At 63.4% G+C, this 114034-nt stretch carries 99 protein-coding genes, 1 tRNA gene, 1 pseudogene and 2 riboswitches (2 of these 103 running past the window's edge); of the genes and pseudogenes, 58 read left to right on the forward strand and 43 right to left on the reverse strand.

Annotated elements, in window-relative coordinates:
• Positions 1-1263: the 3' portion of a PLP-dependent aminotransferase family protein gene (locus J3A71_RS18975; RefSeq protein ID WP_016486017.1), read on the forward strand. It extends 162 nt beyond the left edge of the window; only the last 1263 of its 1425 coding nucleotides appear in the window; the start codon falls outside the window, past its left edge; the stop codon is at positions 1261-1263.
• A 141-nt stretch (positions 1264-1404) separates the two neighbouring features.
• Here the strand turns inward: J3A71_RS18975 and J3A71_RS18980 are convergent, their stop codons facing one another.
• Together J3A71_RS18980 and J3A71_RS18985 are read right to left on the reverse strand one after the other, a co-directional pair.
• Positions 1405-2643, reverse strand: coding sequence for a Zn-dependent hydrolase (locus J3A71_RS18980; protein ID WP_060518768.1), 1239 nt, complete (start codon positions 2641-2643; stop codon positions 1405-1407).
• Positions 2644-2674: 31 nt separating this feature from the next.
• The gene (locus tag J3A71_RS18985; protein WP_016486015.1) at positions 2675-3979 is read right to left on the reverse strand and encodes an MFS transporter; all 1305 of its coding nucleotides are present in this window, start codon (positions 3977-3979) and stop codon (positions 2675-2677) included.
• Positions 3980-4269: 290 nt separating this feature from the next.
• Here J3A71_RS18985 and J3A71_RS18990 point away from each other — a divergent pair, with 290 nt between their 5' ends.
• The 6 genes from J3A71_RS18990 to J3A71_RS19015 all read left to right on the forward strand — a co-directional run bounded on the left by J3A71_RS18990 (position 4270) and on the right by J3A71_RS19015 (position 9295).
• The gene (locus J3A71_RS18990; RefSeq protein ID WP_070086463.1) at positions 4270-5178 is read left to right on the forward strand and encodes a LysR family transcriptional regulator; all 909 of its coding nucleotides are present in this window, start codon (positions 4270-4272) and stop codon (positions 5176-5178) included.
• Between the two features lie 103 nt (positions 5179-5281).
• Positions 5282-6079, forward strand: a complete 798-nt coding sequence (locus tag J3A71_RS18995; RefSeq protein ID WP_209953100.1) for an SDR family oxidoreductase — start codon at positions 5282-5284, stop codon at positions 6077-6079.
• A 117-nt stretch (positions 6080-6196) separates the two neighbouring features.
• Positions 6197-6739 carry a WYL domain-containing protein gene (locus J3A71_RS19000; RefSeq protein ID WP_023048832.1) on the forward strand — a complete coding sequence of 181 codons (543 nt, stop codon included), beginning with the start codon at positions 6197-6199 and terminating at the stop codon, positions 6737-6739.
• A gap of 118 nt (positions 6740-6857) precedes the next feature.
• Positions 6858-7781 carry a LysR family transcriptional regulator gene (locus J3A71_RS19005; protein ID WP_016486010.1) on the forward strand — a complete coding sequence of 308 codons (924 nt, stop codon included), beginning with the start codon at positions 6858-6860 and terminating at the stop codon, positions 7779-7781.
• A 48-nt stretch (positions 7782-7829) separates the two neighbouring features.
• The gene (locus J3A71_RS19010; RefSeq protein WP_096425892.1) at positions 7830-8660 is read left to right on the forward strand and encodes an AraC family transcriptional regulator; all 831 of its coding nucleotides are present in this window, start codon (positions 7830-7832) and stop codon (positions 8658-8660) included.
• Positions 8661-8710: 50 nt separating this feature from the next.
• Positions 8711-9295 (forward strand): LysE family translocator, encoded by a 585-nt coding sequence (locus J3A71_RS19015; protein WP_096425891.1) that lies wholly within the window; start codon positions 8711-8713, stop codon positions 9293-9295.
• Positions 9296-9468: 173 nt separating this feature from the next.
• Here the strand turns inward: J3A71_RS19015 and J3A71_RS19020 are convergent, their stop codons facing one another.
• On the reverse strand, positions 9469-10668 hold the full coding sequence (locus J3A71_RS19020; protein ID WP_023048834.1) for a sugar transporter: 1200 nt from the start codon (positions 10666-10668) through the stop codon (positions 9469-9471).
• Positions 10669-10873: 205 nt separating this feature from the next.
• On the opposite strand from J3A71_RS19020, the gene J3A71_RS19025 reads away from it, so the two are divergent.
• On the forward strand, positions 10874-12190 hold the full coding sequence (locus J3A71_RS19025) for a hypothetical protein (protein ID WP_023048835.1): 1317 nt from the start codon (positions 10874-10876) through the stop codon (positions 12188-12190).
• 141 nt (positions 12191-12331) lie between these two features.
• Here J3A71_RS19025 and calA read toward each other — a convergent pair whose 3' ends face one another.
• Positions 12332-13384, reverse strand: coding sequence for a vanillin reductase (gene calA / locus J3A71_RS19030; protein ID WP_060518776.1), 1053 nt, complete (start codon positions 13382-13384; stop codon positions 12332-12334).
• A gap of 181 nt (positions 13385-13565) precedes the next feature.
• Here calA and J3A71_RS19035 point away from each other — a divergent pair, with 181 nt between their 5' ends.
• On the forward strand, positions 13566-14471 hold the full coding sequence (locus J3A71_RS19035; protein WP_060518777.1) for an AraC family transcriptional regulator: 906 nt from the start codon (positions 13566-13568) through the stop codon (positions 14469-14471).
• 128 nt (positions 14472-14599) lie between these two features.
• Here J3A71_RS19035 and J3A71_RS19040 read toward each other — a convergent pair whose 3' ends face one another.
• Complete coding sequence (locus tag J3A71_RS19040; RefSeq protein ID WP_016486003.1) at positions 14600-15199, reverse strand: TetR/AcrR family transcriptional regulator; 600 nt, start codon at positions 15197-15199, stop codon at positions 14600-14602.
• Between the two features lie 91 nt (positions 15200-15290).
• On the opposite strand from J3A71_RS19040, the gene J3A71_RS19045 reads away from it, so the two are divergent.
• Positions 15291-15887 carry an NAD(P)H-dependent oxidoreductase gene (locus tag J3A71_RS19045; protein ID WP_016486002.1) on the forward strand — a complete coding sequence of 199 codons (597 nt, stop codon included), beginning with the start codon at positions 15291-15293 and terminating at the stop codon, positions 15885-15887.
• A 139-nt stretch (positions 15888-16026) separates the two neighbouring features.
• Here the strand turns inward: J3A71_RS19045 and thpR are convergent, their stop codons facing one another.
• Positions 16027-16572 (reverse strand): RNA 2',3'-cyclic phosphodiesterase, encoded by a 546-nt coding sequence (thpR, locus tag J3A71_RS19050; RefSeq protein WP_096425890.1) that lies wholly within the window; start codon positions 16570-16572, stop codon positions 16027-16029.
• A 158-nt stretch (positions 16573-16730) separates the two neighbouring features.
• Between thpR and lpxO the strand changes: the two genes are divergently transcribed.
• From lpxO to J3A71_RS19065, 3 genes are all read left to right on the forward strand, one after another.
• A complete protein-coding gene (gene lpxO / locus J3A71_RS19055; protein WP_060518784.1) occupies positions 16731-17630 on the forward strand; it encodes a lipid A hydroxylase LpxO in 900 nt (299 codons plus the stop codon).
• 113 nt (positions 17631-17743) lie between these two features.
• Positions 17744-18088, forward strand: coding sequence for a carboxymuconolactone decarboxylase family protein (locus J3A71_RS19060; RefSeq protein WP_013973174.1), 345 nt, complete (start codon positions 17744-17746; stop codon positions 18086-18088).
• A 78-nt stretch (positions 18089-18166) separates the two neighbouring features.
• On the forward strand, positions 18167-18736 hold the full coding sequence (locus tag J3A71_RS19065) for a GNAT family N-acetyltransferase (protein WP_096425889.1): 570 nt from the start codon (positions 18167-18169) through the stop codon (positions 18734-18736).
• Positions 18737-18867: 131 nt separating this feature from the next.
• Here the strand turns inward: J3A71_RS19065 and J3A71_RS19070 are convergent, their stop codons facing one another.
• Positions 18868-19614, reverse strand: a complete 747-nt coding sequence (locus J3A71_RS19070; RefSeq protein WP_016485995.1) for an outer membrane beta-barrel protein — start codon at positions 19612-19614, stop codon at positions 18868-18870.
• 160 nt (positions 19615-19774) lie between these two features.
• A riboswitch (cobalamin riboswitch) is annotated at positions 19775-19983 on the forward strand.
• Positions 19984-20091: 108 nt separating this feature from the next.
• On the opposite strand from J3A71_RS19070, the gene J3A71_RS19075 reads away from it, so the two are divergent.
• The 7 genes from J3A71_RS19075 (at position 20092) to J3A71_RS19105 (ending at position 28504) form a co-directional block, all read left to right on the forward strand.
• A complete protein-coding gene (locus J3A71_RS19075) occupies positions 20092-22218 on the forward strand; it encodes a TonB-dependent receptor (protein WP_096426950.1) in 2127 nt (708 codons plus the stop codon).
• Positions 22219-22403: 185 nt separating this feature from the next.
• Positions 22404-23570: a heparan-alpha-glucosaminide N-acetyltransferase domain-containing protein gene (locus J3A71_RS19080; RefSeq protein ID WP_096425888.1), complete on the forward strand. Its 1167-nt coding sequence runs from the start codon at positions 22404-22406 to the stop codon at positions 23568-23570.
• Between the two features lie 28 nt (positions 23571-23598).
• A riboswitch (cobalamin riboswitch) is annotated at positions 23599-23796 on the forward strand.
• Between the two features lie 110 nt (positions 23797-23906).
• Positions 23907-24917, forward strand: coding sequence for an ABC transporter substrate-binding protein (locus tag J3A71_RS19085; RefSeq protein WP_023048893.1), 1011 nt, complete (start codon positions 23907-23909; stop codon positions 24915-24917).
• Positions 24917-25933: an iron ABC transporter permease gene (locus J3A71_RS19090; protein ID WP_070086466.1), complete on the forward strand. Its 1017-nt coding sequence runs from the start codon at positions 24917-24919 to the stop codon at positions 25931-25933. The genes J3A71_RS19085 and J3A71_RS19090 overlap by 1 nt, the downstream gene beginning before the upstream one ends.
• Positions 25930-26718, forward strand: coding sequence for an ABC transporter ATP-binding protein (locus tag J3A71_RS19095; protein WP_016485990.1), 789 nt, complete (start codon positions 25930-25932; stop codon positions 26716-26718). The genes J3A71_RS19090 and J3A71_RS19095 overlap by 4 nt, the downstream gene beginning before the upstream one ends.
• A 17-nt stretch (positions 26719-26735) precedes the next feature.
• Positions 26736-27170, forward strand: coding sequence for a pseudoazurin (locus J3A71_RS19100; RefSeq protein ID WP_023048895.1), 435 nt, complete (start codon positions 26736-26738; stop codon positions 27168-27170).
• The gene (locus J3A71_RS19105) at positions 27167-28504 is read left to right on the forward strand and encodes an OprD family porin (protein WP_096425887.1); all 1338 of its coding nucleotides are present in this window, start codon (positions 27167-27169) and stop codon (positions 28502-28504) included. Before J3A71_RS19100 ends, J3A71_RS19105 begins: the two co-directional genes overlap by 4 nt.
• A 47-nt stretch (positions 28505-28551) precedes the next feature.
• Here the strand turns inward: J3A71_RS19105 and J3A71_RS19110 are convergent, their stop codons facing one another.
• Both J3A71_RS19110 and J3A71_RS19115 read right to left on the reverse strand, forming a co-directional pair.
• The gene (locus tag J3A71_RS19110) at positions 28552-28866 is read right to left on the reverse strand and encodes a hypothetical protein (protein ID WP_224372470.1); all 315 of its coding nucleotides are present in this window, start codon (positions 28864-28866) and stop codon (positions 28552-28554) included.
• 131 nt (positions 28867-28997) lie between these two features.
• Positions 28998-29495 carry a GNAT family N-acetyltransferase gene (locus tag J3A71_RS19115; RefSeq protein ID WP_024717700.1) on the reverse strand — a complete coding sequence of 166 codons (498 nt, stop codon included), beginning with the start codon at positions 29493-29495 and terminating at the stop codon, positions 28998-29000.
• 130 nt (positions 29496-29625) lie between these two features.
• Here J3A71_RS19115 and J3A71_RS19120 point away from each other — a divergent pair, with 130 nt between their 5' ends.
• The 6 genes from J3A71_RS19120 (at position 29626) to J3A71_RS19145 (ending at position 36999) form a co-directional block, all read left to right on the forward strand.
• Positions 29626-30105 carry a hypothetical protein gene (locus tag J3A71_RS19120; RefSeq protein WP_016485985.1) on the forward strand — a complete coding sequence of 160 codons (480 nt, stop codon included), beginning with the start codon at positions 29626-29628 and terminating at the stop codon, positions 30103-30105.
• A 64-nt stretch (positions 30106-30169) separates the two neighbouring features.
• Positions 30170-31741, forward strand: coding sequence for a sensor domain-containing diguanylate cyclase (locus J3A71_RS19125; protein WP_016485984.1), 1572 nt, complete (start codon positions 30170-30172; stop codon positions 31739-31741).
• Between the two features lie 146 nt (positions 31742-31887).
• Positions 31888-32664 carry a ParA family protein gene (locus J3A71_RS19130; RefSeq protein ID WP_095114830.1) on the forward strand — a complete coding sequence of 259 codons (777 nt, stop codon included), beginning with the start codon at positions 31888-31890 and terminating at the stop codon, positions 32662-32664.
• A gap of 169 nt (positions 32665-32833) precedes the next feature.
• On the forward strand, positions 32834-33244 hold the full coding sequence (locus J3A71_RS19135; protein WP_016485982.1) for a DUF2946 family protein: 411 nt from the start codon (positions 32834-32836) through the stop codon (positions 33242-33244).
• A 68-nt stretch (positions 33245-33312) separates the two neighbouring features.
• Entirely contained in the window at positions 33313-35463 is a 2151-nt protein-coding gene (locus J3A71_RS19140) for a TonB-dependent receptor (RefSeq protein ID WP_096425886.1), read from the forward strand.
• A 198-nt stretch (positions 35464-35661) separates the two neighbouring features.
• Complete coding sequence (locus J3A71_RS19145) at positions 35662-36999, forward strand: MFS transporter (protein WP_023048958.1); 1338 nt, start codon at positions 35662-35664, stop codon at positions 36997-36999.
• A 132-nt stretch (positions 37000-37131) separates the two neighbouring features.
• Here the strand turns inward: J3A71_RS19145 and J3A71_RS19150 are convergent, their stop codons facing one another.
• From J3A71_RS19150 to J3A71_RS19160, 3 genes and pseudogenes are all read right to left on the reverse strand, one after another.
• Positions 37132-40278, reverse strand: coding sequence for a CusA/CzcA family heavy metal efflux RND transporter (locus J3A71_RS19150; protein ID WP_096425885.1), 3147 nt, complete (start codon positions 40276-40278; stop codon positions 37132-37134).
• Between the two features lie 16 nt (positions 40279-40294).
• Positions 40295-41509 (reverse strand): annotated as a pseudogene (locus J3A71_RS19155) (efflux RND transporter periplasmic adaptor subunit).
• The gene (locus tag J3A71_RS19160) at positions 41502-42755 is read right to left on the reverse strand and encodes a TolC family protein (protein WP_070086467.1); all 1254 of its coding nucleotides are present in this window, start codon (positions 42753-42755) and stop codon (positions 41502-41504) included. Before J3A71_RS19160 ends, J3A71_RS19155 begins: the two are co-directional and overlap by 8 nt.
• A 247-nt stretch (positions 42756-43002) precedes the next feature.
• On the opposite strand from J3A71_RS19160, the gene aroQ reads away from it, so the two are divergent.
• Together aroQ and J3A71_RS19170 are read left to right on the forward strand one after the other, a co-directional pair.
• Positions 43003-43452 carry a type II 3-dehydroquinate dehydratase gene (aroQ, locus tag J3A71_RS19165; RefSeq protein ID WP_016485976.1) on the forward strand — a complete coding sequence of 150 codons (450 nt, stop codon included), beginning with the start codon at positions 43003-43005 and terminating at the stop codon, positions 43450-43452.
• Positions 43449-44297, forward strand: coding sequence for a shikimate dehydrogenase (locus J3A71_RS19170; RefSeq protein ID WP_016485975.1), 849 nt, complete (start codon positions 43449-43451; stop codon positions 44295-44297). Before aroQ ends, J3A71_RS19170 begins: the two co-directional genes overlap by 4 nt.
• Positions 44298-44411: 114 nt before the next feature.
• Here J3A71_RS19170 and J3A71_RS19175 read toward each other — a convergent pair whose 3' ends face one another.
• Positions 44412-44930, reverse strand: a complete 519-nt coding sequence (locus J3A71_RS19175; protein WP_031312552.1) for a thioredoxin family protein — start codon at positions 44928-44930, stop codon at positions 44412-44414.
• A gap of 10 nt (positions 44931-44940) precedes the next feature.
• Positions 44941-45216, reverse strand: a complete 276-nt coding sequence (locus J3A71_RS19180) for a DUF2790 domain-containing protein (protein WP_096425883.1) — start codon at positions 45214-45216, stop codon at positions 44941-44943.
• Positions 45217-46345: 1129 nt separating this feature from the next.
• Between J3A71_RS19180 and J3A71_RS19185 the strand changes: the two genes are divergently transcribed.
• The 3 genes from J3A71_RS19185 (at position 46346) to J3A71_RS19195 (ending at position 48927) form a co-directional block, all read left to right on the forward strand.
• On the forward strand, positions 46346-46657 hold the full coding sequence (locus tag J3A71_RS19185; RefSeq protein ID WP_157754401.1) for a hypothetical protein: 312 nt from the start codon (positions 46346-46348) through the stop codon (positions 46655-46657).
• A 246-nt stretch (positions 46658-46903) separates the two neighbouring features.
• Entirely contained in the window at positions 46904-47644 is a 741-nt protein-coding gene (locus tag J3A71_RS19190; RefSeq protein WP_016485970.1) for a response regulator, read from the forward strand.
• Positions 47641-48927, forward strand: coding sequence for a HAMP domain-containing sensor histidine kinase (locus tag J3A71_RS19195; RefSeq protein WP_095114823.1), 1287 nt, complete (start codon positions 47641-47643; stop codon positions 48925-48927). The genes J3A71_RS19190 and J3A71_RS19195 overlap by 4 nt, the downstream gene beginning before the upstream one ends.
• Positions 48928-49034: 107 nt before the next feature.
• On the opposite strand, the gene J3A71_RS19200 is transcribed toward J3A71_RS19195, so the two are convergent.
• The 4 genes from J3A71_RS19200 to J3A71_RS19215 all read right to left on the reverse strand — a co-directional run bounded on the left by J3A71_RS19200 (position 49035) and on the right by J3A71_RS19215 (position 57891).
• Entirely contained in the window at positions 49035-49592 is a 558-nt protein-coding gene (locus J3A71_RS19200; RefSeq protein ID WP_016485968.1) for a DUF4174 domain-containing protein, read from the reverse strand.
• A 213-nt stretch (positions 49593-49805) separates the two neighbouring features.
• Positions 49806-54227, reverse strand: coding sequence for an NEL-type E3 ubiquitin ligase domain-containing protein (locus J3A71_RS19205; RefSeq protein WP_096425882.1), 4422 nt, complete (start codon positions 54225-54227; stop codon positions 49806-49808).
• 78 nt (positions 54228-54305) lie between these two features.
• Positions 54306-56666, reverse strand: a complete 2361-nt coding sequence (locus tag J3A71_RS19210; RefSeq protein WP_096425881.1) for a DNA polymerase II — start codon at positions 56664-56666, stop codon at positions 54306-54308.
• 34 nt (positions 56667-56700) lie between these two features.
• Positions 56701-57891, reverse strand: a complete 1191-nt coding sequence (locus J3A71_RS19215; protein WP_016485965.1) for an MFS transporter — start codon at positions 57889-57891, stop codon at positions 56701-56703.
• A gap of 118 nt (positions 57892-58009) precedes the next feature.
• Here J3A71_RS19215 and J3A71_RS19220 point away from each other — a divergent pair, with 118 nt between their 5' ends.
• Positions 58010-58906 carry a LysR family transcriptional regulator gene (locus tag J3A71_RS19220; RefSeq protein WP_024717702.1) on the forward strand — a complete coding sequence of 299 codons (897 nt, stop codon included), beginning with the start codon at positions 58010-58012 and terminating at the stop codon, positions 58904-58906.
• Here J3A71_RS19220 and J3A71_RS19225 read toward each other — a convergent pair.
• Entirely contained in the window at positions 58887-59807 is a 921-nt protein-coding gene (locus J3A71_RS19225; RefSeq protein ID WP_016485963.1) for a LysR substrate-binding domain-containing protein, read from the reverse strand. The two genes, J3A71_RS19220 and J3A71_RS19225, sit on opposite strands and share 20 nt — an antisense overlap.
• A 146-nt stretch (positions 59808-59953) precedes the next feature.
• On the opposite strand from J3A71_RS19225, the gene J3A71_RS19230 reads away from it, so the two are divergent.
• From J3A71_RS19230 to J3A71_RS19260, 7 genes are all read left to right on the forward strand, one after another.
• Positions 59954-60742: a YqcI/YcgG family protein gene (locus tag J3A71_RS19230; RefSeq protein WP_016485962.1), complete on the forward strand. Its 789-nt coding sequence runs from the start codon at positions 59954-59956 to the stop codon at positions 60740-60742.
• A 2-nt stretch (positions 60743-60744) separates the two neighbouring features.
• Entirely contained in the window at positions 60745-61371 is a 627-nt protein-coding gene (locus J3A71_RS19235; RefSeq protein WP_096425880.1) for a LysE family translocator, read from the forward strand.
• 39 nt (positions 61372-61410) lie between these two features.
• Positions 61411-62493 (forward strand): hypothetical protein, encoded by a 1083-nt coding sequence (locus tag J3A71_RS19240; RefSeq protein ID WP_096425879.1) that lies wholly within the window; start codon positions 61411-61413, stop codon positions 62491-62493.
• A 138-nt stretch (positions 62494-62631) separates the two neighbouring features.
• Positions 62632-63327, forward strand: coding sequence for a sel1 repeat family protein (locus tag J3A71_RS19245; RefSeq protein ID WP_016485959.1), 696 nt, complete (start codon positions 62632-62634; stop codon positions 63325-63327).
• A gap of 264 nt (positions 63328-63591) precedes the next feature.
• A complete protein-coding gene (locus J3A71_RS19250) occupies positions 63592-64284 on the forward strand; it encodes an AzlC family ABC transporter permease (protein WP_024717703.1) in 693 nt (230 codons plus the stop codon).
• Entirely contained in the window at positions 64281-64595 is a 315-nt protein-coding gene (locus tag J3A71_RS19255; protein WP_010953340.1) for an AzlD domain-containing protein, read from the forward strand. Before J3A71_RS19250 ends, J3A71_RS19255 begins: the two co-directional genes overlap by 4 nt.
• Positions 64592-65437 (forward strand): AraC family transcriptional regulator, encoded by an 846-nt coding sequence (locus J3A71_RS19260; RefSeq protein WP_102667690.1) that lies wholly within the window; start codon positions 64592-64594, stop codon positions 65435-65437. The genes J3A71_RS19255 and J3A71_RS19260 overlap by 4 nt, the downstream gene beginning before the upstream one ends.
• Positions 65438-65484: 47 nt before the next feature.
• Here J3A71_RS19260 and J3A71_RS19265 read toward each other — a convergent pair whose 3' ends face one another.
• The gene (locus J3A71_RS19265) at positions 65485-66702 is read right to left on the reverse strand and encodes an MFS transporter (RefSeq protein ID WP_096426949.1); all 1218 of its coding nucleotides are present in this window, start codon (positions 66700-66702) and stop codon (positions 65485-65487) included.
• 402 nt (positions 66703-67104) lie between these two features.
• On the opposite strand from J3A71_RS19265, the gene J3A71_RS19270 reads away from it, so the two are divergent.
• Positions 67105-67332: a hypothetical protein gene (locus tag J3A71_RS19270; protein ID WP_024717704.1), complete on the forward strand. Its 228-nt coding sequence runs from the start codon at positions 67105-67107 to the stop codon at positions 67330-67332.
• 123 nt (positions 67333-67455) lie between these two features.
• On the opposite strand, the gene J3A71_RS19275 is transcribed toward J3A71_RS19270, so the two are convergent.
• The 5 genes from J3A71_RS19275 to J3A71_RS19295 all read right to left on the reverse strand — a co-directional run bounded on the left by J3A71_RS19275 (position 67456) and on the right by J3A71_RS19295 (position 72954).
• Complete coding sequence (locus J3A71_RS19275; RefSeq protein ID WP_060518818.1) at positions 67456-67938, reverse strand: copper chaperone PCu(A)C; 483 nt, start codon at positions 67936-67938, stop codon at positions 67456-67458.
• Positions 67939-68547, reverse strand: coding sequence for an SCO family protein (locus J3A71_RS19280; RefSeq protein WP_016485954.1), 609 nt, complete (start codon positions 68545-68547; stop codon positions 67939-67941). It abuts the gene before it with no gap.
• Positions 68548-68768: 221 nt separating this feature from the next.
• Positions 68769-69353 carry a Fe-S biogenesis protein NfuA gene (gene nfuA / locus J3A71_RS19285; RefSeq protein WP_012271640.1) on the reverse strand — a complete coding sequence of 195 codons (585 nt, stop codon included), beginning with the start codon at positions 69351-69353 and terminating at the stop codon, positions 68769-68771.
• A gap of 58 nt (positions 69354-69411) precedes the next feature.
• Positions 69412-70446, reverse strand: coding sequence for an acyltransferase (locus J3A71_RS19290; RefSeq protein WP_016485953.1), 1035 nt, complete (start codon positions 70444-70446; stop codon positions 69412-69414).
• A gap of 207 nt (positions 70447-70653) precedes the next feature.
• Positions 70654-72954, reverse strand: a complete 2301-nt coding sequence (locus J3A71_RS19295) for a fatty acid cis/trans isomerase (protein ID WP_016485952.1) — start codon at positions 72952-72954, stop codon at positions 70654-70656.
• A gap of 176 nt (positions 72955-73130) precedes the next feature.
• Here J3A71_RS19295 and metH point away from each other — a divergent pair, with 176 nt between their 5' ends.
• Positions 73131-76838 (forward strand): methionine synthase, encoded by a 3708-nt coding sequence (gene metH / locus J3A71_RS19300; RefSeq protein ID WP_016485951.1) that lies wholly within the window; start codon positions 73131-73133, stop codon positions 76836-76838.
• Positions 76839-77005: 167 nt separating this feature from the next.
• Positions 77006-77221 (forward strand): DUF2970 domain-containing protein, encoded by a 216-nt coding sequence (locus J3A71_RS19305; protein ID WP_016485950.1) that lies wholly within the window; start codon positions 77006-77008, stop codon positions 77219-77221.
• Positions 77222-77598: 377 nt separating this feature from the next.
• Here J3A71_RS19305 and J3A71_RS19310 read toward each other — a convergent pair whose 3' ends face one another.
• A complete protein-coding gene (locus J3A71_RS19310) occupies positions 77599-78675 on the reverse strand; it encodes an ABC transporter substrate-binding protein (protein ID WP_209953103.1) in 1077 nt (358 codons plus the stop codon).
• Positions 78676-78888: 213 nt separating this feature from the next.
• Here J3A71_RS19310 and J3A71_RS19315 point away from each other — a divergent pair, with 213 nt between their 5' ends.
• The 6 genes from J3A71_RS19315 (at position 78889) to J3A71_RS19340 (ending at position 84939) form a co-directional block, all read left to right on the forward strand.
• Positions 78889-80541 carry a nitrite/sulfite reductase gene (locus J3A71_RS19315; RefSeq protein WP_016485948.1) on the forward strand — a complete coding sequence of 551 codons (1653 nt, stop codon included), beginning with the start codon at positions 78889-78891 and terminating at the stop codon, positions 80539-80541.
• On the forward strand, positions 80525-81019 hold the full coding sequence (locus J3A71_RS19320) for a DUF934 domain-containing protein (protein WP_016485947.1): 495 nt from the start codon (positions 80525-80527) through the stop codon (positions 81017-81019). The genes J3A71_RS19315 and J3A71_RS19320 overlap by 17 nt, the downstream gene beginning before the upstream one ends.
• Positions 81020-81268: 249 nt before the next feature.
• Positions 81269-82072, forward strand: a complete 804-nt coding sequence (gene dkgB, locus J3A71_RS19325) for a 2,5-didehydrogluconate reductase DkgB (RefSeq protein ID WP_023047804.1) — start codon at positions 81269-81271, stop codon at positions 82070-82072.
• 215 nt (positions 82073-82287) lie between these two features.
• On the forward strand, positions 82288-82752 hold the full coding sequence (locus J3A71_RS19330; RefSeq protein WP_023047803.1) for a DUF1348 family protein: 465 nt from the start codon (positions 82288-82290) through the stop codon (positions 82750-82752).
• A gap of 147 nt (positions 82753-82899) precedes the next feature.
• The gene (locus J3A71_RS19335; protein ID WP_096425876.1) at positions 82900-84129 is read left to right on the forward strand and encodes an MFS transporter; all 1230 of its coding nucleotides are present in this window, start codon (positions 82900-82902) and stop codon (positions 84127-84129) included.
• Positions 84130-84165: 36 nt separating this feature from the next.
• Complete coding sequence (locus J3A71_RS19340; protein ID WP_016485943.1) at positions 84166-84939, forward strand: helix-turn-helix transcriptional regulator; 774 nt, start codon at positions 84166-84168, stop codon at positions 84937-84939.
• A gap of 45 nt (positions 84940-84984) precedes the next feature.
• Here J3A71_RS19340 and J3A71_RS19345 read toward each other — a convergent pair whose 3' ends face one another.
• Together J3A71_RS19345 and J3A71_RS19350 are read right to left on the reverse strand one after the other, a co-directional pair.
• The gene (locus J3A71_RS19345; protein ID WP_096425875.1) at positions 84985-85947 is read right to left on the reverse strand and encodes an aliphatic sulfonate ABC transporter substrate-binding protein; all 963 of its coding nucleotides are present in this window, start codon (positions 85945-85947) and stop codon (positions 84985-84987) included.
• A gap of 14 nt (positions 85948-85961) precedes the next feature.
• The gene (locus J3A71_RS19350; protein WP_016485941.1) at positions 85962-86924 is read right to left on the reverse strand and encodes an ABC transporter substrate-binding protein; all 963 of its coding nucleotides are present in this window, start codon (positions 86922-86924) and stop codon (positions 85962-85964) included.
• Positions 86925-87243: 319 nt separating this feature from the next.
• Between J3A71_RS19350 and J3A71_RS19355 the strand changes: the two genes are divergently transcribed.
• Positions 87244-89157, forward strand: a complete 1914-nt coding sequence (locus J3A71_RS19355) for a tyrosine-protein phosphatase (protein ID WP_096425874.1) — start codon at positions 87244-87246, stop codon at positions 89155-89157.
• Between the two features lie 58 nt (positions 89158-89215).
• Here the strand turns inward: J3A71_RS19355 and J3A71_RS19360 are convergent, their stop codons facing one another.
• Positions 89216-90157 carry an AraC family transcriptional regulator gene (locus J3A71_RS19360; RefSeq protein WP_231995323.1) on the reverse strand — a complete coding sequence of 314 codons (942 nt, stop codon included), beginning with the start codon at positions 90155-90157 and terminating at the stop codon, positions 89216-89218.
• A 213-nt stretch (positions 90158-90370) separates the two neighbouring features.
• Between J3A71_RS19360 and J3A71_RS19365 the strand changes: the two genes are divergently transcribed.
• The gene (locus J3A71_RS19365; protein WP_096425873.1) at positions 90371-91519 is read left to right on the forward strand and encodes a M14-type cytosolic carboxypeptidase; all 1149 of its coding nucleotides are present in this window, start codon (positions 90371-90373) and stop codon (positions 91517-91519) included.
• 117 nt (positions 91520-91636) lie between these two features.
• Here J3A71_RS19365 and J3A71_RS19370 read toward each other — a convergent pair whose 3' ends face one another.
• The 7 genes from J3A71_RS19370 to J3A71_RS19400 all read right to left on the reverse strand — a co-directional run bounded on the left by J3A71_RS19370 (position 91637) and on the right by J3A71_RS19400 (position 97978).
• Positions 91637-92605, reverse strand: coding sequence for a spore coat U domain-containing protein (locus tag J3A71_RS19370; protein ID WP_031312590.1), 969 nt, complete (start codon positions 92603-92605; stop codon positions 91637-91639).
• Positions 92602-94899 carry a fimbria/pilus outer membrane usher protein gene (locus J3A71_RS19375; protein ID WP_096426948.1) on the reverse strand — a complete coding sequence of 766 codons (2298 nt, stop codon included), beginning with the start codon at positions 94897-94899 and terminating at the stop codon, positions 92602-92604. The genes J3A71_RS19370 and J3A71_RS19375 overlap by 4 nt, the downstream gene beginning before the upstream one ends.
• Before the next feature lie 108 nt (positions 94900-95007).
• Positions 95008-95784: a molecular chaperone gene (locus J3A71_RS19380; protein ID WP_016485935.1), complete on the reverse strand. Its 777-nt coding sequence runs from the start codon at positions 95782-95784 to the stop codon at positions 95008-95010.
• A gap of 40 nt (positions 95785-95824) precedes the next feature.
• The gene (locus tag J3A71_RS19385) at positions 95825-96328 is read right to left on the reverse strand and encodes a spore coat U domain-containing protein (RefSeq protein WP_016485934.1); all 504 of its coding nucleotides are present in this window, start codon (positions 96326-96328) and stop codon (positions 95825-95827) included.
• Between the two features lie 3 nt (positions 96329-96331).
• Positions 96332-96865: a spore coat U domain-containing protein gene (locus J3A71_RS19390; RefSeq protein WP_016485933.1), complete on the reverse strand. Its 534-nt coding sequence runs from the start codon at positions 96863-96865 to the stop codon at positions 96332-96334.
• Positions 96866-96883: 18 nt separating this feature from the next.
• Positions 96884-97420: a spore coat U domain-containing protein gene (locus J3A71_RS19395; protein ID WP_096425872.1), complete on the reverse strand. Its 537-nt coding sequence runs from the start codon at positions 97418-97420 to the stop codon at positions 96884-96886.
• Positions 97421-97450: 30 nt separating this feature from the next.
• Entirely contained in the window at positions 97451-97978 is a 528-nt protein-coding gene (locus J3A71_RS19400) for a spore coat U domain-containing protein (RefSeq protein WP_016485931.1), read from the reverse strand.
• A gap of 269 nt (positions 97979-98247) precedes the next feature.
• Here J3A71_RS19400 and J3A71_RS19405 point away from each other — a divergent pair, with 269 nt between their 5' ends.
• The 3 genes from J3A71_RS19405 to J3A71_RS19415 are packed head-to-tail and all read left to right on the forward strand — an operon-like array spanning position 98248 to position 103372.
• On the forward strand, positions 98248-100494 hold the full coding sequence (locus J3A71_RS19405; protein WP_096425871.1) for an ATP-binding protein: 2247 nt from the start codon (positions 98248-98250) through the stop codon (positions 100492-100494).
• Positions 100495-100509: 15 nt separating this feature from the next.
• On the forward strand, positions 100510-100971 hold the full coding sequence (locus tag J3A71_RS19410; RefSeq protein WP_016485929.1) for a response regulator: 462 nt from the start codon (positions 100510-100512) through the stop codon (positions 100969-100971).
• Positions 100972-100984: 13 nt separating this feature from the next.
• Entirely contained in the window at positions 100985-103372 is a 2388-nt protein-coding gene (locus tag J3A71_RS19415) for a hybrid sensor histidine kinase/response regulator (RefSeq protein WP_023048722.1), read from the forward strand.
• A 217-nt stretch (positions 103373-103589) separates the two neighbouring features.
• Here J3A71_RS19415 and J3A71_RS19420 read toward each other — a convergent pair.
• Positions 103590-103664 (reverse strand) — tRNA-Gln (locus J3A71_RS19420).
• Positions 103665-103923: 259 nt separating this feature from the next.
• Between J3A71_RS19420 and J3A71_RS19425 the strand changes: the two genes are divergently transcribed.
• Entirely contained in the window at positions 103924-104166 is a 243-nt protein-coding gene (locus J3A71_RS19425; protein ID WP_016485928.1) for a hypothetical protein, read from the forward strand.
• Between the two features lie 127 nt (positions 104167-104293).
• Positions 104294-105364: a cell division protein ZapE gene (zapE, locus tag J3A71_RS19430; protein WP_096425870.1), complete on the forward strand. Its 1071-nt coding sequence runs from the start codon at positions 104294-104296 to the stop codon at positions 105362-105364.
• A gap of 125 nt (positions 105365-105489) precedes the next feature.
• Here the strand turns inward: zapE and J3A71_RS19435 are convergent, their stop codons facing one another.
• The gene (locus J3A71_RS19435) at positions 105490-107379 is read right to left on the reverse strand and encodes a propionyl-CoA synthetase (protein ID WP_070086769.1); all 1890 of its coding nucleotides are present in this window, start codon (positions 107377-107379) and stop codon (positions 105490-105492) included.
• Between the two features lie 178 nt (positions 107380-107557).
• Here J3A71_RS19435 and J3A71_RS19440 point away from each other — a divergent pair, with 178 nt between their 5' ends.
• Positions 107558-108424, forward strand: a complete 867-nt coding sequence (locus J3A71_RS19440; RefSeq protein WP_023049247.1) for a LysR family transcriptional regulator — start codon at positions 107558-107560, stop codon at positions 108422-108424.
• On the opposite strand, the gene J3A71_RS19445 is transcribed toward J3A71_RS19440, so the two are convergent.
• The 5 genes from J3A71_RS19445 to J3A71_RS19465 form a co-directional block, all read right to left on the reverse strand.
• On the reverse strand, positions 108398-109552 hold the full coding sequence (locus J3A71_RS19445; RefSeq protein ID WP_095114807.1) for an HPP family protein: 1155 nt from the start codon (positions 109550-109552) through the stop codon (positions 108398-108400). The genes J3A71_RS19440 and J3A71_RS19445 overlap by 27 nt on opposite strands.
• Positions 109553-109822: 270 nt before the next feature.
• Complete coding sequence (locus J3A71_RS19450) at positions 109823-111142, reverse strand: sensor histidine kinase (RefSeq protein ID WP_016485923.1); 1320 nt, start codon at positions 111140-111142, stop codon at positions 109823-109825.
• Entirely contained in the window at positions 111139-111807 is a 669-nt protein-coding gene (locus J3A71_RS19455; RefSeq protein ID WP_209953105.1) for a response regulator transcription factor, read from the reverse strand. The genes J3A71_RS19450 and J3A71_RS19455 overlap by 4 nt, the downstream gene beginning before the upstream one ends.
• Positions 111808-112122 (reverse strand): PepSY domain-containing protein, encoded by a 315-nt coding sequence (locus tag J3A71_RS19460; RefSeq protein ID WP_016485921.1) that lies wholly within the window; start codon positions 112120-112122, stop codon positions 111808-111810.
• Positions 112122-112430 carry a PepSY domain-containing protein gene (locus J3A71_RS19465; RefSeq protein WP_016485920.1) on the reverse strand — a complete coding sequence of 103 codons (309 nt, stop codon included), beginning with the start codon at positions 112428-112430 and terminating at the stop codon, positions 112122-112124. Before J3A71_RS19465 ends, J3A71_RS19460 begins: the two co-directional genes overlap by 1 nt.
• A gap of 193 nt (positions 112431-112623) precedes the next feature.
• On the opposite strand from J3A71_RS19465, the gene J3A71_RS19470 reads away from it, so the two are divergent.
• Entirely contained in the window at positions 112624-113703 is a 1080-nt protein-coding gene (locus J3A71_RS19470; protein WP_016485919.1) for a patatin-like phospholipase family protein, read from the forward strand.
• A 53-nt stretch (positions 113704-113756) separates the two neighbouring features.
• Positions 113757-114034: the 5' portion of a 6-carboxytetrahydropterin synthase QueD gene (gene queD, locus J3A71_RS19475; RefSeq protein ID WP_012271598.1), read on the forward strand. It continues 79 nt past the right edge of the window; the window shows 278 of its 357 coding nt (coding positions 1-278); its start codon is at positions 113757-113759; its stop codon lies beyond the right edge, outside the window.

Here is a 114034-nt window from a genome sequence, read left to right on the forward strand (position 1 = left end):
GCCTACGACCGCCTGGTCGCCCAGGGGCTGCTGGTGAGCCGTGGCAATGCGGGGTTCTTCGTCAACCGTGCGGCGGGCGAAATGCTGGACCGGCACACTACCGAGGCCGACGCCAGTCGACCAATGTTCAACTCCGAGTGGTACCTGCAGCAGATCTTCGAGATCCGTCAGTTGCCCTACAAACCGGGGTGCGGCTGGCTGCCCAACGACTGGATGTACGAAGACGGCCTGCGTCGCGGGCTGCGCCAGGTGGCCGGCAGCCCACTGGAACTGTCGGGTTACGGCGACCCCATGGGCCTGATGGAACTGCGTACGCTGACAGCGCAGAATTTGCAGCAAGAGCTTTCCATCGTCGCCAACCCGGCACAGCTGATGCTCACCCACGGTGCCAGCCAGGCCCTGGACCTGGCCGCCCGCACGCTGGTGCGCCCAGGCGATGTGGTGCTGGTCGACGACCCTGGCTACCCCAACCTGATGAGCATCCTGCGTACCCAGGGCGCAACCCTGGTAGGCGTGCCACGCACCCCGGCCGGTTACGACCTGAACCAGCTGGAGCAGTTGCTCACCCACCACCGCCCGACGGCGTTCTTCACCCAGCCGCACCTGCACAGCCCGACCTGCTCACGCACACCGCTGCCGCAGTTGCACCGCCTGCTGCAACTGGCCAGCCAGCACGGCTTCCGCCTGGTGGAAAACAACCTGTACGCCGACATGGTCACCGAACCGCAGCCATGCCTGGCCAGCCTCGACCACCTGCAGCAGGTGGTGTACGTGGGCAGCTACTCCAAGAGCATCTCGCCCAATGTGCGGGTCGGCTACATGCTGGCCAACCCCGAACTGATGCAGAAGCTGCTGCACCTGAAGATGCGCTCAGGCCTGACCACCTCGCAGGTGATGGAGCGTGTGGTGTACGCCGCGATCATCGACGGCCGCTGGCGCAAGCACCTCAAGCGCCTGCGCCAGCGGCTGGCCGAGGCGCATCAGGAAGTTGGCCGGCATCTGCATCGATTGGGCTTCGAACTGTTCACCGAATCGGATGAAGGCATGTACATCTGGACCCGCCACCCGGCGATTCCGGACAGTGCCGCATTGCTGGATGATGCGCTGGAGAAAGGCATCATGCTTGGGCCTGGGCAGTTGTTCATGGTCGATGCCAAAGCGACCGGGTGGATGCGCTTCAATGTGGCGTTCAGTACGGACCCGGCGATGTGGGAGTTGCTGGAGAAGGTGTTCGTCAAGCATGTGCGAAGGGGTGGGATGTAGTTCGCCACGACATCCTCAGCGTGGGTGAGGTTTGCAGGAACTTGTGGGAGCGGGCTTGTCCCGCGAAGGGGGCCTGGCGATGCATGGCACCGGCTTTGCCGGTGTTCGCGGGGCAAGCCCGCTCCCACAGGGTCCCCCTATTCAATGAGTTATGTCGACACGGCCTGCCCGTGCCAGCACAGCGTTCAGCAGTACATCCGCGCCCTGTCGGGCATTATCAGGCAGCACGTCCTCAGCCTCGTTGTGGCTCAGGCCACCGACGCAGGGGATGAACACCATCGCCGTCGGGCAGTACCGCGCCAACAGAATGGCATCGTGCCCCGCCCCGCTGACAATCGATTGCTGCGCATACCCAAGGCCGTCCACCGCTTGCTGCACGGCAGCCACGCAGTCGGCATCGAACGGGGTCGCCGGGCTCACCCAGTGGCGCTCGATACGCACTTGCAGGCCGCGCTGGCTGGCGATGGCTTGCAGCTTCAGGGTCAGCTCGCGCTCCATGGCTTCGATGGCCTCGTCGCGGTGATGGCGCAGGTCGACCGTGAACTGCAGCAGGCCGGGAATGGTGTTGCGCGAAGATTTGGCAATGGAGAGCTCACCTACGGTGGTCAGGCCTTGGGGGGCAAAGTCCGCTGCCAGTTGCTCGACCGCCTGGATCATCCGCGCAGTGCCGTACAGCGCATCCTTGCGCAGCAGCATCGGCGTGGTGCCGGCGTGTGCCGCCATGCCCTCGACCGTCACGTCCAGCCAGCGGATAGCCTGGCCACCACTGACCACGCCAATGGCCTTGGCGTTGTCTTCAAGGATCGGGCCTTGTTCGATATGCGCCTCGAAATAGGCATCCACCTCGCCGCCCAGCGGGCGTTGGCCGGCGTACCCGGTGCGGTGCAGTTCATCGGCGACGCTGACGCCATCGGCATCGCGAATGGCCAGCGCCTCGGCCAGCGCGAGGTTGCCGGTGAACACCGCCGAGCCAAACATGGCCGGGGTGAAGCGCGCGCCCTCCTCATTGGTCCATACGGCAATTTCCAGTGGCTTGCGGGTCTGGATGTTCAAGTCGTTCAGGCGGCGCACCACCTCCAGGCCGGCCAGCACGCCATAGACGCCATCGAAACGGCCTCCTTCGGGCTGGGTGTCGAGGTGGCTGCCCATCATGACCGGGGCGGCATGCGGGTCACTGCCGGCACGGCGGGCGAACAGGTTGCCGATGGCATCTACCGACAGGCTAAGGCCCGCTTCGCGGCACCAGTGGCTGAACAGTTCACGGCCGGCTTTGTCCTCCTCGCTGAGGGCCAGGCGGCAGTTGCCGCCGCGGGCGGTGGCGCCGACTTCGGCCATGGCCATCAGGCTCGCCCACAGGCGTTCGCCATTGCTTTTCAACATATGCGGGTACTCCAGAATAGTGGGGGTTCGATCAGGCCAGTTCCAGGCGCCGGCTACGGGCGTACTGGCGCGCCAAGGCGAGCACGCAAACCAGCGAAATGGTGGCGATCAGGGTGTAGAAGGCTGCCATCGGCCACCATTGGCCGCTGAAGGTATGGGCCAGCCAGGTGCCAATCAGCGGGGTCAGGCCGCCAGCGATCGCGCCGCAGATCTGATAGGCCAGAGAAATGGCGGTGTAGCGCACGCGGGTTGCGAACATGCCGCTGACATAGCCGGCAATCACCGCGTAGAAGGAAGCCATGCAGGCTGCGGCCAGGGCGATGCCAAGCACGATCAACGGGCCCTGGCCCGAGCTGACTAGCACGAACATCGGGTAGGGCGAGGCCATCGCCAGCAGCGCAACCAGCGCCAGGAAGCGCGTCGCACCGACCTTTTCCGACAGCCACGCCGCAAGCGGCTGCACACAGAACTGGATGATCGCCACAAAGAACAGGCATTCAAGGATCAACGAGCGCTCCAGGTGCAACTGCTGGGTGGTGTAGCTGATCATGAAAGTGTTGGTGAAGTAGACCCCGGCAATGCCCAGGGTGTTGGCGCCGATGCACAGCAACAGCGGGCGCCAGGCGGTGCGCAGCACTTCAAGGACTGGCGCCTGCTCCTTGCGCCGAGCCTTTTGCGCCTGCTCGCGGCTGGCGATGAACTCGGGTGACTCATTCACCCCCAGGCGAATCGCCAGGCCCACCAGCAGCAGCAACGCGCTGGCCAGGAACGGCACGCGCCAGCCCCAGCTCATCAGTTCCTCTTCAGGCAGGCGGGTAACCGCGCCAAAGGCCAGAAGCGACAGAATCAGGCCAGCCGGGCTGCCCAGCTGGGCGAACGAGGCGAAGAAGTTGCGCCGACCTTTGGGCGCATGCTCGCCGGCCATCAATACCGCCCCGCCCCACTCGCCGCCCACGGCAATGCCCTGGACGATGCGTAGCAGGATCAACAGCACCGGCGCGGTGGCGCCGATCTGCGCGTAAGTCGGCAGCAGGCCGATGCACACGGTAACGATGCCCATCATCAGCAGGGTGATGACCAGCGACTTCTTGCGGCCGATTCGGTCGCCCACGTGGCCGAAGACGATGCCGCCCAGCGGCCGGGCGAAGAAGCCCACGGCGAAGGTGCCGAACGCGGCCATGGTGCTGAACAGGCTGTCGTCAGAGGGGAAGAACAAGGCACCGAACACCAGGGCGGCGGCGGTGGCGTAGATGTAGAAGTCGTACCACTCGATCATGGTACCGATGAACGCGGCGGCGGCTGCACGGCGCGGCTGGGCGGAAGCGGTGGGGTTCATGGGGGCTCCTTTGCTTGTTGTTCTGGCAGGAGTTGCTGGGACACGGTGGCGCTCTGGTGGCGCTTGGCCTGCTGGTTCGGTGCTGGCTTGTTCGCGGGCTCGCCCGCTCCCACAGGGGTCGCACCCTGTCTGCAACAGTGCAGTACCTGTGGGACGGGGCAAGCCCGCGAAAAAGCCGCCGCCGACACACCGGGCTTCAATGCATGCGATTTATCGGCCCGGGGCTATGATTAGTCAATTTTCTATTTATTATTCGAACTATTAACCACGCTTATTATCGAGCCCCCGCCATGTCTGACCGCCTGCTCAACGACCGCCTCGACTGGAACCTGCTGCGCACCTTCCGGGTCATCGGCCAGGAGCTGTCCATCAGCCGCGCCGCCGCCCGCCTGCACCTCACCCAACCGGCGGTAAGCCAGGCGCTCAAGCGCCTTGAAGAGCAGCTCGGCCGCCAGCTCATTGCCCGCCGTGGGCCGCGCTTCGTGCTGACAGAAATGGGCGAGCAGCTGTTCCAGCTGGCCGGCGAGGTGTATGGGCAAATGTCGCAGATCGGCGGCTTGCTGGAGCAACCGGCGGACGAAGTGGTGGGCAAAGTGCGCCTGCTGATGATCAGCCGCATCGTCAGCGAACGCTTCGACAACTTCCTCGCCGACTTCCACCGCCAGCGCCCGCGAGTGGAACTGGAAATCGACGTGATGCGCAGCTCCGACATCGTCGCCGCCCTGCAGGAAAAAACCGCCACGGCGGGCCTTAGCCTCACCCGGCGTGCACAGCCACGGCTGGAACAGCGGCTGTTCCTGCGCCAACGCTATGCGTTTTTCTGTGGCAAGCACCATGCCCTGTTTGGCCAGGCCGAAGGCGACCTGCAACGGGAGAACTTCGTCAGTTTCACCAGCGATCAGATTGGCGGCATGTTGTCGCCGCTGACCATTTTCCGAGACCTGCAAGGGTTCGCCGGGCGGATCGTGGCCTCATCGCCAAGCCTTGAAGAAGTCCGCCGGCTGGTGATCGCCGGGTTTGGCATCGGCTGCCTGCCCGAGCATGTGGTGGCACCGGATGTCGAAGCGGGGTTGCTGTGGAAGCTGGCGCCGCAGGAAGGGATTGCCGATGTGGATATTCACCTGTTGTGGAACAGGGAACAGCGGTTCAGCCGGGCGGAAGAGGTGTTTATCGAGGCGTTGCAGCGTGTCATAACCTAGCGCTTCTGAGCGGCTCCATAGACCTCGCGCGCTCGCGCTTGCCAACCTGCGTGCTTCACTAGAATGGCTTGCATCACTGCAACTCACTTACAGGAGCCATCCCATGAACATCGACCTCGGCGGACGCACCGCCATCATCAGCGGCTCGACCGGCGGTATTGGTCTGGCCATCGCCCGTGGCCTGGCCCGCGCCAATGCCGACGTGGTCATTGCCGGCCGCAGCCAGAAGTCGCTGGACGCCGCCCTCGCCGAAGTGCGCAAGCAAGGTGGGCGTGGCCAGGTGCAAGGCGTGGTCGCCGACCTGGGTACCGCCGCCGGTGCCGAAACCCTGTTCGCTGCCCACCCACGGGCCGACATCCTGGTCAACAACCTGGGCATCTACGACGACGTCGACTTCTTCGATGTAGACGACAGCGAGTGGGCGCGCTTCTACGAAACCAACGTGCTCAGCGGTGTGCGCCTGGCCCGCCATTATGCCCCGGGCATGATCGAGAACGACTGGGGGCGGATCCTGTTCATTTCCTCGGAATCGGGTGTCGCCATTCCTGCCGACATGATCAACTACGGCGTGACCAAGGCCGCCAACCTGGCCGTTTCCCATGGCTTGGCCAAGCGTCTGGCCGGCACCGGGGTTACCGTGAACGCAGTGCTGCCGGGCCCGACCCTGACCGATGGCGTGACCGCGATGGTGGCCGATGCAGCCAAGGCTTCCGGGCGCAGCATTCGTGAAGAGGCGGACAACTTCGTCCGCACCGCGCGGCCAAGCTCGATCATCCAGCGCGTCGCCGATGTCGATGAGGTTGCCCACCTGGTGGTATACCTCGCCTCCCCTTATTCCTCCGCCACCACCGGCGCGGCCCTGCGGGTCGACGGCGGCGTGGTCGACAGCCTCGCTATCTGAATTCAACTGGCGGCATTCGGGGAAAACTTGGATCCCATTCTATGAGAGGGTATGCTGCGCAATAGCTATACGCCACTATCCAGGCAGGTTTGACGCCTGCCTTCAAGGACGAAGCCTTTGCCCAGCCACCCAACCCGCCATACCATCGCCCGACAGTGGCAGCTGCTCAAGTTGCTGCCCGGCCGCCACCCCGGGATGAGCTCTACCCAGTTGCAGGCCGCCCTGACAACCGTGGGCCATACCACCAGCAAACGCACCGTCGAACGCGACCTGGTCGAGCTTGCCGCGTTGTTCCCGTTGCAGTGCAACAGTAAAGGCATGCCTTACGGCTGGTACTGGCAACCGGGCCTGAGCCTGAGCGAAGCGCAGCAGCTGCAACCCGACGTGCTTACCCCCCCGGACCACGTTGAACTGCATGCCTGGGTCGATGACGCGCTGGCCCGCCGCCTGGAACAATCACCCCTGTCAGCAGATATGCAACTGACACCGCAAGCGAGCGGCGGCGCCGTGCTGGTCGCTACCGTGGCCGACAACCGGGCGCTGATGGGCTGGCTGCTGTCCCAAGCAGGTTCTATCCGCATCCAGGCCCCGCTGGCGCTGCGTGTGGCCATGCTCGAACAGCTGCGCCAGAGCCTGGCACTGCACGATGGCAGTTATTGACTGGCAAGCAACAACTCCGGGAATCAACGGTGTATGTGGCGTGTATCTTATCTTTCCAGTACAAAAGAAAAACCGGCACAATGCAGCAACACTTTCATCCACGGAGTGAAAATGCAACATGCTGCGTATTGCCGACCTCGAACTGTTTGCCCGCAGCAGCGTACTGGGCAGCTTCACAGCCGCCGCCCATGAAGCCGGCCTGCTGCCGGGCCAGGTGGCCGCAGCAATCAAGCGCCTGGAGCGCGACCTGGATGTACGCCTGTTCGCCCGCACCACGCGCAGCCTGCGCCTGACCGCCGAGGGCGAGCGCTACCTGCCCACCGCGCTGAATGTGCTGGAGAGCTTGCGCCAGGGCCATGAAGACCTGCATGGCAACCCCAATACCCTGCGCGGCACCCTGCAGGTGTCGGCACCTTCCGACATGGGCCGCAACATGTTGCTGCCCTGGCTCAGCGCCTTCCGCCGCGAGCACCCGGCATTGCAACTGCGTTTCTTCCTGTCCGACCAGATTGCCGACCTCAACCGCGACCCGGTGGATGTGGCCATCCGCTATGGCCTGAACCAGGATGCCAACTACATCGCTCTGCCATTGGCCGACTGGAACCGCAGAGTGCTGGTCGCATCGCCCGACTACCTGGCCCGCCACGGCCGCCCGCTCAGCCCCGACGCCCTGCAGCAACACGCCTGCCTGCTGTACATGCAGCACAACCGGGTATACGACAAGTGGCAGCTGGGCAACCGTACCGTGCAGGTGCGCGGGCCGCTGGTCAGTGACGATGCCGACGTCATCCGTCGCCTGGCCATTCAAGGCGAAGGCATCGTCTACAAGTCGTGGCTGGATGTCAGCGCCAACATTGCGGCCGGTGAACTGGAAATCGTCCTGCCCGAACTGCTCGGCGAACCTACCCCGGTCACCTTGGTCTGCCCGCATCGCAAGCAGCTCACACCGGCAGTTTCGCAATTGCACCTGTGGCTGCGCGAGCGCTTCGAGGCCCTGCGTGATCGGGCACTGACCAACGGCTGCACAATCGTTCCAGACTGAGCCGGGGGGTTGCGCTAAGGTAGCCATTTACCCCAACGGCACACGTTCATGAGCAACTGGATCGACCTCAAGCAAGACGCCGATACCGGCATCGAATCGGTCCGGGCGCATTTCGTCGGACATGCCTACGACCCGCACTGGCACGAAAGCTTTCTGGTCGGCGTGACCGAGCAGGGCGTGCAGCAGTTCAACTGCCGTCGGGTGCGCCATCGCAGCACGCCGGGGCAGGTATTCTTGCTCGAGCCTGGCGACATCCACGATGGGCTGGCGCCCACCGAAGAAGGCTTCACCTATTCGACGCTGTACCTGCAGCCCGCTTGGCTAGACCAACAGCTGCGGTCGCTGTTCGAGCACACACCGGGCGACAGCCTGCCCAGTTTTGCCGATACCCTGTGCCACGATGAGCGCCTGGCGCGGGCCACCGCCCTCGCCTTCTGCACCGTGCACGACCGGGACTTGCGCATCGTGCGGCAAACGGCCATGGACGACCTGCTGGCCTGTCTGACCCGCCACATGCACTGGCGCCGACGCATCAACCCCGACCCGCGCCTGCCGCTGAGCGCGCAGCGCGCGCGTGATTACCTGCACGCCCACCTGGAGCGCGACGTCGGCCTGGAAGACCTGGCCCAGGCCTGTGGCATCGACCGTTTTCGCCTGACCCGTGCATTCAAGGCCGCGTTCGGCATTGCACCGCATGCCTACCTGATCCAGCTGCGCCTGGCCCGGGCACGGCGCCTGCTCGCCCAGGGCCAGACGCCTGCCGATGTGGCCGTGGCCTTGGGCTTCGCCGACCAGAGCCACTTGGGGCGCTGGTTCCGTCGGGCCTACCGGCTGACCCCTGCCGACTACCGCAGGCGCTGCTCAAACCTTCCAGACTGAACCCCTGAAGGCAGCGAGCATGGTGCTTCGATTTTCCGGAGCCATGAACCATGTCGCAGTCGTTGTTGCCTTTCATTCTGTTCGCCCTGGTTGCCAGCATCAGCCCGGGGCCGACCAACCTGCTGATCCTGGCCCATGGCGCGCGCGTAGGTTTGCGCGCGAGCCTGGTGCCAATCGTGGCGGCCTGTGGCGCGGCAGCGGCAATCGTGTTGATGGTCGGTCTAGGGCTGGGTGAGCTGCTCCTGCGTCACCCCTTGGCCCAACAGCTGATGAGCTGGGCCGGCGTGTTGTGGCTAAGCTGGCTGGCGTGGAAGATGCTGCGCAGTGCCGCCACCCCCTTGCAAGCGGCCACCGCGCAAGGGCTCAGTGCTTTCAGCGCCGCATCGTTGCAGGTGGTGAACCCCAAGGTGTGGCTGATGGCTGTGGCGGTGGTCGGGGTATTTGCAGCGCCGTCATTGCCGGTGTGGCAACTGGCGCTGGTATTTTTGCTGATCGCCCTGCCGTGCATGGCAGCCTGGGCGGTGCTGGGGGTGGGGAGCGCCAGGTGGTTGCAGGCACCGCGGCGGTTGCAGCTGTTCAACCAGGTGTTGGCGGGGGTGCTGTTGATTTCTGCCTGGGCTGCCGTACTGGCTTGAAGATCAAGCGGTATCCCCTCGGGTCTACGGGGCACCTGAAGGAGCGGCCTTGTGTCGCGATCGGGGCGCGCAGCGGCCCCAAGATGTCAGCTTCGCCGCAGACATTGCCAGGGCCGCTTTGCGGCCCATCGCGGCACAAGGCCGCTCCTACAAAAAGCCCGCTGGCCATTGGGTCAGTGCGTCAGCGCCTCGCGGTAGCGCCGGGTGCTGGCAACAGCCATTACCAGCCCGACCACCGCCACGCTACCGCCCACCAGGCCGATATCCGCCACATCCATCTGGCTGCTGACAATACTGCCCAGCAGCGCACCGCCCCCAATCCCGATGTTGTAGATACCCGAGAACAGCGCCATGGCCACATCGGTGGCATCGGATGCCAGCTTCAACGTCTTGGACTGCAGCGACAGGCTGAAGCTGAGGATCGCCACACCCCAGAACATGCTCAGCGCCGCGAACGCGTAGAAATTGCCCGACAGCGGCAACATCAGCAACAGGCATGCGGCGAGCAAGCCGATCGAGCCTACCAGGAAGCCATGGGGGAAACGGTCACTGTAGCGGCTGAACAGCAATGAACCGAATACCCCGGCACCGCCGAACAGCAACAACAACAGCGTGGTGCGCTCACCGCCAATCTGCGCCACGTGCAGGGCAAACGGTTCGATATAGCTATAGGCGGTGAACTGAGCGGTAATCACCAGCGTCACCAGCAGGTAGGTAATCACCAGCGCCGGGCGCTTGAACAGGATTGGCAGGCTGCGCAACGAGCCCGAGTTCTGGCTGGGCAGCAGCGGCAGCGACTTCATCAGGCACAGCATGGTGGCCAGCGCGACCCCGGCAATGCTAAGGAAGGTCACACGCCAGCCCAGCGCCTCGCCCACCACGCGACCCAACGGAATGCCCAAAACCATGGCCAGGGTGGTACCGGTGGCCAGCAGGCCCAGCGCCTTGGCCTGCTGGCCAGGTGGCGCCACGCGTACTGCCAACGAGGCGGTAATGGCCCAGAACACCGCATGCGACAGGGCGATGCCGATACGGCTGACCAGCAGCATGGCAAAGCTCTGCGACAGCCACGACAGCAAGTGGCTGACGATGAACACCAGGAACACGAACAACAGCAGGCGCCGCCGTTCGATGTTGCGGGTCAGCAGCATCATCGGCAGCGAGGCCAGCGCCACCACCCAGGCATAGATGGTCAGCATCAGCCCGACCTGGGCGGTGCTCATGTCGAAGCTGCGGCCAATGTCACTGAGCAACGCCACCGGGACGAACTCGGTGGTGTTGAAGATGAAGGCCGCCAGGGCCAGGGCGATGACGCTCAGCCAGCTGCCGCTGCCGGCCGCGGGCGGCATGTGGGTGGGTATGGGTCCGTTCATGGGTGGAAAACGCTTCTCCGCAGACAAGGCAACAGTTCGCGCGCCAGCCACCCGCTTGCAGGGGTGCCGACGTACGCGCTGTTATTGATAGGAATGCACGGCATGGTACGCGTCAACCCGGGGCCTCACAACCGCAAGGCAGGCAGAAGGAGTACCATGCGCGCTTTGTGTGAAACGCGTGTGCAACAAGGAGCCCGATCCGCTCATGGACAAGCAGCACCCCCAGCAGCAGTGGCAGCAGGCAGTCATTGCCTATGCCCAGGCCGTCAACGAATACGTCGCGCAGGGCCGTGCGCAAGGCTGGGACAATCTTGAAGAGCCGCAGGCGCCAGCCACCGGGCACCTGCTGGACGCCTGGCTGACAGCCCTGCAGGCAGCCAATCACCCTGGCGCCGACGAACAACAGCGTCGAGCCTTCCGCGAAGCCTGGCCACCTGCGCACCACCCCCTGGTACCGTTGCTCGAAGACCACGGCCAAGGCATCAGCAATGTCCTGCTGCTGGAGGATGGCAGCCTGCTGGCACGCATCGGCATGCCTTACGACAAGGGTCATGTGGTGCGTATCGGCCACCAAGAGGTAACCCCGGTCATCGGTATCGAACACTTTGGCCGCTGCCCGGCCCGTCGCTACTTCGCCCTGGCCAACGCCGAAGGCGTGCGTGTGACCGATGGCTGGGGCGGCCCACACGTGCAGCGCCTGGCCTGGCCAACCGGGCTGGAGGGGTTGCCGCCAGGTTACCCGTTCGAACCGTTCGACCTGCCGCCCACCCCGACCGCGCTGATCCCCTTCCCGGATGGCCAACGCGTGCTGCTGGTGAGTGCCGAAGGTATCTTCGTGCTGTCCACCGAGGGTGCGACTCGCCTGCTGCCACAGCAGACACGCGTGCTCGATGAATTGGCCGAAGGCACCGACCCGGACGACATCAGCCTGGGGCTGAGCATGGAGCATGGCGCGGTGTCGGCGGATGGCCGGCTGATCGTGGTGGGTGAGCAAGGCAGCCGGCACCTGGTGCTGGACGCGCAACTCAGGCTGCTGGCGGACATCGGCCCTGGCAGCGAGTACCCGCACTTCGCGTTGTTCAACCGCGCGGGTGACCACCTGGCCCTCAATGCCTGTCATTTCTACAGCGGCGCCACGTTGGGGGTAAACGTCGCCGATTTGCCGGGGCTGGAAACCGACTACTACAGCCAGGACCCACGTACCCCACTGCTGCAGGATGGCGCGCGGGTATACGCCGGCGTAGCGCGTAATGGCGAGTACATTGTGGGGGATGCCTATGGCTACCTGCGGGCGTTTGGCGAGGACGGTACGGAACACTGGCAGCATTACCTGGGCTCGACCATCAGTGCGATGGATATCAGCGCCGACGGGCAAACGCTGGTGGCGGCTAGCCACGCGGGGGTGGTGTCGGTAATTGCGCTGGATAACGGGCGGCCTGAATGGCAGATCGGCACCGGGGCACATGGCGAGGTGCGGCGGTGGTTGTTCTGGCGGGGGTGGGACAAGGCGATGGTCTGGTAACAGAACCAGGATTTGTTGCAGCCTGTACTGGCCCCTTCGCGGGTGAACCCGCTCCCACGGGACCGCACATAGCGTGAATGCCGTGGTGCAACTGTGGGAGCGGGTTTCCCCGCGAAGAGGCCAGGACAGGCAGCCGATCAATCAGCCTTGCAACGTGGCCATGTCGATCACGAACCGGTACTTGACATCACCGGCGATCATCCGCTCATACGCCTGGTTGATGTTACGGATATCCAGCATCTCGATATCGCAGCGGATGTCGTGCTCGGCGCAGAAGTCCAGCACTTCCTGGGTCTCGGCGATGCCACCGATCAACGACCCCGCCAGCACCCGGCGCTTCAACACCAGGTTGGCCGCATGCACGGGCGGGTCGATCGGTTCGATCAGGCCAACCAGGATGTGCACACCATCGAACTTCAGCGTTTCCAGGTACGGGTTGAGGTCGTGTTGCACCGGAATGGTATCGAGCAGGAAATCGAAACGACCAGCTGCGGCGTGCATCTGCTCGGGGTCGGTGGACACGATCACATGGTCGGCACCCTGGCGACGGGCTTCCTCAGCCTTGGCCTGGGAGCGAGTGAACAGGGTCACTTCCGCACCCAGAGCCTTGGCCAGCTTGATGCCCATGTGGCCCAGCCCGCCCATGCCGAGGATGCCGACCTTGTGGCCCGGACCGACGCCGTGATGCTTGAGCGGCGAATAGGTGGTAATGCCGGCGCACAGTATAGGTGCGGCGCTGGGCAGGTCCATGCCGGCCGGGATGCGCAGCACGAAGTGCTCGCTGACCACGATGCTGCTGGAGTAACCGCCCATGGTGTTGCTGCCGTCGACCCGGTCCGGGGTGGCGTAGGTCATGGTCGGGCCTTCCGAGCAGTATTGCTCCAGGTCCTTGGCGCAGGCTTCGCAATGGCGGCACGCGTCGACCATGCAGCCGACGCCAACCAAGTCACCCACCTTGTGTGCGGTGACCTTGGCGCCCACCGCCGTGACCCGGCCAATGATCTCGTGGCCAGGCATCAGCGGGTACACGGCAATCCCCCATTCGTTGCGTGCCTGGTGGATGTCGGAGTGGCATACGCCGCAGTACAGGATGTCGATGGCGACGTCGTCCGGGCGCGGGCTGCGGCGCTCGAAGGTCATGGGGGCCAGAGGGCTGGAAGGGGTTTGGGCGGCGTAACCGATGGCGGTATACATGCAGGTCCTCGCAGGGAAGTGAAACGATTCAGGCGACGCATTTTGCGCGTCCAACCGCGTCACGCCCACGGCAGATTCTCCGGCATCCATGCCTGATTATCCGAAGATGCCATCTGATAACTCGCGCCATCCCCTTAATCTGCGATGATTAAGCTGTCTGATCCTCTGCCCCTGGTTTAACATGCAACTGACCCGCCACGTCGACGCCAATTCGCCACTTTGTACGCTGATCCGCAGCCTCGCCACGCGCCCGGGCTTTGTGCCCACGCACCTGCCCCAGGTACAGGTGCTGAGCTGGGACCACTATGTGGCCAGCAGCCCGCAGATCTACGAACCCAGCCTGATGATCCTGGCCCAGGGCAGCAAGCTGGCGCGCCTGGGGCCGCGCACCCTGGAGTACGGCGCCGGGCATTACCTGGTGCAGGCGTTGTCGGTGCCGTTCATGTGCGAAACCTTCGCCACCCCTGACGCGCCATTGCTGGGCGTGGCGGTGGACATCGACCGTGGCGTGCTGGGTGAACTGGTGCAGAGCATGGGCCTGGTGCCGGACGCTGCAGTACAGGCGCAAACACCGCAATCGATGACCTCGGCGGCACTGGATGCGCCAATGCGTGACAGTGTGGAACGGCTGCTGCACTGCCTGCAGGACCCGCTTGATGCCAAGGTGCTGGGCCCGGCGCGCGTACGTGAGGTGCTGTATACCGCGCTGCGCGGCCCGCAGGCCGGTGTGTTGCGAGCACTGGTGGAGCAACAGGGGCATTTTGCCCGCATCGGCGCCGCCCTCGCCCACCTGCGCGAGCACTACGCCGAGCCGCTGAGCGTGGAGGCACTGGCCGCGCGGGCCAACATGAGCGTTTCGACCTTCCATGAACACTTCAAGCGCTGCACCGACATGGCACCGATGCAGTACCTCAAGCGCTTGCGGCTACTCAAGGCGCAGCAGATGCTGATCGGTGAAGGCCTGGGGGTGGCGCAAACAGCGCACCGGGTGGGTTACCAGAGCACCTCACAGTTCAGCCGCGAGTACAAGCGCCAGTTCGAGCGCAGCCCGGGGGATGAACAGCCCTACCAGAGCTTGCCTGTGTAGCGAAGCCAGTTATCAAGCATGCTCGATCACTGTGGGAGCGGGCGCGCCCGCGAAGCAGACAACGCGGTGGATGGCACCGGCTATGCCGGTGTTCGCGGGTGCGCCCGCACACAATGGTCGCATGCGCTTCATGTTTGCCGTTCGACCATGGCGATAATGGCGGCCTTGAGCTCAGCCTTGGCCTGCCCGGCTTCCAGCTCTCCCGCTGCAGCCGCCTGGGACAGCGCATCCGCTGCCCCGACCAGCAGGCGCATGCCGGCAACCCCTACATTGCCGCTGGGCGAAAACCCGGCCAAGGCTTCGCGGCACTTGTCCAGGAACGGCTGCTCGTACGCCCGTTTCAGCGCCTCCAGTTCCGGCGACCCGGCCAGCGCTGCCGACACCCCGGGTATCTCCCGGCCCTGGCTCATCACGCAGTCCACGTAGGCCTCGGCAATCACCCGGGCGCGGCTGGCCAAGCTGGCTTCACAGCTGGCCAAGGCTTGCGCCAGCATCTGCGACTGACGCGCATCGTATTCCTGGTACAGCGCCATCAGCAGCCCGTTGCGGGTCTCGAAATGGTCATAGACCACCGGCTTGGTTACCCCCGCCTGTTCAGCCAGGCGGCCCAGGCTCAAGGCATCGGTACCCTCCTCCCGCACCAATTGCCAGGCCATGTCCAGCAACTGCCTGCGTCGGTCGTCGCGGCTCAGGCGCTTGCGGGAACGGGCTTGATCGTTGCTTGACATCGATTACCTACCAAAAGTAACTTACTAAGCGTAACTTACCTGGAGTATATAACGCTTCAGGCTACCCTGCACCGTTGAATGGAGAGCCACCATGCACGCTCTGATCGTCGTCGGTCACCATGACCCGCAATCCCTCACCCACGCGCTGGCCCGGCAGGTTGCCGACGGCCTGGCCAGCGTCGGCCACAGCAGCGAAATCGCCGACCTGGCCAGCGAAGGCTTCGACCCCCGCTTCAGCCTGGCAGACCATGCCGTGCACCGCCGGCTGGCAGCACCGCCGGCTGATGTACTCAACGAGCAGGCACGCATCGAGCGCGCCGATGCCCTGGTGCTGGTCTATCCGGTCTACTGGTGGTCACTGCCGGCCCTGCTCAAGGGCTGGGTCGAACGGGTATTCAGCAATGGCTGGGCGTTCGACTATGAAGAAGGCGCCACGGTGAAGAAATTGCGTGGCATGAAGGTTCACCTGATCGGCGTTGCGGGTGCCGATACAGGCACCTTCGAACGGCACGGCTATGGCGAGGCGATGCGCGTGCAGATCGAGCACGGCATCTTCGACTATTGCGGCGCCGAGGTACTCAGTTCCACCTTGCTGGATGACAGCGAAGGGCCTGACCAGCTTCCCCACTTGCACCATGCACACGCCTTGGGCAAAAAACTGTTTGCAGATTGCCAGGCCGCAGCCTGAACTGGCACAGGGCGGCTACTCAAGTAGCGGCAGCCTCGGTTGGGCACGCCACCTGTTCGACAAGAAGTACTGGGTTGCAGGCTTCAACCAGCTCAATGGCAGCAACAACTATGGCGAGCCACGCAACTCTGACCCCGGGTCAGTCTGCCAGCGGCCACTGCGCCAAGGGCCAGTAGGCGCCCTTGCGCGACTCGTAGAGCGTGAAGTGGCGCGCGCTGAGGTAGAACTCCGGCGCGCTGCTGGCCTCGGGTGGTTGCCCGTGGTAATCCCTGGACAGGGTCAAGTGCGGCCGATACTCACGGTTGGCCGCCTCCACCCCCAACGGCAGCAGTGCCTGCTGCAAGCCGTACACCAGTTGCAACAGGGCCGGCGGTGTCTGCTGTGCCTCCAGCACCAACGCGCCGGCCCGCTGCCACACCTGCAAACGGTCAAGCAACAGCCGCGGTGCCAGAGTTGGCAACGTCAGTTGATCGACTGCCGCACAGATCGCCGGCACCTGTGCGGTATCCACATCGCCGAGGAACAACAGCGTGACATGGAAGTTGGCCGCGGGGACGGGTATGCCGCTGCGCAGGTTCAGCGCCCGGCGCCACTGAGCCAAGGCATGGCGCTGGGCATCGCTGACCGGCAAGGCGAAGAACAGCCGTTTGAACGGGCTACCGCTGGGGCGTATATCCTGAACCATACCAACTCCCTGACATGAAACGTTTGCGCAAGACTGTAGGGCATTACACCAATGTCGCCCCGGTGTTTCGTAACAATAAGTACAAACTACCCCCATGATTGTTTATGCTGGCGAGCTTATGCCATGACGCATGGCCATTTTTCGACAAGTAAACGTCCATGAAAATTGCACTCGTACTTATCTTCGCCCTCTCGATTGCCTACGTGCACCTGCGCGGTCGGGTTCGCCACAAATTGACTCGCCAGCTGGGCGACCACTCCAGCTTCCTCGCCCCGGTCAACAGTTTCCTGTACCTGTTTTCCAAGCTCCCGGCCAAGCCATACTTGCCGGTCGAAGCCTTCCCCGAACTGAAGCCGCTGCAAGACCACTGGCAGGAAATCCGCGAGGAAGGCCGCCAGTTGCTGCACGTGGGCGAAATCAAGAAGTCCGACAACTACGATGACGTCGGTTTCAACTCGTTTTTCAAGACTGGCTGGAAGCGCTTCTACCTGAAGTGGTACGGCGAAAGCCACCCTTCGGCGATGGCCCTCTGCCCACGCACCACCGAACTGCTGCAAAGCATCGGCACGGTCAAGGCTGCCATGTTCGCTACCCTGCCGCCGGGCGCCAAGCTGGTGCGCCACCGTGACCCATATGCCGGCTCGTACCGCTATCACCTGGGCCTGGACACGCCGAACGATGACGGTTGCTACATCGACGTGGACGGCGAGAAATACTCATGGCGCGATGGCGAGGGCGTGATCTTCGACGAGACCTACATCCACTACGCGGCGAACACGACCGAGCACAACCGCATCATCCTGTTCTGTGACGTCGAGCGCCCGCTCAAGTACCGCTGGGCCACTGCGTTCAACCGCTGGTTCAGCCGCAACGTCATGGCCGCCGCCGCCGCGCCCAACGGTGCCGGCGACAAGACCGGCGGTATCAACCGGTTGTTCACCCGCATCTACAAGATCCGTGAACGCGGCAAAGCGCTGAAGAAGCGCAACCGCCTGCGTTACTACGTGGAAAAGTGGGCGGTGGTTGCAGCGCTGGTGCTGGTGTTCATCTACATTTGAAGGCTCAACGCGCCCACAAGTGCTGCTGCACACCCACCAAAGTACAAGCCTCGCAGGTGTCACTCTTCGACTAGCCTGAAAGCTCCACTCGCAACCACCACAAGGTGAAGACGATGAGCATGATGGACTGGGACGCCTACCGTAAGCAGTTGATGGCCGGCATCGGCGATCTCAAGCAACTCTCCCCCGACACCGTGGCCGGTTACATGACCGCCAGCGGTGCGGGAGCCAAGACCAACCACCTCGACGCCAAGACGCGTGAGTTGATCTCACTGGCCGTGGCCGTGACCACCCGTTGCGACGGCTGCATCGCCGTGCATTCGCAGCAGGCGGTCAAGCACGGGGCCAGCCGCGAGGAAATTGCCGAAGCCCTCGGCGTGGCCGTGGCGATGAACGCCGGTGCTGCGCTGGTGTACTCGGCGCGAGCCATGGATGCGGTGGGCAAGGCCAACGGCTAGGCCCAAACGGCGTCGCCGCCCTTGCGCGACGGCGCCGCGCCCCACAGACTTGGCGGCCCAGCCCTTGCAGGAGCCCGCATGATCCACGTTCGCCCTATGACAGCCGAAGACTTCGAGCGCTTCTGGCCCACCTTCCAGGCCATTGTCCAGGCCCGTGAAACCTACGCCTTTGACCCCGAGCTGAGCATCGATCAGGCCCGCCAGCTGTGGCTGGAGCTGCCATTGCACACGCTGCTGGCCGAAGAAGATGGCGAGCTGCTGGGTTCTTATTATCTTAAGGCCAATGCCACCGGGCCTGGCGCGCACGTGGGCAATTGCGGCTATATGGTGTGCGAACAGGCACGCGGCCGAGGTGTGGCACGCCTGATGTGCGAGCACTCGCAGAAGCTGGCACGCCAGGAGGGCTTTCTGGCCCTGCAGTTCAACTCGGTAGTGGCCAGCAATGAAATTGCGGTGGCACTGTGGCACAGGCTGGGATTTGAAACGGTCGGCCGCTTGCCCAAGGCTTACCGCCATGCCCGCCTGGGGCTGGTGGACTGCCTGGTGATGTACAAGTGGCTGGCAGAGGAGCCGGTGGTGGAGAAACCACCGCTGCTGATCGGGCGCAAGAACATCGAGGCACGGGTGTCGCGGCGTCGCGGGCGCTGACCTCTCTTGCAGGTTCGGCCCCTTCGCGGGCTTGCCCGCTCCCACGAGTACTGCGCAGCACCTAAAGGCTGTGCGGTCCCTGTGGGAGCGGGTTCACCCGCGAAGAGGCCGGGCCTGCTAAACGCTCAGCTTCAGAACGCCAAGCCCACCTTTACACCAAACTCGTCACGCTTGAGCTTGGTGTTGTCTGCCACTGGCGAATCTTCGTCCAGCTTGTATTCGGTGCGGGTGTAGTACACCCCGGCCTGCACCGGCAAAGCGCCCTGCTGGTTCATCAGCAACGTCACTTCGGCGTACGGGTTGGTGCGGTCTTTGAGGTCGACCGTGTCGCTGCCAAAGTCGTCCACTTTCAGCCGCGCACGGCCGTCCAGGGTGTGGCGCGCGCCCACTTCCACCCGCAGGGTCGAGGCGTCGAACTGGTGGTTGTAGCCCAGCGCCGCCTTGGCAAAGGGCGACTTCACGGTGAGCTTGGTATCAAGGTCGTTGATTTCCGGCTCGAAGCGCGACCAGCTGTAGCCGCCGCCCACGGTCACATCGACGAAGTTGCGAGCGTCCAGCGCCGCACGCCAGCCAAGGTCCAGGTCAGCCTGGGCTTCCTTGAGCTTGTTGTCGTTCTTCTTGCCGTATTTGGCTTCGGCGCCGATTTGGTAGATGAAACCGGATTCGGCTGTCAGCTTGTTGCCGAAGGTGGCGAACACACCGCCCTGGCCCATGTGTTCCTTGTCGCTTTCACTGCCACCTTCGAACTTGAACTTGTCGTAGGCGCCCTGCAGACCGATGGTGAACAGCGGGTCGGTGCTGGGTGCGGCGGTGGCGGCCAGCGGTGCGGCGATCAAGGCGAGCAGGCAGGTGTGGCGCAACAGATGACGAGCAGGCATGCGTAAAGTCTCCATGACTTGGTAACGAAAGACGAACGTGCGGTTCGAGACAAACGCCACACGAAAAGTTCGAAAAAAAATCAGTAAAAACACGCAACCCTGTGTTTTATCGGCGTATTCATGGCACGCCAACATTTGACGCCTTAGCCTTTCAGTGGTCAGATGCGCGCCAGTTTCAGGTGCCCTTCGCCGCCGCGCGCAGGGTGAAACGGGAAGCCGGTGCGTCATGTTACCCATGACAAGTCCGGCGCTGCCCCCGCAACGGTAAGCGAGTGAACCCTTCGAGATACCACTGTGCACGTGCATGGGAAGGTGGAGGTTTCATGCCCCTCGCAAGCCCGGAGACCGGCCTGGAGCTTCACTTGGCAACCCGCGGTGGGCGGGCGCAGGCCGGAATCCGTGCGCGCGCCTGCCTGCATGGTTCGCCTTTGCGTGTTTTCCACCGGGATCCATTCATTCCTGCAGCAGTGGAACGACATGTCCCGTATGTTCAAGCTTCACCCCCTGGCGGCCTGCCTGGCCGTCGCCCTCCCGGCCCTGGCCGATGGCCATGACCGGCAGCCCTTGGCCTTGCCTTCCACGGCCATCACCGACACCCTCGACAGCCGCACCCTCGACCTGGCCACGCCGACCCAGGCAGGCTCGCGCCTCGGCCTCAGTGCCCTGGAAACACCGGCCAGCACCAGCAGCATCAGCGCCGAGCAGATTCAGCAGCGCAACAACCTCACCGTGCAGGATGCGGTGACGCGGTCGCCGGGCATCACCTTCGTCGGCTCCCCCGGCGACGGCGGCACAGGCCTGTCCGCCCGCGGCTTTGCCGGTCACAGTTCGGTGATGACCCTGTTCGACGGCGCCCGCCTGTACACCGGTGCCGGCACCCAGACGTTCCCGGTCGACCCGTGGATGGTCGAGCGTATCGATGTCATTCGCGGCCCGGCTTCGGTTCTGCATGGCGAAGGCGCCACCGGCGCGGTGATCAACGTGATCCCGAAAAAACCGTTTGCCGGCGAGGTGCGCAACCACCTGCGCCTGGGCTACGGCTCGTGGGACCGCCAGCAGCTCGGCCTGGACAGCGGCGGCAGCCTCAGCGAGCGCCTTAGCTATCGCCTGACCCTTAACCAGCAGGCCGGCAACGGCTGGGTCGACCGCACCACATCGCGCAGCCTGGCCCTGAGTGCCGCGCTGCGTTTCGATGCCAGTGACGACCTCAGTTTCACCCTTGCCCACGACCGTGGTGATGCAGAGCCTGCCAACTACTACGGCACCCCGCTGATCGACGGCCACTACCGCAGCAGCCTGCGCAAGAAAAACTCCAACGTGCAGAACGACGTGCAGCACTACGTCGATGAGTGGACCCGGCTGACCACGGACTGGACGCTGAACGACCACGTCAGCGCCAGCAACCAGCTGTACTACATCAAAAGCCGCCGCCACTGGCGCAATGCCGAAGACTACAGCTGGGACGCCGAGCGCCAGCAATTGCAGCGCGGCAGCTACCTGGAGATCAAGCACAACCAGGAACAGTTCGGCGACCGCCAGACCTTCACCTTTGACCACAGGCTGTTCAGCCTGGCCAGCAAGACCGTGGTCGGCGCGGAATACAACAAGGTCCGCTTCAACGTCGACAGCAACGCGCCCTACAACGATGTGGGCGGTGACTACATCGACCCATGGCAGCCAGAACCGGGCGGGTTCCACAGCGCCTCGCCACTGCGCCCGCAAACCTTGTCCAGCACCCACACCTTCGCTCTGTTCGCCGAGAACCGCTTGCAGCTGAGCGACCGGCTGTCGCTGGCCACTGGGGTGCGCCGCGACCAGAACCACATCGACCGCACCAACCTGACCAACGACAGCCGCAGCGACCGCAGCCTGCAAGGTGGTAACTGGCGCGCCGGGCTGGTGTTCGCAGTCACCGATGACTTGGCGCTGTTCGGGCAGTACTCCACCAGCCAGGAGGGGGTCAACAACCTCATCAGCCTCAGCCCCACCCAGATGCACTATGACCTGACCGAGGCGAAACAGACCGAGGTTGGCCTCAAGCAGCGCTTCTGGGACGGCCGTGGCGAATGGACGCTGGCCGCCTACCACATCGTCAAAAAGAAGCTGCTGGTGGACGACCCGATCACCCACGAGAAACAACAGGCTGGGCAGCAGACGTCAGATGGCCTTGAGGCAACCCTGGAACTGGCATTGGCGCATCAATGGCAGGTGTCGGCCAATGCGTCGCTGGTACGCGCCAGGTATGACGATTTCGACGAGATGGTCGGCGGTGTAGCGCAGGACCGTGCCGGCAACCGGCCGGCCAACGTGCCACGGCGTACCGCCAACCTGTGGCTGAGCAAAGGCTTCGGCCAGCAGGTAGAGGCCGGCATGGGTGTGCGCTACGTGGATGAGCGTTATGCCGATACTGCCAATTCCCAACGTGCCCCCGGCTACGCCGTGGTCGATGCCAACATCGCCTGGCAGGTGCTGCCGGATGTGAAGTTGGGGTTGCAGTTGAACAACCTGTCTGATCGTGAATATGTGCAGTCGGCGTTCAGTGGGCAGCAGTGGTTGATGGGGATGCCACGATCGTACTTTGCGACGGTTGATTACACCTTCTGACCTGAGTTGCCTGTAACGGCTTCTTCGCAGCACCAGGCTGCTCCTACCAGTCACCACCGACCGGTAGGAGCAGCCTTGCGCAGCGAAGAGACCGGCACAGGCAACACAAAAACCTCTACCAACCTCTCATCAATTAGTTATAAGATAACGTTTCACATGACATTAATTCCTATCAGCGACCCTCCATGACAAGCGCCAGCGCCACGCCCTCCTTGATCACCCAGCGCCTGCAAAGCATCGATGCCCTGCGCGGCCTGGTGATCCTGTTCATGCTTCTGGACCACGTCCGCGAAACGTTCTTCCTGCACCGACAGGTCAGCGACCCGATGACCATCGACGCTACAGAGCCTTCGCTGTTCTTCAGCCGGACCCTGGCCCACCTGTGCGCGCCAGTGTTTGTCCTGCTAACCGGGCTGTCGGCCTGGCTGTACGGCGAAAAGCACCAAGGCCGCGGCGATGTCTCGGCGTTTCTGTTCAAGCGCGGGTTGTTCCTGGTGGTGCTGGAATTCACCCTGGTCAACTTCGCCTGGACCTTTCAGCTGCCCCCAAGCGTCATCTACCTGCAAGTCATCTGGGCCATCGGCGTCAGCATGATCGCCCTGTCGCTGCTGGTATGGCTGCCACGTGCTGCCCTGCTCGCCCTGGGCGCAGCCATCGTTGCCGGCCACAACCTGCTCGACGGCCTGCACTTTGGCGTGGAGTCAGCCCTGCACGTGCCATGGGCAATCCTGCACGACCGGGGTTGGCTTGAGTTTTCCGAAAACCTGCGCCTGCGCACGTCTTACCCGGTGCTGCCATGGATCGGCGTCATCGCGCTGGGTTATGGCCTGGGCCCCTGGTTTGCCCGGGGCAGTGCGGCTGGCCAACGCCAGCAGCGCCTGCTGCTGGCGGGTTTGATCGCGTTGCTGGGCTTTGTCGCGTTGCGCATGTTCAACGGCTATGGCGAGGCGCCGTGGAGCGGTTACCCCACCTTCACACAAACCGTGATGAGCTTCTTCAACATCACCAAGTACCCGCCTTCACTGCTGTTCCTGGCCTTGACCCTGGGCTGCGGCCTGCTTTTGCTGCGCGCCTTCGAGCGCGCCGGCCAGGCCCGCTGGATCAGCGCGCTGGCAGTGTTTGGCGCAGCACCGATGTTTTTCTACCTGTTGCACCTGTACGTGCTGAAGCTGTTGTACCTGGCCTGCGTGGCGCTGTTCGGCCTCAACCATGGCGACTACTTCGGCTTCGACGGCATCGCGGCGGTGTGGCTGGGTGCAGTGGTGGTGGCGGTTTCGCTGTACCTGCCGGTGCGCGGGTTCGCTCGCCTGAAAGCGCGCCGCCGCGACATCACCTGGCTGAAGTACTTCTGAAAAGCGTTTTCACCCGGCGGCACGATGGTCTACCATGCGGGCCGCCGGTTTCCACCACGGAATTAATAGGGAATCCCAGGCCCGCCAATACGGGCCAAACGGAACTGCCCCCGCAACTGTAGGTGCCGAGCCTGCTCCATTGATGCCACTGGGCCACAACCCGGGAAGGCCGGAGCCGGGCCATGACGCACCAGTCAGGAGACCTGCCGGCCTACATTTACCAACCGGCGGGGTGTCCGGGATTGGCCATCAGTGTTGCCCCTGCCCTCGGCGGGGGCTCGGCGATGCCTGTCCGTGCGTTCCTCACCCGAACTGTCCGATAGGAGATCGCCCAGCATGCTGCCCCGTTTTGCCACCCTGCTCGCCGGCCTCGGCCTCACTGGCCTGGCCCAGGCCGCCGCCACCCACTACCCGCTCACGGTCGAGAACTGCGGCAAACCGCAGACCTTCGCCCAGGCCCCGCAGCGCGCCGTCACCATCGGCCAGGCCGGCACCGAGATACTCTACGCACTCGGGCTTGGCGACAAGCTGGCGGGCACTTCGCTGTGGTTCAACAACGTGCTGCCCGAGTACCAGGCGCAGAACGACAAGGTGCCGCGCCTGGCCGACAATGACCCCAGCTTCGAGGCCGTGGTCGGCAAGCGCCCGCAGCTGGTGACCGTGCAGTTCGAATGGATGGTCGGCGCCCAGGGTGTGGTCGGCACCCGCGAGCAGTTCGATGAGCTGAAGATCCCCACCTACCTGCTGCCGTCGGACTGCGAAGGCAAAGACAACCTGGTCGGCGCCGACGGCACCCGCCTGCAGGCGTTTCAGGTAAACAGCATCTACAAGAGCGTCAGCCAGCTGGCCGAGATCTTCGATGTGCAGGACCGCGGCACTGCGTTGAACGCCGAGCTGAAAGGCCGCCTGGACAGCGCCAAGGCGCAACTGGCCGGCAAGGACCTGTCTGCCACCTCGGCACTGTTCTGGTTCTCCAGCGCTGACCTCGACATCGACCCTTACGTGGCGGGCCGTCAAGGGGTCGCGGACTTCATGCTACGCACGTTGGGCGTTCGCAACGTGGTCGAATCCACCGAGGAGTGGCCGACCGTAGGCTGGGAAACCCTGGCCAAGGCCAACCCCACCTGGCTGATCATCGCCCGCATGGACCGCCGCCGCTTCCCCGCCGACGACTACCAGAAGAAGCTGGAGTTTCTGCGCAACGACCCGGTAACCCGCAACATGGACGCGGTGAAACACGACCGCATCATCGTCCTCGACGCCGACGCCATGCAGGCCGGCATCCGCCTGTTCCGTGGCCTGCAGACGCTGTCCGCCGCCTTTGCCAGCGGTAAAGCACCCCAGTGATGAGCCGCCTGCTACCTTGTATCGCCGTTGCCCTGGCGGCACTGCTGACCGCCTTGCTGGCCGGCACCGCCATTGGTGAGACCAACCTGTCGCCCAGCGTGGTCGGCCAGGTGCTGGCCAACCAGCTGTGGCAGGCCGGCTACCCGGTTGACCCGATCGACGCCGGCATCGTCTGGAACTACCGCCTGACCCGCACCCTGGTCGCGGCAGCCTGCGGTGCCGGCCTGGCCACCTGCGGTGTGGTTCTGCAGGCGCTGTTGCGCAACCCGCTGGCCGAGCCGTACCTGCTGGGGTTGTCGGCCGGCGCCTCGACCGGTGCAGTGCTGGTCGGCCTGCTGGGCCTGGGTAGCCTGACGCTGAGCATGTCCGGGGGCGCCTTCATGGGGGCGCTGGCTGCGTTCGCCCTGGTGCTGGTACTGGCCCGCGCCGCCGGCCCTGGCAGCAACAACGCGCAGGTGATCCTCGCCGGTATCGCCGGCTCGCAACTGTTCACCGCTCTCACCGCTTTTCTCATCACCAAGTCGGCCACCGCCGAACAGGCACGCGGCATCCTGTTCTGGCTGTTGGGCAATCTCAGCGGCGTGCGCTGGCCATCGGTGTGGCTGGCCGTACCGGTGGCGCTGTTTGGCCTGGTAGTGTGCCTGTGGCACCGCCGCGCACTGGATGCCTTCACCTTCGGCGCCGATTCGGCTGCATCGCTGGGCATCCCGGTGCGGCGCACCCAGCTACTGCTGATCAGTTGCACAGCGCTGGTGACGGCCGTGATGGTGTCCATCGTCGGCGCCATCGGTTTTGTCGGGCTGGTGATTCCGCATGCCCTGCGCCTGCTGCTCGGCCCAGGCCACAGCCGCCTGTTGCCCGCCAGCGCACTGGGCGGTGCACTGTTCCTGATTGCCGCCGACGTCCTCTCACGCACCTTGATCACGGGCCAGGTGATTCCCGTGGGCGTGGTCACCGCACTGATCGGGGCGCCCGTCTTCGCGCTTATTCTGGTCAGCCGCCGAGGGCACTCATGACGGTCATGACAGCTGTACAGCTTGCGCCGCTGAGTTGCCAGGGCCTAGGGCTGCAATTGGCCGGCACTGCCGTGCTGCGCGATATCGAGCTGAGCGTTGTAGCAGGTGAAACCCTGGGCATCGTAGGCCCCAACGGCTCCGGCAAGTCCTCACTGCTCAAGTTGCTGGCCGGGCTGCGCAAGCCGGCCAGTGGCAACGTGCAACTGCTGGGCGAACCGCTGGCACAACTGCCCCGCCGCCGGGTTGCGCAGGCCCTGGCACTGGTCGAGCAACAAGCTGACACCCTCGACGCAATCCGTGTGTTCGACGCCGTTGCCTTGGGCCGCACACCTTGGCTGTCGGCATTGGCACCCTTCTCTCGAGAGGACCGTACCATCGTCGAACAGGCCCTGGCTGACCTCGACGCCCTGCACCTGCGCGCACGCCTGTGGGGGTCGCTGTCGGGTGGCGAGCGCCAGCGCGTGCACATCGCCCGCGCCCTGGCACAACGGCCACAGGTACTGTTGCTGGACGAGCCGACCAACCACCTGGACATTCAGCACCAGCTAAGCCTGCTGCAACAGGTTCAAGCCCTGCCCGTGACCACGCTGGTGGCCTTGCACGATCTCAACCAGGCACTCACCTGCGACCGCGTCGCGGTACTGGACAAGGGCCGCCTGGTCGCCCTTGGCAAACCGTTCGAAGTCCTCACCCCCGAGCGCCTGCTGTGCACCTTTGGCGTGCATGCCCGCTACCTCACCGATCCCTTCGATGGCGCGCGCATCCTGCGTTTTCGCGCCCCCTGAACCAGGAAGTTCCACTGATGCTGTTGCGCCCTGTCGCCCTGCTGCTTGCCAGCGCCCTGCTTGCCCCGGCCGCACTGGCCGAGGTGCATGAAGTGAAAATGCTCAACCGCGGCAGCGAGGGCGCCATGGTGTACGAGCCGGACCACCTGCGCATTGCCCCCGGCGACACGGTGCGCTTTCTGCCCACCCAGAACGGGCACAATGCGGCCAGCGTGACCGGCCTGCTACCGGCGGGGGCCGAGGCCTTCAAGAGCAAGTTGAACCAGCCGTTCGAGCAGACCTTCAGCGTGCCGGGGGTATACGGCATCCAATGCATTCCGCACCTGGCGATGGGCATGGTGATGGTGATTCAGGTCGGTGACGCGCCGGCTACCGAATTGCCAGCCAGCTTGCCTGCGCGGGCGCAAGCCCGCTTCGCAGCCCAGTTGCAGAAGCTTGAGGCAGCGCGATGAACCGGCTGTTGTTGGCGCTGCCACTGTTGGGGTTGTCGCCCTTTGCCCTGGCCGACTCCGCTCAGTCGCAAAGCAACGGTTTTGTCGAAGACAGCAGCTGGAGCATCCTCAACCGCAGCGTATTCGACCAACGCAACTACCGGCACGGCGGGCGCAACAGTGCCGCGCGCAATGCCTACAAACCGCGCAGCGAACGTGATGGCAAGGCTGAGGAATGGGCCTACGGTTTGATGGGGACATTTCAGTCCGGCTTCACTCAGGGCCTGATCGGTGTCGGCGTCGATGCCCATGCCTATCTGGGCGTACAACTCGACAGTGGCGGCGGGCGCGCGGGCAAAGCACGCCTGCTGGGGATGGATAACGACGGGCATCCAAAAAACGAATACAGCCGCGCAGGCGCGGCGCTGAAGTTGCGGGTATCCAATACTGTGCTGTCCTATGGCGAACAACGCGTCAAAACCCCGGTGTTCAGCTCTTCCGACAGCCGCCTGCTGCCCGAAACTGCCACAGGGTTCTTCCTCACCAGCAACGATTTCGACACGCTAACGCTGGTGGCCGGGCACTTCAACGAAAGCGCCGACCGCAATGCCTCCAGCCACGACCAGGGCTTCGTGGTGAATTACTCCAACGGCAAGCAGGGCAACAGTTTTGACTTGGCGGGCGTGGTCTGGAACCCCGGTGCAGCCTTCAGCGGCAGCCTGTACACCTCGCGCTACGAGGACAGCTGGAACCAGCACTACCTGGGTAGCACCCTCAGCCACGCGCTGGATGACCGACGCAGCATCAGCCTGGACCTCAACCTGTACCGCACCACAGACACCGGCAAGGCGCTGTCCGGGCGCATCGACAACACCACCTGGAGCCTGGTCTCGCGCTACAACCAGGGGCCGCACGGTTTCAGCCTTGGCTGGCAACAGGTCGACGGCAACACCCCGTTCGACTACGTGACGCGAGGGGCAATCTTCATTGCCAACGCCGTGCAGATGTCGGACTTCAACGCCCCGAACGAGAAGTCCTGGCAGGCACGCTATGACCTGAACATGGGGGCCTATGGGGTGCCGGGGTTGAACCTGACGGCGTTGTATGTGCGGGGGTTCGATATCGACGGCACGCATGTCGACCCCAATGGCGGGTATGCATACCTGGGGTATGGCAAGGGTGGCAAGCATTGGGAACGCGACCTCGAGGCGAGGTATGTGGTGCAAAGTGGCAAGGCCAAGGGGACGACGTTCTCGGTGAGGCATAACGTGCACCGGGGGAACACGGCGCAGGCGGAGCTGGACGGCGACCAGATACGCTTGGCGGTGGAGTGGCCGTTGTCTGGGGGGGGCTGATAGACCGGGTTGCCTGGACTGGCGGCGGTTTGCGGCCCCAGGATCCATCAGGCAACAGCGCTACCCGCAGGCAGCAACCCCCACTGCGCTTGCTCCTGCTCACTCATCGCGGCCAGCACCTCGGCAAACGTGCGCTGCAGCTCCGAACTGACATTGCCAAACGCCCGGTAATGGGTAAGCAAGTAGCGCTTCACCGTCCTGGGCCAGCGCCGCTCGTTGTGCGCCGCGTTGATAATACCTTTGGCATCATGGCGCGTCGCCCCACGCCACAGTTCCATCAACCTGTTCTCGAAATCACCGAAGGTCCACAGGCCAGTGCGGTCTTCGAATTCGTCAAGCAGTTTGAGTTTGTACAGGGCCATGTGTGGCATCGTGAGCCTCCCTCGTGTGCAGTGAATAAGCCGTGCACAGGGGAAGGTAAGCAAGCCGGACCGGCCTGGATATGAACGCGTCGATCACACCCAAAGCGCCGTTGTAGGCACTTTCCCACAGATCAGGGCAATCGCAAGTGCATGTGCGTGGTCTGCCAGACCGGGTCTTGCTCCACATTCACCACGGCAAACCCTTGCCGCTCCCAGAACGCAATCGCACCCGGCAGAAACGGATGCGTATGCAGGTACAGGCAGTCGATACCTGCCTGCTCCGCCCGCTCGCGCAACGCGCCGAACAACGCGGCAGCCAGGCCATGCCTGCGGTAGGCCGGCAACACGAACAGGCGCACCACCTCGACCACCCGCTCAGCGTGATAATCAAGCTGAGGGAAGCGGTGGTCATAGGGCACGTAGCCGATCACCGCAACCAGCCGCCCGGCATCACGCGCCTCAAGGAAGCACCCCGCACCGTCCAGGTAAGTCTCGGCAAAATGCGCAAGGTCGTGCGGCAATGGCGCTTTTGCAAGCATCGGGAACAACTCGCGGCGTGCGCTATCGACAAACGCCACGACTTCGGCAATGGCGACGCGCGCCACAGGTTGCAGGGTCCAGTTCGGCATGGGGCTGTTGGCAGTGGTGGGAGGGCAAGGTTCTACCCCAGTGTGCCGTTCAAGGTAAATCACAAAGCTCGTCGTGGCCGGGCGGACATCGGTATAATCGGCCGTCTTCACTGCCCGACCAGGCCACGCCATGCCTCGCTTCCAGACGTTGCTGTTGCCCCTGCTGCTGACTGCCGCCCTCACCGCCTGCGACCAGAAACCCTCTCGTGAAGACCAGATCCTCGCTCAGTTGCCGCTGCAAGAGGCCTATACCCATAACATCGAGCGCATGGCCGCGCTGCTCGGCCGCACTCACCCGCAGCTGTCGCAAGCCACCATCCAGGGTGTACTGCGCAAGTACCTGACCGTCGAGGACCAGCGCCAGGACCTGTTCCGGCTGTACAGCGAAAAGAACTTCAGCGACGCCGAATTTGCCACCATCGTTGCTGCCACCCAGGACCCGGCCAAGGCCAGAGCGCTGGAAGACACCGAAGCGGGCAAGCGCCTGAGCGAAAAACTCACCGCCCTGATGCGTGAGACCGCCCGCGACGTCAAGGTGCAGGCACTGGTCGAGCGACGCATGCAGCAGGTAGAAGACGAGCTGAATGCGCTGGACAGGGCTGGTTCCTGAACGCGGTTCCCCACTTCCCCTAGCGCGAAAGGTCGTCGCTACTTTCAATCAATCGAGGTCAGGATTGCCACACGCCAAGCACGGATTGCGCCTGGATCTACGCACACTCATTCTGGTGCTCTGCGCCCTTACCGCCCTGGTCATGCTATGCGCCAGCTATTTCGCCAGCTACCGGGTGCAGCGCCAACTGCTGATCGACCACGCCCTGGAAGCCAACCGGGTGTATGCGATGAAGCTGGCCAGCATCACCGAGACATTCATCGGCAACGCCCAGCAGCAGCTGAGGTTCAGCGCCGGCGTACAAGGCCGGCAGCTAAGCGATGCCGCGGCGCTGCTGGGGGAAACCGACCGTGTACTGGGCCAGAGCATGGCCTTCAACTCCACTTTCGTCATCGATGCCAACGGCGTGCTGCGGGCCGTATCCCCCGCCCCGCTGCGGCACCTGATTGGCACCCTTGTCCAGTCGCCCGGCGCTCAGGAAGCACTGCACGAACGCCGCCCGCTGGTTTCCACACCCTACCTTTCGGCGGCCGATAACCTGGTGGTGGCGCTTTCACACCCCATGTTCGACAGCGACGGTCGCTACCTGGGCTATGTCGGCGGCAGCCTGTACCTGCGTGAACGCAACATCCTCAACAGCCTGCTGGGCGAACACTTCTACAAGGACGGTTCGTACCTGTATGTGGTCGACCGCAACCGTCGCCTGCTGTACCACCCCAATCACGAACGGGTAGGCACGGTGGTAGAGGGCAACGCCCTGATCGACCAGTTGGCGACGCTGGACAACGGTACTCGGCAAATCACCAACAGCCTGGGCGTGGAAATGCTCGCCGGGTTCGCCACCGTACCCAGCGCCGGCTGGGGGGTAGTGGCGCAGCAACCGCTGGCGCAGACGGTGACGCCACTGAACCACCTGATCCTCAACGTGGTGGGCACTTCTGCGCCTCTGGCGCTGGTGGGCTGCCTGTTGCTGTGGTGGCTGGCCATGACCATCGCCCGGCCGCTGTGGCAACTGGCTGCCGGTGCCCGCTCGATGGACCGTGCAGGCACCGCCGAGCGCTTGCACCGCGTGCGGGCCTGGTACTTCGAGGCGGCCGAGCTCAAGCGTGCCCTGTTGATCGGGCTGAACCTGCTGCAGGAGCGCATCGGCCGGCTCAACCGCGACGCCCAGACCGATCCGCTGACCGGCCTGGGCAACCGCCGCAGCCTGGAGTTCAGCCTATCATTGCTGGAAGCCGAAGGCCGGGCCTTTGCCGCCATTGTGCTGGACATCGACCATTTCAAACAGGTCAATGACAAGCATGGGCATGAGGTCGGCGACCAGGTGCTGCGCCGACTGGCAGAGTTGATGCGCCGCTGCTGCCGCGAGGGCGACCTGCTGTGCCGCACCGGGGGCGAGGAATTCCTGATGCTGCTGCCGGGGGCCAGCCTGGACGTGGCGACAGTGGTGGCCGAGCGGCTGCGGGTGACGGTGCAGGATACGCCCGTGCCGCCGGTGGGCGCGGTGACGGTTTCGCTGGGGGTGGCACGCTGGGATGGCGAGGCGGGCAGCGAGCCTGTGGAAGCATTGAGCAAGGCTGATCGGGCGCTCTACCTGGCAAAGCAGAGCGGGCGCAATCGGATGTGTGTGGCCTGAGCCTCCTGTTACACCTTTACCCGCGAAGAGCCCGGCACAGGAGAAGTTGAAACCAGCAGCTGTAACAATCTTTGTCATAAAACTGTCGCGTTACAGTCATAGGATTGACCCCAACCTGACATTTTCACTTCATGGATGAGCGTCTCATGCGTCGTGTGGTCTTCAATCAGAAAGGTGGCGTCGGCAAGTCCAGCATCGCCTGCAACCTCGCCGCTGCCAGTGCTGCCGAGGGTTACCGAACGTTGCTGGTCGACCTCGACCCGCAAGCCAATGCCACCTATTACCTCACCGGCCTGGTCAATGACGCCATACCTGCCGGCATCGCCGACTTCTTTCGCCAGACCCTGTCAGCGGCCACTGCCGCCGGCAAGAAGCACCGGGTGGCGATCACCGAAACCCGTTACAGCAACCTGCACCTGGTCACCGCAAGCCCCGATCTCAGCGACCTGCAAAGCAAGCTGGAGAGCAAGTTCAAGATCAACAAGCTGCGCAAGCTGCTGGTGGAACTGAGCGAGGACTACGAGCGGATCTACATCGACACCCCGCCAGCGCTCAATTTCTACACCTTCAGTGCGCTGGTGGCAGCAGAGCGCCTGCTGATCCCGTTCGACTGCGACAGCTTCTCGCGCCAGGCCCTGCACAGTGTCATGGCCGAGGTCGAGGAACTGCGCCAGGACCACAACCCGGCGTTGCAGGTAGAAGGTGTGGTGGTCAACCAGTTCGCCGGGCGCACCGCCCTGCACCGGACCCTGGTCGACCAGTTGCGCAGCGAAGGCATGCCCGTGCTGCCGGTGTACCTGAGCAGTTCGATCAAGATGCGTGAATCGCACCAGGCGTCAGTACCGTTGGTGCACCTGGCGCCACGGCACAAGCTGGCGCTGGAGTTTGTCGATTTGCTGGATGTGCTGGAGCGGGCGGCCTGATAGACCCTGGGGGCGCTCTGCGTCCCTATCGCGACACAAGGCCGCTCCCACAGGAGATCGCGGTTGCCTGTGGGAGCGGCCTTGTGTCGCGATAGGGCTGCAACGCAGCCCCAAAAACTTGCAGTAAAAGCACTACCCGACCGTTCATCCGGATGGTAGATTCGCCGCCATGAAAATCACCCGGCACACTCGCACGCTGACTGCCTGGACGCTCTATGCCAGCGTCCTGTTCAGCCTGTTGCTGTGCGGCCTGCACCATGGCCAGATGGGTGGCCTGCGCCTGGCCGGGCTGGAAGGCGGCTTCTGCTCGGTCAACAGCGAACACGGCGTGGCCATTGACCTGGACGGTGCCGGCGGTGACCAGCACATGGCCCAGCTCGACTGCCCGGTATGCTCCTCGTTTGGCCTGGCCGTACCGCTCAGCAGCGGCGGCTGGTCATTCACCCCGGCGCAAGCCGTGGCCACCTCGCCCATCGTCGTGCGCAGCTGGGCACAACCGCCGCCACGCTACCAACGCCCCGCCCTCAACCCACGTGCCTCCCCCGCCGCCTTCCCCGCAGCCGTACTTCATTTCGCCTGACATCAGCCGGGCGCGCCTGCGTGTGCGCTCGCCGTCAGCCATGACCTTTGCGTGGAAGACATACCAACATGCTTCGCAAGACCTCCCTGGTGCTCCTCATGGGCACCTGCAGCTTTGCCTGCGCTGAAACAGCCCCTGTGGAACTCGGCGCCACCACCATTGACGGCGAACGCGACGCCGCCAGCGGCGTGCAACTGGACGAGCCGATCCGTACCGGTTCGCGCCTAGGCCTGACCGCGCGGGAAACACCCGCCTCGGTCAGCGTCTCGGACCGTCGCCTGATCGAAGAACGCGGCGCCAAGGACAGCCAGGACGTGGTCAACGCCATGACCGGCGTCAACGCCTCGGCCAACCCCGGCTTTGGCGGCTTCGTTGCCTACCGCGGCTTTACCCAGAACCAGGTCACCCAGTTGTACAACGGCATCAACCTGGGCTACAGCAGCGCCACCCGCCCAGTGGACGCCTGGGTTCTCGACCGTGTCGAGCTGATTGGTGGGCCGTCTTCGTTCCTGCACGGCGCGGGTGCGGTGGGCGGCTCGATCAACTACATCACCAAGCTCGCCAGCCGCGACCAACAGACAATCGATGGGCGTATCCGCTATGGCAGTTTCGACGACAGCGAGGTGGCGTTCGGTATCAACCAGGCGCTGGCCAGCAACCCCGCCGATGCCCGCCATTTCATGCGCCTGGACTTCAGCCGCGGGCATGGCAACGGCTACGTCGACCGCAACGAACGGGATACCGACAGCCTGGCCTTTTCGCTGCTCAGCGACCTGGCCCCCAACCTCACGCACACCCTGGCGGTCGAGTACCAGGAAGACCGCGAACAAAGCCCCTACTGGGGCTCACCGATTCTGCCCGGGCGCAGCACGATGAAGATCGACAACAGCCGCCGCTTCGAAAACTACAACGTCGCTGACGGCCGCTATGAGCAGCGGGTGCGCTGGCTGCGTTCGATCCTCGACTACCAGATCAGCGACAGCACCAGCGTGCAGAACACGCTGTACCACTACAATGCCCAGCGCGATTACCGCAACCTCGAACGCTACGCCTACACCCGCGATGGCAAGGTGCAGCGCAGCAGCCCCTACCTGCAGCGCCACGACCAGAACCTGCTGGGCGACCGCATCGAACTGCGCCATGACAACCAGCTGCTGGGCCTGACCAGCCAGTGGTCGCTGGGGCTGGAGTACTCGCGCATGCGCCAGACCCTCTACCCCACCTCCGGCAGCTGGAGTGACGTGGTCGATGCCGACCACTTCAACCCCGGCAGCTTCGATGACATCCCCGGGGTGAATGCCGGCCTGACCAAGCAACGTCACCACGAGGTCATCAACCGCGCCGTGTTTGCCGAAAACCGCTTGCAGCTGACCGAGCGCCTGGCCCTGCTGACCGCCCTGCGCTACGACTACCTGGACATGGAGGTCACCAACTACGGCGCAGTCTCTCCCACCTCGCCGGCCTATTTCGAACGCCGCTGGGAACCGCTGTCCGGGCGCATCGGCCTGACCTATGCGCTGACGCCTTCGGCCAGCCTGTATGCGCAGTACAGCACCTCCGCCGACCTGCCCGCCGGCTCGCTGGCGGCAGCGACCTATTCCAACGTCGGGCTGTTCGACCTGTCCAAGGGCGAGCAGTGGGAAGTGGGCAGCAAGTTCGACTTCCTCGATGGTCGCGGTGCGGCCACGCTGGCGCTGTACCAGATCGTGCGCAAGGACTTTGCCGTGCGCGATTCGAACGACGCAAACCTCACGGTCCAGGCCGGGCAGCAGACCTCACGTGGTGTCGAACTGTCCGGGCGCCTGCAGGTAACGCCGAAACTGCTGGCTGAGGCCAACTATGCCTATGTCGATGCGCGGTACGATGAGTTCAACGAGGCAGTCAACGGCAAATCGGTTTCACGCAAGGGCAATGCGCCGACCAACGTGCCGGCCAATGTCGCCAACCTGTGGCTGACCTACAGCCTGTCGCCGGCATGGTCGGTGGGCGCCGATGGGCGCTACGTGGGCTCGGTGTATGCCGACAACGCCAACAGCCTGAAGGCCCCGGCCTACACCCTGTTCGGCGCTTTCGCCCGCTACCGGCTGGATGAACACACCACGCTGACCGGGCGGGTGCGCAACCTCACCGATGAGGTGTATGCCAAGCAGGCCTATAACAGCCAGTACTACATGGGGCCGCCACGCACCTTCGAGCTGGCGCTGGACATGCGCTTCTGACGCAAGCCAGGTTGCCGTATTCATTGCTCTGGCAGGTTGGCTGTTAACCGCAATGGCGGTTAAATCAGGTATCCCGAGGTCGCACTCGACAAAGCATCGTCCAGCGCCCGGTTATCTACTGGCAAGCACAATAATGATGGCGCGGCCCGACCGCGCCACTTTTCATCATGGCTGCCAATGGAACCGGAGAGCACCCGCATGTCCGCACCTCATGAGGTATCCCCCGCCACCCTGCGCAGGGTGATCGCCGCCTCGGCCATCGGCAATTTCGTCGAATGGTTCGACTTCGCCGTGTATGGCTTTCTCGCCACCCTGATCGCCAGCCAGTTCTTTGCCAGTGAAGACCCCAGCGCGGCGTTGCTCAAGACGTTCGCGGTGTTTGCCGTGGCCTTTGCCCTTCGCCCGCTGGGCGGGATCGTGTTTGGCGCGCTGGGCGACCGCCTGGGACGCAAGCGCATCCTGTCGCTGACCATCCTCTTGATGGCAGGCTCAACCACCCTGATCGGCCTGCTGCCGACCTACGCCAGCATCGGTCTGGCAGCCCCAGTGCTGCTTACCCTGGCGCGCTGCCTGCAGGGCTTTTCTGCCGGTGGCGAATACGCGGGGGCCTGCGCCTACTTGATGGAGCATGCACCCAATGACAGGCGTGCCTTCTACGGCAGCTTCGTGCCGGTCTCGACTTTTTCCGCCTTCGCCTGCGCCGCCGTGATCGCCTATGGGCTGGAAGCCAGCCTGTCGGCCGAAGCGATGGGTGCCTGGGGCTGGCGCGTTCCCTTCCTGGTTGCCGCACCGCTGGGGCTGGTCGGCCTGTACCTGCGCTGGCGTATGGAAGAAACCCCGGCATTCCGCGAAGCCGTCGCCCAGGGCAAGGAACATGAGCATTCACCGCTCAAAGACACCCTGCGTCACCATGGCCGGGTCATTCGCAACCTGGGGGCCTTCATCTCGCTGACTGCCCTGTCGTTCTATATGTTCACCACCTACTTCGCCACGTACCTGCAACTGGTGGGCAACCTGACCCGCGCGCAGTCACTGCTGGTGACCACCGTGGCGCTGCTGTTCGCCGCCGTCGGCTGCCCGCTGGCCGGGGCGTTCTCGGACCGCGTGGGGCGGCGCAAGACCATTGGCTTTACCTGCCTGTGGGTGATGCTGTGCGTGTTCCCGGCGTACTGGCTGGCCAGTTCGGGCTCGATGTCCGGTGCGCTGCTGGGGGTGATCCTGCTGGCGGTGGGGGCCTTGTGCAGTGGTGTGGTGACCGCAGCATTGCTGTCGGAGAGCTTCCCCACCCGCACCCGCTATACCGCTTCGGCGATTACCTACAACGTGGCCTATACCCTGTTTGGCGGCACCGCGCCGCTGGTGGCGACCTGGCTGATCGGGCAGACCGGCAGCAGCCTGGCACCAGCGTTTTACCTGGTGGTGATTGCGCTGGTAGCGTTGGTGGGGGGGTTGGCGTTGCCGGAGACTTCGCGGATTTCATTGCATGATGAGGTGGGATCGGATGCTGTACGGCCTGGAGTCCGTCGTACCGTCTGAGATTATTGGGGCTGCTTTGCAGCCCATCGCGGCACAAGGCCGCTCCTACAGGGACCGTGTCAGCCGGAAGATGACGCGGTCCCTGTAGGAGCGGCCTTGTGCCGCGATGGGCCGCAAAGCGGCCCCAGAATCTCACCCCTCCTGCTGCTCTTCGCGCCGATACGCCCACTGATACAAAGCCGGCAGCACCAGCAATGTCAGTGCAGTAGAAGACAGGATCCCGCCAATCACCACCGTCGCCAACGGCCGCTGCACCTCAGCCCCGGTCCCCGTAGCCAGGGCCATCGGAATGAACCCCAGCGAAGCCACCAGCGCGGTCATCAGCACCGGGCGCAACCGCGTCAACGCGCCCTCTTCAACCGCCGCCCGCAATGGCCGCCCCTCTTCGCGCAGGGCACGGATAAAGGCGATCATCACCAGCCCGTTGAGCACCGCCACTCCCGACAAGGCAATGAACCCTACGCCAGCTGAAATGGACAACGGGATGTCCCGCAACCACAGCGCCAGCACCCCGCCGGTCAGGGCAAACGGAATGCCGGTGAACACCAGCAAGCCATCCCTGAGGTTGTTGAACATCATCAGCAGCAGCGCCATGACCAGTAGCAAAGCCACCGGCACCACCACCTGCAGGCGCTCGGTTGCCGATTGCAACTGTTCGAACTGGCCCCCCCAGCGCGTCCAGTAACCCGGCGGAATCTGCACCTGCCGGATCAGGGCCTGTTCGGCATCCGCCACAAACGAGCCCAGGTCACGCCCACGTACGTTGGCACTGACCACCACCACCCGCTTGCCATCCTCGCGGCTGACCTGGTTAGGCCCCAGTTGCAGGTTCAAACTGGCCACTTGGGACAGCGGGATGAAGCCGATTTGCGCAGCGCCCGCAGCGGCACTGGCCGGTACCGGAATCAGCAGGCTGGACAGCCCGTCCACATCGGTGCGCAAGGTTTCGGGCAGGCGCACCACCATGTCGAAGCGCCGGTCGCCTTCATACAGCGTGCCTGCCGTGCGGCCACCCACAGCAATTGCGATGGCGTCCTGCACGTCACCCACGTTCAGGCCATGGCGGGCCGCCTTGTCGCGGTCGATGTCGATGGTCAGCACCGGCAGGCCGGTGGTCTGCTCGACCTTGACCTCGGACGCACCCGCTACCCCCTGCAGGCTGCTGGCGATCTGTGTGGCGGTGCGGTTGAGCACATCCATGTCATCACCGAACAACTTCACCGCCACATCGCTGCGCACCCCGGAAATCAGCTCGTTGAAACGCAACTGGATCGGCTGCGACAGCTCGTAGTTGCTGCCCGGTACGCTGGCGGCAGCACGTTGTACCTCGGCGATCAGTTCGTCACGCGGCTTGCCAGGGTCTACCCACTGCTCGCGCGGGCGCAACATCACATAGGCGTCGGAGATGTTCGGTGGCATCGGGTCGGAGGCGATCTCGGCGGTACCGGTACGGGCGAACACCCGCTCCACTTCCGGCACCTGGGCGATGATCGCCTGCTCCAGGCGCTGCTGCATGTCTACCGACTGCGACAGGCTGGTGCCCGGCACACGCAGGGCCTGCAAGGCAAAGTCGCCCTCGCTGAGGCTGGGGATGAACTCGCTGCCCATGCGGCTGGCCATGACCCCGGACAGCACCACCAGAGTGGCCGCGACGGCAAACGCCAACTTGCGTCGCCCCAGCACCCAGGCCAGCACCGGGGCATAGCGCTGACGCGCCGTGCGCATCACCAGGCCTTCCTCTTCCTTGACCTTGCCGGTGACGAACAGGGCGATGGCTGCCGGCACGAACGTGACCGACAGGATCATGGCGCTGAGCAGGGCCATGACCACGGTAAAGGCCATGGGGTGGAACATCTTGCCCTCGACCCCGGTCAGGGCAAAGATCGGCAGGTACACCACCATGATGATCAACTGCCCGTAGATCAGTGGCCGGCGCGCCTCGCGGGCGGCAGCGAACACTTCATGGAAGCGCTCGCTGCGCGTCAGCATGCGGCCATGGCGTTGCTGGGCATGGGCCAGGCGGCGGATGGCGTTTTCCACGATCACGACTGCGCCGTCGACGATGATGCCGAAGTCCAGTGCTCCCAGGCTCATCAGGTTGGCGCTGACCTTGTTGCTGAACATGCCAGTGAAGGTGAACAGCATCGACAGCGGAATGACCATGGCGGTGATCAGTGCGGCGCGGATGTTGCCCAGGAACAGGAACAGCACAGCGATGACCAGAATGGCGCCTTCGACCAGGTTCTTCTTCACCGTGGCGATGGCTTTTTCCACCAGGTTTGTGCGGTCGTACACGGTCACTGCCACCACACCCTTGGGCAGGTTGCGGTTGATCTCGACCAGTTTGGCGGCAACGGCCTGGGATACCGTGCGGCTGTTCTCTCCAATCAGCATGAACACCGTACCCAGCACCACTTCCCGGCCGTTTTCGGTGGCTGCACCCGAGCGCAGTTCTAGGCCCAGGCCAACCTCGGCAACATGGCTGACGCGGATCGGCGTGCCATCGACGCTGGCGATGACGATGTTGGCGATGTCTTCGGCCGAGGCCACCTGGCCCGGTGCCCGGATCAGCAACTGCTCGCCATTGCGCTCGATGTAACCGGCGCCAACGTTGGCATTGTTGCGCTCCAAGGCCGCGATCAGGTCGTTGAGGGTGAGCTTGTAGGCTGCCAGCCGCTTGGGCTCCGGTGCAATCAGGTACTGCTTGGCATGGCCGCCGATACTGTTTACCTCGGCCACCCCCGGCACATTGCGCAGCTGCGGCTTGATGATCCAGTCCTGGATCACCCGCAGGTCTGTCGGGGTGTACGGGGTGCCATCCTCTTTGAGAGCGCCCTGTTCGGCCTCCACGGTCCACAGGAAGATTTCACCCAACCCGGTGGAAATCGGCCCCATGCCCGCTTCTATCCCTTCGGGCAGTTGCTCGCGGGCCACTTGCAGGCGCTCGTTGACCAGCTGACGGGCGAAGAACAGGTCGGTGCCATCATCGAAAATCACCGTGACCTGCGACAGGCCCGAACGCGACAGCGAGCGGGTTTGCTTCAACCCAGGCAGGCCGGCCATGGCGGTCTCGATGGAGAAGGTGATGCGCTGCTCGGTCTCCAGCGGCGAGTAACCGGGTGCAGCGGTATTGATCTGTACCTGGACGTTGGTAATGTCCGGTACAGCGTCGATCGGCAGTTTCTGGTAGCTGTGGATACCCACCGCGGCCATCAGGACCACGGCCAGCATCACCACCAGGCGCTGCTCGATGGCAAATTGGATCAGGCGTTCGAACATGCAGGTGTCCCCGTGATCAATGGCTGTGCTCGGCCGAGCCCTTGCCCAGTTCCGACTTGAGGACAAAGCTGCCGGCGGTGGCTACCTGGGTGCCGGCGGCCAGGCCGCTGATAATTTCCACCTGGCCGGCGTCGCGGCGGCCGGCCTTTACCGGGCGGGCCTCGAAGCCTTCCTCGGTGCGGGCAAACACAACGGTCTATTCTTCCCAGGTTTGCAGGGCGCTTTCCGGCACCACCACGGCGGCATTGAAGCGCTCGACGCTGACCGCGATATTGACGAACAGCCCGGGGCGCCATGCGCCGTTGGGGTTTGCCAGGGTGGCGCGGACCGTGGCGGCGCGGTTCTGCTCGCCGAGCAGGCTGCCGACATAGTTGACCTTGCCCTCAACCTGGGCGCCCAGGTCTGGTGCGCTGACCGTGACATTGCGGCCGGTCACCACCTTGTCCAGATCACGCGGCGCCACGGCGAAGGTGGCCCAGACCCGGCTCAGGTCAGACAAGGTGAAGGCGTTGCTGGTCGCGTCGACCACCTCGCCCACGCTCAGATGCTTTTCCACCACCACCGCATCGAATGGCGCGCGCAATTCATAGCGGTTGCCAGCGCCCGCCGGGCCTACTGCGGCGACCTTTTGCCGGGCGTTGGCCAAGGCGATTTCGGCCTCCTGTAACACCTGCCGCGCTTGCAGGTAATCTTGCTCGGCACTGATACGCTCCTGCCATAACTGCTGTTCGCGCTGGAAGGTCAGGCGCGCCAGCTCCAGACGGCGCTGGGCTGCCTGCTGCTCGCTGCGCAGGTCAGAAATCTGCTGGCTGGCAATCACCGCCAATACCTGGCCGCGCTTGACCGCCTGGCCCAGTTCGGCTTGCACCGCCTCGACCACACCGGGTACACGCGGCACCACGTGGGCAGTGCGGTCCTCGTCGAAGCGGATTTCCCCCGGGAAGCTGAAGGCGGTACCCAACTCACGAGGGCCGGCGGCAGCCAACTGCACACCGGCCGCCTCGATCTGGGCGATGGACAGGTGCAATTGGCCCTCTTCTTCGCCGTGCCCTTCCTCTGCATGGCCTTCATTGGCCTTCTCGGCACCATGGCCGTGGCTGTCTTCGCCATGGTCGTCGTGGCGGGCCTGGGCATTCGACGCCTGGCCCAGGTTGCCGGTCCAGGCCAGGCCACCCAGGCCGAGCGCGGCCATGGCGGCGACCAGAAGGGCTATCTTGCGTGGGTTAGTCATGCTTGCTCCTGCTGTTCAAGGGGGTGCTCAGGTCATCGAGGTCGCCATAAATCCGCTCGACCTGCGCCCGTGCGTCGGTCGCCGAAGCCAGCGCCTCGAGGTACAACCCGCGGGCCTCGATCAGCGTGCGCTGAGCGTCGAGTACATCGAGGAACGCGAACTTGCCCATTTCGAAACCACGGGTGGCGGTGTCCACGGCCTGCTGCGCCGAAGGCAGGATGGTGCGGTCGTAGGCGTCCACCTCCTGCATCGCCGTGTGCCACTGGCTGACTGCGCTGCGGGTTTCACTGCGCAGGCGCAGTTCCACGGCGTTACGCAGGTCACGCGCCTGGTCGGCACGGCGTGCAGCCGCCAGCACGTTGCCCTGGTTGCGGTCGAACAGCGGCAATGGCATGGACAGGCCCACTACATTCACCCGCTCGCGGTCCTCGCGGCTGTACTGGCTACCGAGGCTGACAGTGAGGTTGGGAATACGCTGAGCCTTTTCCGACCCCAGGGACGCTTCGCCGCGCTCGACCTGTGCAGCAGCCAGACGCCATTCGGCGGTGTGTTCGACCCGGTCGAGCAAGGCATCGGCGCTGGGCGCGACGCCAGGCGAAAGGTTGGCAGCCTGCAACTGATCGAAGCTTGCCAAGGGGCTACCGGTCAGGCGTGCCAGCGCCTGATAAGCCACGCCGCGCTGGGTCTGCGCGCGTCGTACTTCAGCCTGGGCCTGGGCCAGTTGCACCTGGGCGCGGGTGGCCTCCACGGGGGATGACTGGCCAGCGGTCACCCGCCCCTGTACCACGCGCAGCCCGCGCTCGGTCAATGCCTGCGACTGCTGCGCCAGCTCCAGTGCTGTCTGCGCGCGCAATGCGGCGTGGAAGGCCTGCACCACATCGGCACGCAGGCCATTGCGCTGGCGCTCCAGGCCAAGCTGGGCAATGGCCTGGCCGGTGCCAGCCACAGCAATACGTGCGCCGCGCTTGCCGCCCAGTTCCAACGGCTGGCTGAGGGTGACGGTGGTGGTGCTGGTATCGCGGCGAGTGTCCTCGACCTCCCAGGCGAGCTCTGGGTTGGGGATCAACCCGGCCTGGCGCCGCTCGCCGTCGGCAATGCCGATTTCCCGGCCGGCTGCGGCCAGCTCTGGGTTTTGAGCAAAGGCGGCGGCAAGCGCCTGGGGCAGGCTCAGGCTCTGACTGGCCTGGGCACTGGTGACACTGGCCAGCAACAGGCAGAGCAAAGCGGTCTTGCGGGGGATGGGCACGAACAAATCCTCGTCGACGCGTTTAGGCGAAGGACTGTAGGAAGCCGTGCTTATCGGGGCGGTGGCAGGAAAATTACAATTTTGTAATGCAGGCGCAGAAAGCCAAATCCCCCGTAGGAGGGGGCCTGCACACCTCAACAGTTCGATAATCGCCCACTTTCCCGGTGCGGCGTTTTAGTCCAATTGACTAAACTAACCAGGCGGTACAAAACTAGGTGCATCCAACAACAACAAAGCGATGCTCGTCATGAACCCCCTTATTCTCGTGCTCAACGGCCCTAACCTGAACATGCTGGGTACCCGCGAGCCTGCTCAATATGGCCACGAAACCCTGGCTGACCTGGCCCAAAGCTGTGCCGACACTGCCCATGGCCACGGCCTGGAAATCGAATTCCGCCAAACCAACCACGAAGGTGAACTGATCGACTGGATCCACGCCGCCCGCGGCCGCTGCGCCGGTATCGTGATCAACCCCGGCGCCTGGACCCACACCTCGGTGGCCATCCGCGACGCCTTGGTGGCCAGTGAACTGCCGGTCATCGAAGTACACCTGTCGAACGTGCACAAGCGCGAGCCGTTCCGCCATCTGTCATTTGTATCGTCCATCGCCGTCGGGGTGATTTGCGGGCTGGGCAGCCATGGCTACCGCATGGCCCTCAGCCACTTCGCCGAAATGTTCCAGGAGCGCACGGCATGAGCCAGCACGCCATCCTTGCCGGCTTGATCGGCCGCGGCATCCAGCTGTCGCGCACCCCTGCCCTGCACGAACACGAAGGTGACGCCCAGGCCCTACGCTACCTGTATCGGCTGATTGATGCTGACCAGTTGCAACTGGAGGACAGCGCCCTGCCCGGGCTGCTCGACGCCGCGCAGCACACAGGCTTTACCGGGCTTAACATCACCTACCCGTTCAAGCAGTCGATCCTGCCGCTGCTCGACGAACTGTCGGATGAAGCCCGTGGCATCGGCGCGGTGAATACCGTGGTGCTCAAGGACGGCAAGCGCGTCGGCCATAACACAGACTGCCTGGGTTTTGCCGAAGGCTTGCGCCGCGGCCTGCCTGATGTGGCCCGGCGCCAGGTGGTGCAGATGGGTGCCGGTGGCGCCGGGTCGGCCGTGGCCCACGCCCTGCTGATTGAAGGGGTCGAGCAACTGGTGCTGTTCGAAGTGGATGCGGCCCGCGCGCAAGCGCTGGTAGACAACCTGAATGAGCATTTCGGCACGGGCCGCGCAGTACTCGGCACCGACCTGGCCGCGGCGCTGGCCGAGGCAGACGGGCTGGTCAACACCACGCCGGTGGGCATGGCCAAGCTACCGGGCACACCGCTACCGGTCGAGCTGCTGCATGCGGGCCTGTGGGTGGCGGAAATCATCTACTTCCCGCTGGAAACCGAACTTCTGCGCGCGGCTCGGGCACTGGGTTGCCGCACGCTGGATGGCAGCAATATGGCGGTGTTCCAGGCGGTAAAGGCGTTCGAGCTGTTCAGCGGGCGCCAGGCGGATGCGGCGCGGATGCAGGCGCACTTTGCCAGTTTCACCTGATAGGCAAGTGTTGGCTTCTTCGCGGGCACGCCCGCACCCACAGAGAGTGCGCATACTTCGCTGATTGCACTGTCGTTGTAGGAGCGGGCATGCCGGCGAAGAGGCCGGCACAGCCTAATCACCTTTCTCATACAGCAGTGCCTGTATCAGCTGTTCCTGCCCGCCATAATCGCCTTCGCCAAAGTGCACATGGCGCACCTGTCCTTTACGGTCGACAAAGTAATGGGCCGGCCAGAACTGGTTGCCCCAGGCATTCCACACCTTGTAGTCATTATCCACCGCCACCGGATAACCGATACCCAGCCCGGCCACCTTGTTTCGCAGGGTGCCCAGGTCATGTTCGTAGGCGTACTCCGGCGTATGCACGCCCACCACCACCAGCCCCTGATCGGCATAACGCCGCGCCCAGTCGTTCACATGAGGCAGGCTGCGCTGGCAGTTGATGCAGTCCCAGGTCCAGAAGTCCACCAGCACCACCTTGCCCTTAAGCGCCGGCCCATCCAGCGGGGTCGAGTTGAGCCACTGGCTGGCCCCCGACAGCGACGGCATGGCGCCGTAGCGGTCACGGGCCATCAGGTGTCCGGCCAACCCCAGCCCCGTCAGCGCCAGGGCTATGCCTCCCGCTTTCAGCATCAGGCGGCGATCAGTTGTCATGGCAACCGCCAGTGGCGTAGGTGCGGTACTGCACGCTCTGCTGCTGGCCCTTGGAGTCGAGGTAGTCCATGCGGGTGTTCACCAGGCCGCAGGCGTTGCTCTGCTCGTCCTGTACCGACAGCACTTTCTTCACATCCAGATGCTCACCGTAGCGGTACTGCATGGCGCCGGCAGCGCCCATGGGTGTGGTGGTGGCCTGGGCGGCAATGGCACCAAAGCTGAGCACGGCGAACAGGCTGGCGCTGGCGACAGTCTTGAAATTCATGGCATCTCTCCTGTGTAACGTTTGGCAGTGGGGCGTGTTGTTCCCCGGTCAAGAGCCATTTGACGCCTGCCAAGTATCCCGTCTGTGTCACTCAACGCCGGGATGTGCGTCCTTCTGTAGCTGCATTCCTGTCAGCGAAACCTCGTAGAATCCTGGAAAACCCTGCGCGAGCAGGTCGTTATAAAAAAGAAGGCGCCCACGAAGGGCGCCCCGGCTGTACAAACGGATACAATAGCTTCAAGTTTTTAGAAACTAACGTTTGTTGTCACTCGCCGGTTCAACTTTATCGTGACGACTGTACAACTCAGCCCTCGACGCACGCTCTGTAAGCGGCCCTCTGTTTTCACCCTTGCTGGAACGCTGAGTGGATTTATTGTCGCCCTCATCCGAGCAACTACCGCGTTGAACAGTTTGCTTGTCTTTCATAAAAACCTCGATAAAGCCACCTGCTTACAATGGCTCATCATCATTTTCTTCGAGAAGTGGAGCGCTGGTAAAAGCATGGTTTGTCATGCGATCTGTCAGCGCAGGGCTAGTGCAGCCAAGCGCGTCTCCACGGGGTATCCGGGCCGTCAGAATGGCGGCTGAATTTCGGTGCGTTCGAGGCCAAAAGCTTGTCTGCAGGCTCTGGCCCGGCCTCAGCAACAGGTTCAGGATCGATGTAATTATTCCGATCATCAGTTGTAGGCTGAACAAGACGATCATTGCCCAAACCTTGGCGATCCTGATCTATTTCCGGATCACTCTCCGATGAGCCCTGCCCTGCCTGGTTTTTACCGTACATAAGCACCTCTCATAAGCCCAGATAATCTGAGCTTAATGAGTATGCGCCCTGCCTGAAAATAAAAGACAGGTATCAGACCACTGGACACAATCTATTTATGAGCATAAATAACAACAACCTTCTTTACGTACAGTGCCTGTATTGAACCTTCCTCACGGTCCTACCTCGTCTGCCTGTCGGGTATCGCCAGGCGCTCGAGAGGCCTTCAACAAGAGTGTAAAACTGCCTGTGAGTTGATGACGAAGCGCTTTGGGCATGATGAAAGCGAAATGCACGAGCCATGAGCCGTCCCCCAGCAGAAAGCTCTCCCGCCGGTAGTGGGCCACTTGTTGCTCAGAAATACCTATGCAAACGGCGATTACACAATCGCTCGGCTCTTCGCTCACGGGCGTGCCCCTTCAAGAATGGGTATTGAAGCGCCTGAAGGGTGGTGGGTTCAGGCGCAAAGGCAGGCCATCAAGGCTTGGCTGCACGCTCCTTGTGCCACTGGACTTTAGCTACGCCATAAGGGGAACCGGTGACACCGATGGCTACGTGCTGGATCTGGCCGCCACGCTGGAGAAACGTCTCGATTTGCTCGCAAAGGCGTTCGTGGGCTCTTTGGGGTGTTCCGGGGTGTGTCTGGTACATGCAGGCTACTCGGTGATGAGCCACTGAAATACAGTTACCCGAAACGACATTGTACGCTTTGTTCTGCAACCAGGCTCCGAGCCGGAGCAGAACCCGGCTTTTATCGGCCAAGCGGTCAACTCCCAGTGCTGTGCTGCTTTGACCCGAGCCGCTTCACCCGCCCCCGCTACAGTTCTATACACCTGCCAGATACACTGCAATACAAACCCCCGCAGGCAAGCGCAAAAGGGCCGGGTACACTGCGCCAAACCCACTCCAACAGGAACGCTGCGCATGGAACACGTCGATCACATCCTGATCGTCGACGACGACCGCGAGATCCGCGAACTGGTCGGCAACTACCTTAAGAAGAACGGCCTGCGCACCAGCATCGTCGCCGACGGCAGGCAGATGCGGGCCTTCCTTGGAGCCAGCAGCGTCGACCTGATCGTTCTCGACATCATGATGCCCGGCGACGATGGCCTGCTGCTGTGCCGCGAACTGCGCGCCGGCAAACACCGCAATACGCCCGTGTTGATGCTGACGGCCCGCAACGATGAAACCGACCGCATCATCGGCCTTGAAATGGGCGCCGACGATTACCTGACCAAGCCGTTTTCTGCCCGCGAACTGCTTGCCCGTATCAATGCCGTGCTGCGCCGCACGCGCATGCTGCCACCCAACCTCACCATCAGCGAAAGCAGCCGCCTGCTGCGCTTCGGCCAATGGCGGCTGGACACCACCGCCCGCCACCTGCTCGACAACGAAGGCACCCTGGTGGCCCTGAGTGGCGCCGAGTACCGCCTGTTGCGGGTGTTTCTGGACCACCCACAGCGGGTGCTCAGCCGCGAACAACTGCTCAACCTGACCCAGGGCCGCGAAGCCGACCTTTTCGACCGCTCCATCGACCTGCTGGTCAGCCGCCTGCGCCAGCGCCTGGGCGACGACGCCCGCGAACCCAGCTGCATCAAAACCGTGCGCAGCGAAGGCTATGTGTTCTCGCTGCCGGTGCAACTGCTCGAGTCGCCGTCATGAAGTGGCCTCGTACCCTGGCCTCGCGCCTGGGGCTGATCTTCTTGACCGGCCTGATCCTGGCCTACGGCTTGTCGTTTGGGCTGCAGGCCTACGAGCGCTACATCAGCAGCCGCTCGATGATGCTCAGCAACCTGGAACAGGACGTGGCCACGTCAGTGGCCATCCTCGATCGCCTGCCTGCAGCCGAACGTGCGGCCTGGCTGCCGCGCCTGGAACGGCATACCTACCGCTACCGTCTCGACCAAGGCCTGGCCGGCGAGGCGATGCCCGGCAGCGACCCGCCCATGGCCGCCGAGTCGATCGTCAAGGCCATCGGCAGCGACTACCGCCTGACCTTCCAGGACATCCCCGGCCCGAATGCCCACTTCCAGGCCCACCTGAGCCTTGCCGACGGCGCGCCGCTGACCATCGACGTCACCCCATCGGCGGTCCCGGTGGCCCGCTGGCTGCCCATGGTGCTGCTGATCCAGCTGGCAGTCTTGTTGCTGTGCACCTGGTTGGCCGTGCACCTGGCCATTGGCCCTTTGACTCGCCTGGCCCGCGCCGTGGACAACCTCGATCCGGACAAACCCGGCGTACAGCTGGATGAAAGCGGCCCGCGCGAGGTGCGCTACGCCGCGGCGGCCTTCAACGCCCTGCAGGCGCGTATCAGCGCCCACCTGAAGGAACGCATGCAGCTGCTGGCGGCCATCTCTCACGACCTGCAAACACCGATCACACGCATGAAGCTGCGTGTCGAAGTGATGGACGACGGGGTCGAAAAGGACAAATTGTGGAGCGACCTGGGCGAGATGGAGCACCTGGTGCGCGAAGGCGTAGCATACGCCCGCAGCATGGATACCAGCACTGAAGCCGCGTGCAGAATTGACCTTGATGCCTTCCTCGACAGCCTAGTGTTCGACTATCAGGACAGTGGCGCCCAGGTGCAGCGTAACGGCAGCACGCGCAGCCTGCTGGAAACCCGCCCGCACGCCCTGCGCCGAGTGCTGGTGAACCTTGTGGACAACGCCCTCAAGTTTGCCGGCGCTGCCGAGCTGGAGGTGTGCCGCGAGGGCGGCATGACCGTGATCCGCGTGCTCGACGATGGGCCTGGAATACCCGCTGACGAGCTGGACGAAGTGCTCAAGCCATTCTACAGAGTGGAGGGCTCACGCAATCGCAGCACCGGCGGCACCGGGCTGGGGCTGGCCATTGCCCACCAGCTGATCCAGGCCATGGGTGGTCGGCTGATCCTGAGCAACCGCGACAGTGGCGGGCTGTGCGCGCGAATCGAGCTCAACTGAAAGCCGAGCCACCACCTGCAATTCGGCACACAACCCCAGCACCGTCGATACACTGCTGCCCCCCACCGCTACACACGCCCGGTCGCACGGCCAGCCAATGCAGGTGTTCAGTCTTCCAGCGGCTTTGGCGGCGCAGCCGGCTTGGCTGGCTTGGCTGGCTTGCTGTCCTTGGCCTTGGCCTTGGTTTCCGGTGCCGCCGCTACCGGTTCAGGTGCAGCCACGGCCTTTTCGCTTGCGGGCAGTTCATCCACCGCCTTGAGGATCACCTGCGGGTCGATGGCCTCGCCTGAGTCGTCGTCCTTGAGCATGTGCCGCTCACCGTCCTTGCCCACCAGGATCACCTTGGTGCCCTTGCTCGCGCCCAGCTTCAGCTCACGAATCAGGGCCATGGTGGTCTGTTGTTCGAGGTTCTTGTCCTCGCGCTTGCCCATCATGTTGGCGACGCTGTACAGCACCAGGTTGCGCTCCTTGAAGGCCGCCTGGGTGGCCGGGTCCTCCAGAGCCTTGTTCAATCCGCGCAAGGTTGGGTCTGCGCTGCTAGGCGCAATGACCACCAAGGGCCTGGCCTTGCCCACTTCCTTGGCCAGCGGTGCGTCACTGTCAGCCGCCAGCAGCGGGCCGGTGACAGCGAGCAAAGTAGCGAGGGTCAGTGACCGGACGAGCATGCGTATCTCCTTATTCTCTCGATAAACCAAAGACTACAGATCATGGAGAAAGATCCGACGCGGGAGACTAAACCAGCAGCCCCAGACGTGCTCGGCACAAAGGTAACTTCCGATTTCCATAACCGGCCGGCAACATCTGCGCAAACATCACCGCCACTCAGAGCATAGCGCAAAGCCACTGGCGCAACGCCCACCTGCCCGAGGTCTGAACCGCTACTGGAGAAGACGCGGCGAATGCATGTCCAGCGCTTCCAGCGTCAACTGCAGCAATACTGCGTGCTCCCGTTGCTGATTGCTGATCTGCAACCGTGCGATTTCCTCCTCCCGGCCACCCAGGGCCATCAGCCGCTCCAGTTCGTCGTGCATGTGATGCGGCACTTGCAGGCGAACGGGGAAGCGCTTGCGCAGGTAATCCTGCCAGAACCACTGACGTGACAGATAATGTGCAACGCCTTCCCGGGTCTGTGCCGCCAGGACCATGTCCCGGGCCACACGAATATCCTGCTTGCTTAGCGCAGCAATACCTGGATAGAGCATTTCGTCTGGCTGGCCAGGCAAATCCAAAGCCCTGCGCAAGGCGATCCGGTATGCCAAGGCGAATTCGATCGACTCATTGCCCGCCCCCTGCCGTTGGGCGTGTTCTGCGGCAATCTGATCGAGCAACGCCAACCGCCACAACCGACCACCGAGACAGAGCAAGGCCCGCTCAGGCTGCTGGGCAACCCCGCCGCGTTGCGCCCGCCATATCATCATCCGCAGTTCCAGATCAGCGAAGCGGGCCGTGGCGTTATCCTGGCAGTCGGTCGCCGCGGCGTGTTCGAACACTTCACGCTTGAGTGCATCATCCTCGTTCATCGCCTGGAACATGTCGAACACACGGGATGCGAGCGCGCACGCGGTCGAAGAGAACTTGAATGCTCCCGAGGCCGTGAGCACCGACAGGGTATTGAAGAAATCGGCCGATTGCTCGTCGGCTTCAAGATGGACCCACAGCATGGCCATTTCATCGCGACGTTCAGCTGCCGATACATCGAGAAAACGCAGCCGGTAGGGAACCCGGCTTGCCTCAAGCCAGTGCCAGGCCGAAAACCCTTCAGGCGTCGCCGCCAGCAGGTTGCCAGAAAGCCCGACTCTGCCTGCGCGCCATAGCTGCGACCGGTAAAAGCCATCGGGCAGTGCAGAGATACTGTTGTCACTCAGGTCAAGGGTTTGCAGGTCAGGCACCTCGAGCACCCCATAAGGCAACTCGGGCATTTGGGTGCCTGACAGGTGCAGCGCATGTAGTTCGGTCATTGCGAAAACGGAAAATGCCCTGCCCAGAGGGTTGTCCGAAAGGTTCAGGTATACCAGCGAACGACAAGCCGCAAGAATCAGTGCCTGGCTTTCGTCAAGCACGATCTGGTTACCCGACAGATCGAGCACCTCCAGCCTTTGGGTAAGCATCATCGGCAAAGGCAAACGCCTGAGCCGACAATGGGTGATTTCCAGGTTGCGCAAGTTGGGAAATGCCCTCAGGAACTCATCCGGAATCCGCTCCAGGCGCATGGAGCGCAAGGCCAGGATTGAGACGTGCGGAAAAGTTATCTGCGCCGGCAGTACTGGCAGTTGTTGCAAGCGGCTGCGGGTCTGGGTCAGCATGAAGCGCCCCCTCTGCACAGCCGCACTGTCTTGAAGCTCGGGGACAAGCAAGCGCCAGCAGTCGGTCAAGCCCTTTCTGAACTCACGCCGGGCGGCCAGCTCAGGTGTCGGAAAGGCATTGCGTACCCATCTGTTCAGGTGGGTGTTGAGCAGTGCGAATTGCTGTTCCAGCGTACGCAACCTGGCTTGCGCGTTGTCTTGCGCCAGCCAGCGGCCGATCTGCTCATCACTGAAGGCTGGGTACAGGTCTCGAAGCCGTGCCTGAGACGCCCTCGGTCTGGACAGCCCCAGCGCGGCCCATAACCGGCCGCCAGCAAGGGGGTAGCCAATCCGGCCATCATCAAGCCTTTGCGGCGCGAAAAACGAGCCGCTTGGCCGCTCCAGCCTGAGCAGACTTACCACCGCCTGCCTTTGACCGGTTGCAACATTCGCCAGCGCCTGGCGCAGTGCGGGCACGAAAGCATGGCCTTGGCCGATGGCCGCCTGAGACGGGTGGTCATAGGCTGCAGCCAGGGTCTCGAACAGCTCGCCCGCCTGACTGACAGAAGGCCGCGCAGGATCGCGCAAGCGAAACACCCCATGCTGGTGAAGCAGGTCGAATGTTTGCCCCGTTCCCTCGATCGTCAGCAACGGCTCGCTGGCATCCCCGTCAAACAATCTCCACCCAGGCCCCTGCGCACCCCGCACGTGGGCCAACAGATTCAGCACCACCCGCGCCAGGTCGAGGTTTTGCGGTGTATCAATGCTCAGCGCCTCATACACGCGCGCGATTCGGATCCGCGCAACCTGCAACCTTGCCGCCTCGGCCATGAACAAGGGCACGCGGCCGGTCTCGCGAAGCTGCTGCAGGTCATCCTCGCTGGCATCGCGCAGCACCTCATCTGCCGCCAAGCGGTGCAGGCTGGCAAAATCCCGGCGTAGCGAGCGACCCGTCGGCGTGTCGGGATTCTGCTCTTCGTACAATTCCTGGAACAGCTCTCGCCGCCCTGCCCAAGCCACATCAGCCAGTGCTGCACCCTGCATGCCGGCGGCCTGAGGAAGATTAATCACCCGCTCCAGCAACTGCGCATCAGCGGTGGCCACGCCTTCACGCAACTGATTGACCAACGTGCGGATGCGGCCGGCGAGGAGCACGCGGTAAACGGTGTCCACCAGCACGGCTTCTGGCGCCCGGCCATACACATGCCATGCCCGCAAGTGCTGGTCATCAAGGCCATGGATGGCCAGCGACTGATCGATCTGCGCGTCATCGAGATCGCTCAATGGCCTGCCCAGACGACGAAACAGCTGGCGTGTGTCATCCCACTCGGCGGGCTGCTCGCACCACAGCCGCCACGCGCCGGCACCGTTGTGACGCAGCGGCGGTGCATACCCTTGATAAGGGAGCAGTTGCCACTGTTCATCGGCGTCGCGCCAACTCACCTCATACCAGTGCCCATCCATGCTGATCCAGCGACGCTCGCCCAGCTGGTGAACCCCCTCCCTGTCCAGCACTGCCGCGTCCGGCGGGGCTTCGCCGCGATAGGGCACCAGGTCTGCGTTCCACAGTTTTTCTTCACCGCTGGCCAACTGCGCCGGCACCAGCTTGTCCACCTCGATGCAGGCGCGACGCACCGTGGCGACCACGGCGACGGTTGCCCCGACAGCCAGCAGGCCTTTGCCTACATTCAGCAGGCGCGCCAGCGCCGCATTGCGCTCGTTGTCCTGCCAGTCCCCGACAGCCTGAAACGTCTGCTCAAGCAGCTCCCAGGCCATCACCCCCAGCAACACCGCGCCAATGCCGGGCACGAAGTACCCTGCGATCCCCGCCAGGGTCCAGCCTTCAGCGCGCAAACGGCGGTTATGCGCTGCCTGGACCTCGCGATCAAGCATGGCCACGGGTGGGGCAATGATTGCAGCATCGTCCTTGATCCGGGCGACCCAGTCGTCAGCGATATGTTCGAACAGCGGCAAGCGATACGCACAGGTTTGCTCATCCAGGTCCCTGGTTGCCCAGTCGCTAACGTCATCGAGCCGTTCGCTGACGGCCGAGAAGAATCGCTGGCTATCGCGACGGCGCACGAAACGGTTGAAAAACCGCCGATAGCCCTCTTCGCGCAGGCGGTTGCCAAGCACCCGGCGGGCATAATCTTCCAGGTCGCTGCGCACGCTCCAGGGGCCGTGCGGGTCACCCGGTACATACACCAGCACTAGCTTGCTGGTGTTGTACAGCAAGCCCTCATCGATCACGTCCAGCACCACGATCTGCTGCAAGCTGCAACCGAACACCCTCAATTGCCGGATGTGAACAGGTGCGCCTTCGAGCTTGCCCAGCGTGCCCTGAAGGCAAAACTCCACCACCCACTGCAGCTGGCCTGCGCTCAACACATCTTGCGCCCTGGCTTGCAGAGCATCTACCAGCATGCTGTAACGTTCCCTTCGCGCCAGCAACCCTCTGGCTTCGGGCTGCAGGACAGCGTCCAGATGCGCCTGGTACTTCTGCCCAAGGTCCAGCCCTCGACACATTTTGGCGAAGGCCAGTGCAGACAGTTCACTGCGCTTTACGCCGTGCTCATCCACCAGGCAGTTGCCACGCGGCTGCTCGCGCCGCTGGTCTGCGGTAAAGTTGCCCAGAGCGGCCTCGAGCAAGGGGAGTTCGTAGTAGTCGCTGCCTACGACTGGGAGCCTGCTGGTCACATAACTGACGGTGGGCGAGGTGAAGGTGTACCACTGGCGGAAGTACAGCCGATCAGCGTCGAGTTCGCCGTGAGCGCCAAGCGCTTCTTGCAGCAAGGTCTGTGTGAATGCATCCAGGTTGCTTAGCTGCGCCAGCGCTGCCGACAGGCCTTCGCGGCAGGCCAGCAATTGCGTCAGCGCCTCAGTCAAGAGAGTGAATTCTGCCACGCTCAGCCGCATCATCCAGGTCGGCAGCCGCTGCGCGATGTACTGGTCCTGGCAGGCTTGCGCCCTGGCAAGGGTATCGGCCGCAGCTGGTAGTTGACTGCTAGTGTTCTGCATCTCTGCCTCCTTGATGGCATGGAGATGCGAGTCTGAAGACTGTTGCGCCGGGTTGACGCCTACCCGACTACCACCCGTTCAGAACAGCAGCAACTGTTGGTCGGTAAGGCGAGCGAAATCATCGCCGACAAAGGGCAGGATGGCATCTGCCACCGGTTGTAGCTGCCGGCTGATGTAGTGGTCGTAGTCGATCGGTGCCTGCAGGTTTTCCAGCGGCTCAGGGCCGGCGGTGGTAATCACGTAACTGATCCAGCCGCCACGTTGGTACTGCAGGGGGCGCCCCAGGCGCTTGTTGTACTCGTCGGCAAGGCGTGCGGCACGCACATGCGGCGGCACGTTGCGCTGGTAGTCGGCCAGCGGCCTGCGCAGGCGCTTGCGATATACCAGCAGTGCGTCCTGCTCGCCCGCCAACGTACACCGCACATACTCGCGGACATAATCGCGGTAGGGTTCGCCGCGAAACACACGGCCATAGAGCGCCTGCTGAAACGCCCGGGCCAGCGGCGACCAGTCGGTGCGTACCGACTCCAGGCCTTTGTAAACCATCTCTTCAGAACCGTCGGCCCGCTGGACCAGGCCGGCATAGCGCTTCTTGCTGCCCTCTTCAGTTCCGCGAATGGTTGGCATCAGGAAGCGCCGGTAATGTACTTCGAACTGCAGTTCGAGGGCACTCTGCAGGTTCATGGTTTCGTGCAGGTGTGCTTGCCACCATTGATTGACCTCGGCCACCAGGTCGCGGCCGATGCGCGCCGCGTCTTCCTCGGGAAGGGCACCCTTGAGCCAGACGAAGGTGGAGTCGGTATCGCCATAGATCACGTCAAAGCCGCGGGCCTCGATCAGCGCCCGGGTCTGGCGCATGATCTGGTGCCCACGCAGGGTGATGGATGAGGCTAACCGGGGGTCGAAGAAGCGGCAACCGCTGGAGCCCAGCACACCGTAGAACGCGTTCATGATGATCTTCAGTGCCTGCGACAATGCCGCGTTACCATCACGTTTGGCGGCCTCCCTGCCCTGCCACACACGCTCGACGATGGCCGGAAGGCAATGCTGGCTTCGCGAAAAGCGCCCACCCCTGAAGCCTTCCACCGAATGCTGGTCATCGGGAACACGCAAGCCTTCCACCAAGCCCACCGGGTCGATCAGGAAGGTACGAATGATCGACGGGTACAGGCTCTTGTAGTCCAGCACCAGCACCGAGTCGTACAGGCCTGGACGCGAATCCATGACGAAGCCACCGGGGCTGGCTTCGTCAGGGCGGCTGCCAAGGTTGGGGGCGACAAAGCCCATGCGGTGCATCTGCGGCATGTACAAGTGGCAAAACGCGGCGACCGATCCGCCGCTACGGTCTACCGCCAGGCCAGTGACCGACGAGCGCTCCAGGAGGAACTCGAGCAGGCGGGTGTGGGCGAAGATGCGAGTAACCAGCTCACAGTCCTTGAGGTTGTACCGCGCCAGGGCCGGTTTGTCCTCGGCGAAGCGCCGGTTGATCTCGTCCATGCGCTGGTACGGCGTGTCGATGGCTTTGCCTTCACCGAGCAGCGTCTGGGCAACGCTCTCGAGGCTGAATGACGGGAAGCTCCAGGTTGCCGAGCGCAGCGCCTCGATGCCGTCGATCAACAGCCGCCCCGGGGCATCGGCAAATACGTGGCCACCACCGGCATGGCTACGCAACGTCATCAGTGCACCCTTACGCCCCAACGCCAGCGGTACCTCCAGCGATTTGGCGTGTTCATGCAGCAGGCGCAGGTCGAACTGGACCAGGTTCCAGCCGATGATTGCGTCCGGGTCATGCTCGGCCATCCACTGATTGAGGCAGCTCAGCAGTGCAGCACGGTCGGCGCAGTAGTGCAGGTCGAAATCGAGGCCGTGGACCGTGCCATTGGCCGGGCCGAGCATGTACACCTGGCGCTGGCCACAGCCTTCAAGGGCAATGCTGTACAGCTCGCCGCGCTCGCTGGTTTCGATGTCCAGCGACACCAGGCGCAGTGGCGGGCGATAACCTGCCAAGGGCTTGAGCTGAGCATCGCAGAGCACGCCCTGGGCATCGGGCTGGCCGGTGAACTGTACCGGGGCAGTGATGAAGCGCTCCATCAGGTAGCGTTCGGGTGGGCGGATATCCGCTTCGAACACCTCGATACCCGCCGTGCGAAGGCGTTGCTCGAGTTGCATCAGTTGCCGGTGCTGCCGGCAGTACAACCCCAGCACCGGGCGCTGGTCGAAGTCCTTCAGGCGCAGTGGCCGCAGCTCGACGCCGGGCTCGTTGGCCAGCAACACCCGCGCAAGCGCCTCATGCACCTGCGGGATGAATGCCACCGAAACCTGTGGGGCCAGACGAAGCTGCCGTGGCCCATGATCAGTTGCCAGCCAGAACTCCACGCAGGTGCCTTCGGGCGTGTCATGCCAATGACGGGTCAGCACAAAACCCTGCTGCAACTCCACTGCGTCGACCTCTGCTGAAAAACGCAATTCTACGCTAGCGAGCCCCCGCCACGAAGCCACTTCTGCGCGCCGCCCAGGCCAGCGACCAAGCCACTGCGATCAACACCAACACCACTGCGCCAAAGGCTTTGGTCCCGCCCCCCGCGAGCAACACGCCCCCCACGATCCCGCCCAGGGCGATAGCACTGTTCCACACGGTCACCAGCATCGACTGCGCCACATCTCCCCCCTCGCCCGCAGCATCGGCACAGGCGGTCTGCAGCAGGGTGGGTGCGCCACCGTAGGTCAGGCCCCACAGGGCGATGCTCAGGTACATCAACCACGACGACGCCTGCCCCAATGCCAGTGTGGCCAAGGCAAAACCGACCAGGCTGAGCAAGACCAGCGTGCGCAAATGCCGGTCGACCAGCAACCCCACCATGCCAATTCCGGCCAGAGCCGAAAGGCCAAACACCATCAGCACCGGGCCAATGTCGGCAGCCATGCCGGCCGCCGCCAGCAGCGGCACAATGTAGGTGTAGAGAATGTTGTGGCCAAGGATCCAGCTCAGGATCACCAGCAGCACGAGCAACACCCCCGGCGTGCGCAGCACCTGCTTGGCCGCCCGGCGGTTGCCGGCGGCATGCCCCGGGTACTCCGGCACCGAGCGCAGCACCCACACCACCAGCAGCAACGCCACCACGGTGACCACAACAAACGTTGCACGCCAGCCCAGCCCGGCGCCCAGCCAGGTGGCAATCGGCAGCCCGAGCGACAAGGCAATCGGCTGCCCGAGCATGGCCAACGCCATGGCCCGGCCCTGCTGTGCCACCGGCACCATGCGCCGGGCATGGCCAGCGATCAGGCCCCAGGCCAGCCCGGCGGCAGCGCCGGTGAAAAAGCGCAGGACCAAGGTCACGCTGTTGGACGTCGACAAGGCAGTCAGCCCGTTGAACAGCACAAAGCCGATGATCGCCAGCAACAGGGCCCGCCGGCGATACCAGCCCTGGGTCAGGGTCACCAGCGGGATTGCCGTCAGCAACGAGCCAAGCGCATAGGCCGTGACCCATTGCCCGGCCATGGCCTGGCTGATGTGCATGCCGTTGGCGATCTGGTCGAGCAAGCCCGCCGGCAAGGTTTCGCTGAGGATGGCGATAAAGCCGGTCATGGCCAGCGCCAGCAGCCCGCTGACGGGCAGGCGTTCGCGGCTGGCATCCAGCAGCAGGGGGGAGGATGTCTGTGACATTGCAAGTGCCTTGAGCAGGAAAACAAGGCGGACAGTCTGCAAGGGAAGCCTACTGCGGAAAAAGGTGGCTACAATGCCGCTCACCCCGGACACCCATGTCCGCAATCAGGAAAGCAGCATGGACAGCCTCAGCGGCTTCGTGGTCTTCAACCGGGTGGCCGAAACCCGCAGCTTCGTCGCCGCCGGCCAGTCGCTGGGTATCAGTGCCTCGGCCGTGGGCAAACGCGTTGCGCGCCTGGAAAGCCGCCTGGGTGTGCGCCTGTTCCACCGCAGCACACGCAGCATCACCCTCACCGCCGAAGGCACGCTGTTCCTCGAGCGCAGCCGGCGCATCCTGGCCGAAATCGAGGCCACCGAGCAGGCGCTGTCTCAGGCCAGCGTAAGCCCGCGTGGCCGCTTGCGCGTCAGCATGCCACAGGTCACAGCGCTGGTGATGCCGGCGCTGGCGGAGTTCATGGCGCTGTATCCGCAGGTGGAACTGGACCTGGACTTTTCCGACCGCATGGTGGATATCGTCGGCGAAGGCTTCGATGTGGTGATGCGCGGTGGGCAGCCGGTGGATTCGCGGCTCAACGCCAAATTCCTGGGGCACTTCCAGCACCGCCTGGTGGCCTCGCCCGGGTACCTGCACGAACGCGGCACACCCTTGCACCCGCGCGACCTGGCCGCGCATACCTGCCTGCATTATCGCTTCCCGAGCAATGGCAAGCTGGAAACCTGGCCGCTGCGCCAGGAGCACCCCGAACAAGCCTACGACATCCCCATCTCGATGGTTTGCAACCATGTCGAGACACGGGTCTGCTTTGCCTTGAACCACCGTGGCATCACTTGCCTGCCGGACTTCAACGTACGTCGCGAACTGGGCAACGGCTCACTGGTCAGCGTACTCGACAGCTTCATGGAGCGGCGTGGCAGTTTCTATCTGCTGTGGCCGTCCGGGCGGCAGGTGCCGCCGAAGTTACGGGTGTTCATCGATTTCATGCTTGAGCGGGTGTTCAACCGTACAGATAGTTGATGTCCTTGTGGGCCAGCGGTGGCACCTGGCCAAGCAGGAAGTCGCGCAGCTTGTGCATTTGCCGCGCTTTCGGGCTGGCCTTGAGCCAGGTCATGTAGTAACCGTCACCGGTGGCCACTGCATGCTTGAACGGCGTGGCCAGGCGCCCGGCCTGCAGGTCGGCACTGGCCAGCACCAGGTCGACCACCGAAATACCCAGGCCTTGCTGCGCAGCCGAAATACCTTGGTCGAGCGTATCGAACACCTGCCCCTGGTCGATGCTGATGTCCAGTGCGTCCATCCGCGCCAGCCAGCGCCGCCAGTCGCGCCGGTCGGGTGACGGGTGCAGAATTTCGCACTGGGCGAGGTCGGCCAAGGCCGGTTGGGCCTGTGGCATGTAATCGGGGTGGCACACCGGGATCAACCACTCATCGAACAGCTTGAAACTCTCGATATCGGCGGGGAAACGCCCGCTGGCCAACAGAATGGCGCAGTCGTAGGGCTCGGAATAGAAGTCCACGGTGTCGATGTCCATCCACACGCTGGACAGTTGCACGCTGCAGTTGTCCTCGGCCTTCTTGAACGCATCCAGCGCCCGCAACAGCCAGCGCACGGTGAGCGTGGAAGGCGCCTTCAAGCGCAAGCCGTAGCGGTCCTGGCGCAGCAATGCGCAAGCATTTTCGATGATCTTGAAGCCAACTTTCAGCTCTTGCGCCAGCAGGCGCCCGTGCTCGGTCAGGCTGAGTTTCGGGCCACGCCGTTCGAACAAGTCGCAGCCAAACAGGGCTTCCAGGGTCTTGATGTGATGGCTGACCGCCCCCTGGGTCAGGGCCAGTTCTTCCGCCGCACGGGTAAAAGAGCCATAGCGAGAGGCCACCTCGAAGGCACGCAGGGCGTGCAAGGCCTGAATCCGTTCCGACATGGCGGCGTCCCGAGCATGAATAAGACTAATAGTAGGTCACAGTTCCACGCGTTTTACAACGTCGAGAGCGTCTCGGAAAATAAAGATAACCAAGATCCTGCCTGCATATGACTGGAACGTTCACTTAATTAACGCCTGGGGAAATCATGTTTACGGGATATGGAACTTGCTATCGCCTGGATGCGCTAGAGCTGGCCGTTGAACATGGATGCACTACGCAACACTGGACTTTCAAAACCATAGAACACTTTCGCAGTATTCTCGCCAACCCCGACTTCCCTTGCCTGTTCGGCCGCAAGGCGGTAAACGGCGAAACCTGCCACATACTCTTCGCCCGTGCCGAGCAACTCGCCGATGATATCGCCCAGGGTCTGGCCGACTACGTGCGCGCCATCGCCCCGATCACACCCAAGCAGCGCATCGGCAGCCCGCTGGTGGTGTTTCTCGAAACCGCCGCCGATTACACCCTGGCCGAACAGCAGGCACTGGCCTGGAAGGTGCTGCGTGGCGTGCATGCGCGCGACCCGCACCCATGGCCGCAGGGCATGCCGACCGACCCCGACGACAACGGCTGGTCGTTCTGCTATGCCGGCATGCCCTTGTTCATCAACATGAACTTCCCCGGCCACCAGCAGATGAAAAGCCGCAACCTGGGGCATCACATCACCTTCGTCATCAATCCACGGGCGAACTTCGACGAAGTGGCCAACGCCAGTACCGAAAGTGGCAAGCGAATCCGCGAGCGTATTCGCGAGCGCGTGCACCACTACAACGACGGCGTCATGCCTGACACCCTGGGTTTTTTCGGCGATGACGACAACTTCGAGTGGAAGCAGTACCAGTTGCAGGAGGCTGGCTCGCTCAACCCGTCACGCTGCCCGTTCCACGCACATGCCGCATACCCGGCGACACCCGACCTACTGATCGAGAACTGACCGTGAATACCGCACTCACCGCCACCTATGCCCTCACCGTCCTGCTGCTCATCGCCACCCCAGGCCCCGTAGTGGCACTGATCGTCAACACCGCGGCTGCATCCGGTTCGCGCAAGGCCATGTTCACTGCCGTTGGCACCAACTGGGCCTCACTGGTGCTGATCGGTGCCGCAGCCTGGATCATCCTCACCAGTGCCGCCATCGACAAGGCATGGCTCAGCACCATGAGCCTGCTGGGCTGCCTGTTCATCGGCTACATCGCCGTGGGCACTTTAAGAGATGTGCTGCAGGCGCCGGTCCCGGACGCGACGAGCGAGGCACCCAAAACCGGGCGTGGCGGGCTGCTGCAAGGCTTCATGGTGGGCATTTCCAACCCCAAGGACATCATTTTCTTCATTGCCTTCTTCCCCCAGTTCATCCAGATCACCGAGTCATTCGGCAAAAGCATGGTGGTGTTGTCGCTGCTGTGGGTGGCCATCGATTTCGCCGTGCTCAGCCTGTACATCTTCGCCATCGGCAAGATCGCTTCGCAGCGCAGCAACCGGGTGATCAGCCTGGCTTCGGGCGTTGCCCTGCTGCTGATTGCCGCTGGCGGCCTGCTGTACAACCTCAACGAACTGGCGGCCTGAAGCGGATGCGAAACGCCCGGTGCAACAGAAGGAAAGACCATGACAGCGACTGATACAGGCCCGTCTCCTTCACCGTTGCAGCAGGACTACCAACGCTTTCTGCTGTTGGGCAGCCGCCGTGCGCCGCACACTGTGCACGTGCATGAAACCGGCTACCGGTCCGGAACCATCAACACTGATGCCCTTGGCCTGCGCTACAGCCACTTTGCCGGCAAGCGTTTTTCGGCGGCAGAACGCGGCGGCGCCTCACGTATCAACCTGCTGGTCGGCGGCTCGACCGCCCTGGGTATCGGCGCCAGCTCCGACGAGCACACGATGGCCTCGCACCTGTCGGCCCTTACCGGCGAGGTGTGGCTGAGCCTGGCCGGTTGCGGTCTCAATGCTGGCCAGGAACTGCTGATGTTCCTGACTCACCAGCACCGCCTTGGCCAACTCGGCCACGTGGTGGTGCTCAGTGGCCTCAACAGCCTGGCCCATGAAGCGCTGTGCGAAGTCCTCGCCAGCCCCAACGACCCACAGCACGCCAAGGCCTACCAGGCCTTTCTCAACAGCTTCAGCGAAGGCATGCAGCCTGCCGCACCACCCCGCCGGCAGTCACTGTGGCGGCGCATCGGCCAGGCCCTGACCACACCTGCGACCGCCCCCCCGGCCTTCTGGCCGCTGTCCCCCCCGGAGAAGCGCTTGGCTCGCGCGGCCGACAGCATTGGCCGGACCTTGCGTCAGTGGGACAGGTTGCTGGCAGACAGCCATGCCACCCTCACCTTCATCCTGCAGCCGCTGCTGCCCTGGTGTCGGGACACCTTGCCCGTTGGCGAGCAAGCCATGTTGGCCGCGCTGGAGCAACAACCGGCGAACTTCGACCGGCTGCTCGACGGCGCATTCGATAGCCAGTTGCACTCGGCCTTTTTCCGCCGTATCAAAAGCCAGGCCGACCCAGTGCCCTGCTACGACATGAACAGCATGCTCAGCAGCTCGCCGGTGTTCGGCGCGGACCTGTTCATCGACCGCCTGCACCTGAACGACCTGGGTAACAACGCCCTGGCCAAAGTGATTACCGCAAAGCTTGGCCTCGCCCAGGAAAAACACGCTCAACGCAAGGTCACACCGATCAAGCTCGTCTGACAGTTGCCGAGTGGTCTTCCGGCCACCCCCCTTGGGTGGCTAGAATAGGCCGTCGTTCCGATTTTCCCGAGGCGTACGCTTGACCGCTATTAACATCGAAGCCGCCCCTCCTTGCCTGGCCGTCCACGGGGCTTGCCTGTGAGCCGCACGCGACGCCTGACCCCGCTGTTGGTCGCCCTGATGCCGCTGGCTGCGCACGCGCTGGAGGTGAGCATCGACCCTCACGCCGACCTGCTCTACCGCCAGGCCTTGCCGCTGCTGGAGCAGGCCGATCGTCAGGGCGACGATACCAGCACCCTGCGTACCGCCCTGGGCAGCGACCCCGAGCTCAGCCGCCAGGGCCAAGCCATGGCCCACACGCTGCCGACAGCGGTTGCCCTGTTGAAAAAGTCGGTAGAGCTGGGCCACCCGGTTGCGCAGTACCGCCTGGCGCTGTACTACATGACTTATCTGCCCGCCACGCAAATACCGGATGCCGCCTGCCCGTTGCTCGAAGCCAGTCTCAAGCAGGGTTTTGCTGCACCCGCGCCAGCGATCGCTACCTGGTGCCGGCCCTACAACACCAGCAGCGAGTACCGTGCAGCGCTGGAAGCCATCCCCAGCATGGCCACCGTGTACGCCCCTTACTACCCGCAGCCGGCCACCCGCCTGACCTGCAGCCGCAGCCAGCCTCAAGGTCTCGAAATGCTCTGGGGCCGGCAGCGCGACTACCAGGCCGAGGTGTACCGCCTGCTCGGCGACTTGGACCCACCGCACCGTCTGAGCCTGCTGCAGAAAGCCGTGGACATCAACGGCTGCGTGACAGCGCAACAGCACCTGACCAGCCGCCCGTGATCCTCTGCCAGACGCGGTCCCTGTTGGGCAACTGTCTCACTCAAACTTTGGATTCCGCGCGATCACTGCAGGCGCAGCCTTGTGCTGCGAAGAGGCCGGTAAGGCTAAAGATTGTTTTCGGCTGCAATGACCTCTTCGCAGCACAAGGCTGCTCCTACAGGGCTTGTGGTTGCCTTGAAATCAAACCCGATCAGCAAGATCGTTCAAGCCATCCCCCGCCCCGTCTGGCATGCTGATCTGCCTCGTACACGCGTTGCAGCCATCATGCCCCACATCGCTCGCCAAGCCTTCCTCCACGGCGCTATCGCCATCATGCCGCTGTCCCTGGCCGTCGCCCCCTGGGGCCTGCTGGCCGGTTCCATGGCCATCGAGGCCAACCTCAGTGCCTGGCAGGGGCAAGGGCTATCGGCCATCGTCTTCGCCGGTGCCGCGCAATTGGTCGCCATTGGTATGCTCAAGGGCGGCGCCAACCTGGCGTCGATCCTGCTCACCACCCTGCTGCTGACCTCACAGCACCTGCTGTATGGCCTGTCGATGCGCCCGGTGCTGTCCAGCCAGCCATTGCGCTGGCGGTTGGGCCTGGGCTTTCTGCTGACCGACGAATTCTTCGCGTTGACCAGCCAGTACGACCAGCAGCAATTCAACCGCTGGTACGCCTTGGGGGTAGGCCTGACGTTCTACGTCGCCTGGAACCTGTTCACCCTGGCCGGTATCCTGCTGGGCCAGAACATTCCCCACCTGGACCAACTCGGCCTGGACTTTTCCATCGTCGCCACCTTCGTCGCCCTGATTGCACCGCTGGTGCGCAACCTGCCGACCGTGGTGTGCGTCGCCGTGTCGCTGTTCTGCTCGGTCCTGTTCAGCCACTGGCATTGGGAAACCGCCCTGGTGGTCGCAGGCCTGCTGGGCATGAGCGCCGGGTTCATCTGCCAGAAATTTGCCGGAGCCCGAGCATGACCTGGATCCTGATTTTCGCCATGGGCGCCATTGTGTTCCTCAACCGCTACGCGTTCCTGGAGCCACGGCTCCCCTTGCGGCTGAGCTCCAACGCCCGGCAGTTCCTCGGCTTTGCCGTGCCGGGCATGCTCACTGCCATCTGCGGCCCGATCATCTTCATGCCCGACCACCAGCTCAACCTGAGCCTGCTCAACCCCTACCTGCTGGGTTCTCTGGTGGCCATCGCCCTGGTACTGTTGACCCGCAGCGTGTTGCTGAGCATGCTGGTGAGCATGTTGATCTTCTTCCTTCTACGCAGCTGGCTGGCATGAACCCGCCCCTGCGCGAACAGACACACCTCTGGCAAGCGCCGGCCCTGGGCGACGTCGAGATGCTGCACGCGCGCTACGTCCAGCAGCGGTTCGCCCCGCATGTGCATGAAGGCTATGTATTCACCGTGATCGAATCCGGCGCCCAGCGCTTCTGGCACCGGGGCAGTGAGCACCTGGCGCCGGTCGGCAGCATGGTGCTGATCAACCCCGACGAGCTGCATACCGGCGCCACCGCCCATGAGGCGGGCTGGCGTTATCGCGGCTTCTACCCCGAGCACGAGCGGGTCACCGGTGTACTGGACGAACTGGAACTGGGCCGCCACGGCATGCCCAGCTTCAAGGACAGCGTGATCCACGACCCGGCCCTGGCCATCGCCTTCAGCCAACTCCATCAGTTGTCCGAAAACGGCGCCAGCGCCCTGCAGCAACAGACCGCCTGGCGCCAGGCGGTACTGGCCCTGGTGCAGCGGCACGGGCAATGCGCCGAACCCTCGGCCCCCGGCCACGAACCCCTGGCCGTGGCCCGCGCCCGCGAACTGCTGGAAAGCCAATTGGCCGACCCGCCCTCGCTCGAAGCGCTGGCGGCAGCCGTCAACCTGTCGCCCTTCCACTTCGCCCGGGTGTTTCGCCAGGCCACCGGCCAGCCGCCGCACGCCTGGCTGAAGCAGCGGCGCCTGGTCCGCGCCCGGGAAATGCTGAAGAGCGGCCTGGCCGCTTCGGAGGTGGCGTTCGACCTTGGCTTTGCCGACCAGAGCCATTTGAGCCGGCAGTTCAAGCAGGCCTACGGGGTGACACCAGGGGCGTATCGGCAGGCATGCGCTCACTCGGCATTACCCGCCTGACGCCCTGCAACTCAAGCTTGCCCCATGCGCCAACATCGCGCGTCGGGCTATTCACGATGGTCGCCATCAAGGGAATGTGCTTTCAGGTTCCAGCGCACTGGCGCGATGAACAGCATGAGCGTCATCCAGATCAAGGTGGCCGGCCCCGCAAGCACAAAGACCAGGCTGGCAACCAGCCCTGAAGCGGCGTCACCAATGACAGCTGTGAAGTAATAGAGGGAAAAATTTCTGCCAACTTCCTGCTCGTTCGACAAGCACTGGATGTTGGTCACGATCGCGATGTCGACAAATGCCCCCATGAAGCCGACCATGAACAAGAACAGCAGAAACAGCCAGCTGTTGAATTGCAGTGCCACGGCTGCAGCAAAAAACAGTGCGCCGTACAGCACCCAGTAACGCACCACCAGTCGTGCGGTTGTGCGCGGGTTGAAGCGTGTGTAGAGCATGCCACCCAATACGGTGCCTGCAGCAAGCAGTGAAAATACGTAACCCACCGCCGCTTCAGAGGCGAAGTGTTCCAGCACTGACGCAGGAAGAATGAAGCGAATCACCGACGTGGCGAACATCGCACAGAGCGTGGTGCAGCCAATAACAGCAAACAAAGGCGCATTGCTGACCCTGAGCTGACTTACACTGCGCGCCGCATCCCGGACAATGGCGCGCCCATCGAATACCTGCCGGACGCCCTGCCTGGCAGGCCCAAGGGTAGCGATGGAAATGGCCGACAACACCAGGCACGCCGCAAAGAACAGGAAGGTTGCTTCGCGAGACAGCAGTAACACACATGCCGAAAACACCAGAGGCCCGATAATCGAGGCAGCATCCTCGATCACCTGAATACCGCTGTTGACCGAGGCCAGCTGTTGCTTTGCGACAAGCTCGGGAAAGTACGCGCGAAACGCAGGCACATAAAAGCATTCGAGCGCTGTCATCAGCATCGCAAGGCCGACCAGGACCGGTAACACGGGTGAGGACAAGCTGAACAAGGTAAAGAAGGCAAGTGCCAGCAGGCCTTTGGCCGCCTCTACCGCCAAAAGTATTCGTTTCTTGTCGGCGCTATCTGCCAGCCAACCGCCCAAGGGTGAACACACCATGCTCGGCAAGTAGCGGAAGAAATAGGCGATGCCAATCAAAAGCAGATCCGCCTCGGTCATGGACACGATTGCCACAGCAAACGCAGCTTCGAACGCAAACTCACCACATTTGGAAAAGCAATAGCCCACCGCCAGAGAACGTGTTCCGGAGTTACGACTCACCGCCTGCATCATGGCTGTATTCCTGAGCCAGCGGTTTAGGTCGGCTGAATTTAGAGTTCATTCAACACCGGGCTCAACGCTAAAGTTGTAACCATTGCGGCACGGCCAGCGCAGGAAAATTCAGGCTTGGAATATTCCTACACCCATTAATGAATGCCGAAAGCAGGCCTACCCCTTGCAAAACTGCATCGCAGAACTATTCAGCACACCTGATCAAGCAGTGCAGGTTGGTACCGCATGCGGAGTGGTGGCAACGGTTTAAACATTGCGTTTATCCGCCCAAAATAGTAACTCGATGTTACTTGGGCAACGGAGCGGCCATTTTTCCGCGTTTTCGGCATGTCCTCCAGAGGCAGCAGGAGCCCCGCCAACCCTCTGCTACACTGACAAGGCTGAATGGAGGATCCTGCCATGTCCGAAAGAGAGCTCACCACCCTTCTGTCGCTGATGAACCAGCGCCAAGCCTGCCTGAACAGCGCCTGCAAGGAGATTGCCGACTGGATCGACCGGCAGGGCGATGTGCCCGCCGCCGGCAAGATCCGCGCCAGCCTGAAGGCACTGGAGGCCGATGAGGCCCAGGTTCGAAAGACCCTGACCTCGCTGACGCTCGACAGGCCGCTGCCCAAGTTTCGCAGCTGATTGAACCAGGGGCCGCCGTGGGAGCGAGCTTGCCCCGCGAAGGAGACAACGCGGTGAATGGCACCGGCTTTGCCGGTGTTCGCGGGGCAAGCCCGCTCCCACAGGCTGCCCCGTTCAACGTTATCAGTGCTTCATGTGCATGTGGTCATGCCCACCGCCGGCCTCGGCGTTGAGCGGACGCACTTCGGCCTGCACGTCGAGGGTTTCCTTGGCCCCTTTGGCATCCTCGATGGTCAGGGTCAGCGGCACTTTCTGGCCTTCCTTCACCTGATTGTTCAGGCCCATCAGCATCACATGCAGGCCATTGGGGTCCAAGGTCACGGCCTTGCCGGCCGGCAACTCGACAGCCTTCACCTCACGCATGCCCATCACGTCGCCGTTCATGGTCATTTCGTGCACCTGCACGGTCTTGGCCACGGGCGAAGCCACGCTCACCAGCTTGCTGTCGCTGCTGGCGGTCAGGGTCATGAAGGCACCGGTGGACTGCTGGTGCGGCACGCTGGCACGGACCCAGGCATCGCTCACGGTAGTCTGGGCCAGGGCCGGCAGGGCCAGACCCATCAGTGCCAGGGCAGCCAGGCCGCGTTTGATCGGTTGCATCGACATTCAGCAGATCTCCATCAGGGTAACCAGGTCTTCGGCGCATTCCTTGGCATTCAGGGAATGGCCCAGGCTCAGGCGCAGGGTGCCACGCGTATCGTAGACGTAGCTGGTGGACGAGTGAGAAATCGTATAGGTGTCACCGGCCGGGACCTTCTCGTAGAACACCTTGAACTCCTTGGCCACTGCGGCGATTTCTTCCGGGGTGCCGGTGAGCGCGGTGAACGTGGGGTCAAAGGCCTTGACATAGGCATCGAGCACCTCGGGGGTGTCGCGCTCCGGGTCCAGGGTGATGAACACTACCTGGAACAGGTCGCGGTCGCGGCCTCTGAGCAGCTTGCGGATTTGTGCCGCGCGCGCCAGGGTGGTCGGGCAAACCGCCGGGCATTGGGTGAACCCGAAGAAGATCATCGGCATGCTGCCGTAGAAGCTCGACAGGGTGCGTACGTTACCTTGCGGGTCTTTGAGGCTGAACTTGCGCCCCAGGATTTCGTTGCTCATGTTCTTGCCGTACTTGAACTCGAGCCCCCGGGCCGGGCTGCAGCCTGCCAGCAGGCCAAGCCCGAGAACGCCCATCCCGGCGACAACGGCGCGCCGGGTGTATAGATCATTCATGAAACCATCCTTTACAGGGAAGGTGCCGACCCTAGGGACGGGCCGGCTGAAAAACCGGGGCATTCTGGCATGACACCCCAAGGGGTTCTACCCGACGAAGGCGGGGATGGCCTGCAGCCCTTTGAAACCGGGCTGCGGCCTGTTGTCGCAGGGGTTGAAACCGTAACAGTTTGTTGCTAAGAGAGCCGCATTTACGCGAACCCTACAGGAGCGCGTCGACGTCAGTAGTAGGCGTTCTCTTTCTGGGTGTGGTCAGTCACGTCACGCACGCCCTTGAGCTCCGGAATACGCTCGAGCAGGGTGCGCTCGATGCCTTCCTTCAGGGTGACATCTGCCTGGCCACAACCCTGGCAGCCGCCACCGAACTGCAGCACGGCAATGCCATCGTCGACCACATCCACCAAACTGACCTGACCACCGTGGCTGGCCAGCCCGGGGTTGATCTCGGTCTGCAGGTAATAGTTGATACGCTCGTTGATCGGGCTGTCTTCGTTGACCATCGGCACCTTGGCGTTAGGCGCCTTGATGGTCAGCTGGCCACCCATGCGGTCGGTGGCGTAGTCGACCAGTGCGTCTTCCAGGAACGGCACGCTGACTGCGTCCAGGTAAGCGGTGAAGCTCTTCAGACCCACGGCGGTGTCGTCAGGCTTCTCTTCGCCCGGCTTGCAGTAGGCAATGCACGTCTCTGCGTACTGGGTGCCAGGCTGGGTGATAAAAATGCGAATGCCGATGCCAGGCGTATTCTGCTTGGAAAGCAGATCGGCCAGGTAATCATGGGCGGCGTCGGTAATGGTTATAGCGCTCATGTAGGTTCCTCACAGACTTGCGGCCAAGTGTACGCCAACCCGGCCCTTGAACAAAGTCCTAGTAATTGACTCGGGAAAGCGCATATTCACGGGATGGCCCCCGTGGCGCCGCCAGCCAGGCCTGCATGCGCCGGTACAGGCCGCGCTCCAGCCACCGGTAGCTGAACCACGACATTAGTCCAATGGACGGCACGCACAGGGCAAATACCAGATACGGGTTCAGATGCAGGCGCTGGCTGGCGAACCAGCCGGCATACAGCACCAGGACATGAATCAGGTACACCGAGTACGAACAATCGCCAAGGGCCTTGAGCAGCCGATTGCCTTGGAACAGTGGCTCCAGGGCCACAAAGGCCAGCACGATCATCGCACTTGGCACCCCCCAATGCAGCAAGCGCTGGGAAGCGTCCAGGTGGTAGATCGCCAGGCTGGCCACGCCCAGCAAAGCCAGCGGCAACCACCTGCCCTGGCGGATCATCCCGCGACGGTACAGCACGCCCACACCGATGCCGAGCAGGAACTCGTAGATGATGTCGTTGTTGTAGAAGCGGCTGACCACACCCATGCGCCCCAGTACCTCGCTGACCAGTAGCAGAGCAACGGTAACCAACAGCAAGTGATGCCGTTGGCGTACCAGGAAGGCCAGGCCGAAAAGCAGGTAGAAAAACATCTCGAAGTTCAGCGTCCAGCCCACGTTCAGGGTCGGGTACAGGCCATAGCCTCCGGGGTTCTCCGCCGGGATGAACAACATTGACAAGAGCAGGTGATGCCAGGCGAATTCCTGATGCGGCATCCATTGGCTGAAGGCCAGCAGCAACGCGGCCATCAATGCGGTGTAGAACCAGTAGGCAGGAACAATACGCAGCACCCGATTGAGCAGGAACTGGCGCGGTTCGATGGTTTTGTCGCGGGTCGACAGGTAGATGACCAGCCCGCTGATGACGAAGAAGATGTCGACCCCCACGGCGCCACGGTCGGTGAGCAGTTGGCCGATGGGGCCGGTGGCGTGGAAGTCGAAGAAGATCTGCATGAAATGGTGGCAGACCACCACCCAGGCGGCGAACGCCCGCAGTGCCTGAAGCGAATACAGCATGAAATACCCTGCGCTTGCCGGTGTATTGAGGCCTTCGGGAGCGCTTTGCGCTCCATCGCCGGCACGCCAGCTCCCACAAAAACCGCGCACGCCTGAGCACTACGCAGGCCTGTGGGAGCTGGCTTGCCGGCGATTGGGCTGCATAGCAGCCCCCGGACCACCCACCATTTCCGACCGCAGGGTACTCGGAAAGGTCAGCCTACCCGATCAGAGGTTCTCATAGCGGTTCATGTCCAGCACACCCGCCTCGACCGGCGTGGTCTCCTTGATGAAGCTGTTCAGGTCATGGAAGTAGCGCCAGAACTCAGGGTGACTGCGGCGCACTCCCCAGCGCATGACGATGCGCTCGAACCTGGCTGCATCGTCTTTCGCATATTCCAGGTCCTCGACAAACTCCGCCACATCCTTGGTCGGCACGTTGAAGATGAAGTTGGGATAGCTGCTGAGCACGCCCGGGTACAGGGTCAGGGTATCCAACCCGGGCTGGTAGCGGTACGCCTCACCCAGCAGGAACGCCACGTTGCTGTGCGCGCGGTTGCGCAGCAGGCTGTACACCTGGCGCTGGCCGCCCTGCCCTTCGATGCGCAGCATGGTCGCTTCGGGCAACTGGTTGATCACCTTCAGCCCCGCAGCCGGGCGCGACACAAGGCGGCTGAGCGACTGCTCGGCATTGCGGAACTCTTCGCTCACCTGCGGCCGTGAGCAGAAGGCGCCCTGGCAGCGGTTTATCGGGTCGGGCGCAGCATTCAGGCTGCCGGTGCGCTGCAGCAGTTTCAGGCCAAAATCGCGCTTGGGGTTACGCGCGTCCAGCGAGATGCCACTGGGCGTGTCGGTATCGATGTCTTCATAATCCATCCACATCTTCACCTTGCCGCTGTTCTGGTACCAGTCGCCGAGGATGTCCTTGCGCTTTTCGGCCGGCATCAGGCGCAAGAAGTTGACTTCGGCGCCATTGCGGATCAAGTCAAAATAAAGGCGCGTCTGCAACTGGTGCGAAACATTGCCGTACACATCGAAGTTGACCGCCAGCTGGTAGTAGGTGCGCTCGAACAGCGGGTAGTCGAACAACCACATGGTCAGCGGCACATCACCGATCAGGCCCTTGGTCACCGAGGCACTGTCGAAGTGGCGGAAGATGCTCAGCAGCGCGTTGTCGTTACCGGCCCACAGCGTCGACCACCCTGGCGCCGGCATGTCGGCATAGGCGTCGCGACGCAGCTTTTCGTACTCGTTGCGCTTGTCGCGGTAGGCGTGCCACAGGCTCAGCACGCTGCCCACATCATCGATCTGCCCAGGCATGGCCAGCAGCGGGGTGGCCTCGCCACGGTACTTGGCATCCGTGATGTAGCGGTCGAAGGCGGGCTCCTGGAACAGTGCCCAGAAGTTGTCGCGGATCACGTCGGTAGCAATCTGCCCGCGGCACACCGGGCCACGGATGAACGTACGCACGAAGTACTCGGCGTTATCCAGCATGAACTGGTAGCGCGCCACTGCCGGGATTGCCTCGAACGTTTCAAACGGGTTGGCGCGGTGACGCGGGCCGTAGCCTGGCAGCGCGGTAGCATGCCAGTCACCGGCGTAGAACAGCTGCTTCACCCGCTTGAGCTTCTGCGGCCCCATCGGGTAGGTGATGTGCGTCTTGTGCACGATCACGCCCTGCACCGGGATCAGGCGGTAATAGAAGTCGGTGCCGGGTGGGTCGTTGGGGCGACGCGTGGCAATGATGTCGGCCGGCTGGCCGCTGGGGGTACGTGAGCGTACCCACTGGAAGAAGTGGCCCTGCTCGCCGCCCACAAAGTAGATGTGCGCCAGGAACAGGTGCTCGTAAAGCCAGCGGCCGACCAGGGCCTCGGTGGAACCCGGGCGGTTGAGCAGTTCTTCCCACTCGGCGATCTGCCTGGCTTCGGTTTCGCTTGGCTTGATCGGTTGATACTCAACAGGCGCCCCGGCCGCCAGCCAGCGGCGCATGGTGTCGTATTCCTTGTCGGTCAGCCCGGTAACGGCCAAGGGCATGCCCTCCTTGGGATGGGCACCGGCATAGGCGTCGAACTCATGGGGCAACGGGCACATGTTGTTGCGGCTCAGGCCCAGCACAATGTCCTCGGGCAGTTTGGCATTGGGCGTGAGTGGGGTCTTGTGCCCCAGCTCCAGCATGCGCGCCATCAGCGCGGCCTGGCTGCCCTGGTTGTCGAGCACCGAGTAAAAGCCTTTCTTGCGCCATTGCTCCTCGCTATGGGCGTCGTAGAACAGCCGCGTGGTAGGCACCGCCTTGCTGCGGTCGCCCTCGTAAACCGGGACCTTGCTGGCACCGCGTACCGCGCCTTCCGGGCTTTCCAGCTTCAGCTGGCAGGCGGCGTCGTTGCAGGCGTGGCAGGCCACGCATTTCTCGGTGAAGATCGGCTGAATGTCCCGGGTATAGGAAATGGCCGGGCTCGACTGGGGGGCTTGCCCGAACACCACGCTGCTGATGAGCAGAGCGAAGGCGCCGGCAAGAATACGATGCACCATGTGCGAAAAGTCCTGGGTCCTGAAAGCTGTCACTGTTGTTGCCTGGTCGTCTTTGGGTGCTGTTAATCGCGCCAGCAACATGAGCAGTTTTCATGCAAATGGGCGGTGCGCCTAAAAACCGCGCAACTTTGATATGATTCTGCACCTTCTGATATTTGCCCGACCAGGTAGTTCCTATGTCCGACCGCAGCGCTCGTCTCCAAGCACTCCAGAACGCCCTCAAAGAGCGCATCCTGATCCTCGACGGCGGCATGGGTACTATGATCCAAAGCTACCGTCTCGAGGAACACGACTATCGTGGCACGCGCTTCGCCGATTGGCCAAGCGATGTAAAGGGTAACAACGACCTGTTGCTGCTCAGCCGCCCGGACGTGATCGCCGCCATCGAGAAAGCCTACCTCGATGCCGGTGCGGATATTCTAGAAACCAACACCTTCAATGCCACGCAGATTTCCCAGGCCGACTACGGCATGGAGTCGCTGGTCTATGAGCTGAACGTGCAAGGCGCGCGCATTGCCCGCCAGGTAGCCGATGCCAAGACCCTGGAAACGCCCGACAAGCCGCGCTTCGTCGCAGGTGTACTGGGCCCTACCAGCCGCACCTGCTCGATTTCCCCGGACGTCAACGACCCCGGCTACCGCAACGTCACGTTCGATGAGCTGGTAGAGAACTACATCGAGGCCACCCGTGGCCTGATCGAGGGCGGCGCGGACCTGATCCTGATCGAAACCATTTTCGACACCCTCAACGCCAAGGCGGCCATTTTTGCCGTGCAGCAGGTGTTTGAAGACGACGCTATCGAACTGCCGATCATGATCTCCGGCACCATCACCGACGCCTCTGGCCGCACCCTGTCGGGCCAGACCACCGAAGCGTTCTGGAACTCGGTGCGCCACGCCAAGCCGATTTCCGTGGGCCTGAACTGCGCCCTCGGCGCCAAAGACCTGCGCCCTTACCTGGAAGAGTTGTCGACCAAAGCCGACACCCACGTTTCCGCCCACCCCAACGCCGGCCTGCCGAACGCCTTCGGCGAGTACGACGAAACCCCGGCCGAAATGGCTGCGGTGGTCGAAGAGTTCGCAGCCAGCGGCTTCCTCAACATCATCGGGGGTTGCTGCGGTACCACCCCGGGCCACATCCAGGCCATTGCCGAGGCCGTGGCCAAATACAAGCCACGCGAGATCCCGGAGATTGCCAAGGCCTGTCGCCTGTCCGGCCTGGAACCGTTCACCATTGATCGCCAGTCGCTGTTCGTCAACGTCGGCGAGCGCACCAACATCACCGGTTCGGCCAAATTCGCCCGGCTGATCCGTGAAGAAAACTACACCGAAGCCCTGGAAGTCGCCCTGCAGCAGGTCGAGGCCGGCGCCCAGGTGATCGACATCAACATGGACGAAGGGATGCTCGATTCCCAGGCGGCCATGGTCCGTTTCCTCAACATGATCGCTGGCGAGCCGGACATTTCCCGCGTGCCGATCATGATCGACTCCTCCAAGTGGGAAGTGATCGAAGCCGGCCTGAAGTGCATTCAGGGCAAAGGCATCGTCAACTCCATTTCCATGAAAGAAGGCGTCGAGCAGTTCAAGCACCATGCCCGCCTGTGCAAGCGCTACGGTGCCGCCGTGGTGGTCATGGCCTTCGACGAAGTCGGCCAGGCCGACACCGCCGCGCGCAAGAAGGAAATCTGCAAGCGCAGCTACGACATTCTGGTCAACGAAGTGGGCTTCCCGCCCGAAGACATCATCTTCGACCCGAACATCTTCGCCGTTGCCACGGGTATCGAAGAGCACAACAACTACGCCGTCGACTTCATCGAGGCCTGTGCCTATATCCGTGACCACCTGCCCCATGCGCTGAGCTCGGGCGGTGTGTCCAACGTGTCGTTCTCGTTCCGTGGCAACAACCCGGTGCGCGAGGCGATCCACTCGGTGTTCCTGTTCCACGCCATCCGCAACGGCCTGACCATGGGTATCGTCAACGCCGGCCAGCTGGAGATCTACGACGAGATCCCGGCCGAGCTGCGTGAAAAGGTCGAGGACGTGGTGCTCAACCGCACGCCGGAAGGTACCGATGCCCTGCTGGCCATTGCCGACGACTACAAAGGCGGCGGCGCCACCAAGGAAGTCGAAAACGAAGCCTGGCGTTCGCTGCCGGTCGGCAAGCGCCTGGAGCACGCACTGGTCAAAGGCATCACCGCGCACATCGTCGAGGACACCGAGGAGTGCCGCCAGCAATGCGCACGCCCCATCGAGGTCATCGAAGGCCCGCTGATGAGTGGCATGAACGTGGTTGGCGACCTGTTCGGTGCAGGCAAGATGTTCCTGCCCCAGGTGGTCAAGTCGGCCCGCGTGATGAAGCAGGCGGTGGCGCACCTTATCCCGTTCATCGAAGCCGAAAAAGGTGACAAGCCAGAAGCCAAGGGCAAGATCCTGATGGCCACGGTAAAAGGTGACGTGCACGACATTGGCAAGAACATCGTCGGCGTGGTGTTGGGCTGCAACGGCTATGACATCGTCGACCTCGGCGTGATGGTGCCGGCCGAGAAAATCCTGCAAACCGCCCGCGACGAAAAATGCGACATCATCGGTCTGTCCGGCCTTATTACCCCGTCGCTTGACGAGATGGTCCACGTTGCCCGCGAAATGCAGCGCCAGGGCTTCGAACTGCCCCTGATGATCGGCGGCGCCACCACGTCCAAGGCGCACACCGCAGTCAAGATCGAACCCAAGTACAGCAACGACGCCGTCATCTACGTCACCGATGCCTCGCGGGCGGTCGGCGTGGCCACCCAGTTGCTGTCCAAAGAGCTCAAGCCGGGCTTCGTCGAGAAAACCCGCCTGGAATACGTGGATGTGCGCGAGCGCACCGCCAACCGCAGCGCCCGTACCGAGCGCCTGAGCTACGCCCAGGCCATCGCCGCCAAGCCGAAGTACGACTGGGCCGGTTACCAGCCAGCAGTGCCCTCCTTCACCGGCGTCAAGGTACTGGAAGACATCGACCTGCGCACCCTGGCCGAATACATCGACTGGACCCCGTTCTTCATTTCCTGGGACCTGGCTGGCAAGTTCCCGCGCATTCTCACCGACGAGGTGGTCGGTGAGGCTGCCACCGCGCTGTACAAGGATGCCCGCGAGATGCTCGACAAGCTGATCGACGAGCAGCTGATCAGCGCCCGCGCGGTGTTCGGCTTCTGGCCGGCCAACCAGGTGGCCGATGACGACATCGAGGTGTACGGCGAGGACGGCCAGGCGCTGGCCACGCTGCACCACCTGCGCCAGCAGACCATCAAGCCCGACGGCAAACCCAACTGGTCGCTGGCTGACTTTGTCGCGCCAAAAACCAGCGGCGTCACCGACTATGTGGGGGGGTTCATCACCACTGCCGGCATTGGTGCAGAGGAAGTGGCCAAGGCTTACCAGGACAAAGGCGACGACTACAGCTCGATCATGGTCAAGGCCCTGGCCGACCGCCTGGCCGAAGCCTGCGCCGAGTGGCTGCACGAGCAGGTGCGTAAAGAGCACTGGGGCTATGCCCGCGACGAACACCTGGACAACGAAGCGCTGATCAAGGAGCAGTACCGCGGCATCCGCCCGGCCCCGGGCTACCCGGCCTGCCCCGACCACACCGAAAAAGAAACCCTGTTCCGCCTGCTCGACGGCACGGCCATCGGCGAAACCGGGCCGAGCGGTGTGTTCCTTACCGAGCACTTTGCCATGTTCCCGGCGGCGGCGGTGAGTGGCTGGTACTTTGCCCACCCGCAGGCGCAGTACTTTGCCGTTGGCAAGGTCGACAAGGACCAGATCGAGCGCTACAGCGCGCGCAAAGGGCAGGATGTGAGCGTAAGCGAGCGCTGGCTGGCACCGAACCTCGGGTACGACAGCTAAGACTGTGCCGGCTTCCTCGCGGGCAAGCCCCCCACAGGTAAATCACTGCCCTGGCGGTTTGTGCCGAACCTGTGGGAGCGGGCTTGCCCCGCGAAGAGGCCGGCACAAGCAACCTTAGCGCCATTGCCTACACTGTTCCTGATTGCCTCTGATCTTCAGGAGCTACCATGGATGATTCCAGCCAGGGCAAACCCCCAACCTTCTGGCAGATGCTGCACAGCATCCTCGCCGCCGCCTTCGGCGTGCAAAGCGGCAAGAACCGCACCCGCGACTTCACCCACGGCAAAGCCAGCCATTTCATTGCACTGGGGACGCTCTTCACCCTGATTTTCATCATGGTGCTGATCGGCCTGGTGCAACTGGCCCTGCACCTTACCCGCTAGCCTGCCCCGGCCTCATCGCCGGCAAGCCAGCTCCCACAGGTTTTCTGCAGCCTCAGGGCCTGCGCTGTACCTGTGGGAGCTGGCTTGCCGGCGATGAGGCCGGGACAGGCCACACAAAAACGCCCGCAGGACATACCCCCGCAGGCGCTGTTGCTACATCACGGTCTGAAAGAGAAGTCTACTGGTGGCTGACCCAATACACGGCAGTGACCACCACCAGGACGATCAGGCAGAGGATCGCCCAGGCGTCGACACTGCTGTCAGCTTTGCGGACCTTGGTTGAGTTTCCCATTGCATTGCCTCTTGTAGTGGTTATGGGAATGCACTTCACAACCAGCAGTTAAGACGAGCAATGCCCTTCCCTCAAGCAGGGTCTTTCAATACTCGACCGGTGACGTCAGGAACCGGTACTGGTAACTGGCCGGCTGCCCTTCGGCGCTGTAATTCAGAAAATCGACGCCGTAGTCGTCCCGCTCCAGCAGTTTCAGCCACCGCCTGGCCTTGGCCTGATCGATCGCCTGCAACACTGGGGCACTGTGCACACGCTGGCCGTCGCGGTTCAGCGCCACCCCGTGGGCATCATCGTGCAGCATCACCATGGCCCAGCCACCCAGGGTGAAATGCCCACCCATCAGCACGCTCAAGCGCCCATCGATGCGCGCACGCAAGGCCTCAGGCGAACTGTTGACGACGCCGAACAGCACATCACGCCCCGGTGTGTGCCCTGCTTCCTCGAACGCCTGCATGGCGCCAAAGCCCATCTCGTCGTTGGCCGACCACACCAGGCGGGTGGCCGGGTAACGCTCCAGCAATTGCTGCGCCTGTTCATAGGCACGCTGGCGGCTCCAGCCGCCGTATACCACCTGACGCAGGCGCACCTGAGGGAAGTCGGCCAGGGCGCGGCGCATGCCCTCCTCGCGCAACTGCGAGGCCGGTGTGGTCTTGAGCCCGGCAAAGGCCACCAGGTCCACCGGCCCTGCGTCGCGAGGCAGTTGCGCGACCATCAGGCGCAACATCTGGAAGCCCGCCTGCTCATCGTTGCTCATCAGGGTACCCAGGGGCTCGGCGTACTTGTCCGGCTGGGCCTGTATGCTACGGGCCTGGCTGGCGGTCAGGCCGTTGTTGACCAGCAACAGCTTGACCCCGGTACCACGCGACAGGCGCAGGATTTCCGGTGCCACGTACTGCTCATTGACCAGCACCAGGTAGTCTGGCCGCTGCGCCCCACTCAAGATCGCGCGGGCCTGGGTCAGCACCCCGTCGGCTCGGCGCTCGCTGTACTCAACGCGCAGGGACATGCCCAGTTCGTCCGCAGCGGCCTGCATGAAGCGGGTGTAGCTGGTCCAGAATGTCTCGGTGGACAGCCCCGGATTGAGGAACACCACCGAGGCCGGCTGCGCATTTGCCGCCAGTGGCAGGGCAAGACACAAGCTTTGGCACAGGGCCTTGAGCATGGGGTCACATCTCTGCGAAGCAAACGCCGGATTATAACCGCCTGGCTGCGCCCGGCGTACAAATGGCAGTCAGTCTCACATAGTCCATTTGGTTCTTTTCATATGCAAAAACATCACTTTAGCGCATAACCGCAACCTGATATCGTTCCACGGCTCCGTACCGGAGTGCGCGGCCGTGCGCGCGAATAGCTGCATGCCTGAGACAGGACTTTTATGTACGTATACGACGAGTACGATCAGCGGATCATCGAGGACCGCGTCAAGCAGTTCCGTGATCAGACCCGCCGCTACCTGGCCGGTGAGCTGAGCGAAGAAGAATTCCGCCCTCTGCGCCTGCAGAACGGCCTATACATCCAACGTTTCGCACCAATGTTGCGTGTCGCCGTGCCGTACGGCCAGCTGAGCGCCCGCCAGGTCCGCACCCTGGCGAAGATCGCTCGCGACTACGACAAAGGCTACGCGCACATCTCCACGCGCCAGAACGTGCAGTACAACTGGCCGGCACTGGAAGACATTCCGGACATTCTCGCCGAGCTGGCTACCGTGCAGATGCATGCGATCCAGACCAGCGGCAACTGCCTGCGCAACACCACCACCGACCAGTTCGCCGGTGTGGCCGCAGACGAAATCATCGACCCGCGCCCATGGTGCGAGATCGTCCGCCAGTGGACCACCTTCCACCCGGAATTCGCCTACCTGCCGCGCAAGTTCAAGATCGCCATCAACGGCTCGCAGGAAGACCGCGCCGCCATCGAAGTGCACGACATCGGCCTGGAGCCGGTGCGCAACGCTGCTGGCGAACTGGGCTTCCGCGTGCTGGTTGGCGGCGGCCTGGGCCGTACCCCGGTGGTCGGCTCGTTCATCAACGAATTCCTGCCGTGGCAAGACCTGATCAGCTACCTGGACGCCATCCTGCGCGTGTACAACCGTTACGGTCGCCGTGACAACAAGTACAAGGCGCGGATCAAGATCCTGGTCAAGGCGCTCACACCTGAAGTGTTTGCCGAGAAGGTCGAGGCCGAAATGGTCCACCTGCGCGGCGGCAGTACCACCCTGACCGAAGACGAAGTACAACGCGTATCGCGCCACTTCGTCGACCCGGAGTACCTGGCCCTCGACAATGTCGACTACGCCGCCCAGGACGCAGAAAACCCAGGCTTCGCCCGCTGGCGCTCGCGCAATACCCGCGCCCACAAGCGCCCTGGCTACGTGGCCGTGACCTTGTCGCTCAAGCCTACCGGCGTTGCCCCGGGCGACCTGACCGACAAGCAGCTGGACGCCGTCGCCGACCTGGCCGAGCGCTACAGCTTCGGTTTCCTGCGCACCTCGCACGAGCAGAACATCATCCTCGCCGATGTCGAGCAGCGTCAGTTGCATGCGCTGTGGCTGGAGCTGCGCGAAAGCGGCTTCGCCACCCCGAACATCGGCCTGCTGACCGACATCATCTGCTGCCCGGGCGGTGACTACTGCTCGCTGGCCAACGCCAAGTCGATCCCGATCGCCGAGTCCATCCAGCGCCGTTTCGACGACCTGGACTACCTGTTCGACATCGGCGAAATCGACCTCAACATCTCTGGCTGCATGAACGCCTGCGGCCACCACCACGTGGGCCACATCGGCATCCTCGGCGTGGACAAGAAGGGTGAGGAGTTCTACCAGGTGTCGCTGGGCGGCAATGCTGCGCGCGGCGCAAGCCTGGGCAAGATCCTCGGCCCGTCCTTCGCCCAGGATGCCATGGCCGATGTGATCGAGAAGCTGATCGCCGTGTACGTCGAGCAACGTACCGAGGAAGAGCGTTTCATCGACACCTACCAGCGTATCGGCATCGACCCCTTCAAGGAACGCGTCTATGCAGCGAATCATTAAGAACAACCAGATCGTCGACGAAACCTGGCACTTGCTGCCCAAGGAAACCTCGTTCGACGAGCTGACCAACTGCGACGACTACATCGTGCCGCTGCAGCTGTGGCGTGACCACGCCCATGTGCTCAAGGCCCGCGACGGCGGCCTGGGCGTGTGGCTGGACAGCGACGAAGAAGCGGAAGAAATCGGCGAAGACGTGCAGTACTTCCAGGTGATCGCGCTCAACTTCCCGGCCTTCACCGACGGGCGTAGCTATTCCAATGCGCGCCTGTTGCGTGACCGCTACAAGTTCAAGGGCGAGCTGCGTGCCATCGGCGACGTACTGCGCGACCAGCTGTTCTTCATGGCCCGCTGCGGTTTCGATGCGTTCGCCATCCGGGCCGACAAGGACCCGGAAGACGCGCTGCAAAGCCTCAAGGACTTCTCGGTGACCTACCAGGCCGCCACCGACGAGCCGCTGCCGCTGTTCCGCCGCCGCTGATCGTCCCGCTCCAGCGAACAGCCCGCCACCCGGCGGGCTTTTTCGTTCCTGGCCCCTGGCGTTGAAGGGCCTTAAGACTCGAATCAAGTTAAACCTGCCGTTGCGCTACCTCACGCTCTGAACAGATGTGCGCGGAATCATTCTTGCCTACAGTTCAAATGACTTTGACGCAGCAGCGGCTTATTCGCTGCCTTGCGAACCTGCACACTGGCCGTCACATGATTTCCCCCACTCTTCAGGAGTAACTCAATGAGCGTTCCTTCCTTCGGCCTCGGCACCTTCCGCCTCACTGGCCAAACTGTCATCGATTCGGTCAAGTCGGCCCTGGCGCTGGGCTACCGCGCCATCGACACCGCACAGATCTACAAGAACGAAGCCGAAGTCGGCCAGGCCATCGCCGAAAGTGGCGTGCCGCGCAACGAGCTGTTCATCACCACCAAGATCTGGGTCGACAACTATGCCGCCGACAAGCTGATTGCCAGCCTGCGCGAGAGCCTGGAGAAGCTGCGCACCGACTACGTCGACCTGCTGCTGATCCACTGGCCGGCGCCGGGCAACGGCGTGGAACTGCGCGAATACATGACTGCGCTGGCCGAAGCGAAGAAGCTGGGGCTGACACGCCAGATCGGTGTGTCCAACTTCAATATCGAGCTGACCCGCCAGGCCATTGATGTAGTCGGCAAAGGCGAAATTGCCACCAACCAGATCGAGCTGAGCCCGTACTTGCAGAACAGCAAGCTGGCAGCATTTCTGAATGAGCAGGGCATTACCGTGACCTCGTACATGACCCTGGCCTACGGCAAGGTTCTGAAAGACCCGCTACTGGCCGAAATAGCAGCCAAGCACAAGGCCACCGTCGCCCAGGTTGCGCTGGCCTGGGCCCTGCAGCTGGGCTACGCGGTCATCCCGTCTTCGACCAAACGCGAAAACCTGGCCAGCAACCTGCTTGCCCGTGACCTGAAGCTGGGCGCCGACGACATGGCACGCATCGCCACACTCGAACGCAATGGCCGAGAAGTCAGCCCTGACGGCCTGGCGCCGGTCTGGGACTGACACCCCCACTTTTCAGCGTTGATACAGGCATTAAGGGCCGCCTTGCGGCCCACTGCCGCACAGCCAGGCCCGACTGCGCGCGGCAAGGCCATGGCTTCGTTCACAAGCCTGTATTGTTCCACGCACCGCAATTATGAAGTGTCGCGCACATCCATTCTCTGTCCAGGCACCGGCAGCTAACCTGCTAAAAACCAAACGACCTGAGGAGTACGCCGATGTCCCGACCACCACTACCGCCCTTCACCCACGAAAGTGCCATCGAAAAGGTGCGCCTGGCCGAAGATGGCTGGAACGGCCGCGACCCGGCCAAAGTCGCCCTCGCGTATACCCCTGACACGGTCTGGCGCAACCGCGTCGAGTTCCCCCGTGGGCGTGCCGAGGTCGAGGCGTTCCTCACCCGCAAATGGGACCACGAACTGGAGTACCGCCTGATCAAGGAGCTGTGGGCCTTCACCGGCAACCGTATTGCCGTGCGCTATGCCTATGAGTACCACGACGACAGCGGACAATGGTTCCGCGCCTACGGCAACGAGAACTGGGAGTTCGCCGACGATGGGCTGATGCACAACCGCCACTCGAGCATTAACGAACACCCCATCAGCGAAGCCGAGCGCAAGTTCCACTGGCCGCTGGGGCGGCGCCCGGATGACCACCCCGGGTTGAGCGAGCTGGGTCTCTGAGCTACCAGCGGGGTTTGGAACAGCGGTGCGGGCACGGATGCCCGAAACGCGACAGTGGCTGCCTGTTCGGCGGGAGACAGGCAACCCGGGTACTGGCTAACCTGCGGCGGCAATGCCTTGTTCCCTTGCCACAGAAGAACCTTGCCCATGACAACTTCCGCCGCCTTGGCCGCCGCCCCGCCTGCCGACCAACCTCAGGGCTTTGTAGTCCGTATCGTCGGTGCTGCCGCATTCGCCCACCTGCTGAACGACCTGATCCAGGCCGTACTGCCGTCGATCTACCCGATGCTGAAAAGCGACTTCGCGTTGAGCTTTGCCCAGATCGGCTGGATCGCCCTCGTCTACCAGGTAACAGCCTCTCTGCTGCAACCCTGGGTCGGGATGTACACCGACAAGCACCCGCAACCGTACCTGTTGCCAGCCGGTATGCTGGTGACATTGGCGGGCATCGCCCTGCTCGCCTTCGCGGGCAGCTATGAAATGCTGCTGGTGGCTGCTGCGGTGGTCGGCGTAGGTTCGGCAACCTTCCACCCCGAAGCTTCGCGGGTGGCCCGCATGGCCTCAGGCGGGCGCTTCGGCACCGCCCAGTCGACCTTCCAGGTGGGTGGCAACACAGGCTCCGCCCTCGGCCCGCTGCTGACCGCTGCCATCGTCATACCACACGGCCAGCCGGCCATTGCCTGGTTCATGCTGGCGGCTGCGCTGGCCGTGCTGGTGCTGCTGCGGGTGACCGGCTGGAGCATGCGCCACGGCCAGGCCCGGCTCAAGCGTTTCGCCGGCCAGCAGGCCCCCGGGCTGTCGCGGGGCGCCATGTGGCGCGCCGTGGTGGTGGTCGCCGTGCTGATGTTCGCCAAGTTTGTTTACATCGCCTCGTTCACCAACTACTTCACCTTCTACCTGATCGAGCACTTCGGCCTGAGCGTGCAACACAGCCAGCTGTATCTGTTCGTGTTCCTCGCAGCCGTGGCATTGGGCACTTTTGCCGGTGGCCCGGTGGGAGACCGCATCGGGCGCAAGGCGGTGATCTGGGTTTCGTTTCTTGGCGTGGCACCCTTTGCCCTCGCCCTGCCCCACGCCAACCTGGCCTGGACAGCGATACTGGCGGTGGCCATCGGCCTGGTAATGTCCTCGGCTTTCGCGGCGCTGGTGGTGTATGCCCAGGAAGCGGTGCCGGGCCGGGTCGGCATGGTTTCGGGGGTAATGTTCGGGCTGATGTTCGGCATCAGCGGCATTGGTGCCGCCGGCCTGGGTGAGCTGGCCGACCGCCATGGCATCGAGTGGGTATACCAGGCGATCGCGTTCCTGCCGCTGCTGGGCCTGGCAACCGCGCTGTTGCCAGCAACCCGTTCGAAGGCCCCGCCCAGCCGCTGCTGCTAAAGTGGCGCTGCCAGGCTGCATCTATACGAGGTCACGATGGTAAAACCGCAGCGCGAATTGCTGGTGGAGGTCGATCAGTGGACCTGGGAAGTGGGTAGCCGTGCAACGGACTACCCCAGCGACTGGTTCATCGAGCCCCATACCCATGCCAAGCATCAACTGATCTATGCCATCAAAGGGCTGATGATCGTCGAGTCCGGCAACGAATGCTGGACAGTGCCACCCAGCCGCGGGGTGTGGATGCCTTGCGGCCAGGTGCATGCCATCCGCTGCGTGGGCGATGTGAAGATGCGCAGTGTGTTCGTGCGCACCGATGCGGCAGCGGGCCTGCCCCTGCAGAGCAAGGCCATCAGCATCTCGCCGCTGCTCAGCGAATTGATCAAGGCTTCGGTGGGCTTTACCGCACCCTTTGCCGAGGACTCGCGCGAAGCCCGGGTAATGCGCCTGATCCTCGACGAGATCAGCGTACTGCCGACCTTGCCGCTTAAGCTCTCGCAACCCAGCGACAAGCGCCTGCGGGTGATTTGCACGGGATTGCAAGAGCGGCCCGACGATAACGCCACCGTGGCCGACTGGGGCCAGCAACTGGGGGTGGACGAGAAGACCATCCAGCGGTTGTTCCGCAGCGAAACCGGCATGACCTTCGGCCAGTGGCGCCAACAGGCGCGGCTGATGCAGGCACTGGAGCGGATTGCCCTGGGCGAGCGGATCATCGACGTGGCGGGGGCACTGGGGTATGACAGCCCCAGTGCCTTTGCCAGCATGTTCAAGCGCCACTTCGGTACTACGCCCAGCCAGTTCTTCAAATAACCCTCAGTTTACAGATTGTCGGCACCGGCCTATTCGCGCGTATCCTCAGTCAGCAGCGTGCGGCTCGAACACCGTCACCGCACGCGCATCCACCGGTTTGGGCAGCAGCCCTTCGCGGTAGAAGGCATCGGCAATACGCTGTTGCTCACCCAGGTTGTCCAGTTGCACCGGCTGCACGTCATAGCTGCGTCGGCCATTGGCCTGCTGCACCGTCGCGCTGTCCAGGTTGCCCCACAGCGGCCCCAGTACCCGGGCAGCCGCTGCAGGGTTGGCCTTGGTCCAGGCCCCGATCTCGCGCAGCGCCTGGTACACCTGCTGCAGCACTTCAGGATGCGCCTTGGCGTAATCGCTACCGGCCAGGTAGTAGCGCTGGTAACTCGCCAGCTCGCTGCCATCGGCCAGGATGCGCGCGTTCTGCTGGCGCTGGGCGCTGGCCACATACGGGTCCCAGGTGACCCAGGCATCGACCTTGCCGTTCTCGAACGCCGCCCGGCCGTCGGCGGGAATCAGGTACGCCGGGGTAATGTCCTTGAAACCAAGACCGGCCTTGGCCAGGGCCTGGATCAACAGGTAATGGCTGCCCGCCGCCTTGGTCACCGCCACACGCTTGCCCTTGAGGTCGGCCAGGGTCTTGAGCGGCGAGTCGGCTGGCACCAGGATGGCCTGGGCCGAGGGGGATGGCGCCTCACGAGCAAAATAGGTGAGCTTGGCGCCAGCTGCCTGGGTGAATACAGGCACGGTGTCGGCCACATCCGCCGACAGGTCTATATTGCCCAGGTTCAGCGCCTCCAGCAGCGGCAGGCCACTGGGGAACTCGTGCCAGCTGACGCGGATACCTTCGGCCTGCAGGCGCTGCTCCAGGGTGCCACGGGCCTTGAGCAAGGTCAGCAGGGTTGAGGATTTCTGGTAACCGATGCGCAGGGTCTGATCGGCGCTGGCGAGCGACGGCAGCAGGCAGCCGAGCAGCAGGCCCAGGGCCAGGTGGCGCAGGCGTTTGCGGTGCAGCATGGGACGTCTCCGGGTCAATGTTGGGCCAGTGAGTCAGGGGCGGGCACGCTAAAGCCACTGGCAAAGGTCGGGGCCACGTCCAGGCGTTGATTCATCAGGCCGTGGGCGTGGTAAAAGTCGGCGGTTTCCTGCTGTTCGCCGATGGTCTTCGCGTCAATCGCCTGCCAAACCAGTTGGCGCCGCTCGAACTGCAGGCGGGCAGCATCCTGCGGAAAGCCGATGATCGCAGCCAGGGTTTGTGAATAGCTGTCCAGATGCTGGTAAGCCCAGACCTGGGCGCCGGCCAGGCGCACAAGGTAGTCCTGCAATGCGGCCTTGCGAGCCGGATCACCCAGCGCCTTGTCGGTGGCGGCCAGGAAACTGTTGCCACTGGACAACCCCCGACCGTTGACCAGCACTTTGCCCTGGCCGCTCTGCTCGGCCAGCGCGGTGTAGGGTTCCCAGGTCGACCAGGCGTCCACCGAGCCATTGGCCAGGGCGATCTTGGCGTCGACGGGGCCGAGGAAGCGAAACTCCACGTCCTTTTCGCTGAGCCCGACCTGATCCAGCGCCTTCAATGCAAGGTGGTGGCCTATAGAGCCACGGCCCGTGGCGATCCGCTTGCCCTTGAGGTCGGCAGCGCTGTGCAGCGCTGCGTCGGGGCGCACCAGCAGCGCCGTGCCATACGGGTCGGACTTGTCCACGGCAATGGCCTTGACCGGCGCACCAGAGGCCAGCACGAAGAGCAATGGTGCATCGCCAATGATGCCAGCATCGATCGCGCCGGCATTCAGTGCCTCGGCCAAAGGCGCGGCAGCGGGGAACTCGGCCCAGCGGATGTCGTAAGGCAAGTCACGCAGGGCATCGGCTGCCTCCAGCTGGGCGCGCATGTTGCCTTTTTGGTCACCGATGCGCAGGGTCAGGCGGTCACTGGCAAATGCCTGAGTAGCCAGCAGTGTGGCAGCCGCGAAAAGCAGCAGGCGAGATCGAATGGACATCCGCAGTTCCTTGCAGGTTGAAGAAACTGCGAATGTAGCCGGCTAGATCAAATAAATAAAAGTAATTAAATTCATAAGCTAATATGCAAAAAAACAAAAACAGGCAAACCCTCGCCTCAGCCGAAATGAAAGCAACCCTGCGTTCCAGGTCTGGCCAGTGTGTGATTAACGGGGCGCTTTGCGCCCCAGTCGCCGGGACAGAAGACGCAAAACAAGGACAGATCGCGCAAGCCTTTGCACATCACCGCAAAATGTAACATTCAGTTTCATGTTGCCCCAGGACAGTAGACAGCCTAACCCACTGCCTGAGGCCTGATCCGTGCTGCAACGTGTGCTCTGCTCCCTGTCCCTGCTTACCCTTGCCATTTCCACCGCCCATGCCGCCGAAGCGCTCGCCACCCCACGCCTGGCCGGTATGGATAATTTCCGCGACCTCGCCGGCACCACCAGCGCCTACCCGACCAGCCATGGCGGCACAATGCGGGCGGGCGTGTTCTACCGTGCCAACGCCCTTACCCCGACCGCCGCCGACCTGGCCACCCTCAATGGCCTGGGTATCAGCAATGTGTACGACCTGCGCACCCCAAGCGAAATCGCCAGCACGCCCGATACGCTGCCGGGCGGCGCCAGCTACACCAACATCGACATCATTGGCAGCACCACATCGGGCTCCAACATCACCAACATTTCCTTCAGCAGCGCAGAACAGGCGCGGGCGATGATGCAGGAGACCAACCGCGCCTTCGTCAGCGACGCCGGCATGCGTGGCCAGTTTGCCGTGCTGTTCAACGAACTGGCGGCTGCCGATGGCGCCGCGCTGTTTCATTGCACCGCGGGCAAGGACCGCACCGGCTGGACGGCAGCGGTGCTGCTGAGCATCGCCGGGGTGGACGAGGCCAGCATCATGAGTAACTACCTGGCCACCAACGGCTACACCGCCGCCCGCGTGGCTGCCACGCTGGCGGCGATGCCGGCGAGCATGGCCGAAATCTATGCACCGTTGCTGGGGGTCGAAGCCAGCTACCTGCAGGCTGGCCTCGATGAAATCAGCGCCAACTACGGCAACATGGACAACTACCTCAAGCAGGGCCTGGGCCTGAGCCAGGAAACGATCTACGTGCTGCGCGGCAAGATGGTGCGCTATGGTTCCCTGCCCGGCGAGGCAGGCCTGCTGGGCAACGCTGCCGCCGGCGCGCAATTGTTGCGCGAGCTGCAGGACACCTCGCTGTCGGGCAGCTACAGCGCCTACAACTACTACCTGCAATCGGCCATCGATGCCGGCAGCTTGGGCGGCGTGACCTCGACCGTTGGCGGCCAGGTGCACGCGGATGCCGCCAGCTACCTGCTGCGCCAGGGCGCCATGGTCGAGCGTGCGGCTTCGCCCTTTGCCGACGGCAGCGGCCTCAAGGCCGGCCAGGCGCGCCTGTGGAGCACGGCGCTGGCCGGCTACCTCGGCACTGACGGCTCAGCCCATGCGGCCAGCAGCAACGAGCATAGCCAGGGGTTGATGGTGGGCATGACCCAGCGCTTTTCCGAGCAGCTCAGCGGCCATGCCGGTTTTGGCTATAACCGTGGCAAGGTGGGCGGGGCCGGTGGCGAGGCCGATACCGACCTGACCTTCCTCAGCCTGGGCGCACGCTTCGCCCCTGGCGGCCTGGAGCACGGACTGTTCATCGATGCCGACATCAGGGGTGGCTGGCTCGACTACTCCAGCAAACGCGAACTGGGCGGCGGCCTGGGCACGGCCAAGGGTGACAGCCACGGTACGCTGGCTGGCGCCAGCCTGGCGCTGGGTTATCGCCTGCCCACCCATGGCGTGGTGCTGGAGCCGAGCATTGGCGTGCGGGCCAGCCACGTCGACCTGAACGGCTTTACCGAGAAAGGCAGCGAACTGGCCCTGCAAGTGGACGACCTCAAGGCAACCCGCCGCAGTGCAGGGGCCAACCTGAAAGCGTCTTTCGCGCCCATCCCCGTCGGCAGCTGGCAGTGGGTGCCTGGGGTGGAAGTGGGTTACGAACATGCCCTGGGGGATCAGCAAGTGGACAGCCAGGGGCATCTGGTGGGGCTGGATATCGAGCAACGTGCGGCGTTCGACAACCGCGACCAGTTTACTGGCGGGGTGAGCCTGATGGCCAACCTGGGTGCGTTGAGTGTGGGCGGCGAAGTGGCGGCGATGGGCGCAGGCGACAGCCACGGGGTGAGTGGCAGCCTCAAGGCCAGCTACGCGTTCTAAACCATATCATTGGGGCCGCTTTGCAGCCCCGATTGGCTTTACTGACTGGTATCAGGCCTTACCTGCCGCGCCTCAACTCAGCCGGGCTTACCCCGAACGCCTGCTGGAAGTACTGGGCAAAACGCCCCGCGTTGCTGAACCCATGGCGCAAGGCTACTTCGGCCACCGACCCGCCCTCCCCGCGCGCCAGTACCTGGCGCGCGCTCTCCAGCCGTACCTGCCGCTGATAACCCACAATCGATGTGCCAGCAAAACGGCGAAAGCCATCCTGCAAGGCGCGCAGGCTGACATTGACCAACCTCGCCAGCTCAGTGCCACTGACCAAGCGCGCCGGGTGCTCGTGCAGATAGGCCATCGCCAGCTTCACATGGCGCGGCGCCAACGCAGGTGCGGGGCTGCGCAAAGCATCGCTATAGGTGTGCGGCCACGCCTCCAGCACCGCATCCACCACCATTTCCTGCAGCCGGGTGGGCATCAGCATGCCGGTATTGATCAGTTGGTCGAACTGCGTACCGGTGGCCATTTCCAGCAACGCACGTATGCCCTGGAACACCGGCAACGCCAGGTCGACCACTGGAGCAAAACACACCGGTGCCGCCAAAGGCTGGCCCAACAACAGTGACAAGCGCTCAGCAAACAACGCGCGCCGTATCGACATGCCGCACTGGGCATGGTTTTCGGCAAAACGCACGGTGCGAATGTCGCGCTTGTCGACCGCCAGCCCCACGTGGGCACCACCAATCGACTCGCCCCGGTGATCGAAAATGATCTTGCCAGCGGTGGGCAGCACGAAGGTGATCTCATCCTGTGGTGTGGGCAGGGTGATGCTGAAATCGCCGCCGTACTGCATGCGGCGCACGCTCATGCCTTCGAAGCGCCCATACACGCCCCCAATGCTGATGCCTTGGGCCAGCGGCGGCATGTCGGCATACAAGCTACCGAACATCTGGGTGAACAGGGCACCGAAATCATCGCTGCGCATGTCGCTTGTGCGAAGCATGAAGGGCTTGCGGGTCAGGCCGGAGTGCACTGTGGTTTCACCTGTGCGAAGGGGGACCCGGATGCTGCCATGGCCGTATGACAGTGACGTTAAAGCGCATTCAGCCCAGCGAGCGTACCCGCGCAGGGCCCGCGTATCACCTGATCGCGCGCAGTAACCCTGCCAAGCCGTGTACAGTACCCCTACAACAACGCCCGCAAAGGAGCCCGGCACATGACCGTGACGCTGTCCCCCCTGCAGATCGACTGCGCTTTCGATTCCGGCAACATCCAGGTACTGGATGCCAGCAACCCTGCCCAGGTGCACCTGGCCATCCGGCCGGATACCCACAGCGGCCACTATCAGTGGTTCCACTTCAAGGTCAGTGGACTGACGCCGGGCCAGGTCTATCGCTTCAGCCTCGACAACGCTTCCGGCTCCTCGTACAAAAACGCCTGGAGCGGTTACAACGCGGTGGCCTCCTACGACCAGCAAACCTGGTTCCGCGTGCCCAGCCAGTTCGACGGCACAGCGCTGTCGTTCGAAGTGACAGCGGAGCAGGACCAGATCTGGTTCGCCTACTTCGAACCCTACCCACGCGCGCGTCACAACCAGCTGATCGAGCGTGCTCGCCAAATCCCTGGGGTCGAGTTGCTGGCCAGCGGTCGCAGTGTGCAGGGCCGCGATATTCCCCTGCTGCGAGCCGGCGATGGCGCGGCTGGCAAGCGCAAGCTGTGGCTGATTGCCCAGCAGCACCCGGGTGAGCACATGGCCGAATGGTTCATGGAAGGCGTGATCGACCGCCTGCAAGCCAACGACGAGGTGCTCCAGGGCTTGCTGGCCAAGGCCGACCTGTACCTGATCCCCAACATGAACCCCGACGGCGCGTTCCTCGGTCACCTGCGCACCAATTTCAAGGGCAAGGACCTCAACCGTGCCTGGCAGGACGCCAGCGTCGAGCTGACGCCGGAGGTATTCTTCGCCCAGGCGCAGATGAAGCAGTACGGCGTGGATGCGTTCATTGACGTGCATGGTGACGAAGAAATTCCGCACGTATTCACCGCCGCCTGTGAGGGCAACCCGGGCTACACCCCACGGCTGGCAAAACTCGAAGAGCAGTTCCGCAGCCTTTTGTGCAGCGTGACCCGCGACTTCCAGACCGTGCACGGCTATACCCGCGACGAGCCCGGGCAGGCGAATACCACGTTGGCCTGCAATGCCGTGGGCATGGCCCATGACTGCCTGTCGCTGACGCTGGAGATGCCGTTCAAGGACCACGACGACGCGCCCGATGCGGTTGCCGGCTGGTCGGGGGCGCGCTCGAAGGCACTGGCCGGAGCGGTGCTGAAGACCCTGGCGGAGATGGTTGGCGACTTGCGCTAGCCTTGCCTCACGCGGCCCCGGCAATCGGTGCTGGGTCTGCCATCTCGGGGCTGCTGCGCAGCCCTGTCGCGACACAAGGCCGTTCCTACAGGGAACCGAGGCAGGAATGGGGTTCAGTCAAAACTGCACATCCAGTATCACGCTGTCGGAATAGGTGGCTGCCGGCGGTGTAGCCTGGTCGGTATAGACCTTGGCGTTGTAGTTGAACACCTGGCTACCCGTGCCTGTACCCGCGCCGGGGTTTACGTCGGCATCCGTGCTGGAGCGTCTGGCGGCACCCGATGAACCCCAGCGCACCGTCCCGGAACTTTTGAAGATGTCATACGCCAGGTAGTTGTTGGCCGCCGACTTCATTCGCCGGCGGCCATTGGCCACGTTCTGCCCGTCATTCAAGCCCACCGTATAGCTGCTGCCCTTGGTGCACGAAACGCTCAGGCTCTGGCTTACTGTGCCGAACCCGGCCACCACCGGGGCGCTGGCGAAATTGATGTCAGGCGTGGTGATCTGGCAGTCGTTCGTCACGGTCAGGCTCACGGTAAGGCTCGCAGAGCCAGCGCTATTGTCACGCCCGATGCAAAGCCCACCGATGGCAATCCCTTCGCAATAGTTCCATGCCCACCCCAGCGACAGGGTTTCCTGGTACAACCCCGCTGCAACGTTACTGCCAATCTGTGTGCGGATATAGAGCGGCACCGCCTTGGGCGTGCCGTTGAGCAGGCCGAGCAGGTCGAGAATACCGGTGCGACCAAACTCGAAGGCTACATTCCGGGTAATCGGGAAGTTGGTGGTGGCATCGGCATACAGGGTGTAAGGGATAACATCACCGGTAGGCCCTACCAACCCGCCAGTGGCCGGGGTCACGGTCAGCTTGAACGAGTCACTGCTGCTGAGCACACTCAGCACCGTTCCGTTGCACTGCAAGCCCGCGTTGCTGGTAGAGGCGGCTTGGCTGGCCAGGCGTACCTGGGTCGAATTGACTGCGCCGAACAGCACCGGCAAGGTTGACACTACCGTGCACTTGGCCCAGGCCGAGCCAGCCCACAGCAGCAGTATAACGGCCGACAACATGCGCCAACCCGTCTTCATCTGCATACCAACGGGCCAATCAGGGGGATCGAACCTTCAGCCTTGGGCAGGTCGAAGGCCACCTCACACTGTCCACCACCCTCAACCTCTACCTGCAGGCTGTTATGCGGCGAGAGGTTCTCCAGGTACACCAGCCCATCCCAACCGACCACCGCCTGGCTGCCGCTTTCAGCATGGGTAACGCGGCTACCCAGCTTGAGCGCCTGCTGGTTGCTGTCCACCAGTTCGACACTGGCCGCCATCACACGCTTGAGCGGGAACTCCAGCAGGTAGCCACTGCCCCGTCGTACCGCCACCCGCTGCTCGACGCTTGGCGCGAGGACGTCCGGCGGCAGGTCCATGGGGTCGATTTCATATTTGCCACGGTAGTAACCGCTGCTGTACGGCACCAGCAAGTGCCCATTGCCATCGGTACGGCCGACCTCCTGGTTTTCATAGCGCACCGGCACATCGGCGTAGCCTGCGGTACTGACCACCACGAAGGCATCGTCGATGCGGTTGGCGGCGAACACCCCGGCATCCATCCACACCAGGGAGCCACTGGCATCGGCCCAGCGTGTCATCTCGCCGCTGCTGCCATACACACCGGCTTGCAACTGCACCGACTGCAAGCGCCAGGTGACGTCTGCCTGCCGGTAGGCATCACGGTCGCTGCCTGCCGCATAGCCCAGGTTGTAGCCGACGCCGACACCCGCCGGCACCGCATGGCTGTAGTTCACCCGTTGCAGGGTCTCGCCTTCTTTGCTGCGCTCCATGCCCAGCGCCAGGGTGCCGTGCAGGTCGAACGGGATCACCAGTTGCGCCTGCACGGCCCACTGGCTGTCACCCACTTCACGGTTGGCAGACAGGTACACACTGCTGCTGCCCCATAGCGGCCTGCTGTAGCTCAGGTTGATCAGCCGGGTACGCGTGCCATCCCCGGCGCGCACGTCGAAGTAACCGGCGCCAATGCTGCCGTACTCGTTCAGGTTGAGGCTGAGGGTGACCTGTTCGCTGCTTTTGCTCAGTTGCATGTCCTGGGAGTCGACCCGGGTCAGGTCGGCATAGTCGCCGCGGCGTTGCAGGCGCTGGTAGCTGAAGCCGATGCGCTGGCTGTTGTACTGGTAACCGAGGGCAACCTGGTGGCCTGTGTCACCGTCGAAGCGGCTTTGCGCCAAGGCGGCGTTGAGCACGCCGAAGGTGCCCAGGCGCATGTTGCCGCCCAAGCCGCCAAGCATTAGCGACTCGGCTGTTTCGGCGTGGGTTTCCAGGGTGAAGGTGTCGCTGAGCCCGTAGCGCAGGCTGCCCGAGGCAACACCCGGCCCGTAGCTGAAATCGCGCACGGCGTAATCACGCCGCAGGCTACCGGCGGCCACCGAGTAGTCAGAAAGGCCCTTCTGCAGCAAGCTGCTGGTGACATAGAACGGCAAGGTGGTCGACACCTGCCGGCCCAGGGCGTCCGTGGTGACCACCACCGCCTCCCCGGCACCATTGATGAACGGCACGTTGGTCAGGGTGTACGGGCCCGGCTGCAGCTCGGTGGTGCTGGACTTGAACCCGTTTATGAACAGGTCGAGCGATGTCGGCACCGCTGCTTCGCCTGCGAACGCCGGCAACGGGTAAGTGACCAGATCGGGGCGCGCAGCGAAGTCGCGCGACAGCTGCACGCCGCCTACCCGCACAGAACTGCTCCATGGCAAGGCCCCGGTCACGAAATCACCGGCTTCGTAAGTGAGCAGGCGCTGTTCGTCGGTGAAGCGCCAGGTGGTGTCGTAACGCATGAAGCCTTGGCGGGTATCGTCCGCCTGCGCGCCATTGAATGACTGGCGCCATTGCCCGGTACTGGAAAAGGTCCCCCAACTGTCGAACAGGCGCAGCTCGTTCCAGGCTGCCAGGTAGGTGCCGCCTTCATCGGTGTCGTTCAGGTAGAGGTCGTAATTGAACAGGGCGCCGAAACTGCTGCGCGCGTCGCTGGCCGGGTACAGGTTGCGATCACCCACCTGCTGGTCTGGCAACCAGGCCGGCGGTACCTGCAACAGCAAACGCTGGTTCTGGCTGTCATAGTCGGTGTGTAGCCCCGCGATGCTTTCCAGGGCTACCTCGCCTTGGGGGTTGCCCGGCAACGAGATACCGGCTGCCCGCAATACCTCGCTGCCCAGGTACAACTGCCCGGCCCGCTGCTGCACCGGCACCAGTTCAGCCCTTGGCATCTGGTTCACCACCAGGTCGAGGTACAGGGTAGCGTCGGCGATGGCGGACATCTCCGTGGGTGGCGGGGGCAGGTCGTCGGCCAGCGCCAGCACCGGGCTGGCCATGGCCAGCAACAGGCACCTGCGGCGCGTCGTCGCCAAGAGCCATTTCACACACGGTTTCCAACCATTGCCGGGTCCTCCCTGGCCCCTGCACTGCATTCAATCGTTGACTCATTGGCCTTGGCGGATGGCGTCCGCTGCGCTCTGGCCATTGACCCTGCCCTTCAGCACGCTGCCGCTGGAGGCCGCCATGGGAGCAGGCCAGCGCATGCTGGCGCCCGGTAGCACATAGCCCAACAGGCCTTCAGCCAGTGGCTTGCTCTGGCTGCCTTGCTGCACCACTACATCGGTCAGCCGCGCATGCACGGGGCCGGTGTTACGCAGTTCAACGTAAGGTTTGCCCTGCACCGTCACCGGCCGCCAGCTGACCTGCGGCTTGCCCACGCCCTCGGCATTGCGTTTGCCTTCAGGGTCGGCCTTACCCCAAAGCCCTTCGCCATAAACGAACAGCGGCACCGAATAACGCATCTGCAAACGAATGGCCGCCGTGGCACCGGGCTCGGCCTTGTCGACCGGGATGGCGGGCGGGATCTCGTCGATGATGATGCGGTAGGCCTGCTCCTGGCCGGCAGGTGAAGGGCCAGTTCGGGTCAGGCGGATCAGCTGCTTTTGCCCGGGGGCAATGTTCGCGACAGGCGGACTGCCGATGATCTCGCGCTGCGCCTGGAACTGCTCCTGATAATCACCCTGGCGCCAGGCGAATACCCGCACCTGCAGGTTGGCCGGCGCAGTGCCCCGGTTTTCCAGCCACAGTGCACCGGCCTTCTGGTCGGCCTCCAGCACCGGGTCGATCGGCCAGATCAGCACCGAGGTGGCTGCCCCGGCCGGCAGGCTCGCCAGCCAGAACAAGCCTATCAATCCACGCGCCCACTTCGCGCCTGCCCGCATGCAGCTCTCCTTAGACACTTGTCGTTGGTGGCGCTGGCGATTACCAGGTCACCGTCACTTGCACCACATCGGTGTAGGTCCCAGCCGGCAGCACGCCGGTCAGCTGGACCCGCCCGTAGACCGGCAGCTTGATCGCCGTCGGGTCGGAATAGCTCACGGCCACGCTTTGGCCGATGCCCAGGCTCTGGCTGTAGGCCGCGTCCCGGTACAACTGGTAAGCCAGCACTTGCGTGCCGGAGGTGCGCTTCAAATTGCGTGTGCCACTGGCACTGTTCTGCCCACCGTCCAGGCTCATGCTCATGGCCACGCCCGGCGTGCACTGGAAGGTCACTGTAGTGCCACCCAGCGACGTGCTGAGCAACCCCTTGGAAAGCGCCGACTGCGAGCCATAATCGAGCGTGCCGTAACTGGTGACACCGCCCACCACCAGGCACCCGGCAACCACCTGCGCTGTGACTGTGAAGGTACTGGTGGTCACCGCCCCCAACGGGGCGGCCAACAGCATGCCGACTCCGGTCATGCCACCTGCCAGCCAGCCGCGCATGGCTCAGAACGACAGTTCGACCGAGATGGTGTCGCTGTAGACTCCTGCAGGCAGGCCCGCCTTGCCCACGGCCTTGCCGTAGAGGTTGACGGTCTGGGCCACGCCCGTGCTGGTCGGCAGGGTGATGGTGCCGTCAATGGCCAGTAAGGTCGTGCGCCCGGTGTCGGTGTACAGGTCATACGGCACAAAGTTGCCGGCCCCATCGGCGAGCGCACGCGTGCCACCGCTCGACTGGCCGTCATGCAGGCCTGCGCGCACCTTGATCGCAGGCACCGTACCCGCCGAGCACAGGATGCTCATGGCACCGCCGCCGCCGCCGAGCACCTGGGCATTGGCGGTGACGAACAAGGCATCCTGGGTACCGAAGTTCAAGGCACCGAAGTTGAGCCCCGACGTCCCCGAACTACCATTTACCTGGCACGCCGAAATCAGCGTCAGGGTCGAGTTGATGCTGCCGGTCACCGTGGCGGCCTGGGCCTGTGAAGCCAAGGCCAGGCCCAGGCCTGCGAGCATGCAGCATGTAAGGTTCGTTCGCATCGGAGTCTCCTTGCGTGGTTACCAGTCCAGGGTCACTCTGAGGGTGTCGCGGTACAGCCCGGCCGGCAGTGCACGCGCTGGTGCCACTACCACGCCATAAATCGGGATTGGCACCTGCTGGGTGCTGTTGATGGTAAAAGCACGCGCTTGGCCGATGGCGTAGCGGCTATTACCGCCTGGGTCGACCGCCAGTTGATAAGGGATGAGTTCTCGGCCATTACTCAACCGGCGCACCCCGTCGTCGCCATTCAGTCCACCATTGATCCGTACATTAAAGGCCCGCACTTCGGGCGTGCAGCTGATCTGCAGGGTGCCCGCGCCGCCCGCCTCATCAACCCGGCTGCGCAGGGGCTGGTCCCAGTTCGGGCCGCGCTCGCCAAAATCCAGCACCCCTGGGTTGCCCAGCACAGCCGGTTGCGTGTCGTTGCCGCTGATCTGGCAGGCTGCACTGATCACCAACCGCGCCTGGATGAAACCGGTGGTGCTGCCGTGCACCTCACCGCCGGGAACCAGCAGCGGGCCAAGGGTTAGCAACAAGATCGAGATGCGGTTCATGGCGTGGCGTCCTTGAGCATGGCGGCGTCCCTACCAGGTGACCGTGACTTTAAGCAGGTCGGCGTAAACCCCTGCATTCGGCACCCACGCCAGTTTGTCGATGCGTGCGTACAACGGCAGCTCCACCGAGCCACTGCCCGGCACCCTTGCCGACTGGGCGACCCCTACCGCAAGCGGCTCACGCCAGGCAGCGTCGCGGTACAAGCGATAGGGGATGGGCCGAGCCGTGCGGTCGTCGCTGGCCAGGTAGCGCAGCTCGCCGGCGCCACCATGCTGGCCACCATCGACACGCACCTGATACGGCGTGTCCGGATTGCATTCAAGGCGCGGGGGACGCTGGCTGAGCAAAACACCGCTCATCGGCGCGCCGGGGCCGTCCAGGCGTGCCGACGAGCCCAGGTCAATGCGCCCGAGGGCCTGGGCACCCGCGTCGCGGGGCTGGTTGACCAGCATGCAACCGCGCTGCACCAGCACACGCACTTCCACGAGAAAATCCGCTGCTACGGTACTGCCGCTGAACAACAGGCCCAATACCGCTGCCATTAAGCGCTCCGTCACCTTGTTATCCTTGTCGAAACGTCCTGAACAGAGCGTAGCAGTGAGGCAGGGCAACGACGGTGGCACCCAACCGTTTTTTGGTATTAGCGATAAAGCGATAGCGCCCCGTTAAAAAAAACCCGAAACGGCGCAGAACCACAGGCGAACTCCATGTCTCCAATGGCCGAGGGCCGGTAAATGTGCCTGGTTTCTGGTAGGCTGAAGAGCGTTCATCCAGCGCCAGGCGCCTATGCCATACATGGACGGACATGACAGGAGCGTTTTCATTGATGACTGCAGACACCACGCTGGCAGAAGCCATGGAGCGCTGTGCCCGGGAACCTATCCACGTGCCGAGCAGCGTCCAGCCCCACGGTTTTCTGCTGGTGCTGGACCCCATCGACCTGTGCGTGCTGCAGGCCAGTGAAAACGTCGAGCACTGGCTGGGCTTGCCGGCCCGTGAACTGATCGGTTGCCCTTTCGCCAACCTGGTCAACGATGGCTTTGACCTGCACACGCAACTGGCACGGCTGCCTGAAGATGAAATCTTCCCCTTTCACATCGGGGATGTGCGCTTGTCCCAAGGTGCGCCTTACAGCACCCCGCTGCATTTGCTGGTGCACGGCCACGACGACGTACTGATTGCCGAATTCGAACCTCCGTGTTTATCGCCGGAACTGGCGGGGCAAGGCGACTATTACCCGCTGGTGCGCAACTTTGTCGGCAGCCTGCAATTGGCCAGCAGCCTCGAAGACCTGCTGCAGCAAACGGTGTTGCAGCTCAAGCGCATTACCGGCTTTGGCCGGGTCAAGGCGTACCGTTTCGATGCCGAGGGCAACGGCCAGGTACTGGCCGAGGCGGTTGACCCAGGTTACCCCGCTTACCTGGGGTTGTGCTTCCCGGCTGCAGACATCCCGCGCCAGGCGCGCGAACTGTACCGGGTCAACCGCATCCGCGTGATCGAGGATGCCAACTATCAACCCTCGCCCCTGCTCCCGGCGCTCAACCCACGTACAGGCAAGGCACTGGACATGAGTTTTGCCGCGCTGCGCAGTGTCTCGCCGGTGCACCTGCAATACATGCGCAACATGGGTACGCTGGCTTCGATGTCGCTGTCGATCGTGGTCGACGGCGAGCTGTGGGGGCTGGTGTCCTGCCACCATCAACAGCCGCGCGCGGTGGACCTGCGTACCCGTACAGCCTGCGAGTTGCTGGCCAGTGTGCTGTCGCTGCAGATCGAATCGCGCGAGTCCCATGCCAACACGCGCAAGCTGCTGGCATTGCGCCAACACATCGTGCGCATGATTTCGTCCATGGCCGACCACGACAGCGTCAGTGATGGCCTGCGTGACCTGCCCCAGGTGTTGCTGGCTTTTGCCGATGCCCAGGGCGCCGCCGTCATCTCGGCCGAACGCTGTGACCTGATCGGCCAGACGCCGCCTGAAGCCCAGGTGACCGCGCTGGTGCACTGGCTTGGCCAGCGCGGCGAAGACACTGTATTCCACAGTGACAACGTGCGCCGCGACATCACTGACCTGCCCGAGCTCGCTGCCCATGCCGGCGGCGTACTGGCGGTGGCCATCTCGCAGATCCACTCGCACTACCTGCTGTGGTTCCGGCCAGAGCAAGTGCGCACGGTGAACTGGGCGGGCCAGCCGATCAAGCAGGTCGGGCCGCAGGGCAACCTCGACCCGCGGCACAGTTTCGAACGCTGGCAGGAAGAACTGCGCGGCTACAGCGAGCCTTGGGACCCGCTGGTGATCGAGGGCGTACTGGAACTGCGCACCGCCGTGCTTGGCATCGTCCTGCGTAAAGCAGAAGAACTGGCCCAGCTGGCGGGTGACCTGCGCCGTTCGAACAAGGAACTCGAAGCGTTTTCCTACAGTGTTTCCCACGACCTGCGCGCCCCCCTGCGGCACATCGCGGGCTACACCGAACTGCTGGGCGAACTGGAAGGCCAGGGCCTGAGCGAGCGCGGCAAGCGCTTCCTGAATCATATCGGCGAAGCGGCGAACTTCGCCGGTAGCCTGGTCGACAACTTGCTCAACTTCTCGCAGATGGGCCGCTCGGCCCTGCGCCTGTCCGACGTGGACCTCAATACGCTGGTCGATGCCATTCGCAGCGAGCTGGCCCCCGATTACGAAGGCCGCGCAATCGTTTGGGACATCGCTCCGCTACCCCAGGTAATTGGCGATCCGGCCTTCATCAACCTGGCGCTGCGCAACCTGATCGCCAATGCAATCAAGTACACGCGCGGCCGTTCACCTGCACACATCGCGATCAGTGCGGTGCTGCATCCGGGCGAAACCGAGATCTGCATTCGCGACAATGGCGTGGGCTTCGACATGGCCTATGCAAGCAAGCTGTTCGGTGTATTCCAGCGCCTGCACCGCATGGAAGACTTCGAGGGCACAGGGATTGGCCTTGCCAGTGTGCGCCGCATCATCGAGCGCCATGATGGCCGGGTCTGGGCAGAAGGCCAGATCGACCAGGGCGCAAGCTTCCACTTTACCCTCCCCCGAAACACTGCTACCTGAGGCACCGCTACTATCATGCTCAAACCCATCCTGCTGGTCGAAGACAACCCCCGGGACCTGGAACTGACCCTGCTGGCCCTGGAACGCAGCCAGTTGGCCAACGAGGTCATCGTGCTGCGCGATGGCGCCGACGCACTCGACTACCTGCTGCGCCGCAACAGCTATGCCACACGCGATGACGGCAACCCTGCCGTGTTGTTGCTGGACCTGAAACTGCCCAAGGTCGATGGCCTGGAAGTGCTGAAGGAAGTACGCGCCACTGCCGAACTGCGCAGCATCCCCACGGTGATGCTGACCTCCTCGCGGGAGGAGCCCGACCTGTTGCGTGCCTATGAACTTGGGGTCAACGCCTACGTGGTCAAACCGGTAGATTTCAAGGAATTCGTCGCCGCCATTTCCGACCTCGGGATATTCTGGGCAGTGCTTAACGAACCGCCACCCGGCTCACTGCGGCTGAATCGTCGCGGTAGCAATTGAGGCCGCCGCAACGATGCAGCAAACACCATTGAAACTGCTGATGGTCGAAGACAGCTCGATGGACGCCGAGCTTACCCTGATGCGTCTGGAGCGCAGCGGGCTGCATGTGCAGTCACAGCTTGTGTTCGACCATGTGGGGGTTGAACATGCCCTGCGTGAGGCACGCTACGATCTGATCCTGTGCGACTGCGTCCTGCCGGGGTCGTCTGGCACCGAGGTGCTGGCCATCTCGCAGCGTTTGGCACCGGACACTCCGTTCATCTTCTTGTCTGGCATCTACGGCGAAGAGCACGCGGTGGAGATGATCCGCCTGGGCGCCACTGACTATGTGCTGAAGAAGAACCTGCCACTGCTGCCCAAGGCGGTACGCCGGGCCCTGACCGAAGTGCAGGAACGCCAGCGCCGGCGCCGCGCCGAAGAGGCCCTGGTCGACGTCGAAGCACGTGCGCGGATTGCCATCGATGCCGCCGGCATGGGCACCTGGGACCTGCGCCCACAAGAGCACCTGTTGCTGTGGGACGACCGCTGCAAGATCCTGTTCGGCCTGCCTGTCAGCACCGAAATGAGCCTTGAAGTGTTCTACGACGGCATCTACCCGGACGACCTGCCAATGGTACGTGAGGCCGTGGAACACGCCATGCGCCCGGAGAGCGGCGGCCGCTATCGGGTCGAATTTCGCATCGCGCAACCCAACGGCCTGGAACCACGCTGGTTGCTCAGCAGCGGCCAGAGCCAGTTCGTCGATGGCCAGTGCGTGCGTTTTTCCGGCGTGCTGCAGGACGTCAACACGCAACGCCTGGCCACCCAGGCGCTGCGTCAGCTCAACGAGATGCTGGGAGAAAGGGTCGAGCGCCGCACCCGCGAACGCGACCGTGCCTGGGAGCTGTCGCAGGACCTGCTGGCAGTGTTGAACAAAGACCTGACCCCAGTCGCACTGAACCCTGCATGGGAAGCCAGCCTGGGCTTCTCCCGCGAGCGCCTGAGCCAAACGTCATTGCTGCACCTGCTGCCCGAGCCCGACCAGGAACTGCTGCTGACCGAATTGGCCGCCCTCGCCCATGGCCGTACCAGCGTACGTTTCGTCGGCCGCATCCTGCACGCCGGCGGCCAGCAACGCTGGCTGTCGTGGGTGGTGGTGCCTGAAGACACCCTGCTGTACGTGGTGGCACGCGACATCACCAGCGAGCGCGAAGCCGCCTTGGGCCTTGCAGAGGCCAACGCCCGCCTGCGTGAACAGATCAACGAACGCGAGCGCATCGAGGCGGCGCTGCAGCAGATGCAGCGGCTCGAAGCAGTCGGCCAGCTGACCGCTGGCGTGGCCCACGACTTCAACAACCTGCTGACGGTGATCCTCACCGGCGCCAGCTTCCTTGAGCGCGACCTGGCCAAGGCCGACCTGGACAAGGCCCGCACGCGCCTCACCCACATCCGCGAAGCGGGCGAGCGTGGCGCCAAATTGACGTCGCAGTTGCTGGCTTTCTCGCGCCGCCAGCGCCTGGAGCCGGTAGCACTTAACCTCAACCAGACCCTGACCGGCCTGGAAGAACTGTTGCGCCGCACATTGGGGGGCAACGTCTCAGTGCGCCTGGACCTGGACCAGGCCCTGTGGCAGGCACTGACCGACCCCACCCAGACAGAGATGATCATCCTGAACCTGGCGATCAATGCCCGCGATGCCATGCCTGACGGCGGCCAACTGACCCTGACTACCCGCAACACCCGCATCGACACCCGCCCGCAACGCCCGGAAGATCCGGATCCCGGCGAGTATGTAATGCTGAGCATCCGCGATACCGGCTGCGGCATGAACGAAGAGGTGCTGACCAAGGTATTCGAGCCGTTTTTCACCACCAAGGACATCGGCAAGGGTTCGGGCCTGGGTCTGGCCCAAGTGTTCGGCTTCGCCAAACAGTCCGGGGGAGGCGTGCACATCGACACCGCGCCTGGCCAGGGCACCCAGGTGGCGGTGTACCTGCCAGCAGTAAAGGACCAGGCCGTCAGTGAGCCCGTGGTACCGATGCTCAACCAGCCAGTCAGCGAAAGTGGCCGCAACCGCACGGTGTTGCTGGTGGACGATGACCATCTGGTGCGTGACATGCTTGGCGATGTGCTGCGCCAGTATGGCTACCAGGTACGTCAGGCGCACAGCGGCGAGCAGGCATTGGCGTTGCTGGACGATGAAATCGATCTGCTGCTTACCGATTTCGCAATGCCCGAATTCAACGGCGCACAATTGGCGTTGGCTGCGCGCGAAGGGTACCCCCAGTTGCCGGTGGTGTTCCTGACTGGCTATGCAGAGCTGCAAGGGCTGGAGCTACCGGGCAGCGTGGTGATCCAGAAGCCTGTGCAGAGTGATCAGCTGGCCAGGGTGCTGAACGAGATGCTGGGCATTACCGGGTAACCCGCGGCTGTAAGAGCGGCCTTGCCGGGGCGCCGGACCGGTCGGATGGGCTGCATGGCAGCCCCAAGGATTGCAGATCCCCGGGGCTGCTGCGCAGCCCATCGCAACACAAGGCCGCTTCTGCAGGGACTGCGGATCGATGAGAAAACTGCGGAAACGACAAAACCCAGCGCCTATTTTTCTAAGCATCGGGTGAAATACGTTTTAATCTGAAAAATGGCAGGGGCGGCTGGATTCGAACCAACGCATGGCAGGATCAAAACCTGCTGCCTTACCGCTTGGCGACGCCCCTGTATCGGATGCAGCATTCGCTGCTCTGACAATTCCAACTGAGTGACAACTGGGTTGTTGTCTTGGAATGCGCGGCACTTTAACAACAAACTTTCGGTCTGTGAACCCCCTGATGAAAAAAAATTACCAAAAAACAGCGGGTTAGTCATTTCAGTGGTGCGAGAACGACCATCCGTCGCTTTCCTTCCGCTTCGCTTCAACACAATCGCATTCCTCCCTTCCAATCAGATAAGCCCATTGCATTGACCAAGGAGGACCTCATGCCTGTCTCCCACGACCTCTACCAGGACCTGCACTACCCGCGTGAAATCGTCCAGCAACGCCGCCAGCAGGACAAGGCGCTTGACCGGCTGCTGGACGAGTATGTGGACATCGACAACCAGGTACTGGCCGCCGAATCGATCTCGGCGGGCAACTTCGTCGACGAAGACCTGCGCCACCTCAAGGAGCGCCGCCTGGCAGTGAAGTACATGATCGAGCGCCAGCTGGAGCGCAAGGGCTAGGCAAAGCGGGTGTGCGGCCCGACCTATCGCATGAAGTGATCATTGCCGGTCACTTTCTGTATTAGTCAAAACGGCCGCCCTCGGGCAAGCTGCACGCTGCCCCGCCATCGCCCAAGGAGCGTTGCCTGTGTCTGCCTGGATCCCTGCCCCACTGCGCCAGCTTGGCCAGCGCCTGCGCGGCGCCCCCGTCAACCAGAGCGAACTGCTTGACGGGTTCGAGGACAAAGCCCGAAGCCGGGGTTACCAGCTCAGTGACGGCCAGCGACAGGTGATCCACTGCATGGCCGAACAACTGGTACTGCTTGAACACGGCCAGCCCCGCAGCCTGTACCTCTATGGGGCGGTGGGGCGCGGCAAGAGCTGGCTACTGGACGGCTTCTTCCAGGCGGTGCCGGTCGAGGCCAAGCGCCGCCTGCATTTTCATGACTTCTTTGCCCGCCTTCATCAGGGCATGCACCGCCATCGAGCCCTGGACGATGCGTTGGGCGCGACCCTCGACGAACTGGTGGGCGGCTGCCAGGTGTTGTGCTTCGACGAATTTCACGTGCATGACATCGGCGATGCCATGCTGCTTACCCGCTTGTTCAACGCGCTGTTCGCCCGCGGCGTGTTCCTGCTGGTGACCTCCAACTATGCGCCCGAAGGGCTATTGCCCAACCCGCTGTACCACGAGCGCTTCCTGCCGGTAATCCGACTGATCAACGGGCGCATGCAAGTGCTGGAGGTGGGTGGCGACACCGACTTCCGTAGCTTGCCAGCCAATCGCGAGCACCAGCGGTTTACCCAGGGCCACTATGTATGGCCAGGGACGGCAGCACAGCTCCAGGTGCTGAGCGTGCCGCACGAGCAGCCGGTCATGCTTGAAGTGAACAAACGCCCGCTGCGTGCGCTGGCTATCGATGGCCGGCGGGTGGTACTTGGCTTTGACGATTTGTGTGAAAAAGCCACCGCGGTGATCGACTACCTGGCGCTGGCGCAGCAGTACGATGAATGGATCATCGATGGGCTGGATGACCTGGCGCAGTGCTCGCTGGCGGCCCAGCAGCGCTTCGTCAACCTGGTGGATGTGTTGTATGACCAGGACCGACAGGTGACGGTGATTGGCAAACGGCCGCTGGAAGAGAGCCTGGGCGGCCCACTCGCCGACCTGATGCGTACCCGCAGCCGGCTGGGGCAACTGCACCAGGTAGCCCCCTAGACCTGAATTGCCCGCACCGGCCTCATCGCCGGCAAGCCGGCTCCCACAGGTACCGCGCAGGCTTCAGGGTCTGTGACCAACCTGTGGGGGCTGGCTTGCCGGCGATGAGGCCCTGAGGTCAAGCATCAACCCGCCCTGGGCAAATCCGCCAGCACCGCCTCGATCTCCCCAAGCACCGCCGGGTCGTCCAGGGTAGAAGGCGGTACGTAATCCTGCCCATCGGCAATCTTGCGCAGCACCGCGCGCAAGATTTTCCCCGAGCGGGTCTTGGGCAGCCGCTTCACCAGCCGAACCCGGTTGAAACAGGCCAGCGGGCCAATCGACTCGCGCACGCTACCCACCAGGTCCACCAGCAACTGCGCCTCGGCAATGCCCTCGCCGTCCTTGAGGACAACCAGCGCCAACGGCACTTGCCCCTTGATTTCATCATGAACGCCAATCACCGCACACTCGGCCACTGCCGGGTGGCAGGCCACCAGGTCCTCCATTTCGCCGGTAGACAGCCGGTGCCCGGACACGTTGATCACGTCATCCGTGCGCCCCATGATGTAGACAAAACCGTCATCATCCAGAAAGCCGCCGTCGCCCGTGTGGTAATACCCCGGGTAGGTGCGCAGGTAAGCCTGCAAGTAACGCTCGTGGTCGCCCCACAGGGTCTGGCTGCACCCAGGCGGCAGTGGCAAGGCAATGACGATCGAGCCCTGGTGGTTGGGGCCCAGCAAGTGGCCCTCGTCATCCAGCACACGCACGTGATAACCCGGCACCGCCCGGTTGCTTGAGCCCGGCTTCGCCGCACTGCCTTCCAGCCCCACACAGGGCGCGGTGACCGGCCAGCCGGTCTCGGTCTGCCACCAGTGGTCGTGCACCGGTTTGCCAGTGACCCGCTCCAGCCATTCATGGGTGCTGGAATCGAGCTTCTCACCCGCCAGGAACAGCTGGCGCAGCGAGCTGAGGTCGTGCCTGCGGATCAACTCGCCCTCCGGATCTTCCTTGCGGATGGCACGCATGGCGGTAGGCGCACAGAACAGCGCGTTGACCTTGTACTGCTCCACCACCCGCCAGTAGGCCGAAGCATCCGGGGTGCGGATCGGCTTGCCTTCGTAAAACACGGTGGTGCAGCCGCTCATCAGCGGCCCATAGACGATCAGCGAATGGCCGACCACCCACCCTACATCGGAAATGCCCCACCACACGTCGCCGGCCTGCATGCCATAGATATGGCGCATGGCATAGCACAGCGCCACGGCATTGCCGCCATTTTCCCGGACGATGCCCTTGGGTTTGCCGGTGGTACCCGAGGTGTACATGATGTACAGCGGGTCGCCGGCATCCAGCTCGACCGGTGCCACCGGCTGGGCGCCGGCCAACGCTGCCTGCCAGTCCAGGTCGCGGCCTGGGTGCAGTGCAGCCTGCGCCTGCGGTCGTTGCAGCACCAGCACATTGCGCGGCTGGTGCCGGGCCAGCTGCAGGGCGCGGTCGACCAGCGGCTTATAGGCAATCACCTTGTCGAATTCCAGCCCGCAAGATGCCGTCAACAGCAGCGTGGGCCGGGCGTCATCGATGCGCAAAGCCAGCTCGTTGGCGGCAAAGCCGCCGAACACCACCGAATGCACTGCACCGATCCGCGCGCAGGCCAGCATGGCCATGGCCGCTTGCGGCACCATGGGCATATAGATGATCACCCCGTCGCCCTTTGTCACCCCTAGCTGGCGCAGCAAACCGGCCAGTTGCGCCACTTCATCGCGCAGCTGGTTGTAGGTGTAGGCCTGCTGCACGCCGGTGACTGGCGAATCGTAGACCAGCGCCAACTGCTCGCCACGGCCCTGCTCGATCTGGTGATCGAGGGCCAGGTAGCAACTGTTCAGGCGGCCGTCGGCGAACCAGCGGTGGGTACCGTCGGGGTTGTCTTGCAGGATGACGGCAGGCTTGCGGTGCCAGGCCAGGTGCGCGGCCTGTTCCGCCCAGAAAGCGGCAGGGTCGGAAATGGAATGGGCGTAGCTGTGCTGATAGCTCATATCGAAGGGAACCCGGTACTTGTTGTTATTGAAGGGCGAACCCTGAGTATGGACCGCTACACCCGCGCCGCCAGGGGACTAAAGTCACAACCGACCTGCAAATTTGCAGACAACGCAAAAACGCCCCATAACGGTGCAAAGCCTCTAGAATAGGCCACCCTCAGCCACCGAGCAGCCCATGGACATCGATCAGGCCCGAACCTTCCTGGAAATCGTGCGTTGCGGCAGCCTGGTCGCCGCCGCCGAACGCCTGTTCGTGTCACAAACGGCCATAACCGCCAGGGTTCAGCGCCTGGAGCAGCAACTGGGCTGCCAGCTGTTCGTGCGCAGCCGCAACGGCGCCAGCCTGACCAGCGATGGCGAGGCATTCGTCAGTTATGCCAACCAGCTGGTACAAACCTGGGAAGCGGCGCGACGTGACCTGCCGCTACCTGAGGGCTGCCAGCAAGTGCTGCATGTGGGGGGAGAAGTGAGCCTGGGCAACCCGATGCTGCTCGACTGGGTCAGCGCCCTGCACCGTGAGCTGCCCAGCCATGCCATCCGCAGCGAGGTGAGCGACGGCGAGTCGCTGCTGCGCAAGGTCGAGATGGGTTTGCTGGACGCTGCGCTGGTGTACCAGCCGACCTACGGGCCGGGCCTGCAGGTGGAACAGTTGATGGAAGAGAAGCTGATCCGCGTGCGCCGGGTCGACCGGCCAGAGCCCTATGTCTACATCGACTGGGGCGAGGCCTTCCGCCGCCAGCACGATGCCGCCCTGCCCGACTGCGCCCGCCCGGCGCTCAGCTTCAACCTGGGCCCACTGGCCTTGCAGTTCATCCTCGATCAGGGCGGCAGCGGTTATTTTCGTACGCGGGTGGTGCAGGCTTACCTGGACAGTGGCGTGTTCGAGCGGGTACCGCAGGCACCGGAATTCACCTACCCGACCTTTCTGGTATACCCACGCAAGCGCGACAGCGAGGCCCTGCAACAGGCCTTCGCCATCCTGCGCCGGCTGGTCGCCGCCGGCGCCAGCGACTGGTCACAACGCTGGGACCCGGTTATCTGAGGCCACGGCTTTGCTGAGCAGTTGCCGCTTGAGGCCGGCGATGAGGTCGGTCTGGGTGATTACCCCCACCAACTGGTCGCCATCGAGCACCGGCAGGCAGTGCAGACCTTGCTCGCACAGCAACGGCAGCAAGCACTCAAGCGGGTGCTGACTGCTGACACTGACCACCCGCCGGCTCATCACCTGCTCCATGCGTACCGCCTTGCGGCCGAACAGCCCCCGCCAGCTGAAGCGGCCATGCTGCATCGCCGGGCCCACCAGGTCGCTAAGGCTGACGATGCCCACCAGCCTGCCCTGTTGCAACACCGGCAGGGTTTTCAGGTGGTGGCTGGCCAGCATTTTCCAGGCCTGCTCGAGGGTAGTCTGGGGCGTGGCAAACTGAACATCGCGCGACATTACCGAGGCCGCGGTAATACCGCCAAGGCTGCGCTGCAGGGCGTGCTGCTCGGTGGCCAGGAGGATGCGCTCCAGCTCGTCACGGGTAACGTCGACGAACTCACCCAACTCTTCGAGGGCCTGGTCCAGGTCCTCGCCACGGATGCCGACCCGTTCACTGGGCTGTCGGTCGTGGGTGTGGTGCGAGTCTTTGCGTACCGCGACGCCTTTCGGGTAGCGCACCCCGGTGAGGCGGTTGTAGAGCACCGCCACGCTCACCAGGATCAGTGCATTGAGCAGGATCGGCTCAAGCAGGTGATCACCCATGGCGGTCAGCCCTGTGTCGGCCAGCACTGCACTCACCGCCACCCCGCCACCCGGCGGGTGCAGGCAGCGCAGCAGGCACATGACCAGGATCGAGATACCCAGGGCCGCAGCGGCCACCCACAGTTCCGGGCCAAAGCCTTGGCGCAGGGCCAGGCCGACCGCGCCAGCCAGCGCGTAGCTACCCAGCACCGGCCAAGGTTGGGCCAATGGACCGGAATGCACGGCGAATACCAGCACTGCCGAGGCAGCCAGCGGGCCCAGCAGGTGCAAGGCGATGTCGGGACCGTAGGCCATGCTGGTCAGCCAGCCCGCAAGGAACAAACCGAACACCGCACCGATACCGGCACGCAACCATTCTTTTGCAGGGGTATTCAGAGGCGCCGGCAACAGGCGCTGCAGACGGTTTTCGGAACGCGAGGCAGACATTTAGGTAATCGGGATCTTTGCTATTTCTGATTAAAAAGAAAGCCCAGCCGAGCTGGCCTGGGCCTCGTATTGCGCGTGCAATACCACAAGGGGCTCCGTCCGTGGAGAGATGGAAACCGCAGGGTTTCGTGAGGGGGATTTTGCCGGGTGGAGGGAAATTGGGCTAATTCAAAAAACTGCGGCTGTACTGCAATTTTTTTGCAGTACTGATAGGGCCAAAGGGGCGCTGCGCGGCCTTGTGTCGCGATGGGCCGCACAGCGGCCCCTGCATTACCGGGCCTTGCGCGGCAGGTCAATGCTCACGCGCAATCCGCCCAGCGGGCTCTCTTCCAAGGCCAGTTGCCCGCCCCAGGCGTCGACGATATCGCGCACGATGCCCAAGCCCAGGCCATGCCCGTCCACCTGCTCGTCCAACCGCGAACCACGCTCCAGCACTTGCTGGCGCTGGCCCTCAGGGATGCCGGGACCGTCGTCATCGACCCACAGCTGATAACCCTCGGCACTAGGCGCAATACCCAGTCGCACCTCGCTGTCAGCCCACTTGCAGGCGTTATCCAGCAGGTTGCCCAGCAGCTCCAGGAAGTCTTCACGGTCCCATGGCAATAACAGCCCGGGCGGCACATCACTTGCCAACAGCAGGCCTTCTCCGTGAATCATGCCCAACGTGCCCAGCAACCCCGGTAGCTCGGCGTCACAATCGAACTGCGCGCCTGGCAACGCGTCACCCGCCAGCCGCGCACGGTTCAGCTCGCGCGCCAGCCGCTGCTGAATCTGCTCCAGCTGCTCGCGCATCTGCGCGCGGACTTCGGGCAAATCCTTCAGACGCTCGCTGGAGGCCAGGCTCAGCAGCACTGCCAACGGCGTCTTCAGCGCATGCCCCAGGTTGCCCAAGGCATTGCGCGAACGGCGCAGGCTATCTTCGGTATGGCTGAGTAGGTGGTTGACCTGCCCCACCAGTGGCGCCAATTCGCTGGGCACCTCCTCATCCAGCTGCGAGCGCTGGCCCTGCTGCAGTTGGGCGATTTGCTGGCGTGCCCGCTCCAGCGGCCGCAGCGAGCGGGTAACCGTGATGCGCTGCAGCACCAGGACCAGGATCAGGGCCACCAACCCCATGCCCAGGCCGATCTGCTGCAAGCGCCGGAAGCCTTCGCGCACCGGCGAATAGTCCTGCGCCACGCTGATCGAGATGTCCTGGCCCAGGCGCCGGTAGTCGGCGCGCAGGGCCAACAGTTGCTGGCCTTCCGGGCCGAGTTCATGACTGTCGGAGAGCCCGGGCGCCGAAGGTTTCGGCATGTCCAGATCCCACAGCGAACGGGACCTCCAGGTACCTTTGTCGAAATCGATGCGGAAGTAGTAACCGGAAAAGGGCCGCTGGTAGGCAGCCGAAATACGGCGCTCATCCAGCTGCAGGCCGGACGGGCCACGCACCAATGCCACCAGCAGGTTCTCGCTTTCCTTGCGCAGGCCGTTTTCCAGGTAGCGCTGCAGGCCAGCTTCGAACAGCCACAAAGTCAGTTGCGCCAGCACCACGCCCACCACCACCAGCACCGCCACCAGGCCAAGGCTCAGGCGGGCCTGGATCGACTTCACTCAGCGCTCCCGGCATAGATATAGCCCTGCCCGCGACGGGTCTCGATCACGCTACGGCCCAGCTTGCGCCGCAAGTGATTGACGTGCACTTCCAACACGTTGGAGTCACGCTCGGTTTCACCATCGTAAAGGTGCTCGGCCAAGTGGCTCTTGGACAGGATCTGCTGCGGGTGCAGCATGAAGTAACGCAGCAGCCGGAACTCCGCAGCAGTCAGCTGCACATCCACGCCATCACGGCTCACGCACTGACGGCTTTCATCCAGGTGCAGCCCGGCCGCCTCCAGTTTCGGCTGGTTGGCCAGGCCCCGGGCACGCCGCAGCAACGCCTGGATACGCAATTGCAGCTCCTCCGGGTGAAACGGTTTGCTCAGGTAGTCATCGGCCCCGGCCTTCAACCCTTCGATGCGCTCGGCCCAGGAGCCACGGGCGGTGAGGATCAGCACCGGGGTGGCCAGGCCGGCAGCGCGCCACTGGGCCAGTACGTCCAGGCCCGGCAAGCCAGGCAGGCCAAGGTCGAGAATGATCAGGTCGTAGGGTTCGATTTGGCCCTGGTAAACCGCGTCTCGGCCGTCGGCCAGCCAGTCCACGGCATAGCCCTGGCGCTGCAGGCCAGCAGTCAGTTCGTCGGCCAGCGGGACGTTGTCCTCGACAAGCAACAGGCGCATTCAGTCGTCTTCCTCGTCTTTGAGCAGGGCACCGGTGCTGGCATCGAGCTTGATCTCGCGCACCACACCTTCAGCCGTCAGCAGCTCGACTTCATATTCGTAGCGATCGTCGTCTTCTTCCAGCTCGGCTTCCAGCAGGCGCGCCCCGGGGTAACGCCCCAAGGCGGTTTCCAGCAATTGCTCAAGCGGCAGGATGACGCCCTTCTGGCGAAGCTTCAGGGCTTCGTCCTGGTCAAGGTCGCGGGCAGCGGCCAGAGAGCATACGGCCAACAGCGCCAGCGCGAGGTAGCGCGCTGGCCGCGGTAAGTGAATCATCAGCTGTCCCGCTCGTCCTTCAGCACTTCACCGGTCTTGGCGTCCAGGTCGACGTCCCATTCGACGTTCTGGGTGTCACGCATCTCTACCTTGTAGATGTAGCGACCGTATTCGTTTTCCAGCTCAGAGTCGGTGACGGTGGCGCCGGGGTGCTTGGCCACGGCGGCGGCTTTAAGCTCATCCAGCGACTTGATGGTCTTGGCGTTGACCAGCTTGACCACTTCGTCAGGCTGTACATCCTTGGCGAAAGCAGCATTGGCACCCAGGGCGAGGGCGGTGGCGGCGAACAGGGCAGTCAAGGTTTTCATCGTTCTTCTCTCCTGAGAACTGTGTAAGTTGTCTACGCAATCAAGACTAACCACCGGTCCTTAATTGAACCTGAAAACAGCTGGCGGCATGATAGCGCAGTTACACCTTCAGACAGACTCGGTCTGCAGCTGGTGCAGCCAGTTGTGTAGGCTATGACGGCCCTTTCGCACCGACATGCCCGAGAGATCCGTCATGAGCGCCATCCACATCAAGTACCCTGCCCTCACCTTCAAGGCCGGCCAGCGTGCCCTGCAACACATCCGCGAGCGCGGCCTGCAGGCCGCCGATGTCGGGGTGCTGCCGGGTGCAGCCGGTGGGCCCAAGCCGCTGGGTATCCAGGGGCTGGACCTGGCACTGTTCGGCGAGTGGCTGCCTTCGGCACCCCGCCAGCGCGCCCTGATAGGCGCTTCGATCGGTGCCTGGCGCTTCGCCAGCGCCTGCCTCGAGGACCCCATCGCCGGTATCCGTCGGCTGGGCGAGCTGTACACCGAACTGGATTTTGCCAAGGGCGCCACCCCGGCCGAAATCAGCCACAGTTGCCAACGCATGCTCGACGACCTGCTGCAGGGCCGTGACGCCCAACTGCTGGCCAACCCGCACTATCACCTGAATATCCTGGTAGTGAAAAGCCACGGCCAGCTTGCCCACGACCATCGCGGCCGGCTGGGCCTGGGCCTGGGCTCGGTAGTTGCCAGCAACCTGCTTGGCCGTTCGCGGCTGGCGCGCCACTTCGAGCGCATCATCCTGCATGACGGGCGCGCCGCGCCGCCGCTCGACGCACTGACCGACTTCCCCTCACGCTACCTGCCGCTGGACCTGACCAACCTGCGCCACGCCCTGCTGGCCTCGGGCTCGATCCCCATGGTCATGCACGGCGTGAAAGACATTCCCGGCGCTGGCGCCGGCACCTACCGCGACGGCGGCCTGCTCGACTACCACCTCGACCTGCCCTACCGTGGCGACGATCTGGTGCTGTACCCGCACTTCACCGACAAGGTGGTACCGGGCTGGTTCGACAAAGCCTTGCCTTGGCGCAAGGGCGATGCCACCCGCCTGCAGAACGTGCTGCTGATGACCCCTTCGCCGCAGTACCTGGCCGCCCTGCCCTACGGCAAGCTGCCCGACCGCAACGACTTCAAGCGCTTCCTGGGCGATGCACCAGGCCGCAAGCGCTATTGGTACAAGGCCATCGCTGAAAGCCAGCGCCTGGGCGACGAGCTGCTGGAGCTGGTCGCCACCGGGCGGCTGCATGAACGCCTGCAAGCCTTGTAACGGCCATGCTGGTAGACTGCGCGCATTATTGATTCACACAGAGTTATGACAGCGTGGAAATTTTCAAGGAATTCACATTCGAATCGGCCCATCGCCTGCCCCACGTCCCTGAAGGGCACAAATGCGGCCGCCTGCATGGCCACTCGTTCAAGGTCGGCCTGCACCTGACCGGCCCGCTCGACCCGCACACGGGCTGGATCCGCGACTTCGCCGAGGTCAAGGCGATCTTCAAGCCCATTTACGAGCAACTGGACCACAATTACCTGAACGACATCCCTGGCCTGGAAAACCCGACCAGCGAAGTGATCGCCAAGTGGATCTGGGACCAGGT

This window comes from Pseudomonas sp. PvP089 (genome assembly GCF_017875165.1).
Lineage (GTDB): Bacteria > Pseudomonadota > Gammaproteobacteria > Pseudomonadales > Pseudomonadaceae > Aquipseudomonas > Aquipseudomonas fortuita.

What these genes read in the sequence shown, in the direction of transcription:
- J3A71_RS18980 (WP_060518768.1), bottom strand. Translation starts at nt 2,643, where the DNA reads ATGTTGAAAAGCAATGGCGAACGCCTGTGGGCGAGCCTGATGGCCATG.
- J3A71_RS18985 (WP_016486015.1), bottom strand. Translation starts at nt 3,979, where the DNA reads ATGAACCCCACCGCTTCCGCCCAGCCGCGCCGTGCAGCCGCCGCCGCG.
- J3A71_RS18990 (WP_070086463.1), top strand. Translation starts at nt 4,270, where the DNA reads ATGTCTGACCGCCTGCTCAACGACCGCCTCGACTGGAACCTGCTGCGC.
- J3A71_RS18995 (WP_209953100.1), top strand. Translation starts at nt 5,282, where the DNA reads ATGAACATCGACCTCGGCGGACGCACCGCCATCATCAGCGGCTCGACC.
- J3A71_RS19005 (WP_016486010.1), top strand. Translation starts at nt 6,858, where the DNA reads ATGCTGCGTATTGCCGACCTCGAACTGTTTGCCCGCAGCAGCGTACTG.
- J3A71_RS19010 (WP_096425892.1), top strand. Translation starts at nt 7,830, where the DNA reads ATGAGCAACTGGATCGACCTCAAGCAAGACGCCGATACCGGCATCGAA.
- J3A71_RS19015 (WP_096425891.1), top strand. Translation starts at nt 8,711, where the DNA reads ATGTCGCAGTCGTTGTTGCCTTTCATTCTGTTCGCCCTGGTTGCCAGC.
- J3A71_RS19020 (WP_023048834.1), bottom strand. Translation starts at nt 10,668, where the DNA reads ATGAACGGACCCATACCCACCCACATGCCGCCCGCGGCCGGCAGCGGC.
- J3A71_RS19025 (WP_023048835.1), top strand. Translation starts at nt 10,874, where the DNA reads ATGGACAAGCAGCACCCCCAGCAGCAGTGGCAGCAGGCAGTCATTGCC.
- calA (WP_060518776.1), bottom strand. Translation starts at nt 13,384, where the DNA reads ATGTATACCGCCATCGGTTACGCCGCCCAAACCCCTTCCAGCCCTCTG.
- J3A71_RS19035 (WP_060518777.1), top strand. Translation starts at nt 13,566, where the DNA reads ATGCAACTGACCCGCCACGTCGACGCCAATTCGCCACTTTGTACGCTG.
- J3A71_RS19040 (WP_016486003.1), bottom strand. Translation starts at nt 15,199, where the DNA reads ATGTCAAGCAACGATCAAGCCCGTTCCCGCAAGCGCCTGAGCCGCGAC.
- J3A71_RS19045 (WP_016486002.1), top strand. Translation starts at nt 15,291, where the DNA reads ATGCACGCTCTGATCGTCGTCGGTCACCATGACCCGCAATCCCTCACC.
- thpR (WP_096425890.1), bottom strand. Translation starts at nt 16,572, where the DNA reads ATGGTTCAGGATATACGCCCCAGCGGTAGCCCGTTCAAACGGCTGTTC.
- lpxO (WP_060518784.1), top strand. Translation starts at nt 16,731, where the DNA reads ATGAAAATTGCACTCGTACTTATCTTCGCCCTCTCGATTGCCTACGTG.
- J3A71_RS19060 (WP_013973174.1), top strand. Translation starts at nt 17,744, where the DNA reads ATGAGCATGATGGACTGGGACGCCTACCGTAAGCAGTTGATGGCCGGC.
- J3A71_RS19065 (WP_096425889.1), top strand. Translation starts at nt 18,167, where the DNA reads ATGATCCACGTTCGCCCTATGACAGCCGAAGACTTCGAGCGCTTCTGG.
- J3A71_RS19070 (WP_016485995.1), bottom strand. Translation starts at nt 19,614, where the DNA reads ATGCCTGCTCGTCATCTGTTGCGCCACACCTGCCTGCTCGCCTTGATC.
- J3A71_RS19075 (WP_096426950.1), top strand. Translation starts at nt 20,092, where the DNA reads ATGTCCCGTATGTTCAAGCTTCACCCCCTGGCGGCCTGCCTGGCCGTC.
- J3A71_RS19080 (WP_096425888.1), top strand. Translation starts at nt 22,404, where the DNA reads ATGACAAGCGCCAGCGCCACGCCCTCCTTGATCACCCAGCGCCTGCAA.
- J3A71_RS19085 (WP_023048893.1), top strand. Translation starts at nt 23,907, where the DNA reads ATGCTGCCCCGTTTTGCCACCCTGCTCGCCGGCCTCGGCCTCACTGGC.
- J3A71_RS19090 (WP_070086466.1), top strand. Translation starts at nt 24,917, where the DNA reads ATGAGCCGCCTGCTACCTTGTATCGCCGTTGCCCTGGCGGCACTGCTG.
- J3A71_RS19095 (WP_016485990.1), top strand. Translation starts at nt 25,930, where the DNA reads ATGACGGTCATGACAGCTGTACAGCTTGCGCCGCTGAGTTGCCAGGGC.
- J3A71_RS19100 (WP_023048895.1), top strand. Translation starts at nt 26,736, where the DNA reads ATGCTGTTGCGCCCTGTCGCCCTGCTGCTTGCCAGCGCCCTGCTTGCC.
- J3A71_RS19105 (WP_096425887.1), top strand. Translation starts at nt 27,167, where the DNA reads ATGAACCGGCTGTTGTTGGCGCTGCCACTGTTGGGGTTGTCGCCCTTT.
- J3A71_RS19110 (WP_224372470.1), bottom strand. Translation starts at nt 28,866, where the DNA reads ATGGCCCTGTACAAACTCAAACTGCTTGACGAATTCGAAGACCGCACT.
- J3A71_RS19115 (WP_024717700.1), bottom strand. Translation starts at nt 29,495, where the DNA reads ATGCCGAACTGGACCCTGCAACCTGTGGCGCGCGTCGCCATTGCCGAA.
- J3A71_RS19120 (WP_016485985.1), top strand. Translation starts at nt 29,626, where the DNA reads ATGCCTCGCTTCCAGACGTTGCTGTTGCCCCTGCTGCTGACTGCCGCC.
- J3A71_RS19130 (WP_095114830.1), top strand. Translation starts at nt 31,888, where the DNA reads ATGCGTCGTGTGGTCTTCAATCAGAAAGGTGGCGTCGGCAAGTCCAGC.
- J3A71_RS19135 (WP_016485982.1), top strand. Translation starts at nt 32,834, where the DNA reads ATGAAAATCACCCGGCACACTCGCACGCTGACTGCCTGGACGCTCTAT.
- J3A71_RS19140 (WP_096425886.1), top strand. Translation starts at nt 33,313, where the DNA reads ATGCTTCGCAAGACCTCCCTGGTGCTCCTCATGGGCACCTGCAGCTTT.
- J3A71_RS19145 (WP_023048958.1), top strand. Translation starts at nt 35,662, where the DNA reads ATGTCCGCACCTCATGAGGTATCCCCCGCCACCCTGCGCAGGGTGATC.
- J3A71_RS19150 (WP_096425885.1), bottom strand. Translation starts at nt 40,278, where the DNA reads ATGTTCGAACGCCTGATCCAATTTGCCATCGAGCAGCGCCTGGTGGTG.
- aroQ (WP_016485976.1), top strand. Translation starts at nt 43,003, where the DNA reads ATGAACCCCCTTATTCTCGTGCTCAACGGCCCTAACCTGAACATGCTG.
- J3A71_RS19170 (WP_016485975.1), top strand. Translation starts at nt 43,449, where the DNA reads ATGAGCCAGCACGCCATCCTTGCCGGCTTGATCGGCCGCGGCATCCAG.
- J3A71_RS19175 (WP_031312552.1), bottom strand. Translation starts at nt 44,930, where the DNA reads ATGCTGAAAGCGGGAGGCATAGCCCTGGCGCTGACGGGGCTGGGGTTG.
- J3A71_RS19180 (WP_096425883.1), bottom strand. Translation starts at nt 45,216, where the DNA reads ATGAATTTCAAGACTGTCGCCAGCGCCAGCCTGTTCGCCGTGCTCAGC.
- J3A71_RS19185 (WP_157754401.1), top strand. Translation starts at nt 46,346, where the DNA reads ATGCAAACGGCGATTACACAATCGCTCGGCTCTTCGCTCACGGGCGTG.
- J3A71_RS19190 (WP_016485970.1), top strand. Translation starts at nt 46,904, where the DNA reads ATGGAACACGTCGATCACATCCTGATCGTCGACGACGACCGCGAGATC.
- J3A71_RS19195 (WP_095114823.1), top strand. Translation starts at nt 47,641, where the DNA reads ATGAAGTGGCCTCGTACCCTGGCCTCGCGCCTGGGGCTGATCTTCTTG.
- J3A71_RS19200 (WP_016485968.1), bottom strand. Translation starts at nt 49,592, where the DNA reads ATGCTCGTCCGGTCACTGACCCTCGCTACTTTGCTCGCTGTCACCGGC.
- J3A71_RS19205 (WP_096425882.1), bottom strand. Translation starts at nt 54,227, where the DNA reads ATGCAGAACACTAGCAGTCAACTACCAGCTGCGGCCGATACCCTTGCC.
- J3A71_RS19215 (WP_016485965.1), bottom strand. Translation starts at nt 57,891, where the DNA reads ATGTCACAGACATCCTCCCCCCTGCTGCTGGATGCCAGCCGCGAACGC.
- J3A71_RS19220 (WP_024717702.1), top strand. Translation starts at nt 58,010, where the DNA reads ATGGACAGCCTCAGCGGCTTCGTGGTCTTCAACCGGGTGGCCGAAACC.
- J3A71_RS19225 (WP_016485963.1), bottom strand. Translation starts at nt 59,807, where the DNA reads ATGTCGGAACGGATTCAGGCCTTGCACGCCCTGCGTGCCTTCGAGGTG.
- J3A71_RS19230 (WP_016485962.1), top strand. Translation starts at nt 59,954, where the DNA reads ATGTTTACGGGATATGGAACTTGCTATCGCCTGGATGCGCTAGAGCTG.
- J3A71_RS19240 (WP_096425879.1), top strand. Translation starts at nt 61,411, where the DNA reads ATGACAGCGACTGATACAGGCCCGTCTCCTTCACCGTTGCAGCAGGAC.
- J3A71_RS19250 (WP_024717703.1), top strand. Translation starts at nt 63,592, where the DNA reads ATGCCCCACATCGCTCGCCAAGCCTTCCTCCACGGCGCTATCGCCATC.
- J3A71_RS19255 (WP_010953340.1), top strand. Translation starts at nt 64,281, where the DNA reads ATGACCTGGATCCTGATTTTCGCCATGGGCGCCATTGTGTTCCTCAAC.
- J3A71_RS19260 (WP_102667690.1), top strand. Translation starts at nt 64,592, where the DNA reads ATGAACCCGCCCCTGCGCGAACAGACACACCTCTGGCAAGCGCCGGCC.
- J3A71_RS19265 (WP_096426949.1), bottom strand. Translation starts at nt 66,702, where the DNA reads ATGCAGGCGGTGAGTCGTAACTCCGGAACACGTTCTCTGGCGGTGGGC.
- J3A71_RS19270 (WP_024717704.1), top strand. Translation starts at nt 67,105, where the DNA reads ATGTCCGAAAGAGAGCTCACCACCCTTCTGTCGCTGATGAACCAGCGC.
- J3A71_RS19275 (WP_060518818.1), bottom strand. Translation starts at nt 67,938, where the DNA reads ATGTCGATGCAACCGATCAAACGCGGCCTGGCTGCCCTGGCACTGATG.
- J3A71_RS19280 (WP_016485954.1), bottom strand. Translation starts at nt 68,547, where the DNA reads ATGAATGATCTATACACCCGGCGCGCCGTTGTCGCCGGGATGGGCGTT.
- nfuA (WP_012271640.1), bottom strand. Translation starts at nt 69,353, where the DNA reads ATGAGCGCTATAACCATTACCGACGCCGCCCATGATTACCTGGCCGAT.
- J3A71_RS19290 (WP_016485953.1), bottom strand. Translation starts at nt 70,446, where the DNA reads ATGCTGTATTCGCTTCAGGCACTGCGGGCGTTCGCCGCCTGGGTGGTG.
- J3A71_RS19295 (WP_016485952.1), bottom strand. Translation starts at nt 72,954, where the DNA reads ATGGTGCATCGTATTCTTGCCGGCGCCTTCGCTCTGCTCATCAGCAGC.
- metH (WP_016485951.1), top strand. Translation starts at nt 73,131, where the DNA reads ATGTCCGACCGCAGCGCTCGTCTCCAAGCACTCCAGAACGCCCTCAAA.
- J3A71_RS19305 (WP_016485950.1), top strand. Translation starts at nt 77,006, where the DNA reads ATGGATGATTCCAGCCAGGGCAAACCCCCAACCTTCTGGCAGATGCTG.
- J3A71_RS19310 (WP_209953103.1), bottom strand. Translation starts at nt 78,675, where the DNA reads ATGCTCAAGGCCCTGTGCCAAAGCTTGTGTCTTGCCCTGCCACTGGCG.
- J3A71_RS19315 (WP_016485948.1), top strand. Translation starts at nt 78,889, where the DNA reads ATGTACGTATACGACGAGTACGATCAGCGGATCATCGAGGACCGCGTC.
- J3A71_RS19320 (WP_016485947.1), top strand. Translation starts at nt 80,525, where the DNA reads ATGCAGCGAATCATTAAGAACAACCAGATCGTCGACGAAACCTGGCAC.
- dkgB (WP_023047804.1), top strand. Translation starts at nt 81,269, where the DNA reads ATGAGCGTTCCTTCCTTCGGCCTCGGCACCTTCCGCCTCACTGGCCAA.
- J3A71_RS19330 (WP_023047803.1), top strand. Translation starts at nt 82,288, where the DNA reads ATGTCCCGACCACCACTACCGCCCTTCACCCACGAAAGTGCCATCGAA.
- J3A71_RS19335 (WP_096425876.1), top strand. Translation starts at nt 82,900, where the DNA reads ATGACAACTTCCGCCGCCTTGGCCGCCGCCCCGCCTGCCGACCAACCT.
- J3A71_RS19340 (WP_016485943.1), top strand. Translation starts at nt 84,166, where the DNA reads ATGGTAAAACCGCAGCGCGAATTGCTGGTGGAGGTCGATCAGTGGACC.
- J3A71_RS19345 (WP_096425875.1), bottom strand. Translation starts at nt 85,947, where the DNA reads ATGCTGCACCGCAAACGCCTGCGCCACCTGGCCCTGGGCCTGCTGCTC.
- J3A71_RS19350 (WP_016485941.1), bottom strand. Translation starts at nt 86,924, where the DNA reads ATGTCCATTCGATCTCGCCTGCTGCTTTTCGCGGCTGCCACACTGCTG.
- J3A71_RS19360 (WP_231995323.1), bottom strand. Translation starts at nt 90,157, where the DNA reads ATGCTTCGCACAAGCGACATGCGCAGCGATGATTTCGGTGCCCTGTTC.
- J3A71_RS19365 (WP_096425873.1), top strand. Translation starts at nt 90,371, where the DNA reads ATGACCGTGACGCTGTCCCCCCTGCAGATCGACTGCGCTTTCGATTCC.
- J3A71_RS19370 (WP_031312590.1), bottom strand. Translation starts at nt 92,605, where the DNA reads ATGAAGACGGGTTGGCGCATGTTGTCGGCCGTTATACTGCTGCTGTGG.
- J3A71_RS19375 (WP_096426948.1), bottom strand. Translation starts at nt 94,899, where the DNA reads ATGGCCAGCCCGGTGCTGGCGCTGGCCGACGACCTGCCCCCGCCACCC.
- J3A71_RS19380 (WP_016485935.1), bottom strand. Translation starts at nt 95,784, where the DNA reads ATGCGGGCAGGCGCGAAGTGGGCGCGTGGATTGATAGGCTTGTTCTGG.
- J3A71_RS19385 (WP_016485934.1), bottom strand. Translation starts at nt 96,328, where the DNA reads ATGCGCGGCTGGCTGGCAGGTGGCATGACCGGAGTCGGCATGCTGTTG.
- J3A71_RS19390 (WP_016485933.1), bottom strand. Translation starts at nt 96,865, where the DNA reads ATGCGAACGAACCTTACATGCTGCATGCTCGCAGGCCTGGGCCTGGCC.
- J3A71_RS19395 (WP_096425872.1), bottom strand. Translation starts at nt 97,420, where the DNA reads ATGAACCGCATCTCGATCTTGTTGCTAACCCTTGGCCCGCTGCTGGTT.
- J3A71_RS19405 (WP_096425871.1), top strand. Translation starts at nt 98,248, where the DNA reads ATGACTGCAGACACCACGCTGGCAGAAGCCATGGAGCGCTGTGCCCGG.
- J3A71_RS19410 (WP_016485929.1), top strand. Translation starts at nt 100,510, where the DNA reads ATGCTCAAACCCATCCTGCTGGTCGAAGACAACCCCCGGGACCTGGAA.
- J3A71_RS19415 (WP_023048722.1), top strand. Translation starts at nt 100,985, where the DNA reads ATGCAGCAAACACCATTGAAACTGCTGATGGTCGAAGACAGCTCGATG.
- J3A71_RS19425 (WP_016485928.1), top strand. Translation starts at nt 103,924, where the DNA reads ATGCCTGTCTCCCACGACCTCTACCAGGACCTGCACTACCCGCGTGAA.
- J3A71_RS19435 (WP_070086769.1), bottom strand. Translation starts at nt 107,379, where the DNA reads ATGAGCTATCAGCACAGCTACGCCCATTCCATTTCCGACCCTGCCGCT.
- J3A71_RS19440 (WP_023049247.1), top strand. Translation starts at nt 107,558, where the DNA reads ATGGACATCGATCAGGCCCGAACCTTCCTGGAAATCGTGCGTTGCGGC.
- J3A71_RS19445 (WP_095114807.1), bottom strand. Translation starts at nt 109,552, where the DNA reads ATGTCTGCCTCGCGTTCCGAAAACCGTCTGCAGCGCCTGTTGCCGGCG.
- J3A71_RS19455 (WP_209953105.1), bottom strand. Translation starts at nt 111,807, where the DNA reads ATGCGCCTGTTGCTTGTCGAGGACAACGTCCCGCTGGCCGACGAACTG.
- J3A71_RS19460 (WP_016485921.1), bottom strand. Translation starts at nt 112,122, where the DNA reads ATGATTCACTTACCGCGGCCAGCGCGCTACCTCGCGCTGGCGCTGTTG.
- J3A71_RS19465 (WP_016485920.1), bottom strand. Translation starts at nt 112,430, where the DNA reads ATGAAAACCTTGACTGCCCTGTTCGCCGCCACCGCCCTCGCCCTGGGT.
- J3A71_RS19470 (WP_016485919.1), top strand. Translation starts at nt 112,624, where the DNA reads ATGAGCGCCATCCACATCAAGTACCCTGCCCTCACCTTCAAGGCCGGC.